A 115343-nucleotide genomic window follows, 5' to 3' on the forward strand; every position below is an offset into this window, starting at 1 on the left:
CATCCCGGACGCCCTGGACGGCAAGGACATCCTCGGCCGGGGCCGCACCGGCTCCGGCAAGACCCTCTCCTTCGGTCTGCCCGCCCTGGCCCAGCTGGCCGGCGGCCGCACCGAGAAGCACAAGCCGCGGGCCGTCATCCTCACGCCGACGCGTGAGCTCGCCATGCAGGTGGCCGACGCGCTCCAGCCCTACGGCGACGTCCTCGGCCTCAAGATGAAGGTCGTCTGCGGCGGTACGTCCATGGGCAACCAGATCTACGCCCTGGAGAAGGGCGTCGACGTCCTGGTCGCCACCCCGGGCCGGCTGCGCGACATCATCAACCGCGGCGCCTGCTCGCTGGAGAACGTGCAGATCGCCGTCCTCGACGAGGCCGACCAGATGTCCGACCTGGGCTTCATGCCCGAGGTGACGGAGCTGCTGGACCAGGTCCCCGCGGGCGGTCAGCGGATGCTGTTCTCCGCGACCATGGAGAACGAGATCAAGACCCTCGTCGACCGGTACCTGAACAACCCGGTCAGCCACGAGGTCGACGCCGCCCAGGGCGCCGTGACGACCATGTCGCACCACATCCTCATCGTGAAGCCCAAGGACAAGGCGCCGGTCACCGCGGCCATCGCCTCCCGCAAGGGCCGCACGATCATCTTCGTCCGGACCCAGCTGGGCGCCGACCGCGTCGCCGAGCAGCTGCGCGACTCCGGTGTGAAGGCCGACGCGCTGCACGGCGGCATGACGCAGGGCGCGCGGACGCGGACCCTGGCCGACTTCAAGGACGGGTACGTCAACGTGCTCGTCGCGACCGATGTCGCGGCGCGCGGCATCCACGTCGACGGCATCGACCTGGTGCTGAACGTGGACCCGGCGGGCGACCACAAGGACTACCTGCACCGCGCCGGCCGTACGGCGCGCGCGGGCCGCACCGGCACCGTCGTCTCCCTCTCCCTGCCGCACCAGCGGCGTCAGATCTTCCGGCTGATGGAGGACGCGGGCGTCGACGCCACGCGCCACATCATCCAGGGCGCCGGCGCCTTCGACCCGGAGGTCGCCGAGATCACCGGCGCCCGGTCGATGACCGAGGTCCAGGCCGAGTCCGTGGGCAACGCCGCGCAGCAGGCCGAGCGTGAGGTCGCCCAGCTCACCAAGGAGCTGGAGCGGGCGCAGCGGCGTGCGAACGAGCTGCGCGAGGAGTCCGACCGGCTGCTCGCGCGGGTCGCCCGGGAGCGCGGCGAGGAGCCGCAGGCGGCGGTGTCCGGGGAGTCCGCGGAGGTTCCGGCCGGCGTCGAGGTGTCGGTGCCGGAGCAGCGGACCGCGCAGGACGTCGAGCGCGCCGAGGCTTCCTCCGCGCCGTACGAGCGTCGGGAGCGGCGCGAGGAGCGCGGCGGGGCCGGGCGTGACCGGTACGCCGACCGCGACCGGGGTGGCCGTTCCTTCGAGCGTCGTGACGACCGTGGCGGGCGTTCCTTCGAGCGTCGTGACGACCGCGGTGGGTTCAACCGCGACCGGGACCGCGACCGCGACCGTGGCGGCCGTTCCTTCGACCGCGACCGTGACCGTGGTGGTTTCCGCCGGGACGACCGGGCTGACCGGGGCGACCGTGGCGAGCGCGGCGGCTTCCGTCGTGACGACCGTGGTGGCCGTTCCTTCGAGCGTCGCGACGACCGTGGCGGCAGCCGTTCGTTCGAGCGTCGTGACGACCGTGGCGGGCGTCCGTTCGAGCGCCGTGACGACCGCGGCGGCTTCCGCCGGGACGAGCGCACGGGGCACCGCGGCAGCGACCGTCCCTTCAACCGCGACCGCCGGGACGACCGTCCGGGCTTCCGCGCCGGCGGGCACGACCGTCCCGGGCACGACCGCCCGCAGGGCCGTCGTGACGACCACCGTGGCGGCGGTTCCTTCCAGCGCCGTGAGGACAAGCCGCGCTGGAAGCGCAACAGCTGACGCACAGGTGTGACGAGCGCCGTGGCCCCGTCCCAACGGGGCCACGGCGCTCCGCCGTTCCGGAGGGGTTTTCACACCTCCGGCACGGCCGGGTCACCGATACCCGATCGGAGACTCGGCCTCGTCCGGCTATGCTCGTGGGGGCAACATCGCCTGGGCCCTTAGCTCAATTGGCAGAGCAGTGGACTTTTAATCCATTGGTTGTGGGTTCGAGTCCCACAGGGCCTACCGAGAGGACCCCAGCTCAGACAACGTCCGAGCTGGGGTCCTGTCCGTTTTGACCCGACCGTGTGATCGTTAGCTCGCCCGATGCTCGCCCGAAGCGCAGACGATCATGGGTCCGGAAGGCTGCTCCAGCGCCCTCGCTGGCAGCGGGGACCCTGCTGTAGCACCTCTACTTGGGCAGTAGGTTCAGTCACGGCGGGGCTATGAAACGTCCTGTCGCCTTCAGCTTGCTGATGAGCGCCAGGGACGTGTCGTCCTTCAGGTCGATTCGGATCAAGACCCGCCACCCTTCCTCGTGCTGCCTCGGGGACATCTCGAAGTCGTGGCGAGCGTGGGTGATGGTGGCGGCGAGCTCACCGATCTCTCGAAGATCAATGACTCCGGTCTGGAGGTAAGCGGATCCGGACAGCTTGACGTTGTCGCTCATGGCGGCCTCCGAACGGTCGGCCCTAGGGGCAGTGTGCGCCGCGGCCCGTTGGAGCGCACATGGAGCGGCCCCGGCTGGCGTCGGGGGAGGCGCCAGGCCGGGCCGCGGGGATCGTCACCGGTGCGATCGGCGCCGCTCCGGTGACGGTGGCTCAGTACCGCCTGGAGTACGGCGCGGTCTGGGTCGGCGGGGGCTTGCACAGGAAGTAGTTCAGACACACGGTGATCTTGGTGCCCGCTCCGGTCGGCGGGGCCACGTCGATCTCCTTGGCCTCGTCGTCCTTCAGTGGCTTGCTGCAGCGCGCGCAGTACGGCACGCTCACCACCTCCTCAGGGACAGCCGGGTCAACGCTCGTCCGGTGTCACAGTGGCTATCGAGGTTGACGCCGTTCTCGCACCTCCTGCCGCAGGGCTCGCACTCCTCCTGGCAGTGGTCGAACAGCTTCAGGAACGCCGCCTCCTCGACATGCTGTCGGCAGCCGCGGGGGTGCCACTCGTACTCTCCGTCCAGCCGCCTCATCCGGCGCGGGCCGAGATTGACGGCCGCCTCGTCGGTGAGCGGAGCCTCGCTGCCGTCCCAGACGCAGGTGAACCCGCGCACCTGGTCTTCGGTGAGGTCGCCGATACTGGGGAGCTCCAGTAACGCCAACACCTGGGCTTCGGGTGTGGTCTCTGTTTCTGTGCTGCTCATCTGCTGTCCCTCGTAGCTTCTTGGTCGGCGGTCGCGGTCTCCCGGGGGTCTGGTCAGCGGCTCGTCCCTACCTGCGCCCACAGCCCGCACTCGTCGGTGGTGAGCCCGGAGATGTTGGCGAGGCCGGTGATGATCTGCCAGCCGGGCCCGTGGCTGTAGAGCAGGGGGAGCTGCTCAGGCCCGAGTGCTGTGATGCGGATGCGTGGCCCGGCCGTCGACAGGGTCATCTCTACGGCGGGGGCACCCGAGCTGAGGATCGCGACGTACAGCTCGTGCGCGATCGTCGGAGCGTCAAGGTGCCTCACGCGGCCGGCGACCCACAGGTGGACGTGGCGCGCCTCCATAGGCTCAGCCTTGAAGGGCTTTTGCCACGAATAACCCGACTCGGGCATAGCTGTCCCCCGGAGACAGACGGTATCTGAATACGGATACTGGCTTTGTGTATTCAGATCGTCACCGGGATTGGCGCTGGTCAAGTGGGGCGGGAGAGTATGCGTATACAGATTGACGCGATCAGTGGAAGCGGGAGCATCGCTGTGGCACAGCCTGAGTACCAGCGCATCGCCGCCGACCTGCGACGACGCATCGCGCCAGGCGGTGAGTTCGAGCCGGGCGACCGCATCCCGACGCTGCCTGAACTTTGCACGCACTACGCGGTCTCAGAGATCACGGTGCGGAACGCGATCCGGCTCCTCGTCGGGGAGGGCCTCCTGGAGTCCCGGGCCCGCGCGGGCACCACCGTCCGGAAGCGCCCGGCGATCCACCGGATGCCGGCCGACCGGTACCGGCAAACGCCCGGCGTGCGCTCCACCCCGTACACCCGGGATCAGGGCATCGCCTGGTCCGAGTACCGACTCGACAAGCGGTTCGAGCGCGTCCAGGCCGACGCCGAGATGGCAGGCCTGTTCGAGTGCGAGGTGGGTGAGAGGTTGTTGGCCAGGCACTTCGTGTTCTACGACAGCGACCAGCCGACGCAGATGTCCACCAGCTACGTGCGGTGGTCCGACGTCGCGGGCACTCCGGTCGCTGACCCCATCAACGAACCCTGGCCGGGTGGCACGAGGGCGCAGCTGGGCAGCCTCGGCATCCGCGTCACGCAGGTCACAGAGTCGTTCACGGCGGCCATGCCGACCGAGCTGGAGGCGGCCACGCTTCGGATCGGCTCCGGTGTGCCGGTGCTGCGGTACACCCGCCGGCACATCGCCGACACCGGCCGGGTCGTCGAGGTTGCCCACCCGATCGTGCGGCGCGGCGACACCACCATCGTCGACTTCCGTATCGACCTCGACGACTGACCCCGGGCATGACGAAGCGCCCCCGCCCTCCCGAAAGGGAAGAGCGGGGGCGCACGTTCACACTCCAGTCCGGTAGTAGTCCTCCACATCCTGAGGCGGCGGCTGCGGTGTGCCACCCATGCCCGTCACCTGATCCCGCAAGACGAGCGCCCATCGGCTGATCGACCACAGCACGCCGCGGGTCCGGGTCTGCTCCTGCCGCAGCTCCCCGCACTCCTTCTCCAGCCGCTCCACCGACGCCTGCAGCACCGAGCCTCGGAACCAGCCGACACGGACCGGCACGGGACGGCATGACGGGTGGATTCCGGATTGCATAACCGGGCCGCTGAGCAGGGCAGCTCGACAGCGCGCGACACGGGGCGGCATCGGCCGGAATGGGACGGTCCGAGGGGCCACAGACTTTTAATCCATTGGTTGTGGGTTCGAGTCCCACAGGGCCTACTGAAGGCGGGCCGGGGGAACACCCCTGATCTGCTGCGCGGCCCCCGAGCCGGCTTCGGTCGGCTCGGGGGTCGTGTCCCCGGACCGATCATGGTTTGGGGCTTTGCCGTTTCAGGGGCTGGGCCTTTTCCCAGCGGCAGCCGTTCGCTCCGTGCCGGGTCAACCGGCGTCGTCCGCCGTTCTGCCGGATGCGAGTCTCGTGATGCTCCGGCGCAGGCGGTTGGCGTCCAACGAGGCTACGGAGGTGGCCGCTTGGAGGTGGGATTCGAAGCAGGCCCGATAGGGATGCAGGGCGGCGGCGAGGCTGCGGTGCGACTCGGCGAACTCGGTCAGGTCGGCGAGGTCTCTGGTAGCGGCGTTGGAGAGGGGGCTGAGGTCGTCGACCACGGCCAGGAGGTCGCCGAGACGGCCGCCTGCCGTGGCGCCGACCAGGCCGAGGGCAAGATCCTGGGGGGAGCGCGGGGGGTGGGTGATGAGACGCTCCACGGCCAGGGTTTGGTGGCGGTTGCGCCAGGGAGTGGGCGGAAGCCAGTTGAGAGCCCGGGACACCGACGGGGCGTCGGCGACAAGGGGTTCGCGGGCCGACGGACCACTGACGTTCTGTACCGGGAAACCGGCTGTCGCCAGGGCCTGGCAGGCGTGGCCCACTTCCCGCCACATCTCCCGGGCATCGAGAACGATCTCGCGGCCCAGCAGGGTGACGATCCGCGTGTTGACGGCTGCCGCGACCGCACCGGCTTGGTGGGGTTGCAGCCGGGCCGCCAGCCGCAGCAGCAGGACTGCCGAGGACAGGTCGACGCGTTCGACCACGCTTGTCCAGCCGGTCTCCTTGAGAGCGTCGAGCACGGCTGACGCCTTGTCCTGGTCAAGGAGGCTCGTCAGGAGGGCAGCGAGTCCGATGGCTGGCTCCAGGTCGGTGACCAGGCCCAGCCGCAGCCGCCGTTCCAGCTTGCCGTCGTCGATCTTGGGAATCAGTTCGAGCGCCCACCGCCGTTCCCACAGCGCCATGGTGCGCAGGATGTCGCGGATGACCCGCGGGCTGGAGACGGTGCCGATGATGAGCTTCTTGAGCTCGTACGTCTTGGTGGTCCAGTCCGCATTGAGAGCCTGCTTGGGCCCGACCCCTATTCGAGAGAGGTGAAGTGCCGCCATGTACTGCTCAGACGGGTTCTGCAGGAGCTGCAGCTCCTCGGTGAAGATCTTCATCAGAACGGCGTCGCTCGTAAGCCCTCGATAGACGGGCTCCCCCAGCCCGGCGATGTCCTCGAGGGCCGCGAGCAGCCCCGTGGCCGCGACCGGGTTCTGGTACATCGCGGAGCGGGTCCTCCAGGCCAGACGCGATTCCTCCGTGGAGCGGACAGTGCGCAATGTGAGCTCGCCGTACTTGGTGAGCTCGCGGCTCACGAAGCCCCGGTCGACGTGACTGAGGATCCGCAGGAGCTGCGTGAATTCCTCGCCGGTCTTGACCGTGTCGAGCCGGTCGACCCAGACGTTCGGCCGTCCGATGATCTTGCTCGACTTCTGCAGCAGGGTGGCTCCGGAGATCCCGTTGGTGTGCCGCAGTGTGCGGGTGATCTCCCGGCAGGCTTCGGCGACGGGGATCGTCGGGGCGTTGGCCAAGCGCTGTGCCAGCTCGCGGACATCGAACGTCAGGGCGTATCGGCGTGGGGCGTTGGGGTAGAGGGCGCGGGCCAGCCGGTGGAATTCCGCCTGCGTGTCCGGAGGAGACCACACGCTCATGCCGTTCAACAGGTCATCGATGGCGACCTTCTCGCGCAGGCTCTGCAGGAAGCCCGGCCCGAATTCGGGATCTGCCCCAAGCCGCAGGGCGAGCCGGGGGCCCCAGACCCGGCGGGACGTGGTGAGCGTCTGGGTGACGATCCCGACCATCAGATCCAGGCACGCCTTGCGGTACGAGACCTGTGCTTCCCACAACCCCTTGACCACGTAGTACTTTACCGAGGGACGAGGGTCGCTCTCCAGCCAGTCCGCCACGGTCTTCTCGCCGAGCGCGTCCCCCAGCAATTGGGCAAAGGTCTCGCCCTTCTGGTGGTAGGGATCCTCGACCGCGTACGTCACGGACAGCAGCATCCCTGCTGCCTTGGGATCGTTCCTCGTCGCGCGGGCCAGGCTCTGGACGAATTCCTCATCGGGTGTGCGGTCGGCAGCACCGCGGACCGAACCCTTGGCGGGAGCCGAGAGCAACAGACAGGCACACCAGGCGTGCAGGCCCTGCACGAGCCGGAGTAGCTCCACGGTCTCCATCGGCGTGGCACGGCGTACGAGGGAACGGAGGGCGTCCAGGTAGCGGCTCCCGTCCCAGCGTGTGTCGACGGCCCTCTTGAAGATCTCGTTGCGGTGCATGCCGGAAGTCCGCCGCAACTCCCGCAATGCGGAAATGACATCGCGTGGGCTGCTGTTGTCCAGGGCGGGCTGGAGGAGGTGCTCGTGGTCCTCGATCATCGGTGCCCACTCGGTCCGCTCGACCTGACGACGCAACATCATCCCGGCGAGCAGGACGGCGAATCCGTCAGCCGCTCTGACCTGGTATTCGACTAGCATCTCCGGACCTGGTTCCTGGTCGACCGGGTGGTATCCGGCGGCGTCCTCGTAGTGGACGTCGGTGTCGTCCGCCACGCGCCGCCACAGCCGGCGCTGCAGACGGAGCGCGCGCAGCACGAGGAAGTAGTCCGCGGCGCGGGAGGGATCGAGGTCGGTGACGACCTCCGCGACCCGCAGGACGATGATCCCGTCCAGATCGGCGTCCTGGAACCACTCGATCAGGCTGAGAAGGTGCAGGCGTTCCTGAGCGGTGCCCTCCCCGCGCGTGATGATGGCGTTCACCTGGGTCTTCAGCCAGGACCTGGCTTCGTCCAGGGCGAGCGCGCCAGTGGACATGGCGTGCCGGATGCCGCGGATCACATGCACCAGGTCGTGCAGGCGCAGTGGTGAGGGGTCCTCCTTGAGCCGCTGGGTGAACTTCAGGATGAAGTCCTCGGCGATCTCCTCGTTCAGTGAGCTCCCCAGCGCGGTCAAGCCGTGCGCCAGTTCGGCCACCTGCGCCCCCTGGAGCCAGTCGTCGAGCGCGCCGCTGTGCCGGGTGTGGCTGAGCAGTTCGGCCGCCACCCGGGCGCGGTAGAGCCGGGCGCCGAGCAGTCGCGGCAGCACCTCGCGGGGGGCCTGCCGCATGAGCGCTTCCACAGACGGCAGCAGGAGCTCGACGACCTTTGACAGCATGCGCCCCTCGCTCACCGAGGGGATCAGGTCGGGCTCGTCAGGGTCGTCCTCGAGTTGCAGAACACGGCTCAGGATCCGGGTGCTGTCCTCGACGCTCGCAATCCTGACAAGGTCCTGTCCCTCCAAGAACTGGAGGGACAGGACCTGCCGCTCCTCCTCCGTGAGGTCGGCGAGTGTCTCCTCGGGGACTCCCGAACGAATCACCGATGCCGCCGCGGCCTCTGCTACCGCCTGCCTCTCCTTCAGGCCGAGTGCGTCAAAGCAGGCGAGGAGGGGGTCGTCGCCTCCACCGGTGCGCATCACCCTGATGAGGACCTCGAGATCCCGGGTGCCGTCGTCCCGTGCCACTTCGTCCAGCCCCGCCCGGCGGTCCAGGATTCCCGGGCGCGTGCTGTACATCCGCTCGACGAAGGCCTCCAGGCGCGGCTTGCCGACGAACGCCGGGACGACATCGATGCTTTCCGTGCTCCACTCGACAGCCGCGGAGAGGTCGTACTCCAGAATCCCGAGCACGCTCACCCGGAGGGACTCAGACACGAGCGGCAGCAGCGCATCCACTGCGTTGTTGCCGCCCTGGAGCGGAAGGAGACCGTCAAGGATCAGCAAGCAGGGCTTGCTCTCGTCACGCTCCAGCAGGGCCATCGCGCGCTGGCACGCCTCGATCAGCGGGTCGCGGTCGGGCAGTTCCCCGTCGATGGACCGGATCGCCTGGACCTGCCAGTCCTGCTCCCTCAGCTTGCCGGCCAGCAGTCGCGCGATCGTGCTCTTGCCGCTGCGAAGGGTGCCGCCGATGACGGCCACGCGTCTGGCCTGCCCTGCCCGCTTCCTGCCGGCGGTGGTCTGCTTCCTGCCGACGGCCGTCGACCTCCCGTCCGAGTCGGTCTGCCCTGGCGATGCGGGCGTCTCCCCCTGAAAGATCGCCTGCAGGTCAGCGACCTGGCTCACCATGATGTCGTCGGGCCGGAGTTCCAGCGGGTCGGGCGTCCAGCGCAGGCGGCGCAGCTCGTCGCTGTGTCGGTCGTGCTTCCAGTCGGCCCATCGGTCACCCCAGACGGCGGTGGCGGCGGCGTCCAGGGTCAACGCGACCGGTACCTCGGACAGCCGTGTCCGGCTGTCGCCCGGACCGGCCTGGACCCAGCCGTGCTCCGTGGGGGCGAGGACAACGGTGACGCCGACCCACGCGAGCGCCTCGACCCGGCCGGCCAGATCCGCCTCCGTCATCGGGGCGAAGTTCTGCCCGTGCGTCCGGGCGCCGATGGCCAGGACGTCGGGACGGGGCAGTCCGGCGGCATCCGCGAGCATGTCGAGCGCGTAACCGAGCCCGATCGCCGGGTCCTCGGCGGGCACCGGTGCGGGCCATACTCCGGCCGGCAGGGGCGGCCGACCTCCTGCGCCGATCGCTCCGAAGCCTCCGAGTAGTTTCTCCACCGCTTCCCACGCCGCCATGAGATGCGGGCCGGCCCATGGCAGGAGCCTGATCCACCTGGGCGCGGCGGCCGGGAACGGGCCGTCCGGCGCCGTCCCCGCTGTGGACGGCCCGTCGCCCAGGGTGATCGCGACGCGCCCTCCGGGCCCGTCGAGCACCGCCGCGTGCGCCGGGCCGTTCCGAGGCCCCTCTTCCCGTACTCGCGTCGACTCCACGGGGCATTCGGCCCACAGCTCCGAAAGCTGTTCCAGGACCTCCTCACCCAGTTCCTCGATGAGCCGGTTCATTAGTCCGTGCGTCGCCGCGGGACCGCCCGGGTCCGGCTGTTCTGCCTTGGCCCCGAAGGAGGCGTCGACGAGGAGGGCGAGACCGCTGTTCTCGGCCACGGTCAGCCAGTCTGGCAGCGAGGCGAAGACGGCTTCGGCTTCCGGTGCCTCCAGCAGCTCGCCGACCCATCCGCCGGCGAGATCGAGTTCCGTCAGCGCGGTGGTGAGTTCCTGCTCGCCGATGTCCTGGCCGGCCGCCAGGTTCAGCAGCACGAGAAGCCCGACCAGCCGATCGCGGACGAACGCGCTGTCGGGCGGGCCGGCCGGGGAGTGTGGCGGTGCTGCCATCCGGGTTACCTCCTAGGGCCGTTGACGCGGCATGCCGGGGTTCTGGTTCTGACGGGTCTCGGCGTGCAGCAGGGTGAGCGCGCGGGACGTCGCCACGATCAGGCCGTGTGTTCCGTGCGAACGGATTCCGGCCGGCAGCGCGTCGAGCGGCCAGCGCGCGCAACTGCCGTCGGTGACGCTGTGCGTGTCCAGCCAGTTGCCGTCCCTGTCGCCGCCGGCGACGACGAACCAGTCGGCCGTCAGGTGGACGGCCCGCAGATTGCGTTCGAGTGTCGGAACGGTACCCGCGAGCAGGGCCGCGCCTCCCACGAAAGTGCAGGTGCCAGCACTGTCGACGATCACGGCCGTCTCGCCGTCGGCCGAGGCCGCCAAGCGCACCGGGTTCGGGCACAGCGCGACTCTTCGAGGGGCGGCCCGGTCGTCGGCCGGGCACCATCGGTGGACCACTCCGTCGAGCGTGGCCACCCAGACGACCGGATCGTCACCCCGGCCGGCCATGGCCAGTGCGACCACGGGCTGCCGGAGCGCTTCGAGGCGTACGGGATCGGCGCCGGAGGCGGACAGTACCTCGACGGCCGGGCCGTGACCGAGAGCGAGGAGGCCGGCCGGGTGGGACGCTGAGGGACCGGGTAGATCACCGGATCCCGTCCGCAGGACCTGGTCCTCGTCGACGTCCGGGGTGCACCGGACCACCGAGCCGTCCGAGAGCACGAGGAGTGCCTGAGCACCGTCGGAGGCCGTGATCGCGTGCAGGTCGCTGACAGGACCGACGCCGGACCGCGACGCCGACCTCTCACCGCTCGTGGCGTCCCACCAGCTCAACGTGCCGTCGTCGTGAGCTGTGATGAGGGAGCGGGGTCCGGGTTCCCCGGCCGCGGACACGCGCGTGGTCGTATGGCGTTCACGTACGGCAGGGTTCGCCCAGCGCACTGCGAGTGACCCGCAGGGTGCGTTGACGGGGCCGACGGCGCGCGCGAGATCGGTGAGACCCATCCGGGTGGCGGCGAGCGCGAGGGCGAAACGGCGTTGATGCGCCTTCCCACGCCGGGGCTGGTTGTTCCATACGGCAGTACGTGCTGCATGGTCCGGGCCTCGTAGAGCTTTGACCGTGCGTGTCATGGTCGGGCGGGGCAGCGCGAGCAGGAAGTCCGGGTCGTCCAGCAGGTGTCCCGTGCCGCTGGTCGGATCGGCTGCCGCGGCGGCGAGGATGTCGAGCAGGTGGGACGGGACGTTCTCCCAGCCATTGCGGGCCGGGTCGAGCTCGTCGCGCAGGTGGCGCAGCACGGTACGGCGTGACCCGCGCCCGTTCGCCGGCGACGGGTGACACGGCCGCCATCCGCCGTGGACGTTCCCCTGATCCTGTCCGGTGGCGTCCCGGTGTACGAGGAAGGTGCGGCAGGCGGGAAGGCAGGCACCCAGCTCCGACGGGGAGAGCGGGGTACCGCCGAGGCGTGTGGCGACGGCGGCCCAGGTCCGCAGGTCGAGGAAGAGGCCGTCGCCGAAGGAGCACAGCGCGGTCAGGGTGTCCGCCACCGCGTCTGCGACGGCCTGGGGAAGGAACTCCCGCAGCGTCTGGCGGAGCAGGCCGTCGAGCCGGTCGGCGGCAGCCTCGCAGGCGCGTTGCAGGGAGTCGGTGTTCTCCCGGAGGATGACGTCCGCGGCAGTTACGGCCGCCGCGAAGCAGCCGCCACAGATCTGTTGCAGGGCGGCGGTTCCGGTGGAGACGCGCCCGCCGTAGGTGAGACGGGTCTGCAGGTAGGCGCCCACGGACGAGGGTCCGTGGTGTGCCGGTTCGTCGAGATCGACGATCAGGCCGGGTGGCTCGTCCAGCAGCTGCCGTGAGGCGCCCACGACCACCCGGACATTCGACAGCGCGGTCAAAGGTTCGACCAGTTCGGCCAGCACACTGCCGGGCTCGCGAGCCTCGTCCAGGTGATCGACGATGACGCCGCGGACGGTCCCGCTGCCGTGCCGCCTGAGCGCGGTCAGCAGGCCGGAGGCACTGTCGACGGTGAGTTCCAGCGACCTGGCGATGTCGGCGGCCAGCCGGTCCGTGGTGCGGCCGCGGGCGTCGACCGGGGCCAGGATGAGTTCGTCGGCGGGTAGGACGCCGTGCCGGGCCACGACCGGGACCGCGGCGCGCAGTTCAACCGTTGCCGTGGAGACGACGCGGGCCAGGATCGCGGTCTTGCCGCTGCCGTGGGAGCCGGTCAACCACAGCGGCGGCGCGGACCCGGCGCCGGTCAGGTGATCGATGACGGCGCGCAGCGCGCGTTCGCGTCCGGTGAAGTACCAGCCAGGTGTGTCCTCGTTGACGACACCACGTGAGGCAGCACTCCAGCCGGGCGGAAGCCAGTTGGGCGGCTCGGGCGGCATATACAAAGGGTTGGGCAGAGCCCGGCAGCGCGGATCGCCGTGGCCGGCGACGATCCGCGCCTTCTGCGAGGTGTCGCGCAGGGTGTTCTGGACGGATTCCATCACCTGCGTCAGATCCAAGTGCCGCTGGTCCCGGGAGGGGGCGGCGGTGTCGCGCAGCGCGGTGGTGAAGGCGTTGGAGAACATCGTCTCCAGAGCCCTCTCGGACCGCCGGGCCGCGGCCACGACCCACAGGTCGAGCTGGTCGTCGATGGCCCGGTAGGGCGCCTGTGCGATGGCGTCCAGCAACGTCTGCTCGCCGCCGGGAGCGGCGCCGCAGGCATCAAGGATCAGCAGAACTTGGGCGAGGTCTCCGCGCTGGTGCAATGCCTCGATGAGATCGGCCGGCTTGGTGACGGCCTTGGGGTCCATGTTCCGAGGATTCGCGGGGATCTCTTGCTCCGGCGGGACGAGTACCCAGTCCTTTCCCAGCGCGTAGCCGTGGCCCGTCGCGTAGATGACCAGGGTCGCCGTTCGCTCGCCGGAGTACTCGCCGGCGAGCTGACTCCAGTTGAACAGGGCGTCTCTGAGGCCGCTGTGGGAAAGCGCGTCGCCGTCTGCACCGGGGAACAACTCGGTCAGGCCAAGGGCGTTGAGACCACCGCGGACGGCTCGGACCTCATCCGGTAACGCTTCCAGGTTCTCGAACGGTCCGCCGTAGGTCGGGCGCCCGGAAATGCAGAAGTACCCTGCGTGGTCAGCCAAGTGCCACCGCCACCGACTGAGCGGTGCGGACGTTCTTCAGGTAGGCCACGGCATCATGGGCGGTGGCACGGGAGTTGGACGCGGGAAGATCGCGGATTTTCCCTGCGAACAGTCCGTTCAGCTCCTTGACCGTGGCGACGACGTCTTCTTTCGCGGCGACGTTCACCCAGGTGTCGATGCCGACGGGCCACGGCGCCTGACAGGCGTCGATGTACGGATGCAACTCGCGGAGAACCGGACGCAGCCCCAGCGGCGAGCCGAGGGTGATCAGAGTCGTCGCGGATGTCGCCGGGTGCGATCTCAGCCAGTCGTACGCCACCACGGTGCCAAGGGAGTGGGCGATCACCAGGCGGGGCCGCGTCTCCATGGCGGCGCTGAACTCGGCGCGCACCTGCTTCTTGAATTCCTCGTCCCGCAAATAGCGGGCCACCTGCTTGACGAAGCCGATAATGGCGCTGGCCGTGCCACCGAGGAGCTTGCGGGACTGCAGCAGATCAATCGCCCACTGCACACTCCGTGGTGCATATCCCGCCTTGCTCACGGTGTTGCGCGAAGGGTCGTCGACACCCTCGGCCAAGCCGACCAGAAGATCCTCTTCCAGCCCAGGCGCCAGGTCTCCGACCTCGTACTGCCACGCGAAGCCTGCCTTACCGTCGTTGTACAGGTAACCGTAAAACGCACATTCGAGCTTGAGGTCCTCGGCTCCGGCGAATCTTGCGTTCCGCAAGCCCTCGCGCAGAGCGGCCAGCCAGGAATCGTGCATTTCCCCGCGGCTCGACCTGTTGGCGAGAATGCCATGCACTGCGACAACGTCTGCCATCAACCCCCCCCGATTCGTCCCCTTGCCGCGATTATGGCAGGGGACACGGCAACTCTGTCTCCTTCTTGCCCAATTGACCCCGGGGGCTCACCGCCTCGGCCTCGGAATGGCCACGCGCCCCGATCCAGCCCTGTACGGCGCGAGTGGGAATGCGTCCTCACTGCCGCCGGGACCTGCAGCCACTCCAGGCACGCCTGAGGCCTGCTTGCACCGTGTCGGTGCCGAGGCGCACTTCGAGCGGCACGCTGGTGGGCTGCTCGCACTGCGGCGGTTTGACCTGCCCCGGCATCAGGCCGGCGAGTCCTCGGGGGCACGCCACAGCGCGTGAGGCCCACCGGTGAGCCCGGCCGTGGCAAAGGCCGTCTCCGTGGCGTCGTCCAGGGCGGGGAGGGGCCGGCGATCCTGCCCTCGCTGCGGCTGCTTACCCTCTACGACAGGGCGCCGGTGAGCTGCTCCAGAACGACGCTCCGCGCTTCGCCGCCGTCGCGTTCCTCCAGGCCGCCGTCGGTCGTACTGTCCTGCTGTTCGGTGCCACCGGCTCACTGGGCCCACTCCGTGACGCAGACGGCCCGGGCGCTCGCGGCGCGGGCCCTGGCTCTGGTCTCGTCCGCGCAGAAGGCTCGCCGGCTGGCCGAGACGGACCTCCGCGCCGGTGAAGCGGACCGTCACCGGCCGGCGCGCACGGCGACTCCGGCGAGGAGACCGTCAAGGGCTGGACACCTCCCTAGCCCGTCGCCAGCATCCCCGACCGCAGGCGGGCCACCGTCCGGGAGATCAGGCGGGAGACGTGCATCTGGGAGATGCCGAGGCGCTTGCCGATGTCCGCCTGGGTGAGTTCCTCCACGAAGCGGAGGTGGAGGATGAGGCGCTGGCGCTCGTCGAGTTCGGCGACCAGGGGAGCCAGTGCGTGGAAGTCCTCGACGAGTTCGAGGGCCGGGTCCTCCTCGCCGATGAACTCGGAGAGCGAGGTGTCGCTTTCCTCCGAGTCGCCGGTGATCGCGGCGTCCAGGGACGAGGACAGGTAGCCGTTCGCCGCGACCTGGGCCTCGACGACCTCCTCCTCCGAGAGGTTCATCAGCGCCGCCAGCTCCGCGACCTTCGGAGCGCGGCCGAGGCGGGAGGACAGTTCCTCGGTGGCCTTGGCGAGTTCCGTACGGGCCTCCTGGAGGCGGCGCGGCACGTGCACGGCCCAGGACGTGTCGCGGAAGAACCGCTTGATCTCACCGATGATGTACGGCACCGCGAAGCTGGTGAACTGCACCTCGCGGGAGACCTCGAACCGGTCGATGGCCTTGATCAGCCCGATGACGCCGACCTGGACGACGTCCTCCATCGACTGGCCGCTCGCACGGAACCGGCGGGCCGCGAACCGCACCAGCGACATGTTCATCTCGATGAGCGTGTTGCGCGCGTACTGGTATTCGGCGGTGCCCTCCTCCAGCACGGCGAGCCGCTCGAGGAACTGCCCGGTCAGCTCGCGCGCGTCCTGCGGGGCGAGCTTCTGCGGCTCTGCGATCTGCGGCAGCTCCTCACCGGTGTCGGTGCCGGAATCCGTCGTCGTGTCGATGCGCATGGTCGCCGTCACGGGCCCTCCCTCGTAGTTCCGGCCCGCTCCCGTCCCCCGTCAGGCCACCTCCACGCCGCTACCCGCGGTCGCCCGGCTCATGCCCCGTCTCCTGTCCGTCGAGACGTTGGCCACAGTCGGCGCAGGTCGGGGCGGTGACGGGGTACCCGCACGGTCGGCTCACGGTACGGGCAGGAGGGCGGGCGGTGCGGCACGGAGGAATCGGCGACGGGACTCGTGGAGCGGACAGTTGTCGTTTGACAACTATAGTCATGAGACAACAATCTAGCCGTGACGTGCGGGCGCGGGGGAGGATCCGGAATGTTCGTCCCGGTGCCACGACGGGCAGTTCAGGCAGTGCGGGTACCGGACGCCGGGGAGTCGTCGGAGTCGTCGTGTATCTGGGCCGCGGCCGCGTCGCAGAACGCCTCCAGCCCCTGCAGCAGCGCGACCCGCTTGGCGGCGGGCATCTGGTCGAGCACAGCGCGCAGCGTCTGCTCCCGGCGGATGCGCAGGTCGGCCAGGAAGGTGCGGCCCCGCCCACTGAGGTGCAGGTGTACCTCGCGCCGGTCCGCCGCACTCACCACCCGTTCGACGAACCCGGCCGCCTGGAGCCGGTCGCACAGCCGGCTGGTCGAGGGCGGGGTGGAGGCGAGGGAGTCGGCGAGGGTGCGCAGGTTGATGCCCTCGTGGTGCTCCAGGATGAGCAGCACGCGCAGCTGGGACGCCGAGGCGGGTGCCGTGGAGGCCCGGCCCCAGAGGACTTCCAGCAACTCCGCGGCCGTGGAGGTCACACGTGCGACCTCTGCTGGCTCAGGGCGGGGTCGGAGGGAAGTCACAGTCACACTCTCGCAGGCACCGGGATGGCCGCCAGCGTACTAGGCGCGCGGGGAGCCGGGGGGTGACCTCGGCCGGGGTCACAGCTGCCCACCGCGCATTCAGACCAAGGATTGGTGTGTCGACCATCGTGACGACGATCGTGAACAGACTCGTGGCCGCCGAGCGCGCCCTGCGCACGGCGGCGCCCCATCAACTGCTGGACGCGGTCCGTCGTGTACTGACTGATCAGTACGCGGCGGACTCCGTCGAGCTGTACCTGGCCGACTACGGACTGACGGTGCTTCAGCCGGTGTCCGTGCTGCCGCACACCCTTCAGCCGGTCTCCGTGGCCAACAGCCCGGCGGGCCGGGCCTTCGGCGCGCAGGAGCCCTACGTGGAAACCGTGCCGGGTGACCTCGTACGCGTGCACCTGCCGGTCACCGTGCGCGGCGACCGCCTCGGCGTGCTGACGGTGACCCTGCCGGGCGGCGAGCACGCCGACGGCTGCCTCGGCGAACTGGCCGAGATCGCCGAGGTGCTCGGGCACGAGATCGTCGTGGCCGAGCGGGACACCGACCTGTACCTCCAGGCACGCCGCAGGGACCGGCTCACGCTGGCCGCCGAGATGCAGTGGCAGTTGCTGCCGGGCCGCTCCTGCGCCCGCCCCGAGTACGAGCTGGGCGCCCAGCTGGAACCGGCGTACGCGGTCTTCGGCGACAACTTCGACTGGTCCGCCACGACCGACCGGCTCAGTCTCTACGTCACCAACGGCATGGGCGAGGGCATAGAGGCCTCCCTGCTGACGAACCTGGCGATCAACGCCCTGCGCAACGCGCGCCGGGCGGGTCTCCCCCTCGCCGACCAGGCGGCCCTGGCCGACCAGGCGGTGTACGCCCACTACCGGGGCCGCTGCTACCTGTCCGTGCTCATGCTGGACATCGAGCTGGCCACCGGGCGGGTCCGGGCGGTGGACGCCGGGTCCCCGCGGCTGCTGCGGCTGCGCCGGGGCGCGGTGGAGCGGGTGCCCTTCGACGCCCAGCTGCCGCTCGGCATGTTCGAGGAGACCGACTACGTGGCCCAGGAGTTCGCGGTCGAGCCCGGTGACCGGCTGGTCTTCGTCAGCGACGGGGTGTACGACGTCGCCTCCCCGGGCGGAGAGGCGTACGGCGACGCGGCCCTGGCCCGGGCGATCCAGTCGACCCGGCTGCTCCCGGCCGCCGAGGTGCCCCGGGCCGTCCTGCGCGAACTGTCCGGCCACCGCGGCAGACCCGTCCCGGACGACGACGCCCTGGTGGTGTGCCTGGACTGGCGTGGGCGGGAGGGGCCGGGGAAGGCGGAGGCCAGGGGGTGTGGGTGAGCGGCTGTTTGGCGGAGCCGTACGCCGGCCCTAATGTTTGTCATACGGCAAGTAATGGCTGAGGTGTCGCAGCGCGGCCTCGGTCCGGTCCGTGCAAGGGAGCGATGCAAGTGTCGGTGTCGGTATCGGAAGAGAACGCGGAACAAGAGCCGCCCGCACAGCAGGTGAGTGCCTTTCTCGAACGGCGCCGGGAGCAGATTGCCCAACGGTGGGCGGACGCCGCGCTGTTCCGCACGGTCTTCACCGTGTCCCGCGACGAGGCGGTGGAGGCGGGCAGGTCCGTGGCGGCTGCGCTGGCCGCGGTGGCGGCCGCCGGGCGGCTGGACGACATCCGGGCCTCCGGATTCGCGGCGGTGCGCGACCAGTTGGGGCGGATGGCGGCCTCCCGCGGCCGTATGGGCATCGACGCGGACGGGCTCGCCGACGAGGTGGCCGCCCTGCGCGAACCGGTGACCGACCTGCTGCGCGCCGAGTTCCCGGACCCCTGCGCCCCCGAGGCGCAGGAGTGTGTGCTGGCCCTCACCGTGCTCATGGGCACGCTGCGTCTGGTCGTACTGGAGACGACGGTCAGCGCGGGCGAGGAGGTGATCGCACGGCAGCGCGAGCAACTGCACGAAGTGGCCACCCCGGTGATCAAGCTCTGGGAGAGCACCGTCGCCGTACCGCTGATCGGCACGCTGGACAGCGCGCGCAGCCAGGTGGTCATGGAGAGCCTGCTGGACGCGATCGTCGCCGAGCGCGCCCGGTTCGCCATCCTCGACATCACCGGCGTGCCCACGGTCGACTCGCTGGTCGCCCAGCACCTGATGAAGACGGTGGCCGCGGCCCGGCTGATGGGCGCCGAGTGCATCGTCTCCGGCATCCGGCCGGCGATCGCGCAGACCATCGTCCAGCTGGGCATCGACCTCGGTACGGTGCTCACCCGCGCGAGCCTGGCGGACGCCCTGGCCTACGCGCTCAGCCGGCAGGGCGTCGAGATCGCGCCGTTGCGGGCGGCCGACGCGGGCGCCCGATGACCGGCCCCTCGGGGAACGGGCCCTTCGGCGGGCCCGGCTTCACCGTCCCGGTCCTCCGGCTGGGCGACATCCTGCTGGTCACCCTCCAGGGGGAGCTGCACGACGGGATGGCCGAGCAGCTCCAGCAGGACATCACCGACCGGATCGCGCACACCCGGGTGACCGGCGTGGTCATCGACATCTCCGGCGTGGACATCGTCGACTCCTTCCTGGGGCGGGTCCTCGCCGAGATCGCCGCCGGAGCCGGACTGCTGGCCGCCCGTACGGTACTGGCCGGGATGCGCCCCGCGGTGGCGATCACCCTGGTCGAGCTGGGGCTCACCCTGCCCGGACTGCGTACGGCCCTGGACGTCGAACGCGCGATGGAGCTGCTCACCGCGGGTGAGCGGCAGGCCGAGGGGAGTCCTTGATGCGGGCCTCCCGCCATGCCGCCCCGGCCAGCCTGCCGATCGGCTCGGACGCCGACCTGGCCTGGGTACGGCAGCAGGTCCGGCAGGCCGCCGCCGAGCTCGGTTTCGGTCTGGTGCAGCAGACCAAGCTCGTCACCGCCGCCAGCGAGCTGGCCCGCAACACCCTCGTCCACGGCGGTGGCGGCCATGTGGAGATCACCCCGCTGGACGCCGGGCCGTCGCCCGGCCTTCGGCTGGCCTTCGTCGATGCCGGGCCCGGCATCCGCGACCTGGACCAGGCGATGACCGACGGCTACACCAGCGGCGGCGGGCTCGGACTCGGCATGAGCGGGGCCAAGCGGCTGGTCCAGGAGTTCGAGGTGGACAGCCGGCCCGGTGAGGGGACCCGCGTCACCGTCACCTCCTGGGCCACGGTCGTGCCGCCGACCCGGCCGGGGTCGTGATGAGCAGGGTGTGGGAAGTGCCGGTCGACGACTCGACCCGGGTCCGGGACGTCCGGGTCGCGGCCGAGGCGGCCGGCGCGTGCGCCGAGCTCGGCCCGGACCGCATCGCGACCGCCGCGCTCGTGGCGACGGAGCTGGCGACCAACCTGGTGCGGCACGCGGACGGCGGGTACGTCCTCATCAACCTCGTCGAGCGCGCACCCGCCGACGGCCGGCGGCTGTCCGTGCAGCTCGTCGCGCTCGACCACGGCCCGGGCATCGCGGACGTCGCGGCGGCGATGCGCGACGGCTACACCACCGCGGCTTCCCTGGGCGCCGGCCTCGGCACGTGCCGGCGCATAGCGAACGACTTCGACCTCCACAGCCTCCCCGGCCGGGGCACCGTGGCCATGGCCCGTATCGACCACGAACCCCCCGCCGACCGGTACCGGACGCCCCCGCGGGGCCCGCACACCGGCGGCGTCAACGTCCCCCTAGGCCGGGCCGAGTACTCCGGCGACGCCTGGACCCGGGTCTGCGCCGGCGACCGCCACACCCTCCTGCTCGCCGACGGGCTCGGCCACGGACCCAAGGCGGCCGAGGCGTCCGGCGCCGCCGTGGATGCGCTGCGCGACGTGGCCGACCGGCCGCCCGCCGAGATGCTGCGGCATCTGGGCCGGGCCCTGCGCCGCACCCGGGGCGCGGCCGTCGCCGTGGCCCAACTGGATCTGGGATCCGGGCGGTTGCACTTCGCCGGGATCGGCAACGTCGGGGCGCGGCTGCGCACCGACGGCACCTGGAAGGCGATGCTGTCCCAGCCCGGCATCGTGGGCGCGCAGGCCCCGGCGTCCGTGACCGTGCAGCGGCAGCCGTGGCAGGACGACAGCCTGCTCGTCCTGCACAGCGACGGCCTGCCCGGCCGCTGGACGCCACCCGACGACGCCGTGCTGCTCGGCTGCGACCCGGCGGTGGTGGCCGCCGTGGTCCTCCGCGACGCGGGCAGCGCGGCTCGCCCGGTGCGGGACGACACGTGTGTGGCCGTGTTGGGCGCAGAGCGAGGCGTCGGCAGCCGTCATGGCTCGGGGGGCTGACGGGCACCGGGATCCCGTGCCGCAAGAAACCCCCGCAACCCCCGGCTCAGCGCCACCCGTTCCGCCGGTTCCATCGCCGCCAGTGCCGTGGCCAGGGCTTGCGCCCGGCGCCCTGCGACGTCGCCCAGGACGTGCTGCCCGTGCGCGGTGAGCCACAGCTGTACCTCGCGGCGGGTGTCCGGGTGCGGGGCGCGTTCCAGGAGGCCGGCCGCCGCCAGGCGGTCGCAGAGGCGGCTGGCCGTGGGGAGGCCGATGTCCAGCCGGTCCGCCAGGGCCGTGAGGTTCAGGCCGGGCGCCGCCTCCAGGGTGCGCAGCGCCCGCAGTTGGTGCAGGGACAGCCGCAGGGACGCGTCCTGGGCGGCGACCGACCACAGGGCCGTCAGACTCTCCACGGCGTCGGCGATCTGTGCCGCGACGGCCTCCGGGCCATCGCCCGGTCTCCTCGCCCGGGGGTCGCCGGGGCCGTCGAGATCGGTCACGAAACGGTCACTTTCCATAAGCTCCGGGTACTGCGGAGGTCGCCCTCTTTCAAAGGCTGTACCCGATGAGCCGAGGGGCAAGCCGCCCCGTTCGAGCACCCGGCCGGGCCGGGAGGCTCAGCCCGCGCTGAGCCCCGTCAGCGCGGCGAGCGGCAGCGTGTGCTGGGTCTGGAGGACCTTCGCGCGCAGGTACCGGACGTTGTGCGCGGTGGTGAAGACGCCCGTGGGGACGCGGTCGCGGACGCCCACGCCCAGGTCGCGCAGCTGAGCGGCCTTGTCGGGGTTGTTGGAGAGCAGGTCCAGCTCACCGACGCCGAGGGCCCGGAGCATCTGGGCCGCCGCCGTGTAGTCGCGGGCGTCCTCCGGCAGCCCCAGGGCCGCGTTCGCCTCGTAGGTGTCGAGGCCCTCGTCCTGGAGGGCGTAGGCGTCGAGCTTGTTGTAGAGGCCGATGCCCCGGCCCTCCTGGCGGAGGTAGAGGAGCACGCCGCCGTGCTCGGCGATGCGCTCGACGGCCTCGCGCAGTTGCGGGCCGCAGTCGCAGCGGGCGGAGCCGAACACGTCCCCGGTCAGGCACTCGGAGTGCAGCCGCACCAGCGGAACCGGGCCGGGCTCGCCCAGGACGACTGCCACATGTTCCTGGCCGTCGGCCAGGCCGTGGAAGGTGACGACTTCGGCCTCGACCTCGTAACCGTCGTGGAAGCGCAGCGGGACCCGGACGCGGGAGCGCGGGGTGGCGAGGACAGCGGGGGTGTCGGGCATGCGGGGCCTCCGGGTTCCGTTCCTGTTCGGCTGCACAGCCGTCGGCTTGCAGTCTGCTTCAGATTTGAAGCAGATCCACGTCCGGAACCCTACCCTTGCTTTAAATTTGAATCAACGAGATGTGGGTGTGGTGTGACGTGGGTCACGAACAGGTCGAGGAGGACCTCCGCCGCCAGGGCACGTCGTCCGACGCCGGCCGTGTCCCGTCCTCCTGGAGCCCCTGCGCGATCGCCGTGGAGATCTCCTCCAGCTGCCCCACCTGCTCCTCGCTGAGCCGGTCGAACAGGAAGCTCCGCACGGTCTCGACATGCCCGGGCGCCGCCCGGTCCAGTACGGCGAACCCGTCGTCCGTCAGGGCCGCGATGCTGCCCCGCTTGTCGTACCGGCAGGCCTCGCGCCGCACCATGCCGTCCTTCTCCAGTCGCGTCACCGCGTACGTCAGCCGACTGCGCGTGATCTTCAGCCGCTCGGCGAGATCGGTCATGCGCAGCCGCCGCTCAGGTGACTCCGACAGGACCGACAGGATGGAGTAGTACAGGTGCGGCATGCCGGCGTCCTGCTGGAGCTGCCGGTCGATCGCGTCCTCCAGGAGCAAGGAGGCGGCGATGTACGCGCGCCAGGCGCGTTGCTCCTCGGGGGTGAGCCAGCGAGTCGTCATGCCGCCAGTGTAGGTTTGTTTCAAACTTGAACCAAGACCGCCCGTCAGTCCGCCGTTTTCAGCCGATTCCAGTCCGCCGATGTCTCAGTTCCGCCGATTTCTCAGTCGCCCGTTTTCCACGAGCCGGGAGCGTCGATGCCCCATCCGTACGTCCTGCTGTCCGCCGCCGTCTCCCTCGACGGCTACCTGGACGACACCGGCCCCGAGCGCCTGCTCCTGTCCAGCCCGGCCGACTTCGACCGGGTCGACGAGGTCCGGGCGTCCGTCGACGCGATCCTGATCGGCGCCGGCACCGTCCGCGCCGACAACCCGCGCCTGCTGGTCAACTCACCCGAGCGGCGAGCCGCCCGCACCGCGGCCGGCCTGCCGGAGTACCCCCTCAAGGTCACGGTCAGCGGCTCCGGCGACCTCGATCCGGCGGCACGGTTCTGGCACACCGGCGGCGAGAAGATCCTCTACACCACCGACAAGGGCGCCGAACGCGCCCGTGCCCTCGGCCTCGCCACCGAAGCCACCGATGCCACCGACGTCGTCCCGCTCGGCGCCGACCTCGACTGGCGGCGGCTCCTCACCCACCTGCACGACGTCCGGGGCGTGCGACGGCTCATGGTCGAGGGCGGCGGCCTGATCCACACCCAGCTCCTCACCCAGGGCCTGGCCGACGAACTCCAGCTGGTCCTCGCCCCGCTCTTCGTGGGCGACCCCGAGGCACCCCGCCTCTTCGGCCCCGGCGGCTACCAGTCCGGCCGGCTCCGGCTCCTGGAGACCCGGCGGATCGAGGACGTGGTCCTGATGCGCTACGAGCCCACCGCCCCGGGCACCGGCCCCCTCCCCGCCGCCGCCGACCACCACTGGCTGGCCCTCGCCTGCGAACTGGCGGCACAGTGTCCGCCGTCGGACACGGCGTTCAGTGTCGGCGCGGTGGTGGTCGCGGCCGACGGCACGGAACTGGCCCGCGGCCACTCCCGCGAGGGCGGCGACCCGCTCGTGCACGCCGAGGAGGCGGCCCTGGCCAAGCTCGACCCGGCCGGCCCCGGGCTCGCCGGCGCGACGGTCTACAGCAGCCTGGAGCCCTGCGCCCGCCGGGCCTCCCGCCCCGCACCCTGCGCCCGGCTGATCCTCGACGCGGGCGTACGGCGTGTGGTCACGGCCTGGCGCGAGCCGGACACCTTCGTGGCGGGCGCCGACGGCAGCGGCGTCCTGGCGGCCGGGGGAGTCGAGGTCCTCGTCCTCCCGGAGCACGAGGAGCGGGCCAAGGCACCGAATCGACACCTGCTGCGCCGCCGCTGAGCAGAGGTGTGCGCGAGCGGTCCCGCGGATGGCGTACACTGGAGTCACAACGACGCGGGGTGGAGCAGCTCGGTAGCTCGCTGGGCTCATAACCCAGAGGTCGCAGGTTCAAATCCTGTCCCCGCTACTGAAGGCCGAGGGCCGGAATCCGAAAGGGTTCCGGCCCTCGGTTTTTCCCTGGGCTCGCCATTACTGTCGGTGAGTGAATCGCGCCGCTGTGCATCACAACTGACACACCGTCAAAACCCGTGAGTCACTTACGCAGCGGTCAACTCGCCCGTTTTGGGCCGGTCATGGCAGGTTGGTCCGCGCGAAAAAGGTTAATGATCAAGCGGAATCGCTGGAATACCCACGGCGCGTCTATTAACGTTCGATAACGCAGCGCGGTCGTCCCAGCCGTCACAGAAGGCGGCTCCGTGCGCACGCGCCGAATCCCGAAAGGGAACCGGGGAACCACCACTTGGGGTGAATCGAGCGGATGCCGCCGTGGAAGCACGGCCGGTATACGCGCGTAGGAGACCTTCCTGCTCCGAACCCGTCAGCTAACCCGGTAGGCGAGAAGGAAGGAAAGGAGTACGCCCACGTGGCGTCCAACCGGCCTGCCCCCGCGGCCCCGTCCGCGCCGAACCAGCGCGACACCGAGACCTTCGGCTACGGCGGTCACCGCACCGACGAGGGCCCGTTCCAGGAATGGAACCCCACCGCGGAGTCCATCCGCCCCATCCGTGGCCGGCATCGCGTCACCAAGCAGCGCGGCGGAGGGCTCGCCCGCAGCTCCACCGTCCTGGGCGTCGGCGTCATAGCCGCCGTGGGCGCGGGCGGCATGGCCAGCGCCCAGACCGGCAAGCCGCCGGTGTCGATCTCCGTCCCGGACCTTCCCTCGGTGGGTTCCCTCATCTCGGACGACGACACCTCCGAAGGCTCCGCCACCCCGCTCAGCGACCTCGCCACGGCCTCCGCCGACACCGAGCAGGGCACCTCCGGCGCCGGTGAGGCACTGCGCGCCCGGATCATGGCGCAGGTCGAGCACCAGCAGGAACAGATCGAGACCAAGGCCGCGCAGGACGCCGCCGAAGCCGCCCAGAAGGCGGCCGCGGAGGCCGCCGCCAAGGCCGAGAAGGAAGCCAAGGCCAAGGCCGCCGAAGCCAAGAAGAAGGCGGAGGAGGAGGCCCGGAAGAAGGCCGAGGCCGAGCGGCTCGCCGCCCTCGCCAAGCAGTACACACTGCCGACCTCCGCGTACACCATCACCTCGACCTTCGGCCAGGCCGGCGCCTACTGGTCCTCCGGCTACCACACCGGCCTCGACTTCGCCGCCCCCACGGGCACGCCGATCAAGGCGGTGCACAGCGGCACCATCACCGAGGCGGGCTGGAACGGCTCGTACGGCTACAAGACGGTCCTGACCCTCGATGACGGCACGGAGATCTGGTACGCGCACCAGTCGTCCATCGGCGTCAGCGTCGGACAGAAGGTCAGCACGGGTGACGTCATCGGACGCGTGGGCGCGACCGGCAACGTCACCGGGGCGCACCTGCACCTCGAGGTCCACACCGGCGGTTCCAGCAACGGCATCGACCCGCTGGCCTGGCTGCGGGGCAAGGGCCTGAACGTCTGAGCGTCGGAGCTTCCGGTCCGTGCGGGGGTTTCGTGCGGGGGCGTTCACGCAGGTTTTGCGTCCGCTCCGGAATGAGCCTCCCCCGCACGGCCGTTGACACGGAGCATGACTTCTCTTCGCAAGCTCGGTTCCTCCGACCTCGAGGTCTTCCCGCTCGCCCTCGGCGGCAACGTCTTCGGCTGGACCGCCGACGAGGCACAGTCGTTCGCCGTCCTTGACGCGTACACCGCCGCGGGCGGCAACTTCGTCGACACCGCCGACGTCTACTCGGCGTGGGTGGACGGCAACCAGGGCGGCGAGTCCGAGACCGTCCTCGGCAAGTGGCTGACATCGCGCGGCAACCGCGCGGACGTCGTCCTCGCCACGAAGGTCAGCCAGCACCCCGAGTTCCAGGGCCTGTCCGCCGCCAACATCAAGGCCGCCGCCGACGCCTCCCTGCGGCGCCTCGGCACCGACTACATCGACCTTTACTACACCCACTACGACAAGCCCGACGTGCCGGTGGAGGAGATCATCGGCGCGCTCGACGAACTCGTGAAGGCCGGGAAGGTGCGGCACATCGCCGCCTCCAACATCTCCGCCGAGCGGCTGCGGGCCTCCCTGGAGTTCTCCGACCGCGAGGGGCTCGCCCGGTACGTGGCCCTCCAGCCCCACTACAACCTGGTCTCCCGCGACACCTACGAGGGCGAGCTCCAGGACCTCGCCGAGCGGACCGGCCTGGCGGCCGTCCCGTACTACGCGCTCGCCTCGGGCTTCCTGACCGGCAAGTACCGGCCCGGTACGACCGTCGACAGCGCGCGGGCGGGCGGTGCCGCCCAGCACCTTCAGACCGAGCGGGGCCGCCGGGTCCTCGACGCCCTCGACGAGGTCGCCGCGGCCCACGACGTCCCCGTCGCCACGGTCGCCCTCGCCTGGCTCGCGGCCCAGCCGACGGTGGCGGCGCCGATCGCCTCCGCGCGGACGGTGGAGCAGCTGCCCGCGCTGATCGGGGTCGGGGAGCTGACGCTGACGGAGGCGGAGCTCGGGCGGCTCACGGAGGCTTCGGCCTGAGCGGTTCCTGTTACGACCGGTACGGGTTGTAGGCGGGGTAGGCAGGGTACGGCGTCGGCGTCGCCGGATAGCCGTACCCGTACGCCCCGTACACCGGCCAGGGCGGGGCCACCACCGGTACCGGAGGGGCCGTGACCCGCGCGGCGTAGTCCAGTGCGGGGCGGGCCGTCTCCCGGCGCCGCCACAGTTCGTCCAGCAGTTCCCGTTCCCGCACGACGAAGTCGGCACCGGCGCGGCCGCGGCGGCCCCGGTGCCGCAGGAACGCCAGGGACGTCGCGTAGGCCTCGTACCGCGCGACCTCCCGCGCCGCCGCCCGGCCCGCGTGGCGGCGGGCGTACTGGCGGGCGATCCGCCGGGCCCTCATCGAGCCGAGGGCGTAGGGCTCCACCGGGGACAGCCACCCGGCCACGGCGTACGCGGGCAGCTCCGCCCGTACGGTCCTCAGCTCCCGCTGCCGTGTCCAGATCACCAGCCACGTCAGCAGCCCGAAGATGGGCACCATGAACGCCGCGTACACGGCGAAGAACCCGTACTCGCCGAACGCCGACGAGCCGTTCCACATCGCGTGCATGCCCATCGCGAGCAGCAGCCCGGAGAGCGGGAAGGCGACGCGCCGGACGTGCTGGCGGTCCGCCGCGAGCGCGGAGATGCCGAAGCCGATGCCGGTGAGAACGGTGAACAGCGGGTGCGCGAACGGCGACATGATGATGCGCACGAAGAAGGTCGCCGCCGTGACGGAGGCGATGCCGGTGCCCCCGGTGAGCTGGTCGGTGCCGAAGGCGGTGCCCAGGTAGAGGATGTTCTCCGTGAACGCGAAGCCGGTGGCCGTCACGCCGGCTACGACCACTCCGTCGAGGATCCCGGTGAAGTCGCGGCGCCGGAAGAGGAAGACCAGTAAGACGGCCGCCGCCTTGGCGATCTCCTCGACCACCGGCGCTATGACGGTCGCGCCGAGCGTGTCCGCGCTGGAGGGATCCGCCGTCGCCGTCGCTATCCATCTGGTCGCGAAGCTGTTGGCGACGATCGCGATCAGCGCCGCCGCGCAGGCGCCCCAGGCGAAGCAGAACAGCAGATTCCGCCAGGGGCCCGGTTCGACCCGGTCCAGCCAGCGGAACGCGGCTATGAGCAGGGGCACCGGGAGCGTGGCCAGCCCCAGCCCGACCAGGAACCCTTCCGTGCCGGTCTCCTCGCGGACCAGGGCGAGGATGACGAGGCCGGATATCGCGAGCAGCGTGGTCAGCGCGCCGTAGCGCACCCAGGTGCGCTGCCACCAGTGGGCGTGCCGCAGCGGGCCGGCGGTGGGTGCGCCGGCGGTGGCGCCGCCGGGAGGAACGCTGGGGTACGACGTGTGTGGGGGGCTGGTGGCCACGGCATTGACCCTAACGACGGATGGGCGCTGTCCGCAGGCGGAGGGATACGGGGTACGGGTGCGAGTGCGGTCAGGCGCCGGCGGGGGGTTGGTCCACGTGCTGTACGCGACGGAAGAGGAGGTCGTTCACGACATGTCCCTTGTCCAGTCCCTGGCCCTCGAAACGGGTCAGGGGACGGAAGTCCGGACGGGGCGCGAAACCGCCGTCCGCCTGCGTGTTCTCGAAGGCGGGGTGTGCCGTGAGTACGTCGAGCATATGTTCGGCGTACGGTTCCCAGTCGGTGGCGCAGTGGACGATCGCGCCGGGCCTGAGCCGGGTGGCGGCGAGGGTCAGGAAGTCGGGCTGGATGAGCCTGCGCTTGTGGTGCCGCTTCTTGGGCCACGGGTCGGGGAAGTAGACGCGCAGGCCGTCGAGGGAGTCCGGGGTGAGCATCTCCCGGAGGAGGATGATCGCGTCGCCGTTGCCGACCCGGATGTTGGACAGGCCGTTCCGGTCGGCGAGATTGAGCAGGTTGCCCTGGCCGGGGGTGTGGACGTCGACGGCGAGGATGTTGGTGGTGGGGTCGGCTGCGGCCATCCGGGCGGTGGCCTCGCCCATGCCGAAGCCGATCTCCAGGACGACGGGGTTGTCGTTGCCGAACAGGTCGGCGAGATCGAGGGCTCGGCTGCCGTCGATGTCGAGGCCCCACTTGGGCCACAGCCGCTGAAGCGCGTCCGCCTGGCCGGCTGTCACCCGGCTGCGCCGCGGCTGAAAACTCCGGATCCGCCGCTCGAAGTGCGACCCGGCGGGATCGGCCTTCGGCCCATCGGGAAAACGCGGCTCACCCTTGGCCCGGCTGTGCCGGATGGAGGCACCGGGGGTGGGGAGCTGGGGAGGTTCGGGGGTATGCACGGAGTCAGACACAGTGAGACCGATTTTACGGCCGTGGTGTGGTTGCCGGGGGGCGGTGTTGCCTGCGGCGGCCTGTGGCTGCTTCGGTGGGGGCTTGTGTCGCGCCTACGCGCCGGTTGTGGGTCGGGGCCGCGCCGGGGGGTGTCCGTCCTCGGAACGGCGCGATGGGGTTGCGTACCGACTAACCGTCCGTTGACGCGCCAACCGCTGCGGGCGGACACCCCCCGACACGTCCCCTTCCGTGCGTCGGCGGGTGCGGGCGCGTCTCGGCTTAGCTGCCGCAGGCCGTCGCGCTGCGGGCCGCCGTGGCCGCCCTAGCTGCGGGCAGTCGTGCCGCTGGGGCGGCACGGGTGGGCGCAGCGGCACCTCGTCGCGCCGGGCTCTCACAGGGCGCTCAACGCCCTGCGCGCCACCTCCCTGCCGATCGGCAGGGACGCCGTAGCCGCAGGAGACGGCGCGTTCAGCACGTGCACCGTGCGAGCGCCCTCGCGGATCAGGAAGTCGTCCACCAGCGTGCCGTCACGCAGTACCGCCTGGGCCCGGACCCCCGCCGCCGTCGGCACCAGGTCGTCCTCGGACACCCCGGGCAGCAACCTGCGCACCGCCTCCGTGAACGCGCCCTTGGACAGCGACCGCCGCAGCTCCCCCGCCCCGTACCGCCAGTGCCGCCGGGCGATCCGCCAGGACCCGGGCCAGGCCAGCGTCGACCCCAGCTCCCGGGCACGGACCGTCCCCCACTCGTACCCCTCGCGGGCCAGCGCCGGCACCGCGTTGGGCCCGACGTGGACACCCCCGTCGATCCCGCGCGTGAGATGCACCCCGAGGAACGGGAACGCCGGGTCGGGGACCGGATAGACCAGGCCCCGCACCAGCTCCGGCCGGGCCAGCTCGAAGTACTCCCCGCGGAACGGCACGATCCGGACGTCCGGGTCGTCCCCGGTCAGCCGGGCGATCTCGTCGCTGTACAGACCCGCGCAGTTCACCAGCATCCGCCCCCGCACGACATCCCCGGCAGCCGTGAGCACGGCGACTCCCCGCTCGGGGCGGCGGTCGATCCGCACGACCCGCGTGCCGTAGCGGATCTCCGCGCCCGAGCCGTGGGCCAGCTGGCGGGCGACCGCGACGAAGTCGCAGATGCCGGTCGTACCGACGTGTATCGCGGCGAGGCCCCGCACCTCCGGCTCGTACTCCGCGATCTGCGAGCCGCCCAGTTCACGCACCGGTATCCCGTTCTCCCGGCCGCGCTGCACGAGCGCGTGCAGGCGGGGCAGCTCCGCGCGGTCGGTCGCGACGATCAGCTTGCCGGTGACCGCGTGCGGGATGCCGTACTCGGCGCAGAACTTGACCATCTCCGCCGCGCCCCGCACCGCGTAGCGCGCCTTGAGGGAGCCGGGGCGGTAGTAGATACCGCTGTGGATGACGCCGCTGTTGCGGCCGGTCTGGTGCCGGGCCGGGCCCGGCTCCTTCTCCAGGACCGTGACACGTGTGCCCGGTGCGGCGCGTGTGATCGCGTACGCCGTCGACAGACCGACGATCCCCCCGCCGATCACCAGCACGTCACAGTCGTACGCGATCTCCGGCACCCGCGTCACCTGCACCACCTCCCGCTTCGATAGTGCACTGCGCCACTGACAATGCCTTCAAACGCGGAGACGGCAGCATGCCTGCGCGGCTAGGCCGGAGCCATCAGCAGCGGCCGTGCACGTTCACGCAGCTCGACCACCCGTGGCTCGTCGCCGTACGGCTCCAGCCGGTGCAGGAGGTCCTTGACGTACTCGGTGGTGCGGGCGGAGGAGATACGGCCGGCGACCTCCACCGCTCGTACGCCCTGCTCGCACGCCGCGTCCAGGTTCCCCGACTCCAGTTCGGCCACCGCCGAGACGACGAGGCGCAGGCCGTGGGAGCGGACGAACTCCTCGGTGGGCTTCGAGAGGGCCTGTTCCGTGAAGCGGCGGACCTGGCGGGGCGCCTTGAGGTCGCGGTAGCACTCGGCCGCGTCGGCGCAGAAACGGTCGTAGGAGTAGAAGCCGAGCCAGCTCGGGTCGTTGTCGCCAGGACGGGCGCGCTCCAGCCAGCTCTCGGCCGCCTTCAGGGCGCCGCCGGCCGCCTGGGCGTCCCCCGCACGCGCGTGTGCCCGGGCCTCGACGAGGCGGAAGAAGCTCATCGTGCGGGCCGTGGCCAGGCCGCGGTTGCGTTCCAGGGCGGCCTGGGCGAGGTCCACGCCCTCGTCGCCGAAGCCTCGGTAGGTGGCCTGGAGGGACATGGAGGCCAGGACGTAGCCCCCGAGGGGGACGTCCGCCGCCGCCCGGGCCAGGCGCAGGGCCTGGATGTAGTAGCGCTGGGCCGCTTCCTGCTGGCCCGTGTCGAAGGCCATCCAGCCCGCGAGCCGGGTGAGTTCGGCGGAGGCGCCGAAGAGGGCCCGGCCGACCTCGTCGGAGTAGGAGCCGAGCAGCAGCGGAGCCGCCTCCACCCTTAAGCACTCGGGGACCATCGACGAACGCCAGTCGCCGCCGCCGTACTTGGAGTCCCAGCGCCGCGCGTCCTCGGCGGCCTCCCGCAGCTTCTGCACATCGCTGTGGCCGACTTTGAGCGGTGCGCCGGAGCCCTCGCCGGGGCCCACGTCACGCGCGACCGAACTGTCGGCCGGGGTTATCAGCCATCGTGAGGCGGGCGTCGCGTACGCGCTCACCGCGAACGAGCCGGCCAGCGACTGCCAGATGCCGCCGCCGGCGCGGCGGCCCGCGAGGTCGAGACGGTACAGCTCCGTCGCGGACTTCACCGCCTGTCCGACGTCCCGCGGGAAGGCGAGGCCGACTTCGGGCGCGGGGTCCGCGTCCGCCAGGCCGATCTCGTGGAGTGGCACCGGGCGGCCCAGCTTCTGGCCGATGGCGGCGGCGATGAGGTGCGGTGCCGCACCCTGCGGCACCATGCCCTTCGACACCCAGCGCGCCACCGACGTTTTGTCATAGCGAAGCGTCAGTCCTCGCTGAGCGCCAAGATCGTTGACGCGCCGCGCGAGGCCTGCGTTCGAGATTCCCGCGAGGGCGAGAACGGCGCCGAGTTTTTCGTTCGGCCCGCGTTGCTCCCTGGACATGCGCCACCCCTCGACACAGACGGCTGCCGACGTTGGCATAACCACGCGGCATTCGTAAACCCAGCGTAGTTCGCCGCATCCCAAGCGTTAAGGGGCATTGTTCCGGTTGGCGGGATTGTGGTCCGTACTGAAGTGCGGTTCAGATACGGGCTGTTGCCATGTGCTCCCACTGTGTGGCCGTGCGCCTGTCCGTGCGCTCTTCTCCGGCCATCGCGGGAGCGGTTCCATGGTCGTTGCGTGGGTCGGCCCGCTGTACTGGATCCAGTGGGCTGGGGGACACCGCCGCCTTCATCCCCGCGGGCGGCGGAACGGTCCGGGAGGCGTGCTCCGTCTCCCGGACTGCGCGACCGTGCGGTGGTACGCAGGGCCTGTACGGAGAGTGTTCGACGCTGCGTGCGGAACAGGGATTTGGCCGAAAATCGACCCCGTCGATGGTGGGGTATCAGGCCTCCGACCATGGCAGTTGAGGGCGCGTCGGGCGTATTCGGGGCGCGTATCGGGGGCGCATTCGCGCCGCAGTCGTACTGGTGACGTGTCGCTGACGGGTCTTGCCTCCTGACGGTCCCTTCTGTTCTTGCCGCTCCACCGTTGCCTCCACCGCCTCCTTCTCCTTCGGGCCTCACTGCCGGCCGCACTGCCGTCTCCTCCGCTCGTTTCCTCTTGTGGCGTGGGGGAGTTCGGGGCGTTCCGGGGTGTTCGAGGCGGCGTGGGTGGCTCCGCCGGGGCGCGTTCGGCGGAGCGCAAGCGGCGCGGGCGCACTCTGGAACGCTTCCTTCATGGCAGCATGGTGAACCGGTTCGTACGGTGCACTGGTTGTCCACAGCCTGTGGAGGCGGCGATGCGGTGGTTGGTGGGATGGAGCAGCACCGCCGCGGGAGCCGTCGCTGCCGGCTCGGCGGGGGCCACGGGACCCGACGGCGAGACCCTGCACCCGGTGGGCTCCCACCTCCTGTGGGGTGACCCCGATCCGCTGTGGGCGGTCGGTGACTGGCGCCCCGACGAGGTGCGGGTCGTGAAGGCCGACGAGCGCACGCGCATCGCCGTCCTCGGTATCTGCGGCGCCACCGACGAGCAGCTGCGCGTCGCGCTGTTCGCCGCGCGCGGCGGGGCACTTCGGCATCTGACCGCCTGGCCGGGGAGCTACACGGCCATCGTGCAGGTCGGCAGGAGGGTCACCGTCTGCGGCGACCTCGCGGGCGCGCGGCCGGTGTTCTACACCCCCTGGGCCGGCGGTACGGCGTATGCGACGGCCGCGCTGCCGCTGGCCGACCTCATCGAGGCCAACCTCGACTTCGGGCACCTCGCCGCGCTGCTGGCCGCCCCTGACGTGCCCGCCGCGCTGCACGACTCCACGCCGTACGACGGCGTGAAGCGCATTCCGCCCGGGCATGCGCTGATCCTGCGCGCGGGGGCGCGTGAGATCGCCGGGTACGAACCGGTCGCCTCGCTGGCGGTGGCGGCGCCTTCGGCCGACCCCGACAGCGCGGTCGACGCCGTGCGCGACGCGCTCGTGGAGGCCGTACGGACGCGGCTGTCCGCGCCGCGGCACGTCCCCGGGGCGGACATCGACCCGGGGCCCGTGCCCGGCATGGGGCCCGCCGAGCGGCGTGCCGCGCGCGGGATGCCGGTGCCGGGGATCGGGGCCGACCTGTCCGGCGGGCCGGCCTCGGGGACGCTGGCGCTGCTGGCCGCGGGGCTGCCCGGCATGCCGGGCACGGTGCTGGGGCACGGCACGGGCGCGGGGGAGCGGCTGCTGGCGGTGACGTTCAACGACCTGGCCGTCGGAGGGCGGGAGGCCGAGCTGGAGCGGGCGGGTGCGCTGGCCGCGAACCCGCGGCTGCACCATGTCGTCGTGGCCGGTGGCGAGGAGACCCTTCCGTACGCCGATCTGGAGGGCCCGCTGACGGACGAGCCGGGCGCGTCCCTGGTGACGGCGGCGCGGCACCGCGCGCGGCTCGCGGCCGGCAGCGCGGACCACTTCACGGGCTACGGCGCGCGGCAGGTCCTGGACGCCCATCCCGCGCGCCTGGCCGACCTGTTGATGGACCGCAAGCGGCGTCACCTGGTGCGGCCCGTCGCCGCGCTGGCGAAGACGGACGGCTCGGTGCTGGTCCCCGCGCGCGTGTACGCGGCGGCGCGACGGCTGTCCCGGACTCCGTACCGGGCGGGGCTCGAATCCCTGGCCGAGCGCCTGCTCGACCACCGCACGGACGACGGCCTGGACGCGCCCGGAGGTGCGGTGGAGGCCTCGCTCGCCGCGCTGACCTGGGGGAGACCCGGGCCGGCGGCGCGCTGGCTGACCGGTGAGGCGCTCGCTGAAGTATCGGTTCGCCTTCAGGCGGCGACGCACCGGTCGGAGCTGGCGGGGCCGGGGCAGCGGCCAGGGGACTTCCGCGCGCGTGCGGCGCTGGCGCGGCATGCGGCGGACCTGCGGGTGCTGGAGCAGGCCGCGGAGATCCGCTTCCAGCGGCTGCACGCGCCGTTCCTCGACAACCAGGTCGTACGCGCGGCCCGGGCGCTGCCCGAGGCGTTGCGGGTGCGGCCGGGGGCGCGGGCGGCGATCCTGCGTACGGTGCTGGAAGGGGCCGGGGTGCGGGACCTGCCGCCCGGGTGGGGCGCCCCGACCCAGGCGACGGCGGCGGCCGCGGCGCGTACGGGGCTGAGGGTGGCGGCGGACTCCCTGGTCGCCCTGTTCGACACGCCGCTGCTGGCGGAGGCGGGGCTGGTCGAAGCCCGGGTGGTCCGCAAGGCCCTGCGCTCCGCGGCGGCCGGCGAGCCCCTCCCCCTGGACGGCCTCGCCGACCTCGTCTCCCTGGAACTGTGGCTGCGCCGCCTGCTGTCCCGCCGCGGCACCTGCTGGACGGGCACACCGGCCCGTCAGCGGGCCGTACCGGCGGGGATCGCGCCGCAGCGGGGGGCGTTGGGGGCGGGGGCCGCCGGGGTGCGGCGGGTGTAGCGCCTTCCCCTGGCCGCGGGCAGTCATGTCTCCCCCAGTGCCTCAAGGGCCTGGGAGGTGCCCCCAGGGCGGCACGGGTGGGCGCAGCGGCACCCCGTTCCGCCGGGCTGCGGACCCACCCGGCCTCAGCCGCAACGCCGGGCACCTGGCAGCGCCGAGTCGTACAACGCCTGCCGTCCCCGCCGCCTCAGAAACACCCGGCCCCGAAAACCCGACGGCCCTCACACCCACCCGGGCGACAATGACCCGGTGCGGTACAGAATCCTGGGCGTCACCACGGCAGAGGACGAGCACGGCACAGCCGTACCCGTCGGCGGCCCCCGCCTCCGCGCCCTGCTCACCGCCCTCGCCCTACGCCCCTCCCGCGTCACCACCCCCCGGACGCTGATCGACGAGGTGTGGACGGACGACCCGCCCCAGGACGCCCACGCCGCGCTCCAGGCCCTCATCGGCCGCCTCCGCCGCGCCCTCGGCAAGGACGCCGTGACATCGGACACCGGCGGCTACCGCCTCACGGCCACACCGGACGACATCGACCTCTTCGTCTTCGAACGGCTCGTCCGGCAGGGCACCGACGCCCTCGCCGCCGACGCCCCCGCCCTGGCGGAACGCCATCTCGACGACGCCCTCGCCCTCTGGCGCGGCCCCGCCCTCGCCGACCTCCCCGACCGCACCGCCGCCACCCGCCCGGAGGCCACGCGCCTGGAGGCGACCCGGGCCCGGGCAGAGGCCCGCCTACGGCTCGGCCGCGCCGCGGACGTCGTACCGGAACTGCGCGAACTGACCTCCGTCCACCCGTACGACGAACCGCTGCACGTCCTCCTCATCCGCGCCCTGCGCGACACCGGCCGCGAAGCCGACGCCCTCGCCGCGTACGAGTCCGCCCGCCGCGCCCTCGCGGAGCGCCTCGGCACCGACCCCGGCCCGCAACTGCGCGCCCTCCATGCCGACCTGCTCGCGTCGGCCGCGAGGAGCGAGAAGGCAGCGCCCACTCGGCCCGAGCGCACCGGGAACATCCGTCCCCGTCTGACCTCGTTCGTCGGCCGGGAACCCGAGATCGCCGCCATCCGTTCAGACGTGCACAGGGCCCGACTCGTCACCCTCACCGGACCGGGCGGCTCTGGCAAGACCCGTCTCGCCGAGGAAGCCGCCGCCGGGCTGCCGCAGGCGTGGCTGGCCGAGCTCGCCCCGCTCGACCGGCCGGAGGCGGTGCCGGGAGCGGTGGTCAGTGCGCTCGGTCTGCGCGAGACCGTGCTGATGACCAGCGAGCTGACGGCCATGCAGGACGACCCCGTCGCCCTGCTCGTGGAGTACTGCGCGCCGCGCAGCCAACTGCTGATCCTTGACAACTGCGAGCATGTCATCGGCGCCGCCGCCCGCCTCGCCGAGACCCTGCTGACCCGCTGCCCGGGGCTCACGATCCTCGCCACCAGCCGTGAACCCCTGGGCGTGCCCGGTGAACTGGTGCGTCCGGTCGAGCCCCTGCCGCCGGACCACGCCCGCCGGCTGTTCGCCGAGCGCGCCACCGCCGTCCGTCCCGACGCGCAGGCCGTGCTCCGGGACGAGCGGGCGGTGGCGGAGATCTGCCGCCGCCTGGACGGGCTGCCGCTCGCCATCGAGCTGGCCGCGGCCCGGCTCCGGCTGCTGACGCCCCGGCAGATCGCCGACCGGCTCGACGACCGCTTCCGCCTCCTCACCTCCGGGAGCCGTACGGTCGTGCCCCGCCAGCAGACCCTGCGTGCCGTCGTCGACTGGTCGTGGGACCTGCTCGACGAGGCCGAGCGGACGGTGCTGTGCGAGGTGTCCGTGTTCGCGGGCGGCTGGGACCTGGCGGCGGCGGAGGCCGTGTGCACCGGGCCCGCCGCCGAACTGCTCGGGGCCCTCGTCGACAAGTCCCTCGTCGTCGCGGCACCCTGCGGGACGGACGACCTGGACGGCATGCGGTACCGGTTGCTGGAGACCATCCACGAGTACGCCGTCGAGCGTGCCGCCGAGGCTCCGCAACAGCGCGCCGCGGCCGAGCGGCGGCACCGGGCGTGGGTGCGCGCGCTCGTCGAGCAGGCCGAGCCGCTGCTGCGCTCCGCCGGGCAACTGCCGTGGGTCTCCCGGTTGGAGACCGAGCTCGACAACATCCGCGCGGCCCTCGACCGGGCCCTCACGGCCGGGGACGAGCAGGAGGCCGGCGCGCTCGCCCTGGCCATGGGCTGGTTCTGGTGGCTGCGCAACTACCGGCACGAGGGTCTGGAGTGGCTCGGCCGGACCCTGCGGCTGGGCGTGGAGAGGGACGCCGCCGCGGGGCTTGTGCCGTCCGGCGGCGAGCCGGGCCCGCCCGACCCGGTCGACCACTTCCTCGCCGCGCCGGACGGGGAGTCGGGGCATCCGCTGCACGCCCTGCGGATGGATCTGCGTCTGCTGCATGTGTTCTTCATGACCGAGGCGGGGCCCATACAGCGGTTCGTCGACGAGCGGCGGCCGTATGTGGAGCGGGTGTGGGCCTACTTCCAGGAAGGGGGCCCACGGGCGGCCCGGATCCCGGGGCTCGTCTGCCCGATCATCACCTCCTACCTGGGCGACCGCAGCGACCTCCGGGCCGTCATGGACTCCGCCGTCGCCAACTGCCGTATGTACGGCGGGGACTGGGAGACCGCCGTGGCCCTGATGTTCCGTACGCACATGGTCGTCGACGCACCCGGTGACCTGGACGGCGTGGACGACGACCTCGCGGAGTTGCGCGTCCTCAGCCGCCGCACCGGTGACCGCTGGCTGCGGGCCCAGGTGTGCAGCGCGGCCGGCGAGGCCGCCATGGCGCGCAGCCGCTTCGAGGAGGCCAAGGGGGAGTACGAGGAGGCGCTGCGGCTCGCCTACGAGGTGGGCGCGTACGCCGAGTCGCCGTTCCTCCTCGCCCGGCTCGCCGAGATCGCCTACCGCGCGGGAGACCGCCCGGCCGCGCTGGCGGGGCTGGACGAGGCGAGTGCCGCCTCCGAACGGTACGGCGTGGCGGACTCCAGGGCGTTCGTCCTGCTGCTGCGGACCCAGATGGCGTTCGAGGAGGGGGACATCACCCGGGCGCGCGAGTTCTGCGAGGCGGCGCGTGCGGACGCCGCGCGCGGCACACCGCCGCCCCAGTTCGTCGTGATGCTGGATCTCATGGACGCCGTGGTCACGGCGAGCGAGTTGGGCCCGGGGCCCGGCCTGGCCAAGCTGACCGGAGCCCTGCGCGAGGCCGTGGACAAGCGGTGCTCCGACCTGATCCGGGCCATCGTCGTGGACAGCGCGGCAGGACTGCTGGCCGACCTCGGCGACTTCCCGCGCGCGGCACGGCTGCTCGGTGCCGGGGACCACTGGTGGGCCGGCCGCCCCCGCCCCATGCCGGAGCACGCCCAGGTGGAACGGACCGGGGCAGCCGCGCGTGCCGCCCTGGGCCCTGCCCGGTGCGAGTCGGAGCGCGCCCGGGGCACGGCCCTCACGGCGGACGACGTCCTGCGCGAGCTGGAGAAGGCACGGACCTCGCACGCCACCGGGCCGAGAGCCGCTAACCGCAGGTGAACCTGGACTCCGCCCAGTCCGCCAGGCCCAGGTTGTCGAGGGCGCCGTGCGGTTCCACCACCAGCCGCACGGTGCTCCGGCCGGTGAGGTTCACCTGGACGGGAACCACCGGGTCACCGCCCTCCACCAGCCCGGACCGCCACAGCCGGACCCCGTCGGCGTAGACGGAGAAGTAGACCTTGCCGAGCTTCAGCGCCATGTCGTCCACCCCGACGAGCGCCTCGTACGAGGAGCAGGAGCGGTTGAGGTCGATGGTGACGGAGGAGCGGCCGTGCACGGTGACGCCGTGCGTGTACCGCCGGTCGCCTGCCGACAGGCCGTCCCGCTGCCAGACCCAGCTGCTCGCGCCGATCCGCATCTCGGGCGCGGTGCCGTCGCCGCTGATGTCGTACGACAGTTCGCTCCACTGGTAGACGGCCGGGGTGGGCGGCCTCTCGGTCGGTGTCGGAGTCGGTGTGGGCGTGGGCGCCGGGGGCGGTGCCGGCCTCGGGGACGCGCGCGGTGGGGTGGGCGTCGGGGTCGCGGCCGGGGACGGTGTGGACGACGGGCTGGTCCTGCGGGTCGGCGTCGGTGCGGGCGTCTCGGCGCGCGCGGGCACCATCGCCGGTGGCCGCGGTCCCGGTTCCCGCTCCGAAGGAGAGGGCGTGGGCTCGGCGGGCCGGACCACCGGCGAGGACGGGGTGGGAGCGGGCCTTGCCTCGTCCTGCTGCTTCTCGTTGCCGGCCAGCGCCAGCACCACCGCGGCCACGACGCCCACGGCGACCACACCGGCCGCGATACCCGCCTTCACCGGCGCGCCCACTCCTTCGGAGGCCGCCGCACCACCTCCGGCCCCACCGGTCGAGCCGCCCCCCGCGGCCCCACCGGTCGAACCGGCGCCCGCCGCCGTCCCGCCCGACGAGCCCCCGCCCGTCGCCGCCGCGGCCGCTCCCGCCCCCACTCCCGCGCCTGCGGCGATGAGCCCGGCCGCCTTGGCGTATCCGGCGGCACCGAACCAGCCGATGACCGCCAGCGGCACCACGGCGGGGATGCCACCAGCGACCTCCTCGATCTGCGTCGCGGCCAGCCGGCACTTCGCGCACTCCTCCAGGTGCTTGCGCAGCCCCCGTTCGGCACGCGTGCGCAGCCTGCCGCGGGCGTACGTGCCGAGCTGGTCGGCGTAGCGCGCGCATTCCTCGTCGGCGGTGAGCGTGGCGCTGACGTGGGCCTGGAGGTAGGCCTGCCTGAGGCCCTCGCGGGCCCGGCTGGCGAGCACGCGCGTGCCGTTGGCGTCCAGCCCGAAGAGCGTGGCGACCTCGCTGGGCGACTCGTCCTCCACCTCGGTGTGCCACAGCACGGCCTGCCACCGCTCCGGCAGCGACCGGAAGGCCCGCGTGGCCATGGACCGCTCGGCGTCGTGCATCGCCCGCACGTCCGCGCCCAGGTCGAGCGTGTCGTCGTCGGACACGTAGGAGCCGCGTGCGGACTGGGCGGCGAACACCGCGAAGTCGTCGACGAGCTGCTCGCGCCGCGCCGACCGCGTCCAGGAGGCGGCGACGCGCCGGACGGAGGTGAGCAGGTAGGCGCGTACGGCGTGCTCGGGGCCGGAGCCGCCGCGTACCGCCTGGAGCATGCGCGCGAAGACCTCGGCGGTCAGGTCGTCGGCGGTGTGGGCGTCACGGCAGCAGGTCCGGGCGTACCGGCGCACGGCCGGCGCATGCCGCCGGAACAGCTCCTCGTACGCCGTGTCGTCGCCCGAGCGCATCCGGTCGATGAGATCGGCGTCGGAGGGCGGCAGCTCGCGCGGCGGCGGCAGGACGCCGTCCTCACGCCAGGTGCGCTGTGGCGGGACCGAGTCGTCGGCTGGATGCCCGCTCGGCGGTACGCCCGCGCGTCCGCCCTGGCTCGGCACCTGCGGCGGGACCGGGCCGCCTGCTGTGGCGTCCCCGTTACCGCTCGGCTCGTCCCGCCCGTCACCGCTCATCGCGGAAAGCCCCCGCCAGCCGCCCAACACGTCCAGACCACCGGGTCAGAGTGCCATATTGGCTTTTGTTCAGAACCCTGGAGTCCGGACCATCACTCATCCGTGGGGATTTACCGCACGCCAGTACTAGACATCACTCGTTCGGGGAATGAATCCCTGTCACGCCTGGCTCGGAAGCTGACCGGACCGATCCCGCAGCTGGTCATGACCGCCACAGCCGACCGGTCCGATCGACCGGATCAGCCGACCAGTCCGGCCGACCAGCCCGGCCGACCGCACCGGCCGATCGCTCCGCTCGTTCCGGAAACCCCTTGCGGAAACCCTTCCGGCAGCCCGGCCCGCCTCACGCCGGCCGTGACCGAAGCCCCTCCAGCAGGATGTCCAGCAGCCGGGCCGACGCGGCCGCCTGCTGTGCCGCGTCCGGCAGCGAGGGCGCGGCCGTCGCGATCACCAGCAGTACGTCCGACACCGACACGTCCGCCCGCAGCTCACCCGCCGCACGCGCCCGCTCCACGAGCTGACCCACGACCTCGAGCAGCGCCGACGCCCCGGCGTCGTCCTCCGCCGTGACCGCCGCCGTCGGCACCGAGGCGACCGCCACCGGCTCCTCCGGCACCAGTCGCAGCTCAGCCGGGCCCGGCTGCGTCCGCTGCTGCGGCACCCGCGCCTGACCGGCACGGTCCTCCTCGACCGAGACCCGCAGCACCTGCGGCGGCAGCAGCCGCCCGGCGCCGGAGGCCACCGACGTACGCAGGAAGCGCGACAGCGCCGACCACGGCTCGTCCTCCTGCCCGAGCGCCGCACGCGCCTGGTCGGTCAGCCGGGAGGTCTCCTCCTCGGCTATCCGCCGCACCAGGACGTCCTTGCTCGGGAACCGCCGGTACACCGTGCCCACGCCGACCCGCGCGCGTCGCGCCACGTCCTCCATCGGCGCGCCGTACCCCAGCTCGCCGAACACCTCGCGCGCCGCCCGCAGCACATGCTCCAGATTGCGCTGTGCGTCCACGCGCAGCGGAGTCGTCCGCGCTCCGTTCCCGCGTCCGTTGCCCGCCGTCGCGCTCATCGTCGCGCCACCCGCCGCGACAGCGGACGCGGACGACCAATGAGAGCCCTGAACATGCATTCGCATTCCCCCGGTAATGACGTCTCCCCCCGGAGACACTCCCCGCCATTCGATGCCGGGACGGAGGAACAGGCCCGGGTCCCCGGCCCCGCCCGTCGCGGACCCGGCGAGCGCATCCCCCTACACCCCGTCGACACACGAACATAGTTGAGAGGGAGTCAATTCAGAAGGGGGACGTTCCGCACGGAGCGCCCACCGATCGGAGTACGGGCCGTATACGTCCTGAATGTGCCCCCGACCGCCCCCCACACTACCCCCGCTGACCTGCGGGTATTCGCCACACCTCGCCTTTCCGGCCAACTCCGCGCGCTCTCCCGCTCCGGTCACACAATTTGTCGAGGCTGTGGACAAACGCCAGCGGCGGGTGCGTCATGGGATGGTGAAGGAACGTGCGCGCATTCTCGTTGTCGGTGGTGGCTACGTCGGGATGTACACGGCCCTGCGCCTGCAGCGCAGACTGAAACGGGAGCTGGAGCGGGGCGACGTGGAGATCACCGTCGTCACCCCCGACCCGTACATGACGTACCAGCCGTTCCTTCCCGAGGCCGCCGCGGGCGCCATCTCCCCGCGCCACGTCGTCGTACCGCTGCGCCGCGTCCTCGACCGGTGCCGCGTCGTCATCGGCGAGGCCACCGCCATCGACCACGCGAAGCGCACCGCCACCATCACCACCCTGGCCACCGAGGAGGAGGGCACGGGCGGGCAACTGCTGACCTACGACGAACTCGTCCTCGCCCCCGGCTCCGTCTCGCGCACCCTGCCCGTCCCCGGCCTCGCCGACCACGGCATCGGCTTCAAGACCGTCGAAGAGGCCATCGGCCTGCGCAACCACGTCATCGAGCAGATGGACATCGCCTCCTCCACCCGCGATCCCGCGATCCGCGACGCGGCCCTCACCTTCGTCTTCGTCGGCGGCGGCTTCGCCGGCGTGGAGGCGCTCGGCGAACTGGAGGACATGGCCCGCTACGCCGCGCGCTACTACCACAACGTCCAGCCCGAGGACATGAAGTGGATCCTCGTCGAGGCCTCGGACCGCATCCTGCCCGAGGTCGGCGAGGAGATGGGCCGCTACACCGTCACCGAACTGCGCCGCCGCAACATCGACGTACGCCTCCAAACCCGCCTGGAGTCCTGCGCGGACCGGGTCGCGGTCCTCAGCGACGGCGCCCGCTTCCCCACCCGTACGGTCGTCTGGACGGCCGGCGTCAAACCCCACCCGGTCCTCGCCGCCACCGATCTGCCCCGCAACGACCGCGGACGGCTCAAGTGCACGGCGGAACTGGCCGTCGAGGGCGCCACGCACGCGTGGGCGGCCGGAGACGCCGCCGCCGTCCCCGACGTGACCGCGGATGAGCCGGGCCGCGAGTGCGCCCCCAACGCCCAGCACGCCCTCCGCCAGGCCAAGGTCCTCGCCGACAACATCGTGCACACCCTGCGCGCCGAACCCCTGCAGACGTACGAACACGCCTACGCCGGCTCGGTCGCCTCCCTCGGCCTGCACAAGGGCGTCGCCCACGTCTACGGACGCAAGATCAAGGGCTACCCCGCCTGGTTCATGCACCGCGCCTACCACCTCAGCCGCGTGCCCACCTTCAACCGCAAGGCGCGCGTGCTCGCCGAATGGACCCTGGCCGGGCTCTTCAAACGCGAGATCGTCTCCCTGGGTTCACTCGAACACCCCCGGGCCGAGTTCGAACTCGCGGCCGGTGGAAAGCCTTCTCAAGACCCCCCGGTGAACCCGAAGGGGTCGTCCTGACCGGACCCAGGAACTCCTCCGGCCGGCCCGGCGTCTGACGGATGCCGGTCCGGTCCGCTCACTGCCAGACTGGTCCACCACCGCGGGCGTGCCACCCCTCGCCCCGGTGCGGGCCCCCGGGGCCCCGGCCGGTTCCGGTGCCGGCCGCCGACGACTACACGAGGCAAGGATTCGTGAACTTCACGCGCTGGAGCGCCCGGCTCCCCGGAACGCAGCGCCGCGCCGCAGCGCGGACCGAGCAGACGGCCTCCCCGGACCGGCGACGGGAAGGTTCCGTACCCGCCGCCCGTGCCGAACAACTGGCCGACGAGCCACCGTCCGTACCCGCCGTCGACGAACTGCGGGTGCGCGAGGTCCTCGACCGCGTCCCGTCCCTCGTCGCCCTGGTCCACGGCCCCGACCACCGCATCGCCTACGTCAACGACGCCTACACGACCGCCTTCGGCGCACGCCCCCTGGGCGAACGCGCCCGCGAGGTCCTCCCGGAACTGGACGCCCTCGGCCTCTTCCCCCTCCTGGACCAGGTCCAGCGCAGCGGCAAACCCCGCACGGTCAAGTCCCGCAAGGCCCCCGACGGCCGCTCCTACACCTTCACCTGCACCCCGGTCGCCCAGGGCGACGGCAAGGGTGGCAGCGACGGCCGCGGCGTACTCGTCTTCGCCACGGACGTCACCGACCACGCCGAAGCCGCCGAACGCCTGCGCGCCAGCGAACGCCGCCAGCGTGAAACGGCGGTGACACTCCAGAGGTCACTGCTCCCCCAGGAGCTCGAAGAACCCGACGACCTGCGCGTCGCCGCCACGTACCACCCCGGCGGCACGGAGGCCGCGGTCGGCGGCGACTGGTACGACGTCATCACCCTGGGCGGCGGCCGCACCGCCCTCGTCATCGGCGACGTCATGGGCCGCGGCGTCCGCGCGGCAGCGGTCATGGGCCAGCTCCGCACGGCCGTCCGCGCCTACGCCCGCCTCGACCTGCCCCCGCACGAGGTCCTCCAGCTCCTCGACGGCCTGGCAGCCGAGATCGACGCCAACCAGATCGCCACCTGCGCGTACGCGGTCCACGACCCGAACGAGGGCAAGCTGGTCTACGCCTCGGCGGGCCACCTCCCCATCCTGGTCCGCGACGAGAACGGCGCGGTCCTGCGCGCCGACGAACCCACCGGCCCGCCGCTCGGCACCGGCGGCTGGATGCACGCCTCGGGCTCGATCCCCCTCGGCCCCGGCTCCACGGCCGTCCTCTACACGGACGGCCTGGTGGAGCGCCGGGACGCCGACCTGGACGAGGGCATCGCCGCCCTGGAACGCGCCCTGGCCGGCGCCACCGGCACCCCCCAGGTCGTCTGCGACCGCCTGGTCCGCTCGGCGGGCGTCACCCCCGACCACGACGACGACGTGGCCGTCCTGGTCCTCCAGCACCCTGCCCGCACCGGTCCGGAGAGCGAGCTGTTCCGCAACGCCGCCCTGGACCTCCTGGGTGGCGTGGAAGCGGCCCCACGCGCGCGTGCCTTCGCCTCCGGCGTCCTGACCAGCTGGCGCTTCCCCGCCGATCTGCACGACCTGGGCGTCCTGGCCACCAGTGAACTGGTCGCCAACTCCCTCCAGCACGGCACGCCACCGATGCGCCTGCGCCTGCGCCGCACCGACCGACGCCTGATCATCGAGGTCACCGACGGCGACGACCATCTCCCCAGACGCCGCCGCGCGGAACCGGGCGACGAATCGGGCCGGGGCATCGCCATCGTCGCCACGATCGCGTCGAACTGGGGCTGCCGCCGGACCCCGGGCGGCGGCAAGGCGGTGTGGTGCGAGTTCGCCCTGCCGCACGGACGGATGCCGAGTTGACCGCAGCCGCTGGTGCACCGCTTGTCCGGACGAGCGGGGTGTGCAAGGCGTACCGCTCCGCGGCCGAGACCGTATGGGCCGCACGAGACGTGGACTTCACCGCCCGGGCGGGGGAGTTCGTGTGCGTGTACGGCGCCAGCGGCTCCGGCAAGTCGACCCTGCTGAACCTGCTCGCCGGCCTGGATCTCGCCGACTCCGGCGAGATCCAGGCCGGCGGGGGTCGGAGCACAACCTCATCGAGGAGTTCACCGCGGCGGTGTACGCCACCCGGGTCGACTCGCCCGCCCAGGCCATGGTCCTCACCGGCATCATGATCGCCGCGGTGCTCCTGACCATCCCCGAGGTGTTCGCGGGGCTGCTCAGACTGATGCCGGAGGGCGGTCCCCGACGCCGCCTGGTGCGACGGCAGCTGGCCGCCGACCGGGCCAGGGCCTGCGCCGCCCGGCCGGCGCCTCCGGGCTCGACGGCCTGCCCCGCACCAAAGTGCGCTTCCTGATGGCGGGAGACCCGGACAACCCCCTGATGGCCGGCCGGGAAGGCCAGTACGGCAGCCTCCTCGCCGCGAACCAACCGCGCGACGTCGAACGACTGACCGGCCGCCGCCTCGACCCGGGCCAGACCTCCGTCCTGCGCGAGGGCGGCGTCCTGGTCTGGTCACACGCCGCCGATGCCCCCACCGGGCCGGACACGCGCCTGCGTCTCGCCGTCCGCCAGGGCGACAAGGTCCTGGGCCGCACCGCCGCCCTGCCCGCCGCGGCCCTCGACGTGGACCCGGCCGAATGGCGCACAGGCTCCGACGGCACCATGCTGCGCGCCACCGCGACCGCGCTCGACCTGCCGATCCAGGCCCGCGGACCGGTCATGATCACCGGTGTCTCCGACAAGAAGGCCCACGCCCTGCAACAAGCGGTGATCGACGCCGGCATGGATGCCGGTGCAGTGCTGATCCACGTCGAGCCCGACGACCCGGTGCCCCCGGCAGCGCTCCTGGCCACCGCGGTGGGCCTGGTGGCCCTGGCTCTCGCCGCAGTGCTCGCCGCCACCCGCAGTCAGACCCGCATCCTGCGTCGCTACCTCGCCCGGCTGATCGCCGTGGGCATCCCGCCGCGCTGGGCACGCCAGGTGCTGCTCTGTCAGCACGCGGCCCTCTCGCCGTGAGCACCCTGCTCGGCCTGGCGATCGCTGTGTTCCCGACCGTGGTCCTCGCGGCGCGGATCTCCGGTTTCGTGCTGAGCGTCCCGGGGTGGCAGCTGGCCGTCCTCGCCGCGGCGATCTACTTCGCCGCGCTGCTCGCCGCGGTCCACTCGGCCGACCGGCTCCGCGTGACCGAGGCGCGATCGGCCTGCCCGGACGGCCCGGCCCGGGCACACGCCGACGGCGCCGGTGCCTCACACGTCCGCGGACACGGACGCCCCACCCCGCGCCACGACCCGGCTCTTCGCGAGCCACGGCTGATCCTGTACGTCGGTCAGCTGCCGCCCCAGCCGCACGGCGAGAACGGTGATCCCCAGCGAGAACAGGAGGAACGCCACGATGTACGGCGCGTGCAGCGAGGCCCCCAGCGGCCCGCCCACCGCCGGCCCGACGGCCAGCGCCAGCTGCTTGACCAGGGCGAACGCGGAGTTGTACTGCCCGGCCATCCCCTCCGGCGCCAGATCGGCGACCAGCGGGGCGACCGTCGGCGACAGCATCGCCTCGCCCAGCCCGAACAGCGCGTACGTCGAGACGAACGCGGCCGTCGCCATCTCCTGGCTCCCGTGCCCGAGCCCCGCGTACCCGGCGACGGCCCAGGCCACGGCCCAGATCAGCCCGACAGCAGCGATCACCCGCGAGCGCCGACGCCGCTCCACGAACCGCAGCACGGCGAACTGCGCCACGACGATCACCAGCGTGTTCGCCGCCAGGGCGGTCCCCAGCGCCGACGTCGATATCCCGGCGGCCTCGACCCCGTACGCGCTCAGCCCCGACTCGAACTGCCCGTAGCAGGCGAAGAACAGCACGAAGCCCAGCACGCACAGCTGCACCATGGCCCGGTTCCCCAGCATCTGCTTCCAGCTGCCCCGCCCCGACGCCACGGGCGCCGCCTCGATCCGCGGCGCGTGCGGCAGCCGCACCGTCACCATCACCACGACCAGCAGCAGGAACATCACCGCCTCGATCGCGAAGAGCAGCGTGAAGGAGGCGGCGCTCGACGTGTCGACGAGATGCCCACCGATGAGGCCACCCACCCCGAGCCCGAGGTTCTGCAGGAAGAACTGCATGGCGAAGGCCCGCGACCGCGTCTCCGCCGACGAGCAGTCCACGATCATCGTGGCCAGCGCCGGCTGCATCACGGCCTGTCCGGCCCCCAGCAGGGCAGCCGACACCAGCACGGCAGCCGCACTGCTCGCGACCCCCAGACTCAGCGCACCCAGGGCGGCGGCGACCAGGGCGGCGAGCAGCACCGGCAGCGGGCCACGCCGGACGATGGCCCGCCCGGCGAACGGCAGCACGACCAGCGCCGCCACAGCGAAGACGGCGAGTACGAGACCCGCCGTCATGGCTCCCAGTCCCCGCACCTGCGCCACATAGACGTACAGATAGGGGACGGTGAAGCCGAGCCCGAACGCGCTGAGTGCGTTGCCCACGTGGATCCGGCGCATCGCTGCATCCATCGCCCTGGTCACGTTCACCTCTCTCACAAGTAGTTAGGAGTGAAGACTTCGAAACTAAAGTTCGAAGCTAAAGAGTACATACCCAAGGACTTCAAGGCAAAGAACGAGCGTGCGATACTCCCCCCATGGGCGACACCCCCGGCCCCAGCGAGCCGACCCTCGAAGAGCAGATCGCGGCGTACCAGCGCGAGTTCCAGGACCTCGACCCCCAGGTGGAGCAGATCGTCTCGGCCCTGTCCCGCCTGAACCGCCGTATGAACGTCGCCTACGGCCGTCAGACCGCGGCCCTCGGCATCAGCAACGCCGAGTGGGAGGTACTGAAGGCCCTCGTCCTCTCCGGCGCCCCCTACCGTCTGGGCCCGAGCGACCTCGCCAAGCGCCTCGGCCTGACCCCGGCCGCCATGACCCACCGGATCGACCGCATGGTCGGCGAAGGACTGGTCACCCGGGAGCGGGACGAGTCCAACAGGGTTCGCGTCATCGTGGAGCTCACCAACGGAGGTCGTGAGAAGTGGCTGGAGGCGATGCGCCTGGCGTCGGTCTTCGAGGAGGACCTGCTCCAGGACCTGTCCCCGCAGGAGCGCACCGCGCTCGGCGAGGTCCTCACCCGGCTCCTGCGCCGGGTGGAAGACGCCCAGCCGGACGCCGGCGGCCGCCTCTCCGACCTGGACTGACGTCCGCATAAAGATCTTGACAGGGGGCGCTTGACAGGCCTCCTCTCGATCCGTAAAGTTCTTCGGGTTGCCGCGGAGCCGTAATGGTTCTGCGACAGCACTTCCGCCGCACGAGCGGCACCCAACCACTAGCAAGATCGCTCCCAACGGGGTTGATTTCGGCATGCCCGAATTCAATTCGAATTGGGACTCGACGACCTGATCGACTCCGCACAGGCTTCGATTTTGGAAACGCCGAGAGAACGCGCTAAGGTTGGACACGTCGGAACGGCCCAGCGGCCGAGAAGACGAACCCCGCTGACTGGGGGTCAGATCGAAGAAAAAGATCTGATAGAGTCGGAAACGCAAGACCGAAGGGAAGCGCCCGGAGGAAAGCCCGAGAGGGTGAGTACAAAGGAAGCGACCGTTCCTTGAGAACTCAACAGCGTGCCAAAAGTCAACGCCAGATATGTTGATACCCCGTCTCCAGCATCTGCTGGGGCGAGGTTCCTTTGAAAAAACACAGCGAGGACGCTGTGAACGGCCGGGCTTATTCCGCCTGGCTGTTCCGCTCTCGTGGTGTCGACCGGATTACCGGTAAACATTCACGGAGAGTTTGATCCTGGCTCAGGACGAACGCTGGCGGCGTGCTTAACACATGCAAGTCGAACGATGAACCACTTCGGTGGGGATTAGTGGCGAACGGGTGAGTAACACGTGGGCAATCTGCCCTGCACTCTGGGACAAGCCCTGGAAACGGGGTCTAATACCGGATACAACCACTAGGGGCATCTCTTGGTGGTGGAAAGCTCCGGCGGTGCAGGATGAGCCCGCGGCCTATCAGCTTGTTGGTGAGGTAATGGCTCACCAAGGCGACGACGGGTAGCCGGCCTGAGAGGGCGACCGGCCACACTGGGACTGAGACACGGCCCAGACTCCTACGGGAGGCAGCAGTGGGGAATATTGCACAATGGGCGAAAGCCTGATGCAGCGACGCCGCGTGAGGGATGACGGCCTTCGGGTTGTAAACCTCTTTCAGCAGGGAAGAAGCGAAAGTGACGGTACCTGCAGAAGAAGCGCCGGCTAACTACGTGCCAGCAGCCGCGGTAATACGTAGGGCGCGAGCGTTGTCCGGAATTATTGGGCGTAAAGAGCTCGTAGGCGGCTTGTCACGTCGGTTGTGAAAGCCCGGGGCTTAACCCCGGGTCTGCAGTCGATACGGGCAGGCTAGAGTTCGGTAGGGGAGATCGGAATTCCTGGTGTAGCGGTGAAATGCGCAGATATCAGGAGGAACACCGGTGGCGAAGGCGGATCTCTGGGCCGATACTGACGCTGAGGAGCGAAAGCGTGGGGAGCGAACAGGATTAGATACCCTGGTAGTCCACGCCGTAAACGGTGGGCACTAGGTGTGGGCAACATTCCACGTTGTCCGTGCCGCAGCTAACGCATTAAGTGCCCCGCCTGGGGAGTACGGCCGCAAGGCTAAAACTCAAAGGAATTGACGGGGGCCCGCACAAGCGGCGGAGCATGTGGCTTAATTCGACGCAACGCGAAGAACCTTACCAAGGCTTGACATACACCGGAAAACCCTGGAGACAGGGTCCCCCTTGTGGTCGGTGTACAGGTGGTGCATGGCTGTCGTCAGCTCGTGTCGTGAGATGTTGGGTTAAGTCCCGCAACGAGCGCAACCCTTGTCCCGTGTTGCCAGCAGGCCCTTGTGGTGCTGGGGACTCACGGGAGACCGCCGGGGTCAACTCGGAGGAAGGTGGGGACGACGTCAAGTCATCATGCCCCTTATGTCTTGGGCTGCACACGTGCTACAATGGCCGGTACAATGAGCTGCGATACCGCGAGGTGGAGCGAATCTCAAAAAGCCGGTCTCAGTTCGGATTGGGGTCTGCAACTCGACCCCATGAAGTCGGAGTCGCTAGTAATCGCAGATCAGCATTGCTGCGGTGAATACGTTCCCGGGCCTTGTACACACCGCCCGTCACGTCACGAAAGTCGGTAACACCCGAAGCCGGTGGCCCAACCCCCTTGTGGGGAGGGAGCTGTCGAAGGTGGGACTGGCGATTGGGACGAAGTCGTAACAAGGTAGCCGTACCGGAAGGTGCGGCTGGATCACCTCCTTTCTAAGGAGCACTTCTAAGCCGGTCCTTCGGGGCTGGTTCAGAGGCCAGTACATCAGCGAATGTCTGATGCTGGTTGCTCATGGGTGGAACGTTGACTACTCGGCCAGGATCTTGGGCCGGAGGCTGCTAGTACTGCTCGCAAGAGCGTGGAACGCATGATCTTCGGACGGGAGCTGGTCGGGCACGCTGTTGGGTGTCTGAGGGAATGGATTTTTCCTCAGTGCCGGCCCCAGTGAACTCGGACCGAAGGTTCGGGGTGATGGGTGGCTGGTCGTTGTTTGAGAACTGCACAGTGGACGCGAGCATCTGTGGCCAAGTTTTTAAGGGCGCACGGTGGATGCCTTGGCACCAGGAACCGATGAAGGACGTGGGAGGCCACGATAGTCCCCGGGGAGTCGTCAACCAGGCTTTGATCCGGGGGTTTCCGAATGGGGAAACCCGGCAGTCGTCATGGGCTGTCACCCGCTGCTGAACACATAGGCAGTGTGGAGGGAACGCGGGGAAGTGAAACATCTCAGTACCCGCAGGAAGAGAAAACAACCGTGATTCCGGGAGTAGTGGCGAGCGAAACCGGATGAGGCCAAACCGTATGCGTGTGAGACCCGGCAGGGGTTGCGTATACGGGGTTGTGGGATCTCTCTTTCACGGTCTGCCGGCCGTGAGACGAGTCAGAAACCGTTGATGTAGGCGAAGGACATGCGAAAGGTCCGGCGTAGAGGGTAAGACCCCCGTAGTCGAAACGTCAGCGGCTCGTTTGAGAGACACCCAAGTAGCACGGGGCCCGAGAAATCCCGTGTGAATCTGGCGGGACCACCCGCTAAGCCTAAATATTCCCTGGTGACCGATAGCGGATAGTACCGTGAGGGAATGGTGAAAAGTACCGCGGGAGCGGAGTGAAATAGTACCTGAAACCGTGTGCCTACAAGCCGTGGGAGCGTCGGATGGAAGCTTGCTTCCATCTCGTGACTGCGTGCCTTTTGAAGAATGAGCCTGCGAGTTTGCGGTGTGTTGCGAGGTTAACCCGGGTGGGGAAGCCGTAGCGAAAGCGAGTCCGAATAGGGCGTTTCAGTAGCACGCTCAAGACCCGAAGCGGAGTGATCTAGCCATGGGCAGGTTGAAGCGGAGGTAAGACTTCGTGGAGGACCGAACCCACCAGGGTTGAAAACCTGGGGGATGACCTGTGGTTAGGGGTGAAAGGCCAATCAAACTCCGTGATAGCTGGTTCTCCCCGAAATGCATTTAGGTGCAGCGTCGTGTGTTTCTTGCCGGAGGTAGAGCACTGGATAGGCGATGGGCCCTACCGGGTTACTGACCTTAGCCAAACTCCGAATGCCGGTAAGTGAGAGCGCGGCAGTGAGACTGTGGGGGATAAGCTCCATGGTCGAGAGGGAAACAGCCCAGAGCATCGACTAAGGCCCCTAAGCGTACGCTAAGTGGGAAAGGATGTGGAGTCGCACAGACAACCAGGAGGTTGGCTTAGAAGCAGCCACCCTTGAAAGAGTGCGTAATAGCTCACTGGTCTAGTGATTCCGCGCCGACAATGTAGCGGGGCTCAAGCGTACCGCCGAAGTCGTGTCATTGCGATATATACCCCCAACGGGGATCGTGATGGGTAGGGGAGCGTCGTGTGCCGGGTGAAGCAGCACCGGAAGGTAGTTGTGGACGGTTCACGAGTGAGAATGCAGGCATGAGTAGCGATTCACACGTGAGAAACGTGTGCGCCGATTGACTAAGGGTTCCTGGGTCAAGCTGATCTGCCCAGGGTAAGTCGGGACCTAAGGCGAGGCCGACAGGCGTAGTCGATGGATAACCGGTTGATATTCCGGTACCCGCTGTGAAGCGTCAAACATCGAATCCAGTGATGCTAAGCCCGTGAAGCCGTTCCGGACCCTTCGGGGAAAGGAAAGTGGTGGAGCCGGTGACCCGATCTGGTAGTAGGTGAGTGATGGGGTGACGCAGGAAGGTAGTCCAGCCCGGGCGGTGGTTGTCCCGGGGTAAGGGTGTAGGCCGTGCGGTAGGTAAATCCGTCGCACACAAGGCTGAGACCTGATGCCGAGCCGATTGTGGTGAAGTGGATGATCCTATGCTGTCGAGAAAAGCCTCTAGCGAGTTTCATGGCGGCCCGTACCCTAAACCGACTCAGGTGGTCAGGTAGAGAATACCGAGGCGTTCGGGTGAACTATGGTTAAGGAACTCGGCAAAATGCCCCCGTAACTTCGGGAGAAGGGGGGCCACATCTGGTGATGAGCTTTGCGCTCTGAGCTGGGGGTGGCCGCAGAGACCAGCGAGAAGCGACTGTTTACTAAAAACACAGGTCCGTGCGAAGCCGTAAGGCGATGTATACGGACTGACGCCTGCCCGGTGCTGGAACGTTAAGGGGACCGGTTAGCTCCATTTCGGTGGGGCGAAGCTGAGAACTTAAGCGCCAGTAAACGGCGGTGGTAACTATAACCATCCTAAGGTAGCGAAATTCCTTGTCGGGTAAGTTCCGACCTGCACGAATGGCGTAACGACTTCTCGACTGTCTCAACCATAGGCCCGGTGAAATTGCACTACGAGTAAAGATGCTCGTTTCGCGCAGCAGGACGGAAAGACCCCGGGACCTTTACTACAGTTTGATATTGGTGTTCGGTTCGGCTTGTGTAGGATAGCTGGGAGACTGTGAAGCGCTAACGCCAGTTAGTGTGGAGTCGTCGTTGAAATACCAGTCTGGTCGTGCTGGATGTCTAACCTGGGTCCGTGATCCGGATCAGGGACAGTGTCTGATGGGTAGTTTAACTGGGGCGGTTGCCTCCTAAAGAGTAACGGAGGCGCCCAAAGGTTCCCTCAGCCTGGTTGGCAATCAGGTGTTGAGTGTAAGTGCACAAGGGAGCTTGACTGTGAGACCGACGGGTCGAGCAGGGACGAAAGTCGGGACTAGTGATCCGGCGGTGGCTTGTGGAAGCGCCGTCGCTCAACGGATAAAAGGTACCCCGGGGATAACAGGCTGATCTTCCCCAAGAGTCCATATCGACGGGATGGTTTGGCACCTCGATGTCGGCTCGTCGCATCCTGGGGCTGGAGTCGGTCCCAAGGGTTGGGCTGTTCGCCCATTAAAGCGGTACGCGAGCTGGGTTTAGAACGTCGTGAGACAGTTCGGTCCCTATCCGCTGTGCGCGTAGGAGTCTTGAGAAGGGCTGTCCCTAGTACGAGAGGACCGGGACGGACGAACCTCTGGTGTGCCAGTTGTTCTGCCAAGGGCATGGCTGGTTGGCTACGTTCGGGAGGGATAACCGCTGAAAGCATCTAAGCGGGAAGCCTGCTTCGAGATGAGGACTCCCACCTCCTAGAGAGGGTAAGGCTCCCAGTAGACGACTGGGTTGATAGGCCGGATATGGAAGCACGGTAACGTGTGGAGTTGACCGGTACTAATAGGCCGAGGGCTTGTCCTCAGTTGCTCGCGTCCACTGTGTTGGTTCTGAAACCACGAACAGCCCCATGCCCAGGTCACGGGTGTGGTGCGGCATGGTTCGACAGTTTCATAGTGTTTCGGTGGTTATAGCGTAGGGGAAACGCCCGGTTACATTCCGAACCCGGAAGCTAAGCCTTACAGCGCCGATGGTACTGCAGGGGGGACCCTGTGGGAGAGTAGGACGCCGCCGAACAATTATTGAAAAGGCCCACACCTTATGGTGTGGGCCTTTTTTGCGTTCCACGAGCGTATTTCTCGAGTGGGTTCATGACGGCTGCACCAGTTTGGTGTCGTACGCCAGGATCACCGCCTGAATGCGGTCGCGGGAGCCGGTCTTCGCGAGGATGCGGCCCACGTGCGTTTTCACTGTCGACTCGGCCAGGTGCAGGCGCGTGGCTATCTCCGTGTTCGTCCAGCCCTGGCCGATGACCGTGAGGATTTCGCGTTCCCGGTCGGTGAGGGGGGCGAGGCGTGGGTCTTCCCCAGGCGGCGTTTCCCTGGCCGGGTCGGTCGGCAGGTGATGGACGTAGGCGTCGAGGAGCCTGCGTGTGAGGCTGGGGGCTACGACCGCGTCGCCCGTGGCGACGGCGCGGATTCCGGCCAGGAGTTCCTCGGGCTGGGCGTCCTTGACGAGGAAGCCGGAGGCTCCTGCGCGGAGGCCGGCGTAGGCGTACTCGTCCAGGTCGAAGGTGGTGACGATCAGGATGCGGGTGCGGTCGCCGGCGGCGGTGATGCGGCGGGTCGCCTCGATGCCGTCCAGGCCGGGCATGCGGATGTCCATGAGGACGACGTCGGGGTGCAGCTCTGCCGCGAGGCGGACCGCTTCGCTGCCGTTCGCCGCCTCGCCCACGACCGTCATGTCGTCCTGGCTCTCCAGGAGCATGCGGGAGCCGAAGCGCTGGAGGGGCTGGTCGTCGGCGATCAGGACCGTGGTCACTGCGGGTTTTCCTCCGGGAGGTGTAGGCGGACGCGCCAGCCCTGCTCGGGGTGCGGGCGGGGGCCGGCCTCAAGTGTGCCGCCGTACAGGGCGGTTCGCTCGCGCATTCCGGGCAGACCGCGACCGTCGGGAGGTGGGGCGTCGGCTCGGCCGGCGTTGCCTGTGTCCGTGATCGTCACTGTCACGGCTCCCTTGTCCTCGTAGGACAGTTCTATCTGCGCGGTGGCACCGGGGCCTGCGTGTTTGAGGGTGTTGGTGAGGGCTTCCTGGATGACGCGGTAGACGGTGAGTTGGCGGCCTGGGGGGACGGTGGGGCTGCCGTGGGTGGTGGTGTGGACGGGGAGGCCTGCGGAGCGGACGCCGTCGAGGAGCTGGTCGAGGTCGGTGAGTCCGGGTTGGGGGGTCAGGTCGGCCTGGTTCTGTTCGTCCTCCCGCATGACGTCCAGGAGGCGGCGGAGTTCGGTGAGGGCCTGGCGGCTGGTGGTGGCGATGGCGTCGAGGGCCTGGGCGGCGCGTTCCGGGGACTTGGCGGCGGCGTATCTGCCGCCGTCGGCGAGGCCGGTGATGACGGAGAGGTTGTGGCCGATGATGTCGTGCATCTCGCGGGCGATGCGGGCGCGTTCGGCGGCGGTGGCGAGTTGGGCCTGCTGGTCGCGTTCGGTCTCCAGGCGGCGGGCGCGGTCCTCCAGGGCCTCGGTGTAGTTGCGGCGGGTGCGCACCGTGATGCCGATGAGGGCGGCCACGGTGATGGACATCAGCTGGGAGCCGAGCTGCTGGTCCCAGGTGCCCTCCCCGTGGCGGGCGACCGAGACCAGGACCGGGGCGATCACCAGGGCCGTTGCCCACCACAGGTTGCGCAGGGCCCGGCGCAGGGCGATGTGGTAGACGAGGGCGAGCTGGAGCAGGGCCGCCTGGAGGGCCGCGCCGGTCCACGCGTTGGCGAGGGCGAAGAGGGCCATGGCGGCGAGGGCGGCCCGGGGGTGGGTGCGTCGCCAGAGGAGGGGGGTCGAGAGGCCGAGGCTCAGGGTGAGGAGGAGCCAGCCGGGGACGTCGAGGTTGTGGGCGTTGTGGCGCCAGCCGCCACCGGCGTAGTCGATCAGGGCGGCTGTCACCCAGAAACCGGTGATGTGCAGGTCCCACAGCAGGGGGTGGCGTCGGTCGAAGGCACGCACCCGGCGGGTGAGGCGGTGGGCGTACTCGGTGAGGGGCTCCGGCGCCCGGTCTTCCGTCACGGGGTTCATCGTGGAGGATGCCGATGCCGCTTGTCAGACGTCTCGGCGTCGTAGGACCGCTGCGGCCAGCGTGAGGGTCGCGGTCGTCCAGAGGGTCATGGCGAGGAGGGCGGCGCCCGGGGAGGCCGTGCCGGGCAGGGGCTGAGCCGTGGTGAGGGTTTCCAGGGCCTTGCCGGGGAAGTAGCGGACGGCTTCGTCGACGATGTCGTACGGGAGCATGGCCAGGACCTCCGGGACGATCATGAGGAGGCCGATGAAGACCCCGATGGCCATCGGGACCGAGCGGACCAGGGCGCCGATGCCGAGGGCGAGGACCGCGAGGAGGGTGAGGCCGGCCGCGTTGCCGGCGAGGGCGCGCAGGACGCCGGGGTCGCCGAGGGAGGCCGCCTGGTCGGTGCCGGTGAGGAGGGACTGGGCGAGGGGGAAGGTGACCAGGTTCGTCAGCAGGGTGAGGGGGAAGGCGATCGCGGCCAGGACGGCTGCCTTGGACCACAGGACGGGCAGGCGGCGGGGGACGGCGGTCATCGTGGCGCGGATCTGGCCCGTGGAGTACTCGCCGGCCGTTGCGAGGATGCCCAGCACGCCGAGGTTGATCTGGGCGAACTGGGTGCCGAGCAGGACGAAGACGACCGTGTCCATGCCGCCTTCGCCGGTGCCGTCGTAGGCGGCGGCCAGGCCCGTGCCCATGGCGACGGTGAGGGCGCTGGTCGCGACGAGGGTGATCCAGGTGGAGCGCAGGGTGCGGAGCTTGTGCCACTCGGAGCGCAGGACGCGGGCCGGAGTCACGCGGTAGGGCAGGGTCGCCGTGGTGGTCATGCTGCCGCTCCTTCGAGGGTCGCCGTGTACTCCACCGCGTCGCGGGTGAGGTCCATGAAGGCCTCCTCCAGGGACGCGGTGCCGGGGGTCAGTTCGTAGAGGGGGATGCCGTGAGCGGCTGCCGTGCGGCCGATGTGTTCGGCGTCCGTGCCGTGGACCTGGAGGGTGCCGGGGGTGTCGGTGGTGATGTCGACGCCGGGGGCGGTGAGGAGGCGTACGAGGTCGGAGGCCTGCGGGGTGACGACCTTGACGGTGCCGGCGCCGGAGTCGCGTACGAAGTCGGTGACCGTGGTGTCGGCGAGGAGACGGCCGCGGCCGATGATGACGAGGTGCTCGGCGGTGAGGGCCATCTCGCTCATGAGGTGGGACGAGACGAAGACCGTGCGGCCCTCGCTGGCGAGGGACTTGAGGAGGTTGCGGATCCACAGGACGCCCTCCGGGTCGAGGCCGTTGACCGGCTCGTCGAGGATGAGCACGGCCGGGTCGCCGAGCAGGGCGGCGGCGATGCCGAGGCGTTGGCCCATGCCGAGGGAGAAGCCCTTGACGCGGCGGTGGGCCACGTCGGTCAGGCCGGTGAGGGCGAGGACCTGTTCGACCCGGGTGCGGGGGATGCCGTGCGTGAGGGCGAGGGCGCGCAGGTGGTGGTAGGCCGTGCGGCCGGGGTGGACCGAGCGGGCCTCCAGCAGGGTGCCGACCTCGGTGAGGGGCGCGGGGTGGGCGGCGTAGGAGCGGCCGTCCACGGTGGCGTGGCCGCGGGTGGGGGCGTCGAGGCCGAGGATCATGCGCATGGTCGTGGACTTGCCGGCGCCGTTCGGGCCGAGGAAGCCGGTGACGATGCCGGGGCGGACGGTGAAGGACAGGTCCGTGACGACCGTCCGGTCGCCGTAGCGTTTGGTCAGTTCGTGTGCCGTCAGCATGCTTCGATGCTCGTGCGTGCGGGGGCCGCGGGCGTCGGACCGGCGGGGTAATCGGGGTGAGGGGCGTCGTACCCGGGTACTACCGTTGCCGGCATGAGCTATGTGATCCGGTCCGTCCGTGCTGATGAGTGGCCTGCGGCGAAGGAGCTGCGGCTCGCGGCGCTGCGGGACCCGGTGGCGCACCTGGCCTTCCTGGAGACGTACGAGGAGGCCGTGGCCAGGCCGGACTCCTTCTGGCAGGAGCGGACGGCCGGTGCCGCCGAAGGGGCGGACGCGAGGCAGCAGATCATCGCCGAGGGGCCCGACGGCCAGTGGGTGGGGACACTGACCGTGCTCGTGGAGGAGCCGGGGACGACGGACTGGGCCGGGTTTCCGGTGGAGCGGAAGCAGGGGCATGTCGTCGGCGTGTTCGTACGGCCGGAGGAGCGCGGGAGCGGGCTGACCGAGGTGCTGTTCGACGCGGCCCTGGAGTGGGCGTGGGGGCGGGGGCTGGAGCGGATGCGGCTCATCGTGCACGAGGAGAACGGGCGGGCGCAGCGGTTCTACCGGCGGGTGGGTTTCGAGCCGAGTGGGCTGATCGTGCCGCTCGGGGACTCCGAGGAGCGGGAGCTGGAGTTCGTGCTCGAGCGGAGCTCCGTGGGGGTGCCCTTCTCAGACCGGTAGTTCGTCGTGCGGCCAGCGGGCGCGGCCCTGTTCGCGGGAGCGGAGCAGGGCCAGGGTCGGCATGCCCCGGTCCGCTCCGGTGGCCAGCAGCTCCGGGAGCTGGGGGAGCGGGGCCACGGCGGCGACGTCGTCCAGGACGAGCGTGAATGGTGGGTCGAGGCGACCGGAGGATGACCGTTCGGCCATGTGCCGGCCGCGCTCGACCACGCTGGAGACGAGGGCCGTCAGGAGGGGCATCGCGCCCGGGTTCGTCCTGGGGTCCTCGATGGATTCACCCACCACATAAAGCGTGCCCCCTTCATGGACGAAGGAATCCAGGGCGAGGGCATCATTTCGGTTGGGAGTGCAAGCCTCGCGGATATTGACCGTGGAGAGGGCCGCGAGGGCACGGGTCGTCAGCTGCTGGGCCATGTCCCGGCGTTCGGGGTGGGCGGTGAGGGCGCCTTCGAGTTCGCCCGCGGAGCCCGGGGCGGCCTTGGGGTTGGTACGGAGGATGCGTACGGCGTCCTGGATCTGGGTGCCCTGGGACCAGCGGTGGACGTGGCGGATGGTGCGGCCGTCGATGGCGGCGGCGTGCAGGTAGCTCCGCAGGAGTGTCTCGGCGGTGTCGCTGAGGGCCTGGTCGAGTTTGGCGGTGGGGCGGACCGGGGTGAGGAGGGCGGTTGCTCTTCCGGTGGCTGTGGCCTTGTCCTCGCAGCCGGCTGTGGGGGACCAGTGGAGGCGGGCGGGGGTGGCGCAGCGGTGGGTGGGGTCGTAGAGGTGGGTGGGGCCCAGTTTGGCCCGCGCGTCTTTTGTCTCCTGCCAGAGGGCGGGGTTCGAGGTGACGATGAGGGCCGGGCCCTCCGCGTCGCGTACCGCCTGGGTGGCGGTGATTTGGCGGGTTTCCCTTGGGGCTACGAGGATTCTTTCCCACCCGCTCACCCGTTCCTGGCCGAACAGAGAAGCGGGACTCGTGGGCGCGGCCGCCGGGGCCGGGGCCGGGGCGAGGGGTGCCGTCGGCTCCGGGAGGTGCGTGGGCGTGGGTTCGGGGTCTGCGCGGCGGGGCGTGGGGACGTCGTGCTGCGCCGACGTGGGGGTGGTGTGCTGCGTCGATGCGGGGGTGGTGGTGTGCTGTGCCGGTGCCGGCACGTCGTGCGGTGTGGGCGCTGGGGTCGCGTGCTGCGCCGGTGCGGGGGCGTCGTGGTGCGTGGGTGTCGGCGCCATGTGCTGCGCCGATGCTGGGGCGTCGTACTGCACCGGGGCCGGTGCGCTGCGCTGCTGTGCCGTCGGCATCTCGTGCTGCGTCGGCCCGTACGCGACCCCCGCAGGATCCGGCGGTGCCGTCCGCTCCGCCCGGCGCCTCGCCCGGACCGCCCGCCACCTGGCCAGCGTGCCCATCACGAACACCGTCAGGACGATCAGGATCATCAGCTGGCCGATGAACAGGCCCCAGAACAGGCCGTAGCCCGAGAGTTCGCCGGGGGGTGTGTCGGGCCAGGCGCCGGGGATGTCGTGGGGCTGGGCGATGAGGCCGCGCATGGCCAGGGGCGTGCGGGTGAACGTGACGCCGGACGGCCAGGAGCCGTGGGCGAACAGGGCGGCGAGGCCGGTGGCCGTCCACACCAGCAGGGTCATGCCGAGGAGGAACGCGAGTATGCCGACCAGCAGGCCGTCGGGGATGCCTCCCTGGCTGTCGTGCCGGCTGCGGCGGTCGTCCGGTCTCACGCGTCCTCCCCCTACGCCACCGTCGATTCGGAGTCGCCCAGGTGGTGCTCCACGAAGGCCGCCGCCCGTTCCTCCGCCTCGAGTTCGGCGGCGCGCAGGGCGTCGTGGTCCGTGAGGTCCGCGGAGGACTCGGTCATCGCGCGGTCGGTGAAGACCAATGGGCGTTCGGTCTCCGTGACCAGATGTTTGACGACCTGGACATTGCCGTTGACGTCCCAGACGGCGATGCCGGGCGTGAGCGTCGGGATGATCTCGACCGCCCAGCGGGGCAGGCCGAGGACCCGGCCCGTGGCCCTCGCCTCGTCGGCCTTCTGGGCGTAGATCGTCCTTGTCGACGCCATCTTCAGGATGGCCGCCGCCTCCTTCGCCGCCGCGCCGTCCACCACGTCGGACAGGTGGTGGACGACCGCCACGAACGACAGGCCCAGTCGCCGGCCGAACTTCAGCAGGCGCTGGAACAGCTGGGCGACGAAGGGGCTGTTGATGATGTGCCAGGCCTCCTCGACCAGGAAGATGCGCTTCTTCCGGTCGGGGCGGATCCAGGTGTGCTCCAGCCACACGCCGACGATCGCCATGAGGATGGGCATGGCGATGGAGTTGCGGTCGATGTGGGACAGGTCGAAGACGATGAGCGGCGCGTCCAGGTCGATGCCGACCGTGGTCGGGCCGTCGAACATGCCGCGCAGGTCACCGTCGACGAGGCGGTCCAGGACCAGGGCGACGTCGAGGCCCCAGGCCCGTACGTCGTCTATGGCGACGTTCATCGCCTCGGCCGACTCGGGCTCGGGGTGGCGCAGCTGCTCGACGATGTCGGTGAGGACGGGCTGGCGGTCGACGATGGTCTCGTTGACGTAGGCGTGCGCGACCTTGAGGGCGAAGCCGGAGCGCTCGTCCAGGCCGTGGCCCATCGCGACCTCGATGATCGTGCGGAGCAGCGCGAGCTGGCCCGTGGTCGTGATCGCGGGGTCGAGCGGGTTGAGGCGGATCCCCATGTCCAGGGCGGCCATCGGGTCCAGGCGGATGGGAGTTATCCCCAGCTCCTGGGCGATGAGATTCCACTCGCCCACCCCGTCCTCGCCCTGGGCGTCCAGGACGACGACCTGGCGGTCGCGGAAGCGGAGCTGGCGCAGGACGTACGTCTTCTCCAGCGCCGACTTGCCGTTGCCGGACTCGCCGAGGACCAGCCAGTGGGGGGCGGGGAGCTGCTGGCCGTAGAGCTGGAAGGGGTCGTAGATGTAGCCCTTTCCGGAGTACACCTCGCGGCCGATGATGACGCCGGAGTCGCCGAGGCCGGGGGCGGCGGTCGGGAGGTAGACCGCCTGGGCCTGGCCCGTGGACGTGCGCACCGGGAGCCGGGTCGTCTCGACCTTTCCGAAGAGGAAGGACGTGAAGGCGTCGGTGAGGACGGACAGCGGGTCCCGCATCAGGTCCTACCTCCGAATGCCGGTGGCGAAGGGAAGGGTGTTCACGAAGGCGCGGTGGTGCTCGCGGTCGCACCATTCCAGCTTCAGGTACGACTTTCCGGCCGAGGCCCTTATCGTCCGCTTGTCGCGGGCGAGGGCGTCGGGGGAACGCGAGGAGACGGTGATGTAGCCGACGAGGTTCACCCCGGCGGCGCCGCTGGCGAGGTCTTCGCCGCGCTGGTCGAGCCGGGAGTTCGCGGCCACGTCGCGCGGGTCGATGGTGCGGTTCATCTTGGCGGCGCGGGACGCCTCGGCCTCGTCGTTGGTCTTCTCCGTCAGCATGCGCTCGATGGCGACCTCGGTGGGTTCGAGGTCCATGGTGACGGCGACCGTGCGGATGACGTCCGGGGTGTGGACGAGCAGCGGGGCGAGGAAGTTGACGCCGACGGGGGTCATCGGCCACTCCTTCACCCAGGCCGTGGCGTGGCACCAGGGGGCGCGGGTGGAGGACTCGCGGGTCTTGGCCTGGAGGTAGGTGGGCTCCATGGCGTCCAGCTCGGCCGGCCAGGCATTGCGTTTCGTCATCGCCTGGATGTGGTCGATCGGGTGGTCCGGGTCGTACATGGAGTGGATCAGCGAGGACAGTCTGCTCTGGCCGAGCGGCTGCCGTACGCGGATGTCGGCCTCCTGGAGGCGCGAGCAGATGTCGGTGAGCTCGCGGGCCATGACGACGGCGAGTCCGGCGTCCCGGTCGACCTTGCCGCCGTGGGCGCGGGCGGCGCGGGCCATGGCGTTGGCCTCGGCGGCGAGGTCGCGGGTGTAGTGCATGCAGGCGACGAGGTAGGCGCGGTGCTGCTCGCTGCTGGTGGACACCATCGACTGGAGCTGGTCGTACGACTGCTGGAGCCACGGCGGTGCCTTGTCGTCGCCGCGGACGGCGACGTCCTTGGCGTGGGCGTCCGGGTCGGCGGGGAGGGTGCGGGCGAGCATCTGGAGGCGGGTGACGAAGCCGTCGCCGTTGGCCACGTGCTTGAGCAGCGTGCCGAAGCGGTCGACGAGGGCTTCCTGGTCCTCGGAGTCGCGCAGGCCGACGCCGGGGCCCTCGATCTCGATGGCGGCGGTGACGGTCTTGCGGTCGGCGTGCAGCAGGACGGCGATCTCGTCGGGGCCGAAGGGGGCGGCCAGCCAGGTGATGCGGCCGATGCCCGGAGGCGGCCCGATCTCGACCTCGCGGCCGTCGAGCCGGGTGCCGGCCTCGATGACGGCGGAGCGGTAGGCGGTGCCCTGCTTCAGGGTCCGCTTGTAGCTGCGGTTGATCTCGAACCACTTGTAGAACGTGCGGTGCTTGTACGGCACGTACACGGCGGCCAGCGCCAGCATCGGGAATCCGGCGAGCAGCACGATGCGCAGGGACAGCACGGGGACGAGGAGCCCGCACATCATGCCGAGGAACGCGCCCACGACGATCAGGGCGATCTCGCCGGTCTCGCGGTTGCGGCCGATGATCGCGTTCGGCCGGGCGCGGCCGATCAGATATGTACGGCGGGGCGTGACCGGATGGGACACGTGGGACTCGGTCGTCAACGCCCTTCACCTCCCGTGCGATTGGTACTGCTGTTGCGGGTGTTGCTGGCGTGGGGAGTGTTGACGGGGCTGCTCGAACGGGGTGCGGGTGCGGCGGAGGGGACAGATCCGCCGCCGCCGTTCGAGGGGCGCGAGCTGTGCGCGGCGACTCCGCCGGAGGCGGGGTTGCTGGGGCGGGGGGCGGAGGACTGGCTGCCTCCGCCGTTGTTGTCGGCGCGGGTGCTGTGGGTCTTGATGCCCTGCGCGACCAAGGTCGCGGGGGAGCTGATGACCGCGGCGGCCTTGCTCTCCGCGCCCTGCATGAGGCGGTTGTTGCGGGAGCCGGCGATCTCGTCGCCGAAGCCGGGGACGAAGCGGTAGATCATCGCACTGGCGAAGATGGCGAGCAGGATGATGGCGAGGCCGGAGACGACGGCGGAGAAGGCGTCGGGGCCGTCGTCGGCGGAGAGCGCGCCGGCGAGGCCGAGGACGATCACGATCACCGGTTTGACCAGGATCACGGCGATCATGATGCCGGCCCAGCGGCGGACGTGGCCCCAGAGGTTCTTGTCGACGAGGCCGGCGTAGACGACGGTGCCGAGGAGGGCGCCGACGTAGAGCAGGGCGGCGCGGATGACGAGCTCCAGCCAGAGGACGCCGGCGGCGAGGATGCTGACCAGGGAGACGACGATCAGCATGATCGGGCCGCCGCCGATGTCCTCGCCCTTGTTGAGGGCCTCGGAGAACGTGCCGAAGAAGGCGTCGGTCTGGTCGCCGGTGGCCTTTGCGAGGACCTCGGTGATGCCGTCCGTCGCGGAGACGACGGTGTAGAGGATCAGGGGGGTGAAGGCGGAGGCGAGCACGGTCAGCCAGAGGAACCCGATGGCCTCGGACAGGGCGGTGGTCAGGGGCACGCCGCGGACGGCTCGCTTGGCGACGGCCAGGAGCCAGAGGAGGAGCGTGAGGATGGTCGACGCGGCGAAGACGACGGCGTACTGCTGGAGGAACTTGGGGTTCGTGAAGTCGACGTTCGCCGTCTCCTTCACGGCGTCGCTGAGCTTGTCGACGGTCCAGGAGGCGGCGTCGGCACAGCCCTTGGCGAGGGAGGAGAGGGGGTCGAGGGTGGAGGTGGGGTCCAGGCGGGAGGTGCCGCCGCCTCCGCCGGAGCCGCCGCCTTCCTCGCAGTATTTCCTGGCCGGCGGGGCGATCAACGAACAATCGCTGCTCTCGCTCGGGGTCGGCGAGGGCGTGGGTGCTGCCAGGGCTCGTGTGGCGAACAGAACGGCTGACGCCTGTGCGGCGGCCACGAAGCCAACGAGCTTGAGCACGCGGTGCGAGCTACCGGGCATACGTGAACCCTCCGTACTCCTCGACGGCCTTCGCCATCTCGTCGGCGCTGGAGGCCCTGTCATCGCCAGGAACGGGCGTCGGGCCGTCCTTCTGAGAGTGCGTCACGATTTTCCAGTCGCTCTTGGCCCACTCCAGTTGCATCGTGATGGTGAACCAACTGTTCGTGACTGGAGTCGTGGAGTTCTCGCCCGCAAGGCCAAGGAGACCGCTGCACCAGACCTCGACGGTCGCGTTGCTGGCGGAGTACTCGGTGACCTTGGTGCCGATCGGGCTCGTCCGGGACACGAACGTGAAGCCGTTCGGCGCTGACCCGTCCTCGTTCAGGCCGATGTTCTTGTTGAACTCCGGTGTGTAGGCCTTGTCCAGTCTCGCTTCGAAGCCGGCTACCCGGGAGGGACTGATGATGGCCCGCAGGACGGCGTCACGCTTGGCCTTGTCGAACATGTCGGCCGAGCCCAGCACGACGGCGTAGTTGGCTGCCGCACTCTCCACCCCCTGCTGGTCATGTGCGAACCCTGATGGAGCGCCTCCGGCCGTCGCCTGCACCGGCCGTTCTCCCGAAGGTGCTGTCGCCGCCGCCTCCGGCTTGTCGGCGCTGCCGCCCGCGGATGAGGGGCCGTCGTCGCCCCGGTTCGCGAAGGCGATGGCTGCGATGAGGAGGACTACCACGCCGACCACCGTGACCAGGCTGCGCGACGAGCGGGTGCGGCGGGGGGTGCCGTAGGGGTCGGCTCCGGTGTCGGGCAGGCGGGTGCGGGTCTGGCCCGTGCCGCCGTAGCCGCCGGAGGCCTCGTGCTCGTCACCGAGACTCATGCCGCGTACGCCCCCTCGACGTCGTACTGCTCGTGCTCCTCGTACGACGGTAGCCGTGCTGGTTCCCGCGCGGGCGCGGTGTGGTGACTCGACATCAGGGAAACGCAACCTTCGCCGGTGGGCACGACGGGCGGGTGGGATGGAGGGGGGGAGCCGGGCGTGCCCGGCCGGGGCGGGTGGGCCCGGCCTACACGGCCATGCCGTACACGATGGTGAAGAGCGTGCCGAGTGAGCCGATGATGAAGACTCCCGTGAGGCCCGCGATGATGAGGCCCTTGCCCTGCTCCGCGCTGAAGGTGTCCCGCAGGGCGGTGGCACCGATGCGCTGCTTGGCGGCGCCCCAGATGGCGATGCCGAGGCAGAGCAGGATGGCCACCGCCATCACGACCTCGATCATCACCTTGGCCTCGTTGCCCAGGCTGCCGAAGGGGCCCCAGTCCGGAGCGATCCCGCCGATGATCGTGTTGATGTCTCCCTTGTCGGCCGCAAAGAGCATGTAAGTCACCGCCCCTGTTGGGTAGTTCTGCATCCTCTGCGGTCGTGCAGAGGTCAGGCCTCATTCTCGCCGACAATGACGCTGTCGGATGTCGACTTGGCGTCATTGATTGGCGGGTTTCGTACGAATACCTTGCCACCGTTCCGGGCCGGGCCCTAAGGGAGGCGACGGACGGTGTGCGAAGTATCGTATGGTCACTCTGTGTATCACGGCAGGTCACGCCGGGCAATGAGGCCTGAGCGGAACCTGTTGTGCGGTTCCGTCGTTGTGCCCTTTTACGGCCTGTGTCACCTTTCCGGGCCGTTTCTGACGGCCGGTCGGGTGAGGGGTCGTCCCGGTGTTCTCCGGGTGAAGGCTACCTGGCGCGGCGAACGGGCCGCGGCTGGGTTGCCGCGGCCCGTGCGACCGGTGACGTTCCGTCACGAGGGGCAGGGTCAGCCGGTGAAGGCGCCGACTCCGTTCGGGGTGCCCCAGCCGGTCGGGCCGTCATAGCCCGTTCGGGCGGTGCAGAAGTAGCTGGTGGCGCACGTGCCGTTGGTGCCGCTGGTGACGTCGTTCAGGGCGGCGGTGTTCGCGTAGGGGAACTTCGCCGGGTAGGAGCCGCCGGACGGAGTGCCCGCCAGGGCGTAGACGCTCGCGATGATCGGGGCGGAGGCGCTGGTGCCGCCGTAGGTGGCCCAGCCCTGGCCGTCGGCGCCGTAGGTGTCGTAGACGGAGACGCCGGTCGCGGGGTCGGCGACGGCGGAGACGTCGGCGATCATGCGCTTGGCGCAGCCGGTGTCGGTCTGCCAGGCGGGCTTGGCGTCGTAGGCGGAGCAGCCGGAGCCGGTGCCTTCGGTGCTGCTGGTCCGCCAGACGCTCTCGGTCCAGCCGCGGGTGGTGGAGGAGGTGGTGAGCCTGGTGCCGCCGACGGCCGTGACGTACTTGGAGGCCGCGGGGTACTCGGCGCCGTATCCCGCGTCGCCCGCGCTGACGGTGATGGCGACGCCCGGGTGGTTGAAGTACGCGGAGTCGTACGTGGCGTCGGAGGAGGACTCGCCGCCGCCGTAGCTGTTGGAGACGTACGTGGCGCCCAGGCCGACGGCCTCGTTGACGGCGGTGCCCAGGTTGGCCATGGAGGCGGACTTGGCCTCGACGAGGAGGATGTGGCAGTTCGGGCAGATCGCGCTGGCCATGTCGAGGTCGAGGGAGATCTCGCCGGACCAGCCGCTGTCGGCGGTGGGGAGGGCGGTGGTGGAGCCGGTCTGGCTCACCTTCTTGAAGCAGCCGCCGGCGGTGGTGCAGGCGGGCAGGCCGTAGTGCGAGCGGTAGGCGGCGAGGTCGGACTCGGCGTCGGGATCGTCGTAGGCGTCGACGATGGCGACGGTCCGGCCGGTGCCGTTGGTCGCGGCGGCGGAGGTCAGGCCGTAGGCGTCCTGGAGGTCGGAGGGGCCGTAGCCGGAGGGGGAGGTGGCCTCGGCGGCCGTGGGTGAGATGCCGTGCTGCTGCTGGAAGGCGGTGCGGCCGCCCGTGACGCGCAGGGCGTTGCAGGCCATCTCGTCCTTGTGGCGGGGGAGGGCGCAGGAGCGGGTCCAGGTGACCCGGGAGGTGCTCGCCGGGGCCGTGTCGGCGTGGGCGGCGGTGGTGAGGCCGGTGAGGAGGAGCGCGGCGGTGGCGGTGACGACGGCGGCTGTGCGGCGCCATCTGCGGCGGCCGGCGGGAGAGTTGTGGGGTGTCGTGCGCAAGGTACAGCCTCCTGGCAGTGGTGGACAGAGGCCTGCGGGTGGGGATCCGCCGGTACGGTTCCCGGCGGGGGCGGCGACCCGCGACGACGATCGCTTGTTGAGTACGTGACAACAAGACGGGTTTCGGAATCCTGACTTCCGCCTTACTGAAGCGGGTGCCGGGCTTACCGGTCGGTGACGGGCCGATGGCCGGGAGATGGGCGCGGCTTGACCCAAGGGGCCCGACTTCAGCGGGGCTTGGGACCGGCGGCACACGTTTTTCTCACCTTCGCCCGACACAGTGGTCCCGATGAAGCGCGTCCTCTCCCTTGCCGTGGTCCTTGCCGCCCTCACCTCCGCGTCCACCGCGGTGGCCGACGACGGGGCCGGGCCCTTCGGGGTGACCGTCACCGCGGGGGCGGTCGCGGGGAGCGCGCGGGTCGGGGTGCTCGTCCCCGCAGACCGGGCGGCACGCCCGGCGGGTGCGCACTTCTGCACCGCGTCCGTGGTGCGGGCGCCGTACCGGAATCTCGTCGTCACCGCGGCGCACTGCCTGGACGGGCGCGGGGAGCTCGTGTTCGTGCCCGGGTACCGCAACGGCCGTGCGCCGTACGGGGTGTGGAAGGTGAAGCGGCGGTTCCTGCCCCGTGGGTGGGTCGAGGGGCGGCGGGAGGACAGTGACGTGGCGTTCGCCGTGGTCGCGCCGCGGGGCGGGAAGGGAGTCGAGGACGCCGTCGGCGGTTACCGGTTCACCACCGGTACGGCGACGGGAGCGACGGCCGTGACCCTCACCGGGTACCCCGACTCCCGCGAGACGCCCGTCAGCTGCACCAACAAGCCGACCGCGCACAGTCCCGGCCAGCAGCGCATCGACTGCCCGGGATTCGCCGGCGGCACCAGCGGAAGCCCCTGGGTGAACGGGGACGGGCAGGTCGTGGGGGTCCTCGGCGGCCATGACGACGGCGGGACGACCCCCGACGTGTCCTACAGCGTGGTGCTCCGCGGGGAGGCGGAGCGGCTGTACCGGGAGGCGGCGGGCGACCCGTGACGGGGCCGTGCGCCGGTTGCCCCCGGCGTGCCGCCCCCTGCTGTCGGCTGTTCCCCTTTCCGCCCCGACTCTCCTCCCCGTGATCATTCCTGCCTACGGCGGCCGCCTCTACACTGACCAGGCGACGGACTCCTGGCCGGCGAGGGGCGGTTGACGGTGCGTAAGGCATGGATCGTGGCGAGTGTTGCGATCAGCTCCGCCCTGGCCTTCGTGATGCTGCTCGTCGTCGGGGTCTACATCGTCGCCGGAAACCTGGTCAACGGGGTCGGCGGTGGGGCGAAGGCGCTGGCCAAGGGGTCGGTGCCCGCCGCGTACTCGGCCCTGGTGCAGAAGTGGGGCAACCTCTGCCCCGCCATCAGCCCGGCCCTGCTCGCCGCCCAGCTCTACCAGGAGAGCGGGTTCAACCCGAAGGCCCAGAGTCACGCCGCCGCGCAGGGGATAGCGCAGTTCATCCCCGGCACCTGGGCCTCGCACGGCATCGACGGCGACGGCGACGGCGACCGTGACGTGTGGGACCCGAAGGACGCGATTCCCTCTGCCGCCTCGTACGACTGCGAACTCGCGTCGTACGTGAAGAAGGTGGGCGGGAATCTGACCGAAAACATGCTGGCCGCGTACAACGCGGGGGCATACGCGGTGATCAAGTACGGGGGCGTGCCGCCGTACACCGAGACCCGGAACTACGTGAAGCGGATCACGACGCTCTCGGAGAGCTTCGCGGCGCCCGTCGGGCGGGTCGATCCCTCCGAGCAGGCCGCGGGCGCCATCGAGTACGCGCAGAAGAAGCTCGGCACGCCCTACCTGTGGGGCGGCACGGGCACCGCTGAGCAGGGCGGACGCTTCGACTGCTCGGGACTGACCCAGGCCGCCTACGAGACCGTCGGCATCAAGCTGCCGCGCGTCGCCAACGACCAGTACAACGCCGGGCCGCACCCCGCGCGGGACGAACTGCTCCCCGGCGACCTCGTGTTCTTCTCGGACGACCTCACCAATTCGCGTGCCATCCGGCATGTCGGCATTTATGTCGGAGGTGGGTACATGATCGACGCGCCGCGAACGGGTGCGGTGATCCGGTTCGACCCGATCGACACCCCCGACTACTTCGGGGCCACCCGGGTCACCGAAGATGGCGCGAAAGCACTGCCCACGACGGTGTGAGCCGAGTGTGAACCCACCCCCTGAGCTGCAAAGACGTGTCTCTCTTCGATAACGTCTGCGTGATCATTCGGTGGAGTGTGGAACGTATCAGCGGGGACCATGCGTTCCTGTTGACGTAGCCGAGCAGACGTATGTCGGCACGTGTCACGGACGCGTGCAGCGGAAGCGGATCTACAACCACGGGGGTGGCAGGAGCGGCGCACACTCAGGTGCGCCGGGAGAGACGACGAAGGGGCCGCAGCATCATGGCTGGACTCGCCGAATCCGGGTCGAACCCCGACGTCGACCTGCTTTACGACATCAATGGCCTGGCCAAGGACGCGCCGCCGTGGTTCGACCGGGTCATGGAGTTCGTCGGCGAGTACGGGTTGTTGCTCGCCATCGTCCTGCTCGTGCTCTGGTGCTGGTGGTCCGTGCGGCGCCGGGGCGAGGAGGACGCGGCGTCCTCCGTCGCGGCGCTGGTCTGGGCGCCGCTCGCGGCGGGGATCGCCGTGCTGGTCAACGTGCCGATACGGGGTTTCGTGGAGCGGCCCCGGCCGTTCCTCGACCATCAGGGGCTCGAGGTGCTCGTCGCCGGCAAGAACGACTACTCGTTCGTGAGCGACCACGCGACGATCGTCATGGCGATGGCGGTCGGGCTGTTCGTGGCGAACCGGAAGTTCGGGCTGGTCGCGTTGGTGCTGGCCGTGTTCGGCGGGTTCATTCGCGTCTACATGGGTGTGCACTACCCGACGGATGTCGTGGGTGGGTTCGCGCTGGGGACGGCTGTGGCGTTGCTGCTGTCGCCGCTGGCCATGGCGCTGCTGACGCCTGTTACGCGGGCGGTTGAGCGGTCGCCTCGGGTGGGGTGGCTTGTGCGGGCTCGGGGGCGCGGGGGTGCTGGGGACGGGGCCGATGCGGTGGTTCCCGGGGCGCGGAGTGAGCGGGCCGGGGCCGGGGCGTCCGAGCGGGACCTTGCTGCCTAGTTCTCGGCGTTGGTGCTGAGGGCGGGGCGTTGCGCAGCCCGGCGTAGCGGGGTGCCGCTGCGCCCGCCCGTGCCGCCCCAGCGGCACGACTGCCCGCAGCTGAGCGGGACGAGCGCCTGCGGCTGGGCGGGACGAGCGCCTGCGGCTGGGCTCACAGCGCTTGCGGGTACGTGAAGAAGCGGTTCGGGTCGTATTCGTTCTTCAGCTTCGTCAGGCGAGGGGCCGCGTCGCCGTAGTACGCCTTGCGCCAGTTGGTGAGGGTCGGGTCCGTGTAGTTCTGGTAGGCCGCGCCTGAGGCGTACGGGCGCATGGACTTGTGGGCGGAGGCCAGCCAGTCGCGGGCCGTGGCGCCCGTCGTGCCCGGGCGCCAGGCGGCGATGTACTGGGCCAGCATGCGCGAACGGCGGTGGACGAAGGCCGTGGACGTCGGGGAGACGCGGTTCACCGCTCCGCCGAGGGCCGTGAGGGCGATGCTGCCCGTGCCGCCGCGTACCGACCTGATCTGGGACAGCAGCGTGCGGATGCCGGCCGCGGAGAGGGAGCGGTCGAAGAAGTCGGACGCCGCGGCGTACGTCTCGCGGCCCAGCGCGCCCTTCGGGGAACGGCCCGGGGTCGAGCCGGGCAGATGGCACTGGGCGTCCGTCGGGAACGAGGAGCAGCCGGCGTACACCTCCATCGACTCCTCGTACGAGCGGCGCCGCAGGGAGACGCTGCTCGCCGAGGCGCCGACGCGGTCGGCGAGGCGGTCGACCGCGTTCTGGAGCTCGCCGTAGGTGCCGAGGGAGAAGGCCGCGACGGAGACGGTCGGGTTGCCGCCGGCGGCGTTCGCCAGGTGGAGGGACGACCAGATCTCGTCGGGCTGCGAGGGGCCCCACTCCTGCCAGGCCTTCACCACCGCGGCCGCCTTCGACGCCGGCCAGGACAGGTACGCCGAGACGCCCTGCGGGGCCGGGTGGGTCTTGAAGTGGAGTTCCGTCACGACGCCGAAGTTGCCGTTGCCCGCGCCGCGCAGGGCCCAGAAGAGGTCCTTGTGCTCGCGGGCGCCGGCGGTGAGCTGCTTGCCGTCCGCGGTGATCAGGGTGGCCCGGGTGAGGCTGTCGCAGGTCAGGCCGTAGGCGCGGGAGACCACTCCGTGTCCGCCGCCGAGGGTGAGGCCGGAGACGCCTACGGTGGGGCAGGAGCCGGCGGGGATCGTGACGCCCTTCGCGGCCAGCGCGCGGTAGACGTCGATGAGTTTGGCGCCGGCGCCGACCACTGCCGTGTTGCCGGAGGCCCGGACGCGGTTGAGCTTCGAGACGTCGATGATCAGGCGGCCGTCGCCGGAGGACCAGCCGGCGTAGGAGTGGCCGCCGTTGCGGATCGCCACGCGCAGGGCGTGGCGGCGGGCGTAGGCCAGGGCGGTGCGGATGTCGTCCGGGTGGGACACGTACGCGACCGCGGCGGGCTTGAGGGTGTCGAAGCGGGTGTTGTAGAGCTGCCGGGCCGTCTTCCAGGCGCTGTCGCCCGGGCGGATGAGGGGCCCGTCGAGGTCGCGCGCGAGGGCGGACCAGTTGGCGGCGGTGGTTTTCGTGGTGGTGGCGGTCCTGGCGGTGGCCGTGGTCCTGGAGCGGGTGTCCGATGTCGTGCAGGCGGCGGTGAGGGGGGTTGCGGCCGTGGCGATGCCCGCCGTGCCGACTGCGAGGAATGTGCGCCGTTCCATGGGGCCTCCCGGTGGTTCCGTCCTGGGAGACGGGGTGGTGGGGGTGGGGGTTCCATGCGGATCCCAGCGCCCCGGTGGCACGGCCGTGTCAGCCGGCCCGGTGGTTCTCCGCGTCCGTGCGTGCCTGGCTTCTCGCCCTTCTGGCCGGGCCGTGCCAGCCGCAGGTGCAGTGGGCCATGCAGAAGCGGCCCTTGTCCTGTGTCGTCGTGCGGTGTTCCGGGAGGTTGGGGGGAGGTTCCAGCCCGTCCTGCTGCGCCACGGCGACCACGTTACCCAGCGCGGGTAAAGGGTTCGTATGCCGAGTCCCGCGGGCTCGCGTGACGGGGTCACATACCGGTCGTTAACCGGAACAACAAGGGGGCCCGTGACGGACGTACCGGCTGGGGGTAGGCAGGCGATGACTGGGCGGCAGCGGGAACGGCGGCACAGGCGGACGGGTGCGGCGGTCGTCGCGGCCGGCCTCGTGGCCGGGGTGGCGCTGGGGGCCGGCGGGTGCGCGGGCGGTGACGCGGTGGCCGGCGACGCCCGGGGCGGGGACGCGGTCGTCGTGCTGCACCGGGCCGCGGACCAGCTGGTGGAGGCCGGGAGTTCGAAGGCCCGTACGTCGATGGAGATGGCCGCCGGCGGGACGCGGGTGACCATCCGGGGCGCGGGGGTCTACGACTACCGGAAGCGGATGGGGCAGCTGAAGGTGCTGCTGCCGCAGGACCCCGCGGGGGCCACCGAGCGCCGGCCCATCACCGAACTGCTCGCGCCGGGAGCGCTCTTCATGAAGAACCGGGGCGCCGGTGTGCCCGCGGACAAGTGGGTGCGGGTGGACACGCGGACCCTGTCCGACGGGAATCTCGTGACCGGCGGGGCCACCGATCCGTTCGCGGCGGCCGAGGTGCTGCGGGGGACGCGGTCGGCGACGTTCGTGGGCCGGACCGAGGTCGCGGGCACCAGGGTGCGGCACTACCGGGGCACGGCGGATCTCGGCGCTGCCGCGAAGCAGGCCTCCGACGGCAACAAGGAGTCCCTGAGCGCGGCGGCGAAAGGGTTCGCCACGGCCGAAGTGCCGTTCGACGTCTACCTCGACGACGAGGGGCGCATCCGCAAGGTCCGGCACCGGTTCAGTTTCGTGGGCGGGCAGAAGAGCCCCGTGGCCGTCGCCTCGACCACGTTGCTCTACGATTTCGGGGCCTCGGTGCGCGTACGGCTGCCGGACACCGACGACATCTACGCGGGCAAGATCGCCGAGGAGTGACCGGCGCGAACTAGCCCGTCCGTGCCATGCGCGGTGTGTAGGCCGCTCCCTACTCTAGGAAGTCGGGAACGGCAGAGATGAGGTGATGCACGTGGCTCCGGTCGGCGGTACGGCAGTTCAGGACCACGTGGCCCTCGCCGAGATCGAGCTGTGCGGAGAGCTGATCATCGCGGCCTCGGCCGCCCACGAGGAGCGGCTCAGCCTGGAGAGCATCGACGCGGTGCTGAAAGTGGCCGAGGAGCGGGACGCCTCCAGGCGCTGAACAGCGGCAGGCCCGGGTCAGGTCCGCAGCATACGGGCGATCGCCTGGGTCGCCTCCTTGACCTTCGCGTCGATCTCGTCACCGCCCTTGAGGGCCGCGTCGGCGACGCAGTGCCGCAGATGCTCCTCCAGCAGCTGGAGGGCGAAGGACTGGAGCGCCTTGGTGGAGGCGGAGACCTGCGTGAGTATGTCGATGCAGTAGACGTCCTCGTCGACCATGCGCTGGAGGCCGCGGATCTGGCCCTCGATCCGGCGCAGGCGCTTGAGGTGTTCGTCCTTCTGCTTGTGGTACCCGTGCACGCCCTGGTCGTGGTCGGTCACGATGTCCGCCCCGGCGGTGACATCCGTGACATCCCCGGCATCCGTAACGTCGGTCACGTCAGTCATCGCGTCCTCCTGGTGGGCTGTGCGCCGACATATACCCCTAGTGGGTATATGGTACCGAACTTTGCGGGGTATACGGGCCTTGGACCGCCCCCGTGCTCATCACTGTGCCTGATGGGCGACACTGGTGGGCGGCCCGATAGCCGTGGCCGAATGATGCGCCTAGCATCAGCCTGACCGAAACCGAAGCAAGCCGAGGACCCCACGTGCGCTTTCGTCTGACCCCCAGGGAGACGAGCTTCTACGACATGTTCGCCGCATCCGCGGACAACATCGTCACGGGCTCGAAACTCCTGATGGAACTGCTCGGGGCGGACGCTTCCGCCCGGGCCGAGATCGCAGAGCGTATGCGGGCAGCGGAACACGCAGGTGACGACGCCACGCACGCGATCTTCCACCAGCTGAACTCCTCGTTCATCACGCCGTTCGACCGCGAGGACATCTACTCCCTCGCGTCGTCCCTCGACGACATCATGGACTTCATGGAGGAGGCCGTCGACCTGGTCGTCCTCTACAACGTCGAGGAACTGCCCAAGGGCGTCGAGCAGCAGATCGAGGTGCTGGCGCGCGCTGCCGAACTGACGGCCGAAGCGATGCCGCACCTGCGGACGATGGAGAACCTCACCGAGTACTGGATCGAGGTCAACCGGCTGGAGAACCAGGCCGACCAGATCCACCGCAAGCTGCTCGCGCACCTCTTCAACGGCAAGTACGACGCCATCGAGGTGCTCAAGCTGAAGCAGATCGTGGACGTGCTGGAGGAAGCGGCGGACGCGTTCGAGCACGTGGCGAACACGGTGGAGACCATCGCCGTCAAGGAGTCCTGAGCCCTTCATGGACACCTTTGCTCTGGTCGTGACCATCGGGGTCGCGCTGTTCTTCACGTACACCAACGGTTTCCACGACTCGGCGAACGCGATCGCCACGTCCGTGTCGACGCGGGCGCTGACGCCGAGGGCCGCGCTGGCCATGGCCGCGGTGATGAACCTCGCCGGTGCGTTCATGGGCTCCGGGGTCGCCAAGACGGTCAGCGAAGGGCTGATCCAGACGCCGGTGGGGTCGAAGGGGATGGGGATCCTCTTCGCCGCGCTGGTGGGTGCGATCGTCTGGAACCTCATCACCTGGTACTTCGGGTTGCCCTCTTCCTCCTCGCACGCGCTGTTCGGCGGGATGGTCGGTGCCGCGCTGGCCGGCGGGACGACGGTCTACTGGAGCGGGGTGCTCGAGAAGGTCGTCATCCCCATGTTCATCTCCCCGGTGGTCGGTCTCCTGGCCGGCTATCTCGTGATGACCGCGATCATGTGGATGTTCCGGAAGGCGAACCCGCACAAGGCCAAGCGCGGGTTCCGCATCGCGCAGACCGTCTCGGCGGCCGGGATGGCGCTCGGGCACGGTCTCCAGGACGCGCAGAAGACGATGGGCATCGTGGTGATGGCGCTCGTCATCGCGGATGTCGAGGACTACGGCGATCCGATTCCGGTGTGGGTGAAGATCGCCTGTGCGGTGATGCTGTCGCTGGGGACGTATGCCGGCGGGTGGCGGATCATGCGGACGCTGGGGCGGAAGATCATCGAGCTGGATCCGCCGCAGGGGTTCGCGGCGGAGACGACGGGGGCGTCGATCATGTTCGCCACGGCGTTCCTGTTCAAGGCGCCGATTTCGACGACGCACGTCATCACCTCGGCGATCATGGGTGTCGGGGCGACCAAGCGCGTGAATGCCGTGCGCTGGGGGGTCGCCAAGAACATCATCCTGGGGTGGTTCATCACGATGCCGGCCGCTGCGTTGGTGGCTGCGGTGTCGTTCTGGGTCGTGAATCTGGCGTTCCTGTAGGTGCTGCTCGGCGCAGCCGAGTGAGTACGCGAACGGGCCCGCCCCTGGGAGAGGGGCGGGCCCTTTTCGGCCTCGCGGTGGCACCGCCATGCAGCACCGCGAGGGGTCTCGGCGAGGTGTGGCTCAGCCGAAGCGGCCGGAGATGTAGTCCTCCGTGGCCTGGACCGACGGGTTGGAGAAGATGCGCTCCGTGTCGTCGATCTCGATGAGCTTGCCGGGCTGGCCGACCGCCGCGAGGTTGAAGAAGGCCGTGCGGTCGGAGACGCGCGCCGCCTGCTGCATGTTGTGCGTCACGATGACGATCGTGAAGCGTTCCTTCAGCTCGCCGATCAGGTCCTCGATGGCGAGGGTGGAGATCGGGTCCAGGGCCGAGCAGGGCTCGTCCATGAGGAGGACGTTCGGCTCCACCGCGATGGCGCGGGCGATGCACAGGCGCTGCTGCTGGCCGCCGGACAGGCCCGAGCCGGGCTTGTTCAGGCGGTCCTTGACCTCGTTCCAGAGGTTCGCGCCCTTGAGGGAGCGCTCGACGATGTCGGAGAGCTCGCTCTTCTTGTAGTTGCCGTTGAGCCGCAGCCCCGCCGCCACGTTGTCGAAGATCGACATCGTGGGGAAGGGGTTGGGCCGCTGGAACACCATGCCGACCTCGCGGCGCACGGACACCGGGTCGATGCCCGTGCCGTAGAGGTCCTCGTCGTCGAGGAGCACCTTGCCCTCGACCCGGCCGCCGGACGTCACCTCGTGCATACGGTTCAGCGTGCGCAGGAACGTCGACTTGCCGCATCCGGACGGGCCGATGAACGCCGTCACCGAACGGGGCTCGACGGTCATCGAGATGTCCTCGATCGCCTTGTGGGAGCCGTAGTAGGCGGTCAGTCCGCTTACGTCGATTCGCTTGGCCATGATTACTTCACTTCCAGACAGTCAGATCAGTCGCTGTGGCCGCAGTCAGCGACCGGTCTTCGGGGCCTTCCAGCGGGCGATCCCGCGGGCCACCAGGTTCAGGATCATCACGAAGGCGATCAGGGTGAGCGACGCCGCCCAGGCGCGGTCGTACGCCGTGACCTCGCCCGATCCGTACTGCTGGTAGATGTACAGCGGCAGCGACGCCTGCGCGCCCTCGAAGGGGTTGGCGTTGATGAACTTACTGCCGAACACCAGCAGCAGCACGGGCGCGGTCTCACCGGCGATGCGGGCGATGGACAGCATGATGCCGGTGGTGATGCCGCCGAGCGAGGTCGGCAGGACCACCTTCAGGATCGTGCGCCACTTGGGCACGCCGAGCGCGAGAGAGGCCTCGCGCAGCTCGTTCGGGACGAGCTTGAGCATCTCCTCCGTGGAGCGGACGACGACCGGCATCATCAGGATCGCGAGGGCGAGTGACCCGGCGAAGCCGAAGGGCTCCAACTCGAACATCAGCATGAGGCTGAGGATGAACAGGCCGGCGACGATCGACGGGATGCCGGTCATGACGTCGACGAAGAAGGTGACGGCCCGAGCGAGGTTGCCGCGCCCGTACTCCACCAGGTAGATCGCGGTGAGCACGCCGACCGGAGCGGCGATCAGCGTGGCGAGGCCGACCTGCTCCAGCGTGCCGAGAATGGCGTGGTAGATGCCGCCGCCCGTCTCCGAGTCGGCGACCACGCCCATGGAGTGGGTCAGGAAGTAGAGGTCGAAGACCTTCACACCGCGCTTGACGGTCGACCACACCAGCGAGGCCAGCGGCACCACGGCGAGCAGGAACGCGACCCACACCAGCGAGGTGACCACGCGGTCCTTGGCCTGGCGGCGGTTCTCGACCCGGGCCGCGATGACGTACGTACCGAGGACGTACAGGATCGCGGCGATCAGCGCCCACTGGATGCTGCTGTGCAGGCCGGCGGCGGCGCTGATGCCGAGTCCGAGGGCGACGGATCCGGCGGCGATGGCCCACGGGGCCCACTTGGGCAGATGGCCGCCGCGCAGGGTGCTGGGGCGCTTGGCGGCGACGGAGGGTGTGGTGCTCATGCGTTGGCCCCCGAGTACTCCTTGCGGCGGGCGATGATCGCGCGGGCCGCGCCGTTGACCAGCAGGGTGATGACGAACAGGACCAGACCGGAGGCGATCAGCGCGTCACGGCCGAACTCGGTGGCCTCGCTGAACTTGCTGGCGATGTTCTGGGCGAAGGTGCCGCCGCCCGGGTCGAGCAGGCTGGTGTGGATCAGGAAGTCGGGCGAGAGCACGGTGGCGACGGCCATCGTCTCGCCGAGGGCGCGGCCGAGGCCGAGCATCGAGGCCGAGATGACACCGGAGCGGCCGAAGGGGATGACCGCCATGCGGATCACTTCCCAGCGGGTGGCGCCGAGCGCCAGGGCGGCCTCCTCGTGCATCTGCGGGACCTGGCGGAAGACCTCGCGGCTCACGTTGGTGATGATCGGCAGGATCATGATCGCGAGCAGGATGCCCACGGTGAGCATGGAGCGTGCGGCGCCGCCCTGCCAGGAGAAGACGCCGGTCCAGCCGAGGTAGTCGTTCAGCCAGCCGAAGAGGCCGTTCATGTGCGGGACGAGGACCAGCGCGCCCCACAGGCCGTAGACGATGGACGGCACGGCGGCCAGCAGGTCGATCACATAGGCGATGGGGCCGCGCAGCCGGCGCGGGGCGTAGTGCGTGAGGAACAGCGCGATGGCGACCGAGACCGGGACCGCGATGACCATGGCGATGATCGAGGAGACGATCGTGCCGTAGGCCAGGACCGCGATGCCGAAGACCGGCGGGTTGACACCGGTGTTCCACTCGAAGGTGGTCAGGAAGTTGCCGTCGTCCTTGCTGATGGCGAGGACGGCGCGGTAGGTGAGGAAGCCGGCGATCGCGGCCATGATCACCAGCAGCAGAATGCCCGAGCCACGGGACAGACCGAGGAAGATCCGGTCTCCGGGTCGGGTGGCGCCACGGGCCGCGCGCTTCTGCTCGGCCGTGGGCGGCTGCGTGGGGGGAGGTGCGTCAGCTATCTGTGTTGTGTCCATCGGGTTCTCCGGTCTGCGGAACCGCACGTGCTGTGCGGCCCTTGGCGGCGGTGCACCGGACGGTGCGGTCCGGCCCCGCCGGGGGGACCGGACCGCACTCAGGTCAGCTCAGGCTCTCGACGGTCGTGCGAACCTTGGTGATGATCTCTTCGGGCATGGGCGCGTAGTCGTTCTCGGCGAGGATCTTCTGGCCGTCCTCCGAGGCCGCGTAGCGCAGGAACGCCTTGACCGCGGGCAGAGTGTCGGCCTTGTTGCCCTTGTCGCAGACGATCTCGTACGTCACCAGGACCATCGGGTAGGCGCCGTCGGCCTTGGTCCCGTAGTTCAGCTTCAGCGCGAGGTCCTTGCCGGTGCCGACGACCTTGGCCTCCGCGATCGCCTTGGTGGCGTTTTCGACGGTCGCCTCGACCGGCTCGGCGGCGCCCGTGTCGATGGCGACGGTCTTGATTCCGTCCTTGGCGTACGACAGCTCGAAGTAGCCGATCGCGCCGGCGGTCTGCTTGACCTGCGCGGCGACCCCGGAGGACTGCGGAGCGGACTGGCCGCCCTTGGCCTGCCAGGCCTTGCCGCCCTCGTAGGGGAAGTCCTTCTTGGCGGTGGCGATCAGGTACTTGGTGAAGTTGTCCGTGGTGCCGGACTCGTCCGAGCGGTGGAACGCCTGGATCTTGAGGTTGGGCAGCTTCGCGTCGGGGTTCAGCTTCGCGATCGCCGGGTCGTTCCACTTGGTGATCTTGCTGTCGAAGATCTTGGCGATCGTCGCCGAGTCCAGGACGAGCTTGTCGACGCCCGGGACGTTGTAGCCGACGGCGATCGGGCCGCCGACCATCGGCAGGTCGATGCCCTGGCCGCCGGAGCAGATCTTCTTGGAGGCGGCGACCTCGTCGGGCTTCAGCGCCGAGTCCGAACCGGCCCAGGGGACCTGGCCCTGCGTGAACGCGGTGACACCCGCGCCGGAACCGCCGGCCTTGTAGTTGATCTCCACCTTGCAGGCCGCCGAGAACTGCTTGACCCACGCGTCGACCGCGTTCTTCTGCGCGGAGGAGCCGTCGGAGAGTACCTGGCCCGAGGCGTCGTCACACTTGATGTTGCTCGGCGCGGCGGCGTTGGAGGAGCCTCCGTCCGGGTTGCCGGTCTCGTCGGAGCCGCACGCCGTGAGGGCCAGGGCGCCGGAGACGGCGAGAGCACCGAGAGCGAGGGCCCGCCGGTTCATGCGCTGAAGCTTCACTTGAGTTCCTTCCAGGAGCCGCCGTCCTGATCGGCGGCGTGCGATGTCTGGGTGTCGCGGGACGAGGCCGCGCACGGCAGGCGCGGCTCGCATCTGGTACGGCCGAAATTAGGCAGATCAGATGAAGGCGCCGATGGCCAGACATGAACGACGGGTGAACCCCTGCCGACGGTGTGGTTAGGTCACGGAATGCTTACGGGGAGAGCACGTGAGCGTTCCGCTTTCCGAAGTTGAAGGAGTCAGTCCGGTTCCGGCTGGTTCCGTCCGCTCTCCTGGCCGGTTGTGGCCGGTTCTGGCCGGTTCACCACGGCGAGCAGCGCGTCGACCAGAGGGCGGTCGTGGGGCTGGGTGAGGCGGGCGCGGGCGGCGACAGGTGTCAGCCACACCACCCTGTCCACTTCGTCCGTCGGGGCGAACGCGCAGGACATCGCCTCGGCCGCCCAGTAGCGGACCTGCTTGGGGCGGCCGTTCGCCAGATACCGCTGGGTGGGCAGCTCGGCGCCCGGCTCGGCCCGGCAGCCCGTCTCCTCCGCCACCTCGCGCAGGGCGCCGGCGAGCGGCTCCTCGTCCCGCTTCAGCTTGCCCTTCGGCCAGGACCAGTCGTCGTACTTCGGCCGGTGCACCAGGCAGAGCTCCAGCCCGCCGGTCACGGGGGAGCGGCGCCACAGGACGCAGCCGGCCGCCTGCACGGTGGTGTCCTCCGGGGAGCCGGAACTCGAACTCACCGGGTGCTCACCGCCTCCTTCTGCCAGGCCTGCTGGAACGCGAAGCGTGCCGCCTCCACCTCGTGCCGCTGGTCGGCGTGGAGCACGCCGAGGGCGTAGGCCGTGGCCGGGGCGATCCGGGGGGTACGGGCCGCCTGGGCCGCCGCTGCCGCCGCCTCCGACGCGTCGCGGTGGCGGTTCAGGGCCTGGCCGGCGGAGAGCAGACGCAGGTCGACGACGGCGTTGGCCTTGGGGCCGCTGACGGCTTCGCGGGCGTAGCGGTGCAGGCGCAGGAGCAGGCGGACCTGGTGCCAGGGGGCGTCCTGCGGGTGCGGGACCGTGTCCGGGGACAGGCCGTGGATGAGGGCGGCGGCGTTGTACGGGTTGCCCGCGGTGACCAGGGGGAGGGCGGTTACGGCGTCGGCGAGGCGGTCCTTCGCGGCGGTGGCCAGGGGGCGGAGGTCCGCGGTGGCCGCGGCGGGGGTGAGGGGGACCTCGCTGGCCAGGACGGCGACCTTGTCCGCGATGGCGTGGAAGCGGCTGGAGCCGAGGGCTTGGAGGGCGGTGGAGTGGGCTCGGGTGCGGGCGAGGGTCAGCTGGCGGTCGAGTAGGGCGCCTGCCTTTGCTGCTCCCACTGTCAGGTTGCCGCGTTCTTGTGCTGAGGCCGGGGGGTTGCGCAGCCCGGCGTCGCGGGGTGCCGCTCTCGTTGGGACGGGCGCCGCCCCAGCGGCACGACTGCCCGCAGCCGGGGCGACTTCAGCATCCACCTGAGCAGGCAACGCCGTGGAACCCGACAAGCGGTGCAAGGCGCTCAGCAGGCGTTCCAAGCGAGCCGTGTACGCGTGTTCCATGGCCAGGGTGCCCGAGACCCAGGCCAGTTCGGGGCGCATGCCCTCGCACCAGTCCGTGTCGAGGAGGGACTGGAACGTGTGCAGGCTGGCGCTGATGCGGCGGGCCGAGCGGCGCAGCGCGCGGGCCGCCTCGACGGACCCCTCCGCGCCGTTCGCCCCGGATCCGGTCTCCCGGTGCAGGCGCAGCGCGCGGAGGAACTCCGTGGCCTGGGCCCTCAGGTAACCCGCGAGGGTGTCCCCGCTGGGGGCGGGCCCGGCCAGGGGGTCCGTCGGGTCAAGGTGTTGCTGTGCCACGCCGGCGCCTCCGGGCGTCTATGAGCATCTCCTGGACGTTGCGCAGGGGTTGGCCGTCCGCGTCGGTCGCATGCCGGGTCCAGTCGCCGTCCGGGCCGAGGTGCCAGGAGGCGGTGGCGTCGGACATGCCGGTCTCCAGCAGCCGGCTCAGGGCCGCCCGGTGGGCCGGGTCGGTGACCCGGACCAGGGCCTCTATCCGGCGGTCGAGGTTGCGGTGCATCATGTCGGCGCTGCCGAACCACACCTCGGGCTCGCCGCCGTTGCCGAAGGCGAACACGCGCGAGTGCTCCAGGAAGCGGCCGAGGATGGAGCGGACCCGGATGTTCTCCGACAGGCCCGTCACGCCCGGGCGCAGCGCGCAGATGCCGCGCACCCACACGTCCACCGGCACGCCCGCCTGGGCCGCGCGGTAGCAGGCGTCGATGACGGCCTCGTCGACCATCGAGTTGACCTTGATACGGACGTACGCGGGCCGCCCCGCACGGTGGTGCTGGATCTCCTTGGTGATCCGGGAGACCAGGCCGTCGCGCAGCGACTTGGGGGCGACCAGGAGACGGCGGTAGGTCTCGCGGCGGGAGTAGCCGGAGAGGCGGTTGAAGAGGTCCGAGAGGTCCGCGCCGACCTGCGGGTCGGCCGTGAGCAGGCCGAGGTCCTCGTAGAGGCGGGCGGTCTTCGGGTGGTAGTTGCCGGTGCCGACGTGGCTGTAGCGGCGGAGCGTCTCGCCCTCCTGGCGGACCACCAGCGACAGCTTGCAGTGGGTCTTCAGGCCGACCAGGCCGTAGACCACGTGGCAGCCGGCCTCCTCCAGCTTGCGCGCCCACTTGATGTTGGCGTGCTCGTCGAAGCGGGCCTTGATCTCGACCAGGACCAGGACCTGCTTGCCGGTCTCGGCGGCCTCGATGAGGGCGTCGACTATGGGGGAGTCGCCCGAGGTCCGGTACAGGGTCTGCTTGATCGCGAGGACGTCCGGGTCGCCGGCCGCCTGCTCCAGGAAGGCCTGGACGGAGGTGGAGAACGAGTCGTACGGGTGGTGCAGCAGGACGTCCCGCTCGCGCAGGGCGGCGAAGATGTCCGGCGCGGAGGCCGACTCGACCTCGGCGAGGTCGCGGTGGGTGCCGGCGACGAACTTGCGGTACTTCAGCTCGGGCCGGTCCAGGGAGGCGATCCGGAACAGGCCCGTGAGGTCCAGCGGGCCCGGCAGCGGGTACACCTCGGCCTCGCTGATCTTCAGCTCGCGCACCAGCAGGTCCAGGACCTCGCGGTCGATGGACTCCTCGACCTCCAGGCGCACCGGCGGCCCGAAGCGGCGCCGCATCAGCTCCTTCTCCAGGGCCTGGAGCAGGTTCTCCGCGTCGTCCTCCTCGACCTCCAGGTCCTCGTTCCTGGTGAGGCGGAAGGCGTGGTGCTCCAGCACCTCCATGCCCGGGAACAGCTCCTCCAGGTGGGCGGCGATGACGTCCTCGATGGGGACGTAGCGGCCCGGGGAGCTCTCCAGGAAGCGGGACAGCAGCGGCGGCACCTTGACGCGGGCGAAGTGCTTGTGGCCCGTGACCGGGTTCCGTACGACGACGGCCAGGTTCAGGGACAGGCCGGAGATGTACGGGAAGGGGTGCGCCGGGTCGACCGCCAGCGGGGTCAGCACGGGGAAGATCTGGTGCCGGAACAGGGTGAACAGGCGGGCCTGCTCCTTCTCCTGCAGCTCGCTCCAGCGGACCAGGTGGATGCCCTCCTCCGCGAGTGCGGGGGCGACGTCCTCGTGGTAGCAGGCGGCGTGCCGGGCCATGAGCTCGCGGGAGCGGGCCCAGATCATCTCCAGCACCTCACGGGGCTGGAGGCCGGAGGCGGAGCGGGTGGCCACGCCGGTGGCGATGCGGCGCTTCAGGCCGGCCACCCGGACCATGAAGAACTCGTCCAGGTTGCTGGCGAAGATCGCGAGGAAGTTGGCCCGCTCCAGCAGGGGCGTGTTCGGGTCCTCGGCGAGTTCGAGAACGCGCTCGTTGAACGCGAGCCAGCTGCGCTCCCGGTCGAGGAAACGCCCCTGTGGCAGCTGGACGCCGTCGACCTGCGACTCCTCGTACGCGTCGAGGTCGGCGTCGATGTCGGGTTCGAGGTCGGAGACGGCCGCCGCGATGGTGTGCGGCCGGTGGGCTGCGATGGAGCCCACGGAGGGCTGCGCGTGCTGGACCTGTGCCTGGGTGTTCGGCTGGCTCATGGCCCCATTCTTCCGCGCCGCGAGCATCACGGGCGCGTCGGAAAGCGCGGGAGGGAGCGGGGGCGTCACATGAGTGGTCCCGTTCCCCCCAGGCCCCTCTGGGGGCGGTGAAGGCTCTGGCACGGCGGGAGTCATTGGCCGAGCCTCGCAAGCTCGTCTGAATCGATGGTTACGGAGACATGACGTGTGGGATAGCGCGGGGCGGCTCGCGGGGGTCTCGGAGAGGGCGGTCGCGCCGTGCGCGGCCCGTCCACAGGCTGTGGACGCGGTGAGCGGCGCGGAAAGTCGGGCGTGGTTTCGTGAACCGTTCGAGCCGGGCGGTCCGATGAGGAGACGTGAGCGAAACGAGAAGCGACGGGGAGCTGCTGCGGGCCGTTGCCGCGGACGCCGACCGGCGGGCCTTCGAGGAGCTGTACCGGCGGTACGCGCCGTGGCTCCGTGCCCGGCTGCGGGGCCGGTGCGCCGACCTGGGGATCGTCGACGACGTCGTACAGGAGACGTTCCTCGCGGTGTGGCGGGGCAAGGCCCGCTACCGGGAGGAGGGCGATGTGGCCGGGTGGCTGTGGCGCATCGGGTCGCGGCGGATGGTGGACGCGCTGCGCGGTGACGGGGCCCGGGGGCGGCTGCGGCAGGCGCTGGCGCGGCTCAGGCACCGGGACGAGGTGTCGGCGGAGGAGCGCGTGCTCGCGGGGGTGGAGCACGGGGACCTCGCGGGCGCACTGGTCCGGCTGTCGCCGGAGCTGCGGGCGGTGTTGCAGGCGACCGTCATCGACGGGCTGTCGACCCGGGAGGCGGCCGTGCTGCTGGGGATTCCGCCGGGGACGGTCAAGACGCGGGCCATGCGGGCCCGCAAGCAGTTGCGGGAGGCGTTGGCATGAGCTGGCACGTGCCTGAAGAGGATCTGCGCGCCTACGCGCGCGGCGAGCTGGCGGCACCGGCTCTGTGGTCCGCCGACGCGCACCTGGGCGCCTGTGCCGCGTGCCGGGGCGTGCTCGCCGAGGTGAGTGACCCGGTCGCGCTCGACGCGGGGTGGGAGCGGCTCGACGCCGAACTCGACGCGCCCCGGGTGGGGCTCCTGGAGTCGCTGCTGGTCCGGGCCGGGGTGGCCGGGCACACCGCGCGGCTGCTGGCGGCGGCGCCGGTGCTGCGGCGGTCGTGGCTGGGGGCCGTCGTCGTCGTGCTGCTGCTGAGCGTCGGGGCGGGGCACGTCGCGCACAGCGGCGAGTTCCCCACGCTGTTCCTCGCTCTCGCGCCGCTGCTGCCGCTGGCGGGGGTGGCGCTGTCGTACGGGCCCGCGCTGGATCCGACGTACGAGATGGCCGTCGTCGCGCCGATGCACGGGTTCCGGCTGCTGATGATCCGGACGGTGGCCGTGCTGGGCGTGGTGCTGGGGCTGAACGGGCTCGCGACGCTCGCGCTGCCCGCGTACGGGCTGCGGGCGCTGGCCTGGCTGCTGCCCGCGCTCGCGCTCACCGCGACCGGGCTGGCGCTGACGCCCCGGCTGGGCCCGGTGCTCGCGCCCTCGCTGGCCGGCGGGGCGTGGATCGGGCTGCTGGCGCTGGCCGAAGCCCTGCGGGGGGACCCCGGGGTGCCGCTCGCGCCGTTCACCGTCGCCGGGCAGGGCGTGGCGGCGCTGGTCGCCACGCTCGCCGCCGGGCTGCTCTTCCTCTTCCGTGACCGCTTCGACCTCTTCCAGGGACGTGCCGTATGACTCCGACCGTGTCCGCCTCCGGGCTCAGCCTCCACTACGGCGGCACCCGGGCCCTCGACGACGTGTCGCTGCGGCTGACCGGCGGCGTCACCGGGCTGCTCGGGCCCAACGGCGCCGGCAAGACCACGCTGCTGCGGGTCCTGGCCACGGCCCTGCCCGCCGACCGGGGCGCCTTCACCGTGCTCGGGCACGACCCGGGCACCGCGCGGGGCCGGCAGGAGGTAAGGCGCCGGCTGGGCTATCTGCCGCAGACGCCGGGGTTCCACCCCGACTTCACCGCCTTCGAGTTCGTCGACTACGTGGCGATCCTCAAGGAGATGACCGACCGGGCCGCCCGGCACCGCGAGGTGCGGCGGGTGCTCGACGAGGTGGGGCTCGCCGACGTACGGGGCAAGCGGATCCGCAAGCTGTCCGGCGGCATGCGGCAGCGGGTCGCCCTGGGGGCCGCCCTGGTCGGTGATCCCGGCTTCCTGGTGCTGGACGAGCCCACCGTCGGGCTGGACCCCGAACAGCGCATGCGGTTCCGGGAGCTGATCGCGGGCGCCGGGGAGGGGCGCACGGTGCTGCTGTCCACCCACCAGACCGAGGACGTGGCGATGCTCTGTCACCGGGTGCTGGTCATGGCCGGGGGCCGGGTGCGGTTCGAGGGCACTCCGGCCGAGCTGACGGCCCGGGCCGCCGGGCGGGTGTGGAGCAGCACGGAGCGCGATCCGGGCGCCAAGGCCGGGTGGCGCACGGGGACCGGATCCTTCCGGAACGTGGGGGATCCGCCGGACGGCGCCGAGCTGCTCGAACCCACGCTGGAGGACGGCTACCTGCTCACCCTCGACGGCGACGCCGTGGAGGTGGCGGCATGACCGCGGTCGTGGAGAAGCCGGTCGTGCCCGATGTACGGCCCGGGTCCTCGGGAGCGGCCGTGGCGGCCCTGGCCCTGTTCGAGACGCGCCGGCTGCTGACGAGGCTGCCGGTGGTCATCGCCTTCGTCGTGTACATCGGCTGGACCGTGTGGCGCGGCGGGAAGGACTGGGACGGCTACCCGGCCCTCCAGGACGTCGACCGCGCCACCCAGAGCGCGCCGATGCTGGTCGGCCTCGCGGTCCTGCTGTCCGTCAACCACGCCGCGCTGCGCTCCCGGCGGCACGGGACGGAGCATCACTTCTCGGTGCTGGTCCTCCTGCCGTGGCGACGTACGGTCGCCCATGCGCTGTCGGCCGTGGCCGCGGCCCTGCTCACCGCCGTGTGCGTGGCCGCGGAGTTCGGCCGGGAGGCGCTCAGGCCCGGGGCGATCGGGCACGGTTCGGTGGCCGAACTGCTCGTGGGGCCGCTGATCGTATTGCTGTCCGGGCTCGTCGGACTGCTCATGGCCGGGCTGGTGAGGTCGCCGATCGCCGCCCCGCTGACGGTCGTGTTCTTCCTGTTCGTGTTCCTCTTCTTCACGGGCGGCCCGGGCGACGGCGTGACCCGGTGGCTCATGCCGGTGGTCGTCGAGCCGACCGCCGGCACGCTGCCGTCCGACCTGCTGGGCAGGCCCGCCGCCTGGCACGCGCTGTATCTGGCCGGGCTGGCGCTGTGCGCGGGCCTGGTGGCGGTGCTGGTCACCGGTGGCCGAAAGCCGGTGGTGATGGCCGGGGTCGCCGGTGCGGTGGCCATGACCCTGGTGGGCGGAGTCGCCCAGGCCGGTGGCGACTCACCCGAGCTGGTCCGCGCCCGGGAGCGGGCCACCGCGCACCCGGAGCAGGTGCAGACCTGTGTCCGGCGGGACGGGTCGACGTACTGCGCGTTCCCCGAGTGGGAACCCCGGGTCGCGGACTGGGCCGGGGTCGTGGACCGGGTGCGGTCCCTCGCCGGTGGCAGCGCGCACGAGCAGGATGTCGTCGTACGGCAGCGGATCGAGGCCCGTTACGGCCTCTCCGGCGATAGCGCGCTGACGCCCCTGGAGCGGCCGCACGAGGTGACCGTGGGCACCCGGTGGGGCGGGAACCGCGTCCCCGAGTTCTCGGCCGCCGTGGCCGGCGTGCTGGTCGCGGGGAACGAGAAGGCGTCCACCTCGATGTGCGACGGCCGCATGGTCACCGTCATGTGGCTGGCCCTGGGCTGGGAGTCCGACCCGGTGGCGGCGCTGCGCCGCGTCCGCCTCGACGACAGTGTGACCGGCTCGGCCTTGGTGCTCCAGCCGACGGACGGTATGTACATGACGGCCGCCCAGACGGAGGTCCTGCGCGAGCTGCTGGACCGGCCCCGCGGCGAGGTCACCGCGCGCGTCAAGTCCCACTGGGCCGAACTGACCGAGCCGAAGCTGACGGCGGCCCGTGCGGCGCGGCTGCTGGGCGTGAAGGCACCCGAGGGGGACGACAAGTGCCTCGACTGAACAGGGAGTTGGTCTTCATGACCTGCCGGACCCTGCCGTCGGGCGTGGTCGGCACGGCCGGCGCGGCGGGCCTGCTGCTCGCCGCGCTCACCCGGATCACCGGCGAGACGGGCGAACGCCTCTCCCTGCACCTGCTGCGGGCCGCGGTCCTGGCCTTCGCGATGGGCCTGGTGTTCCTCCTGGACGACCCCGCCCGGCACACCACCGCCACCGTGCCGACCCCGCGCCCGGTCCGCGTCGCGCTGCGGGTGGCCCTCGTCGTCCCCGCCACGGCGGCCTGGTGGACCGCGGCACTGCTGCTCGTGCCGCCGGGCCTACGCCCGCCGGTCGCCGACATCACGCTGGAGGCCGGGGCGGCGTTCGCCCTGGCGGTGGCCGGTGCGGCGGTCGCGGTGCGCTGCACCGAGGTCACGCGGCCCGGCCCGCGGGTCGCGGCCGGCCTGCTGACCTCGGCGGTACTGGCCATGGTGTTCTGGCCCGGGCGGTGGGCGCTGTTCGTGCCGGTGGAGGACGACCGGTGGGCGGCGGCGCACGACCGGTGGGCGGTGGCGTTGGCCGGGGCCGTGCTCGTGGGGGCGCTGGGATCGGTGGAGCCGCTGCGGCGACGGGCCGGGGGCTTGTGGCCGGCGGGTGGCGCAGGCGCCTCCCGATCCCGGCCCCTGAGCTGAGAAGCCGGGATCAGGTCATCCGCCGTGGCGTCTCCCGCACGTCACGGCGGTGATCGTCCGACATCAGCCATGCCTCCGCGTCCCGCCGGATCCGCGCCGCGTCGAGGCTCTCGTACTCCAGGATCACCGACCTGATCGTCCCTCGCCGACGGTACTGGTCCATGATCGCGACATGCTCCGGCAGCCGTACGAACTCCGCCAGGGCCCGCCGCCCGGTCCACACCGCGACCGATCCGCAGCGCCGGGCCGAGGGCATGGTCCACAACCACATGCCGACGGCTCCGTCGAGATGCGGCCAGCGGCGCCGCAGCGCGAAACCGCGACGCGCGATGCCGGGCAGGTCTCGGTACGCGTCGCTGGTGAAGTCGGTGACGCTGACGATCAGCGGGCCGCTCGGGCGACCGCGTGCGCCGCTGCCGACGCCACGCGCCGCGGCGCGGTCACCGAGCCGGCCCCCGGCCGGACCCCGGCACCAGCGGCTCCTCAGCACGGCGCCGGCGTCCAGGACGGGTCGCGGCCGAGCAGGGCGAGCAGCCTCTCGCCCGGCGGGGCGTCGTCGGGGACGGCGATCCGCCGGCGGAACGCGGCACCGGCCCCGCGGCCCTCGTCCGGGACCAGGGCGGCGACGCGCAGCGCGGCGGCGGTGAGTTCGGCGTCGGGCTCCCACGGGGCGCCGATGGTCACCGCGATGTCCCAGGCGTGCACCACGTAGTCGAGCAGGTGGAAGCCGATCGCGATCCGTCCGGGGACGGCGAAGCCCTCGCCGACCTCCGGCAGCGCGAACCGCCGCTCCAGCACGTCGTCCTCCGCGAACGCGGCGGTGACCTCGTCCGCCGACGCCTCATACGCTGCGGCCGGTTCACCACCGAGGTCGCCATCGCGCCATACGGCCCACGGCTCACCCGCGCCGCGGGCGGAGGCGGCGAACCCCTCGTTCTGGCAGACCAGATGGCGAAGCAGGCCGTACAGGGTCCAGTCCGCGCACGGCGTCGCCAGCCTCAAGTGGTCGGTCTTCACCCGGGAGACCATCTCCCCGGTCAGTAACAGCGCCTGGCGGTCAAGTCGTCGTATGTCCATGGCCGGAGCGTAAGTTCACGCAGCGGTTCAGCCCCAGAGCCAATAACCTGCCAACTGATTGAGCCAATCGCCGTTCGGAGAGCCGGCAGCGGCCGAGCCGAAGGAGCAGCAGGCCGGGATGGACGTGCACATCCAGCTCGACGGGCGGCGCGACCTGTCGGGCCAGATCTACCGCCGGCTGCGCACCGCGATCCACGACGGACTGCTGCGGCCCGGCGACCCGCTGCCCCCGACCCGGGAGTTGGCCCGCCGCCTCGAGGTGGCCCGCAACACCGTCGGCGTCGCCTACGAACGGCTCGTCGCCGAGGGCTACGCGGACAGCAGGGTCGGCTCCGGGACCTATGTGCGCACGACGGGCCTGCCCACGCACGGGGCCTCGACCGCCACCGACACCACCGCCTCGGGACTGCGACCCCGCGCCCTGTGGGCGGGCCTGTCCCCATGGGCGGGACCGGAGTTCACGGGACCGACCACGGCGGCCCACGACTTCCGGGTCGGCCTGCCGGACGCCCGGCTCTTCCCGTACGACACCTGGCGTCCCCTGATCGCCCGGGAACTGCGCCGTTCGGCGGACGGGGCGTTCGGCTACGGCGATCCGGCCGGCCACGCCGGGCTGCGGGCCGCGCTCGCCCGGCACATCGGACTCTCCCGCGGCGTGCGGACCGGCCCGGACGACGTGCTGGTGACCACCGGCACGCAGCAGGCCCTGGACCTCATCGGACGGGTGCTCCTCGAACCGGGCGACCGGGTGGCCGTCGAAGAGCCCGGCTACCCACCGGCCAGGCTGCCGTTCCTGGCGCAGGGCGCCGAGGTCACGGGCGTACCGGTGGACGCCGAGGGACTGCTGGTGGACGCCATCCCGCCGGACACCCGCGCCGTGTACGTCACCCCGGCCCACCAGTTCCCGCTCGGGATGCCGATGTCCCTGCGGCGCAGAGCGGAGCTGCTGCGGTGGGCGCGGCGGCACGGCGCGGCAGTGATCGAGGACGACTACGACAGCGAATTCCGGTTCGGCGGCCGGCCGGTCGAGACGCTGCACGGTCTGGACCGGGACGGGCACGTCATCTATGTGGGGTCGTTCTCCAAGGTGATGCTGCCCTCCCTGCGCGTCGGCTTCCTGGTGGCGCCCGCTCCGCTGCGCACGGCACTGCGCACCGCCAAGTACACCGCCGACTGGCACACAGCGGTCCCCACCCAGGCGGCGCTCGCCCGCTTCGTCGACGACGGGTTGCTCGCCCGGCACATCCGTCGGATGCAGCACACGTACGCGACCAGGCACCAAGCCGTCACCCGCGCGCTCACCGACCACTTCGCGGACCTGGCCGAGCTGGTGCCGTCCGCCGCGGGCCTGCACGTGACCACGTTCACCCGAGGCCGCCTCGCCGACCCCGACGCCCTCGCGGACCGCGCCCGCCGGGCCCGGGCGTCCGGCGTGGCGGTCCACACCCTGGCGGAGATCGCCGCGAACCGCTCCGCTCGCCCGGGCTTCGTCTTCGGCTATGGCTCGATCAGCGCCCCGGACATCGAGCCGGGCCTGCGCCGCGTACTCGGTCCATGAGATGGAAGGGTGTCGCCGTGGACCTCAAAGCCGTACGCGCCTTCGTCGCGATCGCCGATGCCGGGCAGTTCCAGAAGGCCGCCGTGGACCTGTCGCTCACCCAGCAGGCGGTGTCCAAGCGGATCGCCGCGCTGGAGAAGGACCTGGGGGTGCGGCTCCTGGTGCGTACGCCGCGGGGAGCGGAGCTCACCATCGACGGGCAGGTGCTCCTGCCGCACGCCCGGGCCCTGCTCCAGGCGGAGGAGCGGGCGGTGGCGGCCGTGCGCCCCGGGGAGCGCGCCCTACGGGTGGACGTCCTGGGCCGCCGGGCCGCCACAGCGGGGCTGGTACGGGACTTCCACCGGGCGCATCCCGAGATCCCCCTGGACGTCGTCACGCTCTTCGACGCGGATACGGCGGTGGCCGCCGTGCGGGACGGGGCCGTCGACGCCACGTTCCGTGCGGTCACCATGCCCGGGCGCAGGCTCCCCGACGGCATCGAGGCCGTCCCCGTCCTGGACGAGCCGCTGCGGCTGTGCGTCGGCCCCGACCACGAGTTCGCCCGCGCCGCCTCGGTGACACCCGCGCAACTGGCCGGGCAGAGGATCTGGATGCCGGGCAACGCACCCGGCACGGAGTGGTCGGCCTACTACGACGAACTCGCCGAGATCTTCGGCCCGGTCATCGACACGATCGGCCCCAACTTCGGCATCGAGGCCCTCCTCGACACCATCGCCGGCTCCTCGACCGTGGCGACCTTCCTCAGCGAACGCACCCCGCTCGTCTGGCCGGCCGACCACGACCTGCGCCTCGTCCCCCTGTGCGACCCGACGCCGGTCTACCCGCACTCCCTCCTCTGGCGCACGGACAACCCGCATCCCGGCCTGGCGGCACTCCACACCCACCTGCTGGCGACGCGCCCCCGGCTGACCGAGGGGGAGGTCTGGAAACCGTCGTGGGCGGAGTGACCTGACCCGCCCTGACAGTTACTTCGTGACGTACGTGTGGCAGCACATGGATTGCGACATTCGGCAGTTCCGCAGCGTCCACCAGGTGTGACAACTGGTCGGCCCAGACCTTCGGGTTGGGAACCGGTCGTCGTACCGCCCCCTCGTCCAGAATCACGCGCACGCTCGGCGCCGACTGGCGATGGAGCAACTCCTGCCGCCCCATCCGCGCAGCGACCTGTTCCTCGACTTCCTCACCGTTGCCTGCCGTTGTCTGGGCGCCAGACAACCCTGACAACACCGCTCGGGCGTAGTCCTCGGTCTGCAAGAGGCCGGGCACACGCAGCTGGAACATCCACATGATCTGCGCGGTCGCCTCAAGGTCCATGAACGCCTTGTACTTGTCCTTGATGACTTCGCGGCGCGCGTCCCGCCACTCACGAACCAGCAGGTCACCGGACCCGTAGGAGCTGTCCAGGTCCTCCATGACGGCTCGCTTGGAGAGCCGATCCCCCTTCTCCAGGCGGCTCAAGTAGCTCTTGTCGTACCCGGTGTCCTCGGCCAACTGCCCGAGCGCCTTGCCCGCCTGCTCGCGCAGGAACCTCAACGTCCGACCGAGTGCAGCCCGCCCCGACTCCTGCTCTCCGTCAACAACTTGCTCCACGTCACCCCTCACCGTTGCCTGGCGCGCCAGGCAACACCTGGCCCCTTCCGCAGCGTACGCGCGGGCAGTGACGATGAAGGCACGAACGGTAATCACTGCTCGTCACCCCCCGCCTGGCCTGAGAAGGGACACCCCTGTGCGCCTGCGCATCGCTGAACTCTGCGAGTCGGTCCTGCTCCTCCTCGTGCGGATCCTGCTGCCCACCCATGGGCGTCACCGGGCGACGCCGGCCCAACGGCCGTGGACCATCCCCCACTCCCCGCCGACATCCACAGCCCAGCCCACCGATGTGGAAGAGCACCTCGTGATGGACACCCCGCTCGTACGGCCGTACCTCCGCACCGTGGAGGTGTTCGTATGAGGCTGCTCCCCTGGACCGGCGCCGACGGCAAGCCCTGTTACCTCTCCACCGACAACCCCCACAGCCTCCTCTCACGGCTCGCCGACGACGTCGAGGCCGCTCAACTCGCCTCCGCCGAGCAGGTGCTCGCGGGCGCCAAAGCCGTACTCGGGGACCCCAGGGCCGGTGAACGCGCCGTGCGCTTCGCACTGGCACGGACCGTGGAGTCCCTGGGAGACGTGTTACGTGTCGCGGTCAGTCGTGGCCGCGAGGGCGACGTCCGACAAAGCAGGAAATGAAGCCCGGCCAGCTGTCGATGTCCTGTCATACTCACCAGTAGCGGAAACTCCTGCGCCCGTTCTGACATCTTCATCGCCGTCACAGAACCGCACAGGAGTGAGCCACCCCCATGCGTCTCATTCGTAAGTCAACTCTCAGGAAATCCGGCCTCGTTGCCGCTGCCACCGCCCTGGCCGTATCCGGTCTGCTGGCCGGCGCGGGGGCCGCGACGGCCGGGCCCGCCGGGGCGACCAACATCCGGGGTGTCGACCCCGGTGACACCGACCGGATGATCGAACGGCTCTGCAACCAGGAGACGAGCCTCACGGGCGTCTACGGCGCCCTCAACGTCGAGACCGGCGAGTTCAAGACCCAGGACGAATACCTGCGGGACGTCTTCGGGCTGTGGAAGCCCGCCGGGCCGTGGGAGCTGTTCCGCGGTTGGTGCGGGTACGCCGAGGCATCGACCTGGTCCATCAAGGGCGACACCGTCCGCACGTCCCGGTGGATCGGCAACCAGGGCTCCGCCGACGACAAGGAGACCTTCGTCAGCAGCTACAGCACCAAGACGTTCGCCAAGAAGAGCGTCGGCGGGACCATCAGCCTCTCCCTCGCCAAGAGCATTTTCTCCGGCACCGTCGGCGGCAGTGCCGGCTACGAGTGGGGCTGGGAGAAGGAGTCCAAGTTCGAGACCCGGAGTGAAAAGACCATTCCGCCCTGCCGGCAGGTCGCCGTCACCTGGACGCCGTACCAGCGCGTGGTGCGCGTGAACCCCGTCTTCCACGTCGAGGACTACGAGTGGAACAAGGGCGATGGCGACCACACCGTGCACAGCTGGCGTGACCGGGGATACCAGACCATCTACTCCCACGGGTATTACATCGACGGCATCTCCGACAAGCTCCTCCCCAACGGCCAGCCCGACGGCCGCGAGGACAAGATCGAGGAGAAGCTCGACCCCAACTCCTGTGTGAAGTAAGGAACATACGCACGGCACGGCAACCTTTCCGTGCGGGGCGGCGACCCACCCCCGGATCATCCCCCCGCACGGAACGGATTCGCCGCATGAGTGAGCTGCGCAGCAAGCCCCGGCATCGCAGAAGCCGCACGGCCCTGGCGGTCGGTGTCCCGCTGGCCCTGACCGCCGCCGGCACCCTCGCCTACGGCACCGACCTCGGCGTCCTCGGCTCCACCGCCCAGCAGGCCTCCGCCGCCGCCCCGTCCTGGGCCACCGACACCGCCGACGGGTTCGCCTCCGTCAACTCCCTCGGGCAGAACGGGACGTACGGCGGCCGGGACGGCAAGACCGTCACCGTGAAGACGCAGGCCGAGCTGGAGAGGTACGCCACGGCCACCGAGCCGTACGTCATCGTCGTCGCCGGCACGATCAACATGAACCCGGTCGGCAAAGAGATCAAGGTGCAGTCCGACAAGACCATCGTCGGGTCCGGGACCTCCGGCCACATCGTCGGCGGTGGGTTCTTCCTCGGCCAGGGCGTGCACAACGTGATCATCCGGAATCTGACCATCCGGGACTCGTACCAGGGTGTCTGGAACGACAAGGACCATGACTTCGACGCCGTTCAGATGGACGGCGCCCATCACGTCTGGATCGATCACAACGATCTGCGGCACATGGCCGACGGGCTCATCGACGTCCGCAAGGACAGCACGAACGTCACCGTCTCCTGGAACAAGCTGAGCGACAACAACAAGACCTTCGGCATCGGCTGGACCGAGAACGTCAAGACGGACATCACGATCCACCACAACTGGATCCGCGAGACCGAGCAGCGCAACCCGTCCACCGACAACGCGGCCCACGCGCACCTCTACAACAACTTCCTGGAGGACGCCCCGGGCACGGACATCAAGTCGTCGTACGGCAACTACTCGCGCGGCGCGACGAAGATGGTCCTGGAGAACTCCCTCTTCCAGGGCGTCAAGAACCCCGTCATGAAGGACAGCGGCGCCGCCATCGTCCAGCGCGGGAACTCCTTCTCCGGCACCAGCGGGCGCAACGAGAGCGGCGGTACCGCCTTCGATCCGAAGACCTACTACCCGTACTCCCTCGACAAGGCCGCCGACCTGCCGTCGATCCTCAAGTCCGGCGCCGGGCCCCGCGCTTCCGTCGGCAAGACCGCCGCCGCCTCCACCAAGGCCGCCCAGGCCACCACCCTCACCGTGGCCAAGGACGGCAGCGGGCAGTACACGACCGTGCAGGCCGCCGTGAACGCCGTACCGGCCAACAACCCCTCGCGGGTCGTGATCGCCGTGAAGCCGGGGACGTACCGGGAGCTCGTCAAGGTGCCGTCCAACAAGCCGCACGTCACCATCCAGGGCACCGGCGGCAGCCGCAAGGACACGACGATCGTCTACAACAACGCGTCCGGTACGCCCAAGCCCGGCGGCGGCACGTACGGCACGGGCGGCAGCGCCACCGTCGCCGTCGAGGCCGACGACTTCCAGGCGCGCAACCTGACCATCTCCAACGACTTCGACGAGAAGGCCAACCAGCAGCTCAGCGGGCACCAGGCCGTCGCCCTGCGGACCGCCGCCGACAAGGTGTTCCTGGACGGGATCATCGTCAGCGGCGACCAGGACACGCTGCTCCTCGACACCGCGGCCAAGGACCGGCTGGGCCGGGTCTACGTCGCCAACTCCTACGTCGTCGGCAACGTCGACTTCATCTTCGGGCGGGCCACGGCCGTCGTCGACAAGTCCGTCATCACGCTGAAGAAGCGCTGGGACGGCACCTCGGCCGGCTACGTCACCGCCCCGAGCACCGCCGCGAACCGCAAGGGCATCCTGATCGCCAACTCCACGGTGAACGGCGATGTGTCGGGCGGCAGCTTCTACCTCGGCCGGCCCTGGCACGCGGGCGGTGACGCCTCGCTCGATCCGCAGACCACGGTCCGCAACACCAACCTGAGTGCCGCGATCAAGTCCACGCCGTGGACCGACATGAGCGGCTTCTCGTGGAAGGACGACCGGTTCGCCGAGTACAAGAACACCGGTGCGGGGGCGGGTTCGGCGAGCTCCAACCGGCCGCACCTGACCGACGCGCAGGCCGCGAACCAGGAGGTCGCGGACTGGCTCGCGGGCTGGACGCCCTCGGCGTCCTGAAAGCTCCCTTCCGGGTCCGGCTGACGAGCGGCGCCGGACCCGGAAGGGCCACCATCCTTACTGCTTCCAGGCGTAGTGCAGCCGGTCCAGGCCGCTCTGGTTGTTCACCGTCAGGCTGAGGTTCGTACCCGTGCCCTGGAGCGTGGTGAGGGAGTACGTGTCACCGTTGCGCAGGCCGGGCCAGTAGACCGAGCCCAGGCCCAGCTCCCGGATGGTGTCGGTCGCGGCCTGGATGTACGCGACCTCGTTGGAGCCGTTGACCGGGCCGTTGTAGTCCAGGCCGGTCGTCATGGACGCCCCGAACTCGTCGAGGATCGTGCGCGAGGCGCAGTCGCCGATGCGCGCCTTGAAGTCCTGCTTCCACTGGTCGACGCTGGTCCAGTCGGTGTGCCAGAAGCCGTAGTTGTGCAGCGCGATCCGGGTGCCGTTGAGGCGCGGGTCGGCGCAGACCGGCTTGACGTCCTCGCTGTACTTGTACCCGCCGATCACCATCCGGTCGCGGGGCACGTTGCCGTGGGAGGCCACCCACTTCGCGGCGATGTCGGTCCACTCCTGGGCGGTGTAGCCGAACGGCTCGTTCATCGGCTCGAAGTACACCTTGGAGTTGCGGGCGTAGGCGGAGGTGATCCGCGCCCACATCTGGTTCCAGGACGCCTGGTTGTCGATCTTGCCGTCCTTGGCGTTGTCGGCCTCCCAGTACCCCAGGATGACCTTGAAGCCCTTGGCGGTGGCGGCGTCGATCGCGCCCCGGTACGACTTCCAGAACGGGCCGTTCACGGAGGTGGGGTTGACGGGGAGGCGGACGGTGTTGGCGCCCAGCTTGGAGAAGCCGCCGATGATGGCCTTGGACTTGGCGTAGGTCGTGGCGTAGCTGTCGGAGGTGGACAGGCCCGAGGGCACGACCGCGTCGTCGGCGTAGTTGTCGCGCGGGTCGGCCCAGTTGACGCCCTTGAAGTCGCTGACGGGCGGCGGGGCGGTGGGGGAGGCGGCTGCGGGGGAGGCGAGAGCTCCGCCGAAGGCCGTGACGCAGGCGAGCAGCGCCCCCAGGCCGGCTGTCCCCCTATGAGTCTTTCGTGACACGACGTCCCCTTCTGAGCAGTACTTTCGAGCGAACCTCGCGTACAGATCGGCGGCTCGTTGGCTCCCGCAAACTAGAAGAGGACTCGAACAGAGGTCAACACATCTGCTCACCAAATTTCATCAAGAACGCAGACCGGGGACGCGCCCACTGCGGACCCTCCGGGCTAAGACCCCACGTTCAGCCCCGAACCGGACACCCGCACCCGGATGCCGTCCTCCTCCACCCGTACGTCGTCCAGCCGTACGTCCCCCTGCTCCGGCTTCGGCAGTTCGAACGCCAGCGCCAGCCGGTCGGCCAGGACCGGGCGGGTCAGACCGGACAGCTCGTCGAGGAGGTTGGGGTCGAGGCCGATGCGGCGGAGCACCTCGGGGTTGTCCAGGGCCAGGTCGATGAGGTTGAGGCGCTCGGCCTGGCGGGCGAACTTCGCGGAGCCGGTCAGCTCGGTGAGCTTGCCGTCGTCGGCCAGGGCGTCGCGCACGGTCGCCTCGGGGACGCCCATCCGCTGCACGATGGCCGGGACCGAGAGCAGCGCCTTGGCCTTGCGGGTCTCCCGGGAGAGGTCGGCGGCCCCCTTGGGCGTCAGGTGCAGGCCCTCGGAGGCGCGGGTGCCGGGGCGGTAGGTGGCCAGGTCCCCGATGTCGAGCCGCATGCCGCCGATCTCCGTGGCGATGCCGCGCTCGCCCTGCCGCTGGATCCGGGCCTCCGCACGCAGCCGCAGATCGTGTCCGGCGACGGGCAGGGTGCCGCGGGCCCGGACGCGGTCGCGGCCCTCGCCGGTGAACGTCACCTGGGAGGCGCCGAGTTCGCGGTTGAGGTCCTCGAAGGACAGCAGGACGTCCCCGTCGAACCGGGGGACGTGGGCGCCGCGCACGGACGTGAGGCCGTCGGCGTCCAGCCGGATGTCGTGCGCCGTGGCCGACACCTTCGCCAGCGAGACCCGATCGGCGGCGACGTCCGGGACGGTCACCTTCACCGACTCCAGCCGCTTGTCGGCGAGTTGGGTGAGGAAGGGGAACCCGCTGATCTCCACCTCGGGCGCCGCCGCGAGGTCGAGCCGGTCCTTGAGCGTGTCGGCGGCGCGGTGCTCGGCGTACAGCACGGCCCAGCGGTCGCCGAGGGCGGTGAAGGCGGCGAGCACGACCAGGCCGACCACTGCCTTCACCGCGAGCGGCAACCCGGCGAAACGATTCCGCCGACGCCGGCCGCCACGGCGGTGGTCGGGCGGCGACCACTCCGGTTCCGCCTCGTCCCGCTGCTCGGCCTCCTCGCCGAGGAAGTCCTCCAGAGGGGTCTCCTCCAGCGGGCCGTCGTCGAGTGCGCCGAGTTCCTCGTAGGGGTTGCGGGGCTGGTCGGAGCGGTCGTAGGGGTGTTGCGTGTTCATGCGGTGGGGGGTGCGCATCGTCTCATCCGACCATGCGCACCGCCCCTGACCGCAACCTGAACCCCACGTATGCGATTTACTTCACGATCGCGATACGGTCCGCCTTCGGCGGGGCCAGCGGGTTCGCGGCCGAGGAGTTGGCCGTGAGGTACTGCTCCAGCGCGGTCAGGTCGTCGGCGCCGACGACGTCGTTCGTGCCCTGGCCGAGCGTGGGGAAGCCGTCGCCGCCGCCCGCGAGGAAGCTGTTCGTCGCGACGCGGTAGGTGGCCGCCGGGTCGATGGCCTTGCCGTCCAGCTTGATCGAGTCGGTGACGACCCGGTCGGCGCCGGACTTGGTGAGGTCCAGCGTGTAGGTGAGGCCGGACGACACCTGGAGGACCTTGGGTGCCGCCGCGTTCGGGCCGGTCACCTGCTCCTTGAGCACCTGGATCAGCTGGGCGCCCGTGAAGTCCTGGAGGTTCACGGTGTTGGCGAACGGCTGGACCGTGAAGCCCTCGGCGTACGTCACGACACCGTCGCCTTCACCGGCCTTGGCCGCGTAGGTCAGCGGTGCCCGGATGCCGCCGGGGTTCATCAGCGCCAGGTCGGTCTCCGGGTCGAGCTGCTTGCCGTGGGCGAGCTGGGCGTCGGCGATGAGGTCGCCGAGCGGGGACTCGGTGCCGGTGTTGCCGATGTCGCCGGAGATGTGGCCGATCGCCCGGTTGCCGATCGGGGCCGCCAGGGTGTTCCACTTGCTGATCAGCTCGGTCATGTCGGGCGCCTTGGGGACGTCCCGGGTGACCACGTGGTTCGCGGACTTCACGGCCGTACGGGCGATGTCGCCGGTCCGCCGGTCGTACGTCAGCGTGGTGTCGGTGTAGAGGCGGCCGAAGGACGCGGCCGAGGTGACCATGCGGGGCTTGCCCGCCGGGTCGTCGATCGTGCACACGTACGCGCTGTGGGTGTGGCCGGTGACCAGCGCGTCCACCTGCGGCGTGACGTTCTTGGCGATGTCGACGATCGGGCCGGACACGCCGTCGCCCGCGCCCGGGGCGTCGCAGTCGTAGTTGTACGACGTCGACGCCGGGAAGCCGCCCTCGTGGATGAGGGCCACGATCGACTTCACGCCCTGCTTCTGGAGCACCTTGGCGTACTTGTTGATCGTCTCGACCTCGTCCTTGAAGGACAGGCCCTTGACGCCCTCGGCGGAGACGATGTCCGGGGTGCCCTCCAGGGTCACGCCGATGAAGCCGACCTTGACGTCCTTCTTCTTCCACACCCAGTAGGGCTTGAGGATCGGCTTCTTCGTCTTCTCGTCGAGGACGTTGGCGGCCAGGTAGGGGAAGTCGGCGCCCGTGAACTTCTGGTTCCCGTAGCAGCCGTCCTTCGGGTGGCAGCCGCCGTTCTGCAGGCGTGCCAGTTCCTTGGCGCCCTCGTCGAACTCGTGGTTGCCGACGGAGGTGACGTCGAGGTCGAGCTTGTTCAGCGCCTCGATGGTCGGCTCGTCGTGGAAGAGGCCGGAGATCAGCGGGGAGGCGCCGACCATGTCGCCGCCGGCCGCGGTGATGGAGTACTTCTCGCCCTCGCGGGCCTGACGCAGATGGGTGGCGAGGTACTCGACACCGCCCGCGTCGATGGTCTTCGTCGTGCCGTCGTGCTGGTGTTCGGTGACGCGGCCGGAGGAGCCGGCGGGCGGCTCCAGGTTGCCGTGCAGGTCGTTGAAGGACAGCAACTGGACGTCCTGGTAGCGGCCCGGCCAGTGGCCGCCCCCGCCGTGGTTCTCTCCGGCCGACGCCGACCCGGGCACCGTCGCCGCGGCCAGCGCGCCGACGGTGGCGACACCGGCGGCGAGAGCGACGAGACGGTTCGTACGACGTCTGCGGCGCTCCTGGTGCACCGGTGCCGGTGAAGTGGCTGGCATACGCCCCCCTGTGGGTCTGCTGGGACAGTGATGTCGTCCGGCGCAGCCTAGAGTCAACGCGCGTAGCGCGACAGACGTTTCGTGGTTACAGCCTGATTGCTTCTTGCCGCCGATTTGCCGGTGCTCCCCCGTACCCTCGTACGCATGACCAGCGACGACACCGCACGGCCCGGACGCACCCGCTCGATCGACACATATGCCGCGCTCTCCCCGGAGCAGACCGAGTCCGTCCTCGGACTGCTCGACGAGGCCGCCCGCACCGACGGGCAGCAGGCGGTCTCCGAACAGGGCCGGTTGCAGCTGCGCGGCGGCGAACGCGCGGGCGTGGCCCATCTGCTGCTCACCGTCGACGGCGAACTCGTCGGATACGCCCAGCTGGAGGACACCGACCCGGTGGAGCCGCCGGCCGCCGAGCTGGTCGTGCATCCCGGCCACCGGGGTCAGGGGCACGGGCGGGCGCTGGGCTCCGCGCTGCTGGCCGCGTCCGGCAAGCGGCTGCGGGTGTGGGCGCACGGCGGCCACTCCGCCGCCCGGCACCTCGCGCAGGTCCTGGGCCTGACCCTGTTCCGCGAACTGCGCCAGATGCGCCGCCCGTTGACGGGCTTCGACGCACCCGAGCCGGTCCTCCCCGAGGGCGTCACCGTCCGCACCTTCGTCCCCGGCCGGGACGACGCGGCCTGGCTCGCCGTCAACGCCGCCGCCTTCGCCCACCACCCCGAGCAGGGCTCCCTCACCCAGCGGGACCTCGACGACCGCAAGGCCGAGCCGTGGTTCGATCCGGCGGGGTTCTTCCTCGCCTTCCGCGGTGACGACCTCATCGGCTTCCACTGGACCAAGATCCACGCCGAGGAGGGTCTGGGCGAGGTGTACGTCCTCGGCGTCGCCCCCGGCGCCCAGGGCGGCGGCCTCGGCAAGTCCCTGACGACGATCGGCCTGCGGCACCTGGCGGACCGGGGGCTGCCGACCGCGATGCTGTACGTCGACGCCGACAACACGGCGGCGGTGTCGGTGTACGAACGGCTGGGGTTCGTCACGCACGAGGCGGATCTGATGTACCGGACGGAGACGTGACGGTGCCGGCCCCGGCCGGTGCCGGCCTCAGCCCACGGTGGCTCCGGCATCGGCCGCGACGCGCGCGACGGACTCCCTGACCGCGTCCAGCGCCGAGGCTCGTTCCCGGTCGGTCATACGGGCGGGGCCGTACGTGATGACGGGCTCCAGGACCTGGTAGCCGACGAACTCCAGCATGCCCCGGTGGATGTGGAACAGGAAGTCGTCCATCGGCCCGAAGGCGCCACCGGGCCGGAACGACTCGCTGGGCCCGCCGGTCGTGAACAGCAGCATCGCGCGCTTCCCGGCGAGTGCCGCGTCCCCGAAGAGTCCGTGGCTGCCGCCGAAGACCCCGCCCATCACGAAGACCCGGTCCACCCATCCCTTGAGGACGGCCGGCAGCGAGAACCACCACATCGGGAACGACAGCACGAGCAGATCAGCGGCGAGCAGCCGGTCGAGATGGGCCCTGACGGCCGCGTCGAGCGTCCTCTCCTCGACCGCCCGCAGCTGCTCGGCCTGCGGCTTGAACGGGCCCTCCACCGGTGCGAACTCCTCGCGGGCGAGCACCGGCGCCCAGCCGTCGGCATAGAGGTCCAGGACGTCGACCCGGTACCCGGCCGCACCCAGGGACTGAGCGGCGGCGGTCATCTGGGCGGTGCTGAACGAGCGGGGCTCGGGGTGAGCGTGAACGATCAGGGCTGTGGGCGCAGCAGCGAAGGTCGACATGAAGAGATCATATCGACGTATCGCGATTCGTCAATCAGAGGGTGGTGTCGATCGCCCGTGCCAGCCGTGCCAGCCGCTCTTCGTCGCGCCGGTAGTGGGTCCACTTGCCCACCCGGGTGGGACGCACGAGTCCCGCCCGTTCGAGCGTGCTCATGTAGCTGGAGACCGTCGACTGGGCGAGTCCCGCCTTCGCCTGGATGTGCGTGACGCACACGCCGACCGCCCGGCGGTCCGCGATCGGCTCGTACTCGCCGAAGTGCGCTTCGGGGTCCTTCAGCCACTGCATGATCTGCAGGCGGGCAGGGTTGCCGAGGGCCTTGAACACCTCGATCAGATCGCCCGAATCCAGTTCCGCCGTCGCGGCCATGCGTCACCCTCCTCGCCCGTCAGTGCGACACACCACGATATATCGATATCGGATGCGCACTATGCGTCGGCGAAGGTGAGGCTGTCCGGGGGCGGCACCGCCGCCCCCGGCAGCCGTACCGTCGCCACCGTGCCGCCCCCCTCCGCGGGAGCCAGCGACACCTCGCCGCCCGCCTGCTGCACCGTGCGTGCCACGATCGACAGGCCGAGGCCCGAGCCGGGCAGGGCTCGGGCGCTCGGGGAGCGCCAGAAGCGGTCGAAGACGTGGGGGAGTTCGTCGGCGGGGATGCCCGGGCCGTGGTCGCGGACCGTCAGGACGCCTTCGGACAGGCGCACCTCGATCGTGCCGCCCTCCGGGCTGAACTTCACGGCGTTGTCGAGGATGTTGACCACCGCCCGTTCCAGGGCGGAGGGTTCCGCCCGGACGAACCAGGGCTGGACGTCCGCCGTGATCGTCAGTTCCGGGCCGCGCAGCCGCGCTCGCCGCAGCGCCGAGTCGACGATGTCGTGCCAGGCGATGATCTGCGTCCGGCCCGAGTGCAGGCCCGTGTCCGGCCGGGACAGCTCCTGCAGGTCGCCGATGAGCGCGGCCAGCTCCGTCATCTGCGCCTTCACCGACGCGAGGAGCGCCTTGCGGTCTGCCTCGGGGAGGGGGCGGCCCGTCTCCTCGCTGCGGGTGAGGAGCTCGATGTTGGTGCGCAGCGAGGTGAGCGGCGTGCGCAGTTCGTGGCCGGCGTCCGCGATGAGCTGTTGCTGGAGGTCGCGGGAGCTGGCCAGGGCCGAGGTCATCGAGTTGAACGAGTGGGAGAGCCGGGCCACCTCGTCCTCGCTGTCCTCGTCCACCGGGATGCGGATGCCCAGGTCCTCCGTGCGGGCCACGTGCTCGACGGCTTCCGTGAGTTTGTCGACCGGGCGCAGACCCGCCCGGGCCACCGCGAGGCCGGCCGCTCCGGCGCCCACCACGCCCACGCCCGACACCAGCAGCAGGATCAGCGCCAGTTCGTTGAGCGTGGACTCCGTGCCCTTGAGCGGGACCGCGATGACCAGCGCGTAGTCGGCGACCACGCCCTGCTGGAACGGGCCGTCCTTCACGACGACCGGCGTGGTCAGCACCCGCACCGAGTTGCCGTCGCTGTCGGTGCCGTTGCGCAGCCTGGCCGTCCTGGGATCGGGGTCCTTCGCGACGGCCTTGTCGCCGCTCGTCACCTTCACCTGAGGCATCAGACTGCTGAACAGGCAGACCTTGCCGTCGCTCCTGACCACCTGCGCGTAGGTCTGGGGCCGGGGAGCCCCGCCGAGCGTGTCCGAAGGCTTCTGCGGACACGTCTTCGTCAGCGCGTCGAAATCGTCGGCCTCGATGGTCCGGAACGACGACCTCAGGTCACCGTCCACCTGGTCGTACAACTTCCCCTGCACGATGAACCAGCACGTCACCGAGACCGCCGCCACCGCGAACGCCACCGCCGCCGCCACCAGCAGCGCCAGCCGGGACCGGATCGGCAGCGAGCGGAACCGGCGTACCACCTTGTTCACTCCGCGCCGCCCTGCCGCAACACGTAGCCCACACCCCGCACCGTGTGCACGAGGCGCGGCTCGCCGCCCGCCTCGGTCTTGCGCCGCAGGTACATCACGTACACGTCGAGGGAGTTCGACGACGGCTCGAAGTCGAAGCCCCAGACCGCCTTCAGGATCTGCTCCCGCGTGAGGACCTGGCGCGGGTGCGCCATGAACATCTCCAGCAGCGTGAACTCCGTACGCGTCAGCTCCACCTGGCGGCCGCCCCGGGTGACCTCGCGCGTCGCGAGGTCCATGCGCAGGTCGGCGAAGGCGAGGACGTCCTCGTCGTCCGGGGAGCCCGCGCCGACGGCCGCCGCGTAGGAGCTGCGGCGCAGCAGGGCGCGGATGCGGGCGAAGAGTTCGTCGAGTTCGAAGGGCTTGACCAGGTAGTCGTCGGCGCCCGCGTCGAGGCCCGTGACCCGGTCGCCGACCGTGTCGCGGGCCGTGAGCATGAGGATCGGGGTCGTGTCGCCGGTGCCGCGGATGCGGCGCGCCGCCGTCAGGCCGTCCATGCGGGGCATCTGGATGTCCAGGACGACCAGGTCGGGCCGGTAGGCCGCCGTCTTCTCCAGCGCGTCCGCGCCGTCGACCGCGACCTCGGTCCCGTACCCCTCGAAGGCGAGGCTGCGCTGGAGTGCTTCGCGTACCGCCGGCTCGTCGTCGACGATCAGGATGCGCTGGGGGTCACGGTCGCCGTCTGCGGGGCTCATGGGTCGGGGTCCTCGGGTGTGGTGTGGTGGGGCGGGACGGGGTGTCGCTGACGCTCTCAGCCTCGCACGCCGGCGGGCCGGGCCGGGAGAAGGACCAGCCCCGGATCAGCCCCGTACCCTGCGGCGCCGGGCGGCGGCGGCCCGGCGGGCGGGCCGGGTCCTGGCCGTCGCCACCTCGGGCGCCCGCGCGGCCGGTGCGTGCAGTGCGTACGCCACCGCCAGCGCCAGCGCGAACCCGGCCGGGTCGGCCCCCGGCACCGTGTGCGGAACCTGCTGGATCATCGCCGTACTCCTCGGATCCGGTGGAACGTCAGTCGGTGGAGCCGGCCCGCAGCTTGGCGAGGTCGGCCTTGACGGTGTTGATCGGTATGGCGAAGCCCAGGCCGACACTGCCCGCGTCGGAGGACGAGGAGGCGGCGCCCGTCGGCGAGTACATCGCGGAGTTGATCCCGATGATGTTGCCGTTCATGTCGATCAGCGCGCCGCCGGAGTTGCCCGGGTTGAGGGACGCGTCGGTCTGGAGTGCCTTGTACGTCGTGGTGTCCGAGCCGGTGTCGCCGTTGAACTGCCGCCCGCCGAACTCGAACGGCCACCCGTCGCCCTGCTGGGGCTGCCGGCCCTGGTCCTCGTCGGTCGGGACCGTGACGTCACGGTCGAGGGCGGAGATGATGCCGCTGGTGACGGTGCCGGACAGGCCCTCGGGGGAGCCGATCGCCACGACCTGGTCGCCGACCTGCAGCCCGGAGGAGTCGCCGAGCGTGGCCGCCTTCAGGCCGGAGGCGTTCTCCAGCTTGATCAGCGCCAGGTCCTTCTTGCTGTCGGTGCCGACGACCTTGGCGGAGTACGACTTGCCGTCGCTGGTCGTCACCTTGATCTGCGAGGCACCGGAGACGACGTGGTTGTTGGTGACGACCTCGCCGCCGCTCGTGATGATCACGCCGGAGCCGGTGGCGGAACCGGCGCTCGAGTCGGCGCTGATCTCGACGATGCTGGGGCTGACCGCCTTGGCGACGCCGGCGACCGTGCCCTTCTGGGCGGACGGCACCACGTTGGTGCTGGTGGAGCTGGAGGCGACGGTGTCGTTGCCCGTCAGCTCCTGTATGCCGTAGGCGGTGCCGCCGCCGATCGCCGCGGCGACGATCGCCACGGCGGCGAGCAGGGCGACCGGGCCACGGTTGCGCTTCTTCGGAGCGGGTGCCGGGGCGTACGCCGGCGGGGGCGGCCACTCGGGGTTCACCGGGGCCTGCTGCTGACCCTCGTAAGGGTTCTGGTACTCGCCACTGCGGTGGAAGCTCTCGGTCATGTCTCAGAGCTTGGAGCCCGACCATGAGAGCTTCCTGAGTGCATGCTGAGAAGCCCGACAGAACCTCGTATGCCCGATATAAAGGCGCCCCGGGCCAGGGTCAGCCGCAGCCGCAGGAGTGCCGTACCACGAGCCGTGACGGGAACACCTTCAGCCGCTCCCGGCGGGCGCCCGCCACACGCAGCCCGTCGTCGAGGACGAGGTCCACCGCCGCCCGGGCCATGGCCGAACGGTCGGAGGCGATCGTGGTCAGGGGCGGGTCGGTCAGCGCCGCTTCCTTGATGTCGTCGAAGCCGGCCACCGCCAGCTCGCCGGGCACGTCGATCCGCAGTTCGCGCGCGGCCCGCAGCAGGCCGATCGCCTGGTCGTCGGTGGAGCAGAAGATCGCGGGCGGGCGCTCGGGGCCGGAGAGGATCTTCAGGGCGGCCTGGTAGGCGTCGTAGCGGTTGTAGAGGGCCTCGAAGAGTCGGCCCTCCGTGGAGATCCCGGCCTCGTCCATCGCGCGCCGCCAGCCCTCGACGTGGTCGGAGACCGGGTCGCCGACCGCGGGGGTCTCGGCTATGCCGCCCATACAGGCGACGTACTCGTAGCCGTGCTCCAGCAGGTGCCGTACGGCGAGCTGGGCGCCGCCCAGGTCGTCCGTGACGACGGCGACGTCGTCGATGGCCTCGGGCCGCTCGTGCAGCAGCACGACCCGGGCGTCCCAGGCCTCGATCTCGGCGGCGGCCAGGTCGTTGAGCGCGTGGCTGACGAGGATCAGGCCCGATACCCGCATCCCCAGGAAGGCGCGCAGGTAGTGGACCTCGCGCTCACCCACGTAGTCCGTGTTGCCGACGAGCACCATCTTTCCGCGCTCGGAGGCGGCCTGCTCGACCGCGTGCGCCATCTCCCCGAAGAAGGGCTGGCGCGCGTCCGGGATGATCAGGCCTATGAGGTCCGTACGCCGGGACGCCATCGCCTGCGCGACCCGGTCGGGTCGGTACCCCAGCTCCTTGATCGCGGCGAGGACACGCTCGCGCGTGGCCGGGGCGACCGGCCGGGGTCCGTTGTTGATGACATAACTGACCACGGCAGTGGAAGTCCCTGCCAGCCGCGCCACATCATCCCGAGTCACCTTGGCCACGCGCGGAGTCTACGCGGATATACCCGCTCTGGGCAGGGCGTAAAGGAGCTTCCGTACGATATCCCGACCGCCGTCCGGCGGTCGCCGACGCGTTCCGTGCGGAAAGCGATGCCCAGGTGGGCACCGCAATACGCCTCTTTACGCCTTGCTGCGCGACTCGGCGACGTCCAGATCGGCCGACTCGTCCGCGTTGTCCGCAATTTCCTTGGCGGCCTTGGCCTTCGCCTCCTCGGCGGCGCGCTCCACCTTCTCCGGCGTAACGAATCGATAACCGACGTTCCGGACGGTGCCGATGAGCGACTCGTGCTCGGGGCCGAGCTTGGCGCGCAGCCGCCGTACGTGCACGTCTACCGTGCGCGTACCGCCGAAGTAGTCGTAGCCCCAGACCTCCTGGAGCAGCTGGGCGCGCGTGAAGACACGGCCGGGGTGCTGCGCGAGGTACTTCAGGAGCTCGAACTCCTTGAAGGTGAGGTCGAGGACGCGGCCCTTGAGTTTGGCGGAGTAGGTGGCCTCGTCGACCGACAGGTCGCCGTTGCGGATCTCCATCGGGGAGTCGTCGCTGACGATCTGCTGGCGGCCCATGGCCAGACGCAGGCGCGCCTCGACCTCCGCCGGTCCGGCGGTGTCCAGCAGGACGTCGTCGATGCCCCAGTCGGCGGTGACGGCCGCGAGACCGCCCTCCGTGACGACGAGGACGAGCGGGCAGCCGGGCCCGGTCGAGCGCAGCAGCTGGCACAGGCTGCGGACCTGCGGCAGATCGCGGCGGCCGTCGACGAGGATGACGTCGGCGCCGGGGGTGTCGACGAGGGCGGGGCCCTCCGCGGGGGCCACTCGCACGTTGTGCAGGAGCAGACCGAGGGCGGGGAGCACCTCCGTCGACGGCTGGAGGGCGTTGGTCAGGAGCAGCAGAGAACTCATACGTCTGGTTCCTCCTCGGTCCCTGCGAGGACGTTTGTTGGCACAGCACAGCTCTGCGATCCCGAAGGCCCCGTACACCTGCGGTTTCCCGCGTCGTATACAACGCTTCCGAAAGCACAAAAGGACCCGGGGGCTACGCTGCCCGAGTCCTCTGCCCAGCAGAATAGCCCACATGAGCTCTGGTTCGGCAGGTCATGTGGCGCGTTCCACCGTTCGTCCGCACTCCGAGACGACCCGGGGAACGCCTGTGCGGGCGCAAATGCGGGCCTTTCTGTGCACGTCGGACGGCGTGGCCATCGACGCCGTATACGACCCGGGTGCGGTTGTATACGACACCTCCCGGACGCCTGCCGATCACCCCGTGTTCGTCGTCGCCCACGGCTTCACCGGTGCGGTGGACCGGCCGCACGTGCGGCGCGTGGCGCGGGCCTTCGCCCGGTACGGGGCCGTCGTCACGTTCTCCTTCCGGGGCCACGGGGCGTCCGGCGGGCGGTCGACGGTGGGGGACCGGGAGGTGCTGGACCTAGCGGCGGCGGTGGGCTGGGCCCGGGAGTTCGGGCACGCGCGCGTGGGGACGGTGGGGTTCTCCATGGGCGGCTCGGTGGTGCTGCGGCACGCGGCGCTGCACCCACGGCAGACCGACGCGGTGGTGTCGGTGAGCGCACCGGCCCGCTGGTACTACCGGGGGACGGCCCCCATGCGCCGGCTGCACTGGCTGGTGACGCGGCCGGAGGGCCGCGTGGTGAGCCGCTACGGCCTGCGCACCCGCATCCACCACCGCGACTGGGACCCGGTCCCGCTCTCGCCCGTGGAGGCGGTGCCGAGGATCGCGCCCACGCCCCTGCTGATCGTGCACGGCGACGCCGACGGCTACTTCCCCGTCGATCATCCCCGCATGCTGGCCGCGGCCGCCGCCGACCAGGGCGAACTGTGGCTGGAGCCGGGCATGGGGCATGCCGAGAACGCGGCGAGCGACGAACTGCTGGGGCGGATCGGGGAGTGGGTGGTGGGCCGGGCGGGCTAGCCTGACGGGGTTCACCGACAAGCAGATCGAGGAAGCAGATGCCAAAGGTCACGGTGCGCTACTGGGCCGCCGCCAAGGCCGCGGCCGGGGTGGCCGAGGAGCCGTACGAGGCGGCCACGCTCGCCGAGGCGCTCGACGGGGTACGCGCGCGACACCCCGGCGAACTCGAGCGCGTCCTGCGGCGATGCTCGTTCCTCGTGGACGGTGACCCCGTGGGCACCCGCGGACATGAGACGGTACGGCTGGCCGACGGCGGCACGGTCGAGGTGCTCCCGCCGTTCGCAGGAGGGTGAGCGATGACCGACCAGCCGACCAACCAGCAGCCGTACGACGGCTACGACGGCTATGACCCCTACGGGCAGCAGGGGTACCAGCAAGGGCACCAGGCGTACCCGCAAGGGCATCAGGGGCATCAGGGGCACCAGGGGTACCAGCAGGGGCATCAGGGGTACGACGACCCGTACGCCGGTCAGCAGTACACGCAGCAGTGGCAGGGGCAGACCTGGGAGACGCAGACCCAGTCGCCGGTGTCCGCGCAGGTGACGGCGGCGGAGGAGACGGCGTATCTGCCGCCGCAGGGGTACGGGGCTCCTGCTCCCACCCCTGCTCCCGCTCCCACCCCTGCTTCCGCCGCCGAGTACGGCCCGGCCACCGTCGCCGGGAACCCGCGGGTCACCGACGCGCAGCGGGCTCGGGCGGAAGGGCGGTCGCCGATCATCGAGCCCGGGATGCAGCCGGCCGCGCTGACGGCGCTGCTGGGGCTGTTGCTGGCGGGCGCGGCGGCGGTCGGCACGTATGCGCTGCTGGTGCCGCTCGTCGTTCTCCAGGCCGTCACCGCGGCGGGCTGGTTCCGGCTGAACGGGATGTGGCCGGCGCGACAGGGCATCGCACTGGGCTTCGCGGGCGCGCTGGCCGCGGACGCGGCGCTGCTGGTGTCGGACCGCTCGCCCTCGGCGATCCTGGGCACGCTCGGGGTGTGGGTGCTGCTGGCGCTGGTGCTCCAGTTGCGGTCGCACGCCGACCCGGACGAGCGGATGTACGGCCTGATGGCGACGGTCGCGGCGTCGGCGCTGGCGATCGTGGCGGGCGGGTACCTGGCGGCCGAGGCGGACGCGGTGACCGTGGGTGCGATCGCGGTGGCGGTCGCGGTCCTGGCCCGTGCCCTGCCGCTGCCGACCCCGGCGTCGGTGGGGGTGGCGCTGCTCGCGGGAGCGGGCGGCGGCGTCGCGGCCGGCTCGCTGACGGGCCTGGGCACGTCGGGCGCCCTCCTGGGCGCGGGCGCGGCGGCCTGCGCCCTGATCGGCCACCGAGTCGCCGGCTACGACTACCCGTCCCGCTTCGTCCACTTCACGGCGGGCGTGTCCCTGCCCCTGTCCGCAGCGGCCCCGGCGATCTACGTGCTCGGGCGGGCCCTGGTCTAGCGCCATCCGCCGGGTGGTGGGTCGGGGCCGCGCCGGGGGGTGTCCGTCCTCGGAACGGCGCAATGGGGTCGGATACCGGCTAACCGTCTGTTGACGCGCCAACCGCTGCGGGCGGACACCCCCCGACACGTCCCCTTCTCGCCGTGGGCGACCGCGGGTGCGTCGTGACCGCCCTGGCTGCGGGTCGCCGTGGTTGCCCTAGCTGCGGGCAGTCGTGCCGCTGGGGCGGCACGGGTGGGCGCAGCGGCAGCCCGTTCCGCCGGGTTGCGCAACGCCCCGACCCCGGCACCGGCGCCGGGTGCCTGGCCTGTCACAGATGATCGACAAACCCGGAGCCCCCGCCTCCCGCGGAGTTACCCTCACGCAAGGACGGCCGCTCGGTCGTCGAACACCGGACCGCCGTCCAACCGCCTAGGTGGGGGAAACACCGCATGCGCGCACTGCGAATACTGCTGATCGTCGTCGTGATCCTGGGCGGGCTCTTCGTGATCGCCGACCGCGTCGCCGTGAACTTCGCCGAGGGCGAGGCCGCCGACCGCCTGAAGACCACCGAGAACCTCTCCGCCACCCCGGACGTGTCCATCAAGGGCTTCCCGTTCCTCACCCAGGTCGTCGGCGGCTCCCTCGACGACATCGAGGTCGGCATCACCGACTACGAGGCCGCCGCGGGCAACGGCGCCGAGAAGATCCGGATCGACGACCTCCGGGCCGACATGCGCGGCGTCGAGTTCTCCGGCGACTACAGCTCCGCCACCGCCACCAGCGCCACCGGCACCGCGACGATCGCCTACGACGAGCTGCTGAAGACGGCGAAGTCCGAGCCCACCCAGGTCGCCCCGGGCGTCACCGCCAACGTCGTCGGCCTCTCCGACGGCGGCAACGGCAAGATCAAGGTCACCGTCGAGGCCACCGTCCTCGGCACCAAGCTGCCCGAACCGGTCTCCGTGCTCAGCTCCGTGACGGTGATCGACGGCGACACCGTGCGGGTGAAGGCCGACGGCCTGCCCAAGTTCGGCGGCGTCGAGATCGCCGAGTCCCGCGTCCGGGCCATCACCGACTTCCAGCAGAAGATCGACGGCCTGCCCGGCGGCATCCAGCTGGACAAGGTCCAGGCCGCGCCGAACGGCGTCGAGATCACGGTGAAGGGTTCCAACGTCCGCCTGGCCGGGTAGGGAAGCCGCCAGGCGAACCGGACCTGGTATGTCCGGTGGGCGAGACAGTGATGTCCGTAGCGCAGATGTGACGGTGGATACATTCGGGCACAAGCCTTGTCCCACACCTCCGCAACCGTCCGCGATCCCACATCGTGGATTTTCGCGTCTCAGTATGCGACACACCGGTGACACGCGTGCCCGACCGTCCCTACGATCGACGGCATGAAGCGACAGGCGGATCTCACGAAGCGGCGGGCAGTAGACCTGTGCCGCGTCGCCGCCATGCTCTGTCGCACCTTCTGAGCGACCGCGTCGGCCCATGCGCCGACGCGCGCATCCCCGCCGCCCTGCACCAAGGGCACCTGTGCGCCGCCCTCGTCATGGGCGCGCCCCGCAGATCTCGCACGCCCCGCCGCAACTGCCCCGGAGGAGAAAGAGCATGAGCCGCAGCGACGTCCTGGTCGACGCCGACTGGCTCCAGGAGCACCTGGACGACCCGACCATCGCCATCGTCGAGGTGGACGAGGACACGTCCGCCTACGAGAAGAACCACATCCGGAACGCCATCCGGATCGACTGGACCAAGGACCTTCAGGACCCGGTCCGCCGTGACTTCGTCGACCAGGAGGGCTTCGAGAAGCTCCTGTCGGAGAAGGGCATCGCCAACGACCACACCGTGGTCCTCTACGGCGGCAACAACAACTGGTTCGCCTCGTACGCGTACTGGTACTTCAAGCTGTACGGCCACGAGAGCGTCAAGCTCCTCGACGGCGGCCGCAAGAAGTGGGAGCTCGACGCCCGCGAGCTGGTCGCCGGGGACGAGGTGCCGGAGCGTCCGAAGACGGACTACAAGGCCAAGGCCCAGGACACGTCCATCCGTGCCTTCCGCGACGACGTGGTGGCGGCCATCGGCTCGCAGAACCTCGTCGACGTGCGCTCGCCCGACGAGTTCTCCGGCAAGCTGCTCGCCCCGGCCCACCTGCCGCAGGAGCAGTCCCAGCGCCCCGGCCACGTGCCGAGCGCCCGCAACATCCCGTGGTCCAAGAACGCCAACGACGACGGCACCTTCAAGTCGGACGAGGAGCTCAAGGAGCTCTACGCCGCGGAGAGCGTCGACCTGGCCAAGGACACCATCGCCTACTGCCGCATCGGTGAGCGCTCCGCGCTGACCTGGTTCGTCCTGCACGAGCTGCTCGGTGTGGAGAACGTCAAGAACTACGACGGCTCCTGGACCGAGTACGGCTCCCTGGTGGGCGTGCCGATCGAGCTCGGCGCCAACAAGTAAGCAAACCGACCGACCTCTCAAGACCTCTTCAGGAGTACGACATGTGTGGAGCGAAGGCCGGCGGCCCGGACGCCTCGACGATCAAGCCCGGTGAGACCACCATCCAGGGTCAGGTGACCAAGGACGGCGAGCCCGTGACGGGCTACGTCCGTCTGCTGGACTCGACCGGCGAGTTCACGGCCGAGGTGCCGACCTCGGCGACCGGACAGTTCCGCTTCTACGCGGCCGAGGGCACCTGGACCGTCCGTGCCCTCGTGCCCGGCGCCACCGCCGACCGCACGGTCGTCGCCCAGAAGGGCGGCCTGGCGGAGGTCGCGATCGCCGTCTGACGGCGACAGTGCCAGGAGGGGCCGCATCCCACGGGTTGGACGCCTGGGGTGCGGCCCTTCGGCCTGCCCGGACCTACGCTGGGTGTATGTACGCACGACGGCGGCGCACGTACTTCGCGATGATGGGCAGCTGCATCGGCCTCTTCGTCCTGGCCTGGGGCGTCGTGCGGTTGTGGTCCATCCCCGTGGCCGTGGGGATGTGCGTGGTGGCCATGGTCATCCCGCCCGCCGCCGCGATGGTCGCGAACCGGCGGGGCCCCGAGGACCGCTGGTGGGACGATCCCTCCGGCGATCCGAAGTCCGACGAGTGGTGGGACGAGCTGGACGGCAAGAAGCGCGGACGCTGAACCGACGAGGGGGAGGGCCATGCGCCTGACGGCGGCGACACTGGACGCGCCGAACGCCCGTGAGCTGGCGGACTTCTACCTGCGGCTGCTGCCCGGCTGGGCGGTACGGCCGGGCGAGGACGGCCCGGACTGGGTGCACATCCGGCCACCGGACGGCGGTACGGGGCTGTCCTTCCAGACCGAGCCCGCGTACGTGCCGCCCGTCTGGCCGAGCGGCCCGGACCGGCAGCAGATGATGATCCACCTCGACATCGAGGTCGACGACCTGGCGAAGG

At 70.6% G+C, this 115343-nt stretch carries 100 protein-coding genes, 2 tRNA genes, 3 rRNA genes, 1 pseudogene and 1 riboswitch (2 of these 107 only partly in view); of the genes and pseudogenes, 51 read left to right on the forward strand and 55 right to left on the reverse strand.

Annotated elements, in window-relative coordinates; genetic code table 11:
* Window positions 1–1936, forward strand: the 3' portion of a protein-coding gene (locus MQE23_RS23645; RefSeq protein WP_243380201.1) for a DEAD/DEAH box helicase. Its footprint begins 158 nt before the window's first position; the window shows 1936 of its 2094 coding nt (coding positions 159–2094); its start codon lies off the left edge, out of view; it ends in the stop codon at window positions 1934–1936.
* Window positions 1937–2091: 155 nt separating this feature from the next.
* Window positions 2092–2164 (forward strand) — tRNA-Lys (locus MQE23_RS23650).
* A 187-nt stretch (window positions 2165–2351) separates the two neighbouring features.
* On the opposite strand, the gene MQE23_RS23655 is transcribed toward MQE23_RS23650, so the two are convergent.
* The 4 genes from MQE23_RS23655 to MQE23_RS23670 form a co-directional block, all read right to left on the reverse strand.
* On the reverse strand, window positions 2352–2588 hold the full coding sequence (locus MQE23_RS23655) for a hypothetical protein (RefSeq protein ID WP_243380202.1): 237 nt from the start codon (window positions 2586–2588) through the stop codon (window positions 2352–2354).
* Between the two features lie 151 nt (window positions 2589–2739).
* Window positions 2740–2910, reverse strand: a complete 171-nt coding sequence (locus MQE23_RS23660) for a hypothetical protein (RefSeq protein WP_243380203.1) — start codon at window positions 2908–2910, stop codon at window positions 2740–2742.
* Window positions 2907–3278 (reverse strand): hypothetical protein, encoded by a 372-nt coding sequence (locus MQE23_RS23665; RefSeq protein ID WP_243380204.1) that lies wholly within the window; start codon window positions 3276–3278, stop codon window positions 2907–2909. Before MQE23_RS23665 ends, MQE23_RS23660 begins: the two co-directional genes overlap by 4 nt.
* Window positions 3279–3331: 53 nt before the next feature.
* Complete coding sequence (locus MQE23_RS23670) at window positions 3332–3622, reverse strand: hypothetical protein (RefSeq protein WP_243380205.1); 291 nt, start codon at window positions 3620–3622, stop codon at window positions 3332–3334.
* 192 nt (window positions 3623–3814) lie between these two features.
* On the opposite strand from MQE23_RS23670, the gene MQE23_RS23675 reads away from it, so the two are divergent.
* Window positions 3815–4573, forward strand: a complete 759-nt coding sequence (locus MQE23_RS23675; RefSeq protein WP_243380206.1) for a GntR family transcriptional regulator — start codon at window positions 3815–3817, stop codon at window positions 4571–4573.
* A 57-nt stretch (window positions 4574–4630) separates the two neighbouring features.
* Here MQE23_RS23675 and MQE23_RS23680 read toward each other — a convergent pair whose 3' ends face one another.
* The 6 genes from MQE23_RS23680 to MQE23_RS23705 form a co-directional block, all read right to left on the reverse strand.
* Complete coding sequence (locus MQE23_RS23680; protein WP_243380207.1) at window positions 4631–4855, reverse strand: hypothetical protein; 225 nt, start codon at window positions 4853–4855, stop codon at window positions 4631–4633.
* Window positions 4856–5173: 318 nt separating this feature from the next.
* Window positions 5174–10291 carry a hypothetical protein gene (locus MQE23_RS23685; RefSeq protein WP_243380209.1) on the reverse strand — a complete coding sequence of 1706 codons (5118 nt, stop codon included), beginning with the start codon at window positions 10289–10291 and terminating at the stop codon, window positions 5174–5176.
* Window positions 10292–10303: 12 nt separating this feature from the next.
* Window positions 10304–13279, reverse strand: coding sequence for an ATP-binding protein (locus MQE23_RS23690; RefSeq protein ID WP_243380210.1), 2976 nt, complete (start codon window positions 13277–13279; stop codon window positions 10304–10306).
* A gap of 124 nt (window positions 13280–13403) precedes the next feature.
* A complete protein-coding gene (locus MQE23_RS23695; RefSeq protein WP_243380211.1) occupies window positions 13404–14231 on the reverse strand; it encodes a hypothetical protein in 828 nt (275 codons plus the stop codon).
* A gap of 724 nt (window positions 14232–14955) precedes the next feature.
* A complete protein-coding gene (locus MQE23_RS23700; protein WP_051185484.1) occupies window positions 14956–15804 on the reverse strand; it encodes an RNA polymerase sigma factor SigF in 849 nt (282 codons plus the stop codon).
* 341 nt (window positions 15805–16145) lie between these two features.
* Entirely contained in the window at window positions 16146–16589 is a 444-nt protein-coding gene (locus MQE23_RS23705) for a MarR family transcriptional regulator (protein WP_020270456.1), read from the reverse strand.
* 197 nt (window positions 16590–16786) lie between these two features.
* Here MQE23_RS23705 and MQE23_RS23710 point away from each other — a divergent pair, with 197 nt between their 5' ends.
* From MQE23_RS23710 to MQE23_RS23730, 5 genes are all read left to right on the forward strand, one after another.
* On the forward strand, window positions 16787–17971 hold the full coding sequence (locus MQE23_RS23710; protein ID WP_243382725.1) for a PP2C family protein-serine/threonine phosphatase: 1185 nt from the start codon (window positions 16787–16789) through the stop codon (window positions 17969–17971).
* 104 nt (window positions 17972–18075) lie between these two features.
* Window positions 18076–18987 (forward strand): STAS domain-containing protein, encoded by a 912-nt coding sequence (locus MQE23_RS23715; RefSeq protein WP_128092480.1) that lies wholly within the window; start codon window positions 18076–18078, stop codon window positions 18985–18987.
* Entirely contained in the window at window positions 18984–19397 is a 414-nt protein-coding gene (locus MQE23_RS23720; protein WP_020270459.1) for an STAS domain-containing protein, read from the forward strand. The genes MQE23_RS23715 and MQE23_RS23720 overlap by 4 nt, the downstream gene beginning before the upstream one ends.
* Window positions 19397–19840, forward strand: coding sequence for an anti-sigma regulatory factor (locus MQE23_RS23725; RefSeq protein ID WP_020270460.1), 444 nt, complete (start codon window positions 19397–19399; stop codon window positions 19838–19840). The genes MQE23_RS23720 and MQE23_RS23725 overlap by 1 nt, the downstream gene beginning before the upstream one ends.
* Complete coding sequence (locus tag MQE23_RS23730) at window positions 19840–20910, forward strand: ATP-binding SpoIIE family protein phosphatase (protein ID WP_051185483.1); 1071 nt, start codon at window positions 19840–19842, stop codon at window positions 20908–20910. The genes MQE23_RS23725 and MQE23_RS23730 overlap by 1 nt, the downstream gene beginning before the upstream one ends.
* Here the strand turns inward: MQE23_RS23730 and MQE23_RS23735 are convergent.
* From MQE23_RS23735 to MQE23_RS23745, 3 genes are all read right to left on the reverse strand, one after another.
* Complete coding sequence (locus MQE23_RS23735) at window positions 20892–21389, reverse strand: MarR family transcriptional regulator (protein ID WP_037667420.1); 498 nt, start codon at window positions 21387–21389, stop codon at window positions 20892–20894. The genes MQE23_RS23730 and MQE23_RS23735 overlap by 19 nt on opposite strands.
* A 117-nt stretch (window positions 21390–21506) precedes the next feature.
* Window positions 21507–22148, reverse strand: coding sequence for a GTP cyclohydrolase II (ribA, locus tag MQE23_RS23740; protein WP_020270463.1), 642 nt, complete (start codon window positions 22146–22148; stop codon window positions 21507–21509).
* 142 nt (window positions 22149–22290) lie between these two features.
* Entirely contained in the window at window positions 22291–22806 is a 516-nt protein-coding gene (locus MQE23_RS23745; protein WP_020270464.1) for a MarR family transcriptional regulator, read from the reverse strand.
* Between the two features lie 135 nt (window positions 22807–22941).
* Between MQE23_RS23745 and MQE23_RS23750 the strand changes: the two genes are divergently transcribed.
* The 4 genes from MQE23_RS23750 to MQE23_RS23765 all read left to right on the forward strand — a co-directional run bounded on the left by MQE23_RS23750 (window position 22942) and on the right by MQE23_RS23765 (window position 26761).
* A complete protein-coding gene (locus MQE23_RS23750) occupies window positions 22942–24096 on the forward strand; it encodes a dihydrofolate reductase family protein (protein WP_243380213.1) in 1155 nt (384 codons plus the stop codon).
* Between the two features lie 53 nt (window positions 24097–24149).
* A tRNA-Met gene (locus MQE23_RS23755) sits at window positions 24150–24223 on the forward strand.
* Window positions 24224–24511: 288 nt separating this feature from the next.
* Window positions 24512–24668, forward strand: a riboswitch (cyclic di-AMP (ydaO/yuaA leader).
* 11 nt (window positions 24669–24679) lie between these two features.
* Window positions 24680–25711 (forward strand): M23 family metallopeptidase, encoded by a 1032-nt coding sequence (locus MQE23_RS23760; protein WP_020270466.1) that lies wholly within the window; start codon window positions 24680–24682, stop codon window positions 25709–25711.
* A 105-nt stretch (window positions 25712–25816) separates the two neighbouring features.
* A complete protein-coding gene (locus MQE23_RS23765; protein ID WP_020270467.1) occupies window positions 25817–26761 on the forward strand; it encodes an aldo/keto reductase in 945 nt (314 codons plus the stop codon).
* Between the two features lie 10 nt (window positions 26762–26771).
* Here the strand turns inward: MQE23_RS23765 and MQE23_RS23770 are convergent, their stop codons facing one another.
* From MQE23_RS23770 to MQE23_RS23785, 4 genes are all read right to left on the reverse strand, one after another.
* A complete protein-coding gene (locus MQE23_RS23770) occupies window positions 26772–28130 on the reverse strand; it encodes a PrsW family intramembrane metalloprotease (RefSeq protein WP_037667408.1) in 1359 nt (452 codons plus the stop codon).
* A gap of 70 nt (window positions 28131–28200) precedes the next feature.
* Complete coding sequence (gene trmB, locus MQE23_RS23775) at window positions 28201–29034, reverse strand: tRNA (guanosine(46)-N7)-methyltransferase TrmB (RefSeq protein WP_243380215.1); 834 nt, start codon at window positions 29032–29034, stop codon at window positions 28201–28203.
* A gap of 371 nt (window positions 29035–29405) precedes the next feature.
* Entirely contained in the window at window positions 29406–30614 is a 1209-nt protein-coding gene (gene lhgO, locus MQE23_RS23780; protein ID WP_243380216.1) for an L-2-hydroxyglutarate oxidase, read from the reverse strand.
* 80 nt (window positions 30615–30694) lie between these two features.
* A complete protein-coding gene (locus MQE23_RS23785) occupies window positions 30695–32116 on the reverse strand; it encodes a hypothetical protein (protein ID WP_037667410.1) in 1422 nt (473 codons plus the stop codon).
* Window positions 32117–32954: 838 nt separating this feature from the next.
* On the opposite strand from MQE23_RS23785, the gene MQE23_RS23790 reads away from it, so the two are divergent.
* Entirely contained in the window at window positions 32955–35072 is a 2118-nt protein-coding gene (locus MQE23_RS23790) for an asparagine synthase-related protein (protein WP_243380218.1), read from the forward strand.
* A gap of 249 nt (window positions 35073–35321) precedes the next feature.
* The gene (locus MQE23_RS23795; protein ID WP_243380220.1) at window positions 35322–38618 is read left to right on the forward strand and encodes a BTAD domain-containing putative transcriptional regulator; all 3297 of its coding nucleotides are present in this window, start codon (window positions 35322–35324) and stop codon (window positions 38616–38618) included.
* Here MQE23_RS23795 and MQE23_RS23800 read toward each other — a convergent pair.
* Both MQE23_RS23800 and MQE23_RS23805 read right to left on the reverse strand, forming a co-directional pair.
* On the reverse strand, window positions 38605–40581 hold the full coding sequence (locus MQE23_RS23800) for a sigma-70 family RNA polymerase sigma factor (protein ID WP_243380221.1): 1977 nt from the start codon (window positions 40579–40581) through the stop codon (window positions 38605–38607). The genes MQE23_RS23795 and MQE23_RS23800 overlap by 14 nt on opposite strands.
* A 343-nt stretch (window positions 40582–40924) precedes the next feature.
* Window positions 40925–41704, reverse strand: coding sequence for a helix-turn-helix domain-containing protein (locus MQE23_RS23805; RefSeq protein WP_037668621.1), 780 nt, complete (start codon window positions 41702–41704; stop codon window positions 40925–40927).
* Window positions 41705–42080: 376 nt separating this feature from the next.
* Here MQE23_RS23805 and MQE23_RS23810 point away from each other — a divergent pair, with 376 nt between their 5' ends.
* From MQE23_RS23810 to MQE23_RS23830, 5 genes are all read left to right on the forward strand, one after another.
* Window positions 42081–43460 carry an NAD(P)/FAD-dependent oxidoreductase gene (locus tag MQE23_RS23810; protein ID WP_020272010.1) on the forward strand — a complete coding sequence of 460 codons (1380 nt, stop codon included), beginning with the start codon at window positions 42081–42083 and terminating at the stop codon, window positions 43458–43460.
* Window positions 43461–43633: 173 nt separating this feature from the next.
* Window positions 43634–45304 carry a SpoIIE family protein phosphatase gene (locus MQE23_RS23815; protein ID WP_037668622.1) on the forward strand — a complete coding sequence of 557 codons (1671 nt, stop codon included), beginning with the start codon at window positions 43634–43636 and terminating at the stop codon, window positions 45302–45304.
* A gap of 89 nt (window positions 45305–45393) precedes the next feature.
* Window positions 45394–45618: an ATP-binding cassette domain-containing protein gene (locus MQE23_RS23820; protein WP_279345201.1), complete on the forward strand. Its 225-nt coding sequence runs from the start codon at window positions 45394–45396 to the stop codon at window positions 45616–45618.
* Entirely contained in the window at window positions 45561–45800 is a 240-nt protein-coding gene (locus MQE23_RS23825; protein WP_020272012.1) for a hypothetical protein, read from the forward strand. The genes MQE23_RS23820 and MQE23_RS23825 overlap by 58 nt, the downstream gene beginning before the upstream one ends.
* Window positions 45800–46462 carry a hypothetical protein gene (locus MQE23_RS23830; RefSeq protein WP_167338004.1) on the forward strand — a complete coding sequence of 221 codons (663 nt, stop codon included), beginning with the start codon at window positions 45800–45802 and terminating at the stop codon, window positions 46460–46462. The genes MQE23_RS23825 and MQE23_RS23830 overlap by 1 nt, the downstream gene beginning before the upstream one ends.
* Window positions 46463–46692: 230 nt before the next feature.
* Here MQE23_RS23830 and MQE23_RS23835 read toward each other — a convergent pair whose 3' ends face one another.
* Window positions 46693–47958: an MFS transporter gene (locus tag MQE23_RS23835; protein ID WP_243382730.1), complete on the reverse strand. Its 1266-nt coding sequence runs from the start codon at window positions 47956–47958 to the stop codon at window positions 46693–46695.
* Window positions 47959–48083: 125 nt separating this feature from the next.
* On the opposite strand from MQE23_RS23835, the gene MQE23_RS23840 reads away from it, so the two are divergent.
* From MQE23_RS23840 to rrf, 4 genes are all read left to right on the forward strand, one after another.
* On the forward strand, window positions 48084–48632 hold the full coding sequence (locus MQE23_RS23840; RefSeq protein WP_020272015.1) for a MarR family transcriptional regulator: 549 nt from the start codon (window positions 48084–48086) through the stop codon (window positions 48630–48632).
* Window positions 48633–49215: 583 nt separating this feature from the next.
* Window positions 49216–50743, forward strand: a 16S ribosomal RNA gene (locus MQE23_RS23845).
* 310 nt (window positions 50744–51053) lie between these two features.
* Window positions 51054–54174: ribosomal RNA gene (locus tag MQE23_RS23850) — 23S ribosomal RNA — on the forward strand.
* Between the two features lie 96 nt (window positions 54175–54270).
* A 5S ribosomal RNA gene (gene rrf / locus MQE23_RS23855) occupies window positions 54271–54387 on the forward strand.
* Together the 16S, 23S and 5S rRNA genes form the textbook arrangement of a ribosomal RNA operon.
* Before the next feature lie 72 nt (window positions 54388–54459).
* On the opposite strand, the gene MQE23_RS23860 is transcribed toward rrf, so the two are convergent.
* The 4 genes from MQE23_RS23860 to MQE23_RS23875 are packed head-to-tail and all read right to left on the reverse strand — an operon-like array spanning window position 54460 to window position 58096.
* Complete coding sequence (locus tag MQE23_RS23860) at window positions 54460–55131, reverse strand: response regulator transcription factor (RefSeq protein ID WP_243380223.1); 672 nt, start codon at window positions 55129–55131, stop codon at window positions 54460–54462.
* Window positions 55128–56372: a histidine kinase gene (locus MQE23_RS23865; RefSeq protein ID WP_020269944.1), complete on the reverse strand. Its 1245-nt coding sequence runs from the start codon at window positions 56370–56372 to the stop codon at window positions 55128–55130. Before MQE23_RS23865 ends, MQE23_RS23860 begins: the two co-directional genes overlap by 4 nt.
* 24 nt (window positions 56373–56396) lie before the next feature.
* A complete protein-coding gene (locus tag MQE23_RS23870; RefSeq protein ID WP_020269943.1) occupies window positions 56397–57179 on the reverse strand; it encodes an ABC transporter permease in 783 nt (260 codons plus the stop codon).
* Window positions 57176–58096 (reverse strand): ABC transporter ATP-binding protein, encoded by a 921-nt coding sequence (locus tag MQE23_RS23875; RefSeq protein WP_020269942.1) that lies wholly within the window; start codon window positions 58094–58096, stop codon window positions 57176–57178. The genes MQE23_RS23870 and MQE23_RS23875 overlap by 4 nt, the downstream gene beginning before the upstream one ends.
* Window positions 58097–58189: 93 nt before the next feature.
* On the opposite strand from MQE23_RS23875, the gene MQE23_RS23880 reads away from it, so the two are divergent.
* Window positions 58190–58759: a GNAT family N-acetyltransferase gene (locus MQE23_RS23880; RefSeq protein WP_020269941.1), complete on the forward strand. Its 570-nt coding sequence runs from the start codon at window positions 58190–58192 to the stop codon at window positions 58757–58759.
* On the opposite strand, the gene MQE23_RS23885 is transcribed toward MQE23_RS23880, so the two are convergent.
* The 7 genes from MQE23_RS23885 to MQE23_RS23915 all read right to left on the reverse strand — a co-directional run bounded on the left by MQE23_RS23885 (window position 58748) and on the right by MQE23_RS23915 (window position 67812).
* Window positions 58748–60463, reverse strand: a complete 1716-nt coding sequence (locus MQE23_RS23885; protein ID WP_243380224.1) for a type IV secretory system conjugative DNA transfer family protein — start codon at window positions 60461–60463, stop codon at window positions 58748–58750. The genes MQE23_RS23880 and MQE23_RS23885 overlap by 12 nt on opposite strands.
* 11 nt (window positions 60464–60474) lie before the next feature.
* On the reverse strand, window positions 60475–61887 hold the full coding sequence (locus tag MQE23_RS23890) for an ATP-binding protein (protein WP_020269939.1): 1413 nt from the start codon (window positions 61885–61887) through the stop codon (window positions 60475–60477).
* 6 nt (window positions 61888–61893) lie between these two features.
* Window positions 61894–63450, reverse strand: a complete 1557-nt coding sequence (locus tag MQE23_RS23895; RefSeq protein WP_020269938.1) for an SCO6880 family protein — start codon at window positions 63448–63450, stop codon at window positions 61894–61896.
* Window positions 63447–64778: a hypothetical protein gene (locus tag MQE23_RS23900; RefSeq protein WP_243380226.1), complete on the reverse strand. Its 1332-nt coding sequence runs from the start codon at window positions 64776–64778 to the stop codon at window positions 63447–63449. The genes MQE23_RS23895 and MQE23_RS23900 overlap by 4 nt, the downstream gene beginning before the upstream one ends.
* Window positions 64768–65592: a hypothetical protein gene (locus tag MQE23_RS23905; RefSeq protein WP_243380228.1), complete on the reverse strand. Its 825-nt coding sequence runs from the start codon at window positions 65590–65592 to the stop codon at window positions 64768–64770. Before MQE23_RS23905 ends, MQE23_RS23900 begins: the two co-directional genes overlap by 11 nt.
* 187 nt (window positions 65593–65779) lie before the next feature.
* Complete coding sequence (locus tag MQE23_RS23910) at window positions 65780–66088, reverse strand: hypothetical protein (RefSeq protein WP_003991275.1); 309 nt, start codon at window positions 66086–66088, stop codon at window positions 65780–65782.
* Between the two features lie 434 nt (window positions 66089–66522).
* Window positions 66523–67812 carry a S53 family peptidase gene (locus MQE23_RS23915; RefSeq protein ID WP_020269934.1) on the reverse strand — a complete coding sequence of 430 codons (1290 nt, stop codon included), beginning with the start codon at window positions 67810–67812 and terminating at the stop codon, window positions 66523–66525.
* Between the two features lie 289 nt (window positions 67813–68101).
* On the opposite strand from MQE23_RS23915, the gene MQE23_RS23920 reads away from it, so the two are divergent.
* From MQE23_RS23920 to MQE23_RS23930, 3 genes are all read left to right on the forward strand, one after another.
* The gene (locus MQE23_RS23920; protein WP_243380230.1) at window positions 68102–68839 is read left to right on the forward strand and encodes a trypsin-like peptidase domain-containing protein; all 738 of its coding nucleotides are present in this window, start codon (window positions 68102–68104) and stop codon (window positions 68837–68839) included.
* Window positions 68840–68989: 150 nt separating this feature from the next.
* Entirely contained in the window at window positions 68990–69997 is a 1008-nt protein-coding gene (locus MQE23_RS23925; protein ID WP_037666934.1) for an NlpC/P60 family protein, read from the forward strand.
* A 245-nt stretch (window positions 69998–70242) separates the two neighbouring features.
* Complete coding sequence (locus MQE23_RS23930; RefSeq protein ID WP_243380232.1) at window positions 70243–70962, forward strand: phosphatase PAP2 family protein; 720 nt, start codon at window positions 70243–70245, stop codon at window positions 70960–70962.
* A 151-nt stretch (window positions 70963–71113) separates the two neighbouring features.
* Here MQE23_RS23930 and MQE23_RS23935 read toward each other — a convergent pair whose 3' ends face one another.
* Window positions 71114–72661, reverse strand: coding sequence for an FAD-binding oxidoreductase (locus MQE23_RS23935; protein WP_243380233.1), 1548 nt, complete (start codon window positions 72659–72661; stop codon window positions 71114–71116).
* Between the two features lie 88 nt (window positions 72662–72749).
* Entirely contained in the window at window positions 72750–72920 is a 171-nt protein-coding gene (locus MQE23_RS23940) for a hypothetical protein (RefSeq protein WP_154693878.1), read from the reverse strand.
* Window positions 72921–73058: 138 nt separating this feature from the next.
* Here MQE23_RS23940 and MQE23_RS23945 point away from each other — a divergent pair, with 138 nt between their 5' ends.
* Together MQE23_RS23945 and MQE23_RS23950 are read left to right on the forward strand one after the other, a co-directional pair.
* Entirely contained in the window at window positions 73059–73907 is an 849-nt protein-coding gene (locus tag MQE23_RS23945) for a lipoprotein (protein ID WP_037666931.1), read from the forward strand.
* A 91-nt stretch (window positions 73908–73998) separates the two neighbouring features.
* Entirely contained in the window at window positions 73999–74169 is a 171-nt protein-coding gene (locus tag MQE23_RS23950; protein WP_167337988.1) for a hypothetical protein, read from the forward strand.
* 17 nt (window positions 74170–74186) lie between these two features.
* Here the strand turns inward: MQE23_RS23950 and MQE23_RS23955 are convergent, their stop codons facing one another.
* Window positions 74187–74555 (reverse strand): metal-sensitive transcriptional regulator, encoded by a 369-nt coding sequence (locus MQE23_RS23955; RefSeq protein WP_037666930.1) that lies wholly within the window; start codon window positions 74553–74555, stop codon window positions 74187–74189.
* Window positions 74556–74758: 203 nt separating this feature from the next.
* On the opposite strand from MQE23_RS23955, the gene MQE23_RS23960 reads away from it, so the two are divergent.
* Window positions 74759–75379, forward strand: coding sequence for a DUF47 family protein (locus MQE23_RS23960; protein ID WP_020269925.1), 621 nt, complete (start codon window positions 74759–74761; stop codon window positions 75377–75379).
* Between the two features lie 7 nt (window positions 75380–75386).
* Window positions 75387–76385, forward strand: coding sequence for an inorganic phosphate transporter (locus MQE23_RS23965; protein ID WP_243380235.1), 999 nt, complete (start codon window positions 75387–75389; stop codon window positions 76383–76385).
* Between the two features lie 123 nt (window positions 76386–76508).
* On the opposite strand, the gene pstB is transcribed toward MQE23_RS23965, so the two are convergent.
* From pstB to MQE23_RS24000, 7 genes are all read right to left on the reverse strand, one after another.
* Window positions 76509–77285 carry a phosphate ABC transporter ATP-binding protein PstB gene (pstB, locus tag MQE23_RS23970; RefSeq protein ID WP_020269923.1) on the reverse strand — a complete coding sequence of 259 codons (777 nt, stop codon included), beginning with the start codon at window positions 77283–77285 and terminating at the stop codon, window positions 76509–76511.
* Between the two features lie 45 nt (window positions 77286–77330).
* A complete protein-coding gene (gene pstA / locus MQE23_RS23975; protein WP_020269922.1) occupies window positions 77331–78389 on the reverse strand; it encodes a phosphate ABC transporter permease PstA in 1059 nt (352 codons plus the stop codon).
* On the reverse strand, window positions 78386–79387 hold the full coding sequence (gene pstC, locus MQE23_RS23980; RefSeq protein ID WP_037666928.1) for a phosphate ABC transporter permease subunit PstC: 1002 nt from the start codon (window positions 79385–79387) through the stop codon (window positions 78386–78388). The genes pstA and pstC overlap by 4 nt, the downstream gene beginning before the upstream one ends.
* Window positions 79388–79490: 103 nt before the next feature.
* Window positions 79491–80612, reverse strand: coding sequence for a phosphate ABC transporter substrate-binding protein PstS (pstS, locus tag MQE23_RS23985; protein ID WP_020269920.1), 1122 nt, complete (start codon window positions 80610–80612; stop codon window positions 79491–79493).
* A 239-nt stretch (window positions 80613–80851) separates the two neighbouring features.
* Window positions 80852–81337, reverse strand: coding sequence for an NUDIX hydrolase (locus MQE23_RS23990; RefSeq protein ID WP_020269919.1), 486 nt, complete (start codon window positions 81335–81337; stop codon window positions 80852–80854).
* Entirely contained in the window at window positions 81334–82461 is a 1128-nt protein-coding gene (locus MQE23_RS23995) for a CHAD domain-containing protein (RefSeq protein ID WP_020269918.1), read from the reverse strand. The genes MQE23_RS23990 and MQE23_RS23995 overlap by 4 nt, the downstream gene beginning before the upstream one ends.
* The gene (locus MQE23_RS24000; RefSeq protein WP_128092455.1) at window positions 82442–84808 is read right to left on the reverse strand and encodes an RNA degradosome polyphosphate kinase; all 2367 of its coding nucleotides are present in this window, start codon (window positions 84806–84808) and stop codon (window positions 82442–82444) included. Before MQE23_RS24000 ends, MQE23_RS23995 begins: the two co-directional genes overlap by 20 nt.
* A gap of 200 nt (window positions 84809–85008) precedes the next feature.
* Between MQE23_RS24000 and MQE23_RS24005 the strand changes: the two genes are divergently transcribed.
* From MQE23_RS24005 to MQE23_RS24025, 5 genes are read left to right on the forward strand one after another with little or no spacing between them, the layout of a single operon-like run.
* The gene (locus MQE23_RS24005) at window positions 85009–85551 is read left to right on the forward strand and encodes an RNA polymerase sigma factor (RefSeq protein ID WP_243380236.1); all 543 of its coding nucleotides are present in this window, start codon (window positions 85009–85011) and stop codon (window positions 85549–85551) included.
* Entirely contained in the window at window positions 85548–86384 is an 837-nt protein-coding gene (locus tag MQE23_RS24010; protein ID WP_243380238.1) for a zf-HC2 domain-containing protein, read from the forward strand. Before MQE23_RS24005 ends, MQE23_RS24010 begins: the two co-directional genes overlap by 4 nt.
* Window positions 86381–87241 (forward strand): ABC transporter ATP-binding protein, encoded by an 861-nt coding sequence (locus MQE23_RS24015; RefSeq protein WP_037666925.1) that lies wholly within the window; start codon window positions 86381–86383, stop codon window positions 87239–87241. Before MQE23_RS24010 ends, MQE23_RS24015 begins: the two co-directional genes overlap by 4 nt.
* The gene (locus MQE23_RS24020; RefSeq protein WP_243380240.1) at window positions 87238–88752 is read left to right on the forward strand and encodes an ABC transporter permease; all 1515 of its coding nucleotides are present in this window, start codon (window positions 87238–87240) and stop codon (window positions 88750–88752) included. The genes MQE23_RS24015 and MQE23_RS24020 overlap by 4 nt, the downstream gene beginning before the upstream one ends.
* A gap of 17 nt (window positions 88753–88769) precedes the next feature.
* Complete coding sequence (locus MQE23_RS24025; RefSeq protein ID WP_051185650.1) at window positions 88770–89420, forward strand: hypothetical protein; 651 nt, start codon at window positions 88770–88772, stop codon at window positions 89418–89420.
* A gap of 10 nt (window positions 89421–89430) precedes the next feature.
* Here the strand turns inward: MQE23_RS24025 and MQE23_RS24030 are convergent, their stop codons facing one another.
* Window positions 89431–89910: a hypothetical protein gene (locus tag MQE23_RS24030; protein ID WP_020274791.1), complete on the reverse strand. Its 480-nt coding sequence runs from the start codon at window positions 89908–89910 to the stop codon at window positions 89431–89433.
* A complete protein-coding gene (locus tag MQE23_RS24035) occupies window positions 89904–90497 on the reverse strand; it encodes a TIGR03086 family metal-binding protein (protein ID WP_020274790.1) in 594 nt (197 codons plus the stop codon). The genes MQE23_RS24030 and MQE23_RS24035 overlap by 7 nt, the downstream gene beginning before the upstream one ends.
* A 58-nt stretch (window positions 90498–90555) precedes the next feature.
* On the opposite strand from MQE23_RS24035, the gene MQE23_RS24040 reads away from it, so the two are divergent.
* A complete protein-coding gene (locus MQE23_RS24040) occupies window positions 90556–92055 on the forward strand; it encodes a PLP-dependent aminotransferase family protein (protein ID WP_243380241.1) in 1500 nt (499 codons plus the stop codon).
* 17 nt (window positions 92056–92072) lie between these two features.
* Complete coding sequence (locus tag MQE23_RS24045) at window positions 92073–93002, forward strand: LysR family transcriptional regulator (protein ID WP_243382732.1); 930 nt, start codon at window positions 92073–92075, stop codon at window positions 93000–93002.
* Window positions 93003–93012: 10 nt separating this feature from the next.
* Here MQE23_RS24045 and MQE23_RS24050 read toward each other — a convergent pair.
* Window positions 93013–93645, reverse strand: a pseudogene (locus tag MQE23_RS24050) (helix-turn-helix transcriptional regulator); the annotation flags it as partial.
* A 136-nt stretch (window positions 93646–93781) separates the two neighbouring features.
* Between MQE23_RS24050 and MQE23_RS24055 the strand changes: the two are divergent.
* The 4 genes from MQE23_RS24055 to MQE23_RS24070 all read left to right on the forward strand — a co-directional run bounded on the left by MQE23_RS24055 (window position 93782) and on the right by MQE23_RS24070 (window position 97390).
* Complete coding sequence (locus MQE23_RS24055; protein WP_243380242.1) at window positions 93782–94006, forward strand: hypothetical protein; 225 nt, start codon at window positions 93782–93784, stop codon at window positions 94004–94006.
* Window positions 94003–94284 (forward strand): hypothetical protein, encoded by a 282-nt coding sequence (locus MQE23_RS24060; protein ID WP_020274785.1) that lies wholly within the window; start codon window positions 94003–94005, stop codon window positions 94282–94284. The genes MQE23_RS24055 and MQE23_RS24060 overlap by 4 nt, the downstream gene beginning before the upstream one ends.
* A 110-nt stretch (window positions 94285–94394) precedes the next feature.
* Window positions 94395–95243: a hypothetical protein gene (locus MQE23_RS24065; RefSeq protein ID WP_243380243.1), complete on the forward strand. Its 849-nt coding sequence runs from the start codon at window positions 94395–94397 to the stop codon at window positions 95241–95243.
* 86 nt (window positions 95244–95329) lie between these two features.
* Window positions 95330–97390: a pectinesterase family protein gene (locus tag MQE23_RS24070; protein WP_020274783.1), complete on the forward strand. Its 2061-nt coding sequence runs from the start codon at window positions 95330–95332 to the stop codon at window positions 97388–97390.
* Window positions 97391–97447: 57 nt separating this feature from the next.
* On the opposite strand, the gene MQE23_RS24075 is transcribed toward MQE23_RS24070, so the two are convergent.
* From MQE23_RS24075 to MQE23_RS24085, 3 genes are all read right to left on the reverse strand, one after another.
* Window positions 97448–98470 carry a cellulase family glycosylhydrolase gene (locus tag MQE23_RS24075; protein ID WP_020274782.1) on the reverse strand — a complete coding sequence of 341 codons (1023 nt, stop codon included), beginning with the start codon at window positions 98468–98470 and terminating at the stop codon, window positions 97448–97450.
* 164 nt (window positions 98471–98634) lie between these two features.
* A complete protein-coding gene (locus MQE23_RS24080) occupies window positions 98635–99870 on the reverse strand; it encodes a DUF2993 domain-containing protein (protein WP_243380244.1) in 1236 nt (411 codons plus the stop codon).
* A gap of 58 nt (window positions 99871–99928) precedes the next feature.
* Window positions 99929–101752 (reverse strand): bifunctional metallophosphatase/5'-nucleotidase, encoded by a 1824-nt coding sequence (locus tag MQE23_RS24085; protein ID WP_020274780.1) that lies wholly within the window; start codon window positions 101750–101752, stop codon window positions 99929–99931.
* A gap of 144 nt (window positions 101753–101896) precedes the next feature.
* Here MQE23_RS24085 and mshD point away from each other — a divergent pair, with 144 nt between their 5' ends.
* Window positions 101897–102823 (forward strand): mycothiol synthase, encoded by a 927-nt coding sequence (mshD, locus tag MQE23_RS24090; RefSeq protein ID WP_037671201.1) that lies wholly within the window; start codon window positions 101897–101899, stop codon window positions 102821–102823.
* 27 nt (window positions 102824–102850) lie between these two features.
* On the opposite strand, the gene MQE23_RS24095 is transcribed toward mshD, so the two are convergent.
* The 8 genes from MQE23_RS24095 to MQE23_RS24130 all read right to left on the reverse strand — a co-directional run bounded on the left by MQE23_RS24095 (window position 102851) and on the right by MQE23_RS24130 (window position 109508).
* Window positions 102851–103531: an NAD(P)H-dependent oxidoreductase gene (locus MQE23_RS24095; protein WP_243380245.1), complete on the reverse strand. Its 681-nt coding sequence runs from the start codon at window positions 103529–103531 to the stop codon at window positions 102851–102853.
* A gap of 34 nt (window positions 103532–103565) precedes the next feature.
* Complete coding sequence (locus MQE23_RS24100; protein ID WP_020274777.1) at window positions 103566–103898, reverse strand: metalloregulator ArsR/SmtB family transcription factor; 333 nt, start codon at window positions 103896–103898, stop codon at window positions 103566–103568.
* 59 nt (window positions 103899–103957) lie between these two features.
* Window positions 103958–105430 (reverse strand): HAMP domain-containing sensor histidine kinase, encoded by a 1473-nt coding sequence (locus MQE23_RS24105; protein ID WP_020274776.1) that lies wholly within the window; start codon window positions 105428–105430, stop codon window positions 103958–103960.
* Entirely contained in the window at window positions 105427–106164 is a 738-nt protein-coding gene (locus MQE23_RS24110) for a response regulator transcription factor (protein ID WP_020274775.1), read from the reverse strand. Before MQE23_RS24110 ends, MQE23_RS24105 begins: the two co-directional genes overlap by 4 nt.
* 105 nt (window positions 106165–106269) lie before the next feature.
* Entirely contained in the window at window positions 106270–106446 is a 177-nt protein-coding gene (locus tag MQE23_RS24115; protein ID WP_020274774.1) for a hypothetical protein, read from the reverse strand.
* Window positions 106447–106474: 28 nt separating this feature from the next.
* On the reverse strand, window positions 106475–107467 hold the full coding sequence (locus tag MQE23_RS24120) for a trypsin-like peptidase domain-containing protein (RefSeq protein ID WP_020274773.1): 993 nt from the start codon (window positions 107465–107467) through the stop codon (window positions 106475–106477).
* Between the two features lie 100 nt (window positions 107468–107567).
* On the reverse strand, window positions 107568–108590 hold the full coding sequence (locus MQE23_RS24125) for a LacI family DNA-binding transcriptional regulator (protein ID WP_082319989.1): 1023 nt from the start codon (window positions 108588–108590) through the stop codon (window positions 107568–107570).
* Window positions 108591–108728: 138 nt separating this feature from the next.
* Window positions 108729–109508 carry a response regulator transcription factor gene (locus tag MQE23_RS24130; protein WP_020274771.1) on the reverse strand — a complete coding sequence of 260 codons (780 nt, stop codon included), beginning with the start codon at window positions 109506–109508 and terminating at the stop codon, window positions 108729–108731.
* Between the two features lie 172 nt (window positions 109509–109680).
* Between MQE23_RS24130 and MQE23_RS24135 the strand changes: the two genes are divergently transcribed.
* The 8 genes from MQE23_RS24135 to MQE23_RS24170 all read left to right on the forward strand — a co-directional run.
* Window positions 109681–110532, forward strand: coding sequence for an alpha/beta fold hydrolase (locus tag MQE23_RS24135; protein WP_243380246.1), 852 nt, complete (start codon window positions 109681–109683; stop codon window positions 110530–110532).
* Window positions 110533–110570: 38 nt separating this feature from the next.
* Window positions 110571–110825, forward strand: coding sequence for a MoaD/ThiS family protein (locus tag MQE23_RS24140; RefSeq protein WP_037671193.1), 255 nt, complete (start codon window positions 110571–110573; stop codon window positions 110823–110825).
* A 3-nt stretch (window positions 110826–110828) separates the two neighbouring features.
* Complete coding sequence (locus MQE23_RS24145; protein WP_243380248.1) at window positions 110829–111953, forward strand: hypothetical protein; 1125 nt, start codon at window positions 110829–110831, stop codon at window positions 111951–111953.
* A gap of 431 nt (window positions 111954–112384) precedes the next feature.
* A complete protein-coding gene (locus MQE23_RS24150; protein ID WP_020274767.1) occupies window positions 112385–113125 on the forward strand; it encodes a DUF2993 domain-containing protein in 741 nt (246 codons plus the stop codon).
* Window positions 113126–113546: 421 nt separating this feature from the next.
* On the forward strand, window positions 113547–114392 hold the full coding sequence (locus MQE23_RS24155) for a sulfurtransferase (RefSeq protein ID WP_243380249.1): 846 nt from the start codon (window positions 113547–113549) through the stop codon (window positions 114390–114392).
* A gap of 41 nt (window positions 114393–114433) precedes the next feature.
* Window positions 114434–114721, forward strand: coding sequence for a DUF1416 domain-containing protein (locus MQE23_RS24160; RefSeq protein ID WP_010036201.1), 288 nt, complete (start codon window positions 114434–114436; stop codon window positions 114719–114721).
* A gap of 86 nt (window positions 114722–114807) precedes the next feature.
* Window positions 114808–115068, forward strand: a complete 261-nt coding sequence (locus MQE23_RS24165) for a DUF3099 domain-containing protein (RefSeq protein WP_020273457.1) — start codon at window positions 114808–114810, stop codon at window positions 115066–115068.
* A gap of 19 nt (window positions 115069–115087) precedes the next feature.
* Window positions 115088–115343, forward strand: the 5' portion of a protein-coding gene (locus tag MQE23_RS24170) for a VOC family protein (protein ID WP_020273456.1). Its footprint extends 119 nt past the window's final position; only the first 256 of its 375 coding nucleotides appear in the window; the start codon lies at window positions 115088–115090; its stop codon lies off the right edge, out of view.

It is taken from the genome of Streptomyces sp. HP-A2021, assembly GCF_022807935.1.
Taxonomy (GTDB): domain Bacteria; phylum Actinomycetota; class Actinomycetes; order Streptomycetales; family Streptomycetaceae; genus Streptomyces; species Streptomyces afghaniensis.

Bases quoted from the DNA above. Each gene is read 5' to 3' on its own strand.
- MQE23_RS23655 (WP_243380202.1), bottom strand. From the start codon at position 2,588: ATGAGCGACAACGTCAAGCTGTCCGGATCCGCTTACCTCCAGACCGGA.
- MQE23_RS23665 (WP_243380204.1), bottom strand. From the start codon at position 3,278: ATGAGCAGCACAGAAACAGAGACCACACCCGAAGCCCAGGTGTTGGCG.
- MQE23_RS23670 (WP_243380205.1), bottom strand. From the start codon at position 3,622: ATGGAGGCGCGCCACGTCCACCTGTGGGTCGCCGGCCGCGTGAGGCAC.
- MQE23_RS23685 (WP_243380209.1), bottom strand. From the start codon at position 10,291: ATGGCAGCACCGCCACACTCCCCGGCCGGCCCGCCCGACAGCGCGTTC.
- MQE23_RS23695 (WP_243380211.1), bottom strand. From the start codon at position 14,231: ATGGCAGACGTTGTCGCAGTGCATGGCATTCTCGCCAACAGGTCGAGC.
- MQE23_RS23700 (WP_051185484.1), bottom strand. From the start codon at position 15,804: ATGCGCATCGACACGACGACGGATTCCGGCACCGACACCGGTGAGGAG.
- MQE23_RS23715 (WP_128092480.1), top strand. From the start codon at position 18,076: ATGCAAGTGTCGGTGTCGGTATCGGAAGAGAACGCGGAACAAGAGCCG.
- MQE23_RS23720 (WP_020270459.1), top strand. From the start codon at position 18,984: ATGACCGGCCCCTCGGGGAACGGGCCCTTCGGCGGGCCCGGCTTCACC.
- MQE23_RS23725 (WP_020270460.1), top strand. From the start codon at position 19,397: ATGCGGGCCTCCCGCCATGCCGCCCCGGCCAGCCTGCCGATCGGCTCG.
- MQE23_RS23730 (WP_051185483.1), top strand. From the start codon at position 19,840: ATGAGCAGGGTGTGGGAAGTGCCGGTCGACGACTCGACCCGGGTCCGG.
- ribA (WP_020270463.1), bottom strand. From the start codon at position 22,148: ATGCCCGACACCCCCGCTGTCCTCGCCACCCCGCGCTCCCGCGTCCGG.
- MQE23_RS23745 (WP_020270464.1), bottom strand. From the start codon at position 22,806: ATGACGACTCGCTGGCTCACCCCCGAGGAGCAACGCGCCTGGCGCGCG.
- MQE23_RS23750 (WP_243380213.1), top strand. From the start codon at position 22,942: ATGCCCCATCCGTACGTCCTGCTGTCCGCCGCCGTCTCCCTCGACGGC.
- MQE23_RS23765 (WP_020270467.1), top strand. From the start codon at position 25,817: ATGACTTCTCTTCGCAAGCTCGGTTCCTCCGACCTCGAGGTCTTCCCG.
- MQE23_RS23785 (WP_037667410.1), bottom strand. From the start codon at position 32,116: ATGTCCAGGGAGCAACGCGGGCCGAACGAAAAACTCGGCGCCGTTCTC.
- MQE23_RS23790 (WP_243380218.1), top strand. From the start codon at position 32,955: ATGCGGTGGTTGGTGGGATGGAGCAGCACCGCCGCGGGAGCCGTCGCT.
- MQE23_RS23800 (WP_243380221.1), bottom strand. From the start codon at position 40,581: ATGAGCGGTGACGGGCGGGACGAGCCGAGCGGTAACGGGGACGCCACA.
- MQE23_RS23805 (WP_037668621.1), bottom strand. From the start codon at position 41,704: ATGCATGTTCAGGGCTCTCATTGGTCGTCCGCGTCCGCTGTCGCGGCG.
- MQE23_RS23810 (WP_020272010.1), top strand. From the start codon at position 42,081: ATGGTGAAGGAACGTGCGCGCATTCTCGTTGTCGGTGGTGGCTACGTC.
- MQE23_RS23830 (WP_167338004.1), top strand. From the start codon at position 45,800: ATGGCGGGAGACCCGGACAACCCCCTGATGGCCGGCCGGGAAGGCCAG.
- MQE23_RS23835 (WP_243382730.1), bottom strand. From the start codon at position 47,958: ATGGATGCAGCGATGCGCCGGATCCACGTGGGCAACGCACTCAGCGCG.
- MQE23_RS23840 (WP_020272015.1), top strand. From the start codon at position 48,084: ATGGGCGACACCCCCGGCCCCAGCGAGCCGACCCTCGAAGAGCAGATC.
- MQE23_RS23865 (WP_020269944.1), bottom strand. From the start codon at position 56,372: ATGAACCCCGTGACGGAAGACCGGGCGCCGGAGCCCCTCACCGAGTAC.
- MQE23_RS23870 (WP_020269943.1), bottom strand. From the start codon at position 57,179: ATGACCACCACGGCGACCCTGCCCTACCGCGTGACTCCGGCCCGCGTC.
- MQE23_RS23875 (WP_020269942.1), bottom strand. From the start codon at position 58,096: ATGCTGACGGCACACGAACTGACCAAACGCTACGGCGACCGGACGGTC.
- MQE23_RS23880 (WP_020269941.1), top strand. From the start codon at position 58,190: ATGAGCTATGTGATCCGGTCCGTCCGTGCTGATGAGTGGCCTGCGGCG.
- MQE23_RS23890 (WP_020269939.1), bottom strand. From the start codon at position 61,887: ATGCGGGACCCGCTGTCCGTCCTCACCGACGCCTTCACGTCCTTCCTC.
- MQE23_RS23900 (WP_243380226.1), bottom strand. From the start codon at position 64,778: ATGCCCGGTAGCTCGCACCGCGTGCTCAAGCTCGTTGGCTTCGTGGCC.
- MQE23_RS23905 (WP_243380228.1), bottom strand. From the start codon at position 65,592: ATGAGTCTCGGTGACGAGCACGAGGCCTCCGGCGGCTACGGCGGCACG.
- MQE23_RS23910 (WP_003991275.1), bottom strand. From the start codon at position 66,088: ATGCTCTTTGCGGCCGACAAGGGAGACATCAACACGATCATCGGCGGG.
- MQE23_RS23920 (WP_243380230.1), top strand. From the start codon at position 68,102: ATGAAGCGCGTCCTCTCCCTTGCCGTGGTCCTTGCCGCCCTCACCTCC.
- MQE23_RS23930 (WP_243380232.1), top strand. From the start codon at position 70,243: ATGGCTGGACTCGCCGAATCCGGGTCGAACCCCGACGTCGACCTGCTT.
- MQE23_RS23935 (WP_243380233.1), bottom strand. From the start codon at position 72,661: ATGGAACGGCGCACATTCCTCGCAGTCGGCACGGCGGGCATCGCCACG.
- MQE23_RS23945 (WP_037666931.1), top strand. From the start codon at position 73,059: ATGACTGGGCGGCAGCGGGAACGGCGGCACAGGCGGACGGGTGCGGCG.
- MQE23_RS23955 (WP_037666930.1), bottom strand. From the start codon at position 74,555: ATGACTGACGTGACCGACGTTACGGATGCCGGGGATGTCACGGATGTC.
- MQE23_RS23965 (WP_243380235.1), top strand. From the start codon at position 75,387: ATGGACACCTTTGCTCTGGTCGTGACCATCGGGGTCGCGCTGTTCTTC.
- pstB (WP_020269923.1), bottom strand. From the start codon at position 77,285: ATGGCCAAGCGAATCGACGTAAGCGGACTGACCGCCTACTACGGCTCC.
- pstA (WP_020269922.1), bottom strand. From the start codon at position 78,389: ATGAGCACCACACCCTCCGTCGCCGCCAAGCGCCCCAGCACCCTGCGC.
- pstC (WP_037666928.1), bottom strand. From the start codon at position 79,387: ATGGACACAACACAGATAGCTGACGCACCTCCCCCCACGCAGCCGCCC.
- MQE23_RS24000 (WP_128092455.1), bottom strand. From the start codon at position 84,808: ATGACTCCCGCCGTGCCAGAGCCTTCACCGCCCCCAGAGGGGCCTGGG.
- MQE23_RS24010 (WP_243380238.1), top strand. From the start codon at position 85,548: ATGAGCTGGCACGTGCCTGAAGAGGATCTGCGCGCCTACGCGCGCGGC.
- MQE23_RS24015 (WP_037666925.1), top strand. From the start codon at position 86,381: ATGACTCCGACCGTGTCCGCCTCCGGGCTCAGCCTCCACTACGGCGGC.
- MQE23_RS24020 (WP_243380240.1), top strand. From the start codon at position 87,238: ATGACCGCGGTCGTGGAGAAGCCGGTCGTGCCCGATGTACGGCCCGGG.
- MQE23_RS24025 (WP_051185650.1), top strand. From the start codon at position 88,770: ATGACCTGCCGGACCCTGCCGTCGGGCGTGGTCGGCACGGCCGGCGCG.
- MQE23_RS24035 (WP_020274790.1), bottom strand. From the start codon at position 90,497: ATGGACATACGACGACTTGACCGCCAGGCGCTGTTACTGACCGGGGAG.
- MQE23_RS24060 (WP_020274785.1), top strand. From the start codon at position 94,003: ATGAGGCTGCTCCCCTGGACCGGCGCCGACGGCAAGCCCTGTTACCTC.
- MQE23_RS24065 (WP_243380243.1), top strand. From the start codon at position 94,395: ATGCGTCTCATTCGTAAGTCAACTCTCAGGAAATCCGGCCTCGTTGCC.
- MQE23_RS24070 (WP_020274783.1), top strand. From the start codon at position 95,330: ATGAGTGAGCTGCGCAGCAAGCCCCGGCATCGCAGAAGCCGCACGGCC.
- MQE23_RS24080 (WP_243380244.1), bottom strand. From the start codon at position 99,870: ATGCGCACCCCCCACCGCATGAACACGCAACACCCCTACGACCGCTCC.
- MQE23_RS24085 (WP_020274780.1), bottom strand. From the start codon at position 101,752: ATGCCAGCCACTTCACCGGCACCGGTGCACCAGGAGCGCCGCAGACGT.
- mshD (WP_037671201.1), top strand. From the start codon at position 101,897: ATGACCAGCGACGACACCGCACGGCCCGGACGCACCCGCTCGATCGAC.
- MQE23_RS24095 (WP_243380245.1), bottom strand. From the start codon at position 103,531: ATGTCGACCTTCGCTGCTGCGCCCACAGCCCTGATCGTTCACGCTCAC.
- MQE23_RS24100 (WP_020274777.1), bottom strand. From the start codon at position 103,898: ATGGCCGCGACGGCGGAACTGGATTCGGGCGATCTGATCGAGGTGTTC.
- MQE23_RS24110 (WP_020274775.1), bottom strand. From the start codon at position 106,164: ATGAGCCCCGCAGACGGCGACCGTGACCCCCAGCGCATCCTGATCGTC.
- MQE23_RS24115 (WP_020274774.1), bottom strand. From the start codon at position 106,446: ATGATCCAGCAGGTTCCGCACACGGTGCCGGGGGCCGACCCGGCCGGG.
- MQE23_RS24120 (WP_020274773.1), bottom strand. From the start codon at position 107,467: ATGACCGAGAGCTTCCACCGCAGTGGCGAGTACCAGAACCCTTACGAG.
- MQE23_RS24130 (WP_020274771.1), bottom strand. From the start codon at position 109,508: ATGAGTTCTCTGCTGCTCCTGACCAACGCCCTCCAGCCGTCGACGGAG.
- MQE23_RS24135 (WP_243380246.1), top strand. From the start codon at position 109,681: ATGAGCTCTGGTTCGGCAGGTCATGTGGCGCGTTCCACCGTTCGTCCG.
- MQE23_RS24140 (WP_037671193.1), top strand. From the start codon at position 110,571: ATGCCAAAGGTCACGGTGCGCTACTGGGCCGCCGCCAAGGCCGCGGCC.
- MQE23_RS24145 (WP_243380248.1), top strand. From the start codon at position 110,829: ATGACCGACCAGCCGACCAACCAGCAGCCGTACGACGGCTACGACGGC.
- MQE23_RS24150 (WP_020274767.1), top strand. From the start codon at position 112,385: ATGCGCGCACTGCGAATACTGCTGATCGTCGTCGTGATCCTGGGCGGG.
- MQE23_RS24155 (WP_243380249.1), top strand. From the start codon at position 113,547: ATGAGCCGCAGCGACGTCCTGGTCGACGCCGACTGGCTCCAGGAGCAC.
- MQE23_RS24160 (WP_010036201.1), top strand. From the start codon at position 114,434: ATGTGTGGAGCGAAGGCCGGCGGCCCGGACGCCTCGACGATCAAGCCC.
- MQE23_RS24165 (WP_020273457.1), top strand. From the start codon at position 114,808: ATGTACGCACGACGGCGGCGCACGTACTTCGCGATGATGGGCAGCTGC.